Consider the following 101847-nt stretch of genomic DNA (forward strand, 5'->3'; position numbering starts at 1 on the left):
TGCGCTGCGGCGGGTGCGCGGAGGGGGCGGTCGCGCCGGTGCGTACGGGCGCCCCGGGCACCGTTCCCGCCGAGGGCCGGCCCCCGCCCCCCCCCCCCCCCCCCCCCCCCCCCCCCCCCCCCCCCCGCCCCCCCCCCCCCCCCCCCCCCCCCCCCCCCGCCCCCCCCCCGGGGGGGGGGGCCGCGGCGCGTTCTGCCCGCCTGCCCTCAGAACACCGCGCGCGCCACGGCGGCCCCGGCGAAGGAGAGCCCCACCCCGGCGGCGACGGTGAGCAGGAGGTAGCCCGCCGCCAGGCCCAGCCGGCGGGCCGAGCCGAGGTGGAGGAGTTCGTACGAGAACGTCGACCACGTCGACAGGGCCCCGCAGAAACCGGTGGCCAGCAGCAGGTTCAGCCGGGCGCCCAGATCGCCGCCGGCCGCCGCCTCCGCGACGAAGCCGAGGATCAGCGCCGCGCCCGCGTTGGCCGCGAAGGTGCCCCAGGGGAAGGCGCTGTGCAGGCGGAACTTCGCGTCCACGCCGAGCAGGTAGCGCACCGGCGCCCCCACCAGGCCACCGGCCAGTACGAGCAGCCAGTCGGTCATGACGCCTCGCCCCGCTCACCGTAGGACCGGCCGAAGGTGAAGTGCGCCGCGAACGCTCCCGCCGTCACGGCCGCCAGTGCTGCGGCCACGGTCAGCACCAGGCATCCCACCGCGTAGCCGGGCTGATGGTTCTCGAACAGTTGCCGCACGTCGTCCGTGTAGTGCGAGAACGACGTGAAGCCGCCGAGCACCCCGGTGCCGAGCAGCGGACTGATCAGTCGGGGAGCCCCGGGGAAGCGCAGCTTCAGGGTGACCATCAGGACTCCCATCAGGAAACAGCCCACCGCGTTGACCAGCAGGATCGTCCAGGGAAAGGAGAACGTCCCGGTCGGCCACAGACGCTCGGCCGCGTACCGCGCGGCGGCCCCCGCCGCACCGCCGACCGCGACGGCGGCCACGACCGGGAGCTGCGCGCCGGGGTGGTGATCCGGGTGGCTGTGGCGGTGCAACCGCATCTTCCGGGACATGCCGTGAAGGTACGGGCCGCCGGGCGACGCCGAGGGCCCGGTGCCCGGCGTGCCCCGGCGGTGCACCCGAGCGGCCTACCGGGAACGCCCCCCGCGAGAAAAGCGCGGCCTTCTGTGACTCCATGGCATATGACGGACTTCCCCGGTCGTCCGCCCTGCCCGAAGCGCACCCGCCGACGAGCCGCTGGAGCACGCCGTGTCCCTCGCCGAGCCGGATCACGTCCGGCGGCTGGAGAGCCGCCAGCCGTCCGCGTACCTGCTGGCATCCCTGCGAGGTGTCGGCCAGGTCGACTTCCAGGCGAGCCTGTTCACCGGGGCCGCGATCCTCGCGGGGCTGTGGGTGGCGGGCTGGGAGACCGGCCTCTTCGCCACGCTGGGGACGCTGATCGCCACGGCCGTCGCCTACGCGCTGGCCGTGGACCGGGGGAGCATCGCGCTCGGCATGCAGGGGTTCGCGGGCTGCCTCACCGGCATCGCCCTGGTCTCGACCCTCGGCAACCACCCGGCCACCTATGTGCTGACCGTCGTGGGCGCCGCCTTGTGCGTCGTCCTCATGGCGGCCCTGGCCACCCTCCTCGCCCCGTACCGCCTCAGCCCCATGACCGCGCCGTTCTGCCTGGTCTCCGGCGTGATGGTGGTGGGCGCCCCCTCCTTCGACCGCGTCTGGCACGGCGCCCCGGCCGCCGTCTCCAGCACGACGAGCGGGGACACCGGGATCACCTGGAACGACCTGTGGCACGCCTTCTTCAACAACGTCTCGCAGGTCTTCCTGGTCGAGAGCTGGTACGTCGGACTGATCATGCTCGCCGGGCTCGCCCTGGCCGGCCCGCGCGTCGTCCTCTGGGCCGCCGCCGGCAGCGTGACCGGGATCGTCGCCGCCTGGCTGCTCGGCGCGCCGACGGCGCTGATCGCCAACGGCATCTACGGATACAACGCGGTGCTCGTCGCCATCGGCCTCGGGGCCGTCTTCCTGGCCCCCACGGTCTGGAACGGGCTCTACACGCTGCTCGGCGCGGCGGTCAGCACGGGCCTCACCGCGACCCTGACCTCCTTCTTCAAACCGTTCGGCGGCCACACCTTCACCTGGCCGTTCATCCTCACCACCTGGACGCTGCTGGTCGCCGTGGAGCTGCTGCCGCGCCTGCGCCGCAGCGACTGACGAGGCCCCGGGCCCCCGCCCCCGTACCCCCTCCGAGGAAGGTATCCACGATGAACCTCGCCCCCCGCGAGATCGACAAACTGCTCGTCTACGTCGTTGCCGACCTGGCCCGCAAGCGCCAGGGCCGCGGCCTCAAGCTCAACTACAGCGAGTCGGTCGCGCTGATCACCGAGGCGATCCTGGAAGCGGCCCGCGACGGCAAGAGCGTCGCGGACTGCATGGAGCTGGGCCGCCATGTGGTGGGCGAGGACGACACCATGCCCGGTGTACGGGAGATGCTCGGCCTGCTCCAGGTCGAGGCGTCCTTCGTGGACGGCACCAAACTGGTCTCCTGCCACGACCCCATCGGCGGCTGACCGTGGCGGGGAACGGGGCCGTCATCGCCGTCTGCGGCCACGAAGCCGCCTACGGCCGGGCGCTGGAGGGACTGCTCGGCCCGGACGTGAGCATCGTCCCCAACGGCCGCGCGCTCTTCCGGACCGTCGCCGCGCACCTGCGCCGGGGCGAGCCCGTCGTGGTCGTCCCGATGACGCTGGGCCGCGACCCCGGACTCGTCGCGGACACCGCGCGCACCCTGCGCGCCGTCCCCGCCGGCGGGCCCGCGCCCGCGGCCGTGCTGCTCGCCGAGCCCTTCGGCACCGCCCAGCACCTCGTCGCCTGGCTGCGGGCGGCGGCCGGCCGGGCACCCGACGACGCCGCGCTCCTGGTCACCGCCCCCTGCGGCGACCCGTTCGAGGACGCCGAGCTCCACCGCGTGGCCGCCCTCGTACGCCGCTACGGGCGCCACGCCCTGGTCGAGGTCGCCTTCGAGGACGGCGACCCGGACCCGGCCGAGGGCGTCCGGCGCTGCGGGCTGCTGGGCGCGGAGCGCGTGGCGTTGCTGCCCGCGTCGTTCACGGCGGCCGGCCCGGTCGGCGCGGGGCCGGTGCCGGTGACGGACGCCGGCCCCCTCGTGCCGGCCCCCGCGCTGCGGCGGGTGCTGGACGAGCGCGTGGCCGACGCGCGCCGGCGCCTGCGCGACCACGGCGACGACGGCGTCACCGCCGGGCTCGCCGCCGCCGACCACCACGGCCACGCCCACACCCACCCGGCGGGCGAGGGCCACGGCCACGCGCACGTCCATCCCCACGAGCACGGTCCCGGGGGCGTGCACCGGCATCACCACCACCCGTCCGCCGCCGAAGCGGACCGAGGCATCAGGAGCATCGCATGACGTTCCGTCAGCAGTACTTGTACGGAGACGGCCCGATCGAACTGAACGCGGGCCGCCGCACGCTCAAGGTCACCGTGAGCAACACGGGCGACCGGGCCGTGCAGATCGGCTCGCACTACCACTTCTTCGAGGTCAACTCGGCGCTCGCCTTCGACCGCGAGGCGACCCTCGGCATGCACCTCAACATCGCCGCCGGCACCTCCGTACGGTTCGAGCCCGGCGGAACGCGCGAGGTCGAGCTCTGCGCGTACGCCGGAACCGGCCGGCTCACCGGCTTCAGCGGGCTGCTCAACGGCAGCCTCTCCTCCCACCCCGCCCGCGTCGAGGCCGTCCGCCGGGCCATCGAACGCGGCTTCCGGGGGGCCGAGACCGCCGAGCCCGCCACGGCGGACGAGTCCTCGAAGGCGAACAAGCCCGCCAAGCCCGCCAAGTCCGCCAAGGACAAGAAGAAGGGTTCGCGCTGATGCCCATCCTGCCCCGCAAGCAGTACACCGACATGTTCGGGCCGACGGTCGGTGACCGCTTCCACCTCGCCGACACCAACCTCGTCGTCGAGGTCGAGAAGGACTACAGCGAGGGTCTGTACGGCGACGAGGTCGTCTACGGAGGCGGCAAGACCATGCGCGACGGCATGGCCGCCGACCCGCAGGCCACCGCCGCCCAGGGCGCGCTCGACACCGTCATCACCAACGTGGTGGTCATCGACCCCATGGTGGGCGTCGTCAAGTGCGACATCGGCATCAAGGACGGCTTCATCGTCGGCATCGGCAAGTCCGGCAATCCGCAGACGCAGAACAACGTCGACCCGGACCTGGTCGTCGGGCCCGGCACCGAGGCCATCGCGGGTGAGCACCTGATCGCCACCGCCGGCGCCATCGACACCCATGTGCACCTCATCGCCCCGCAGCAGGCCGAACAGGCGCTGACCAACGGCATCACCACGCTCATCGGCGGCGGCACCGGCCCCACGGACGGCTCCAACGGGACGACCTGCACGCCGGGTCCCTACAACATCGGCAAGCTGCTCCAGGCGGCCGAGGCGTTCCCCGTCAACCTCGGCATCATGGCGAAGGGCAACGGCAGCCTGCCCGAGGCGCTCAACGAGCAGATCGCCGCGGGCGCCTGCGGTCTCAAGGTGCACGAGGACTGGGGCGCGACCCCGGCCGTCATCGACAACGCGCTGACCGTCGCCGACACCCACGACGTCCAGGTGTCGATCCACACCGACAGCCTCAACGAGAGCGGATTCTTCGAGGACACCCGCTCCGCCATCGACGGCCGTGCCATCCACACCTTCCACAGCGAGGGCGCGGGCGGCGGCCACGCCCCCGACATCCTGCGCGTCACCGGTGAACCGAACGTCCTGCCGTCCTCCACCAACCCGACGCTGCCGTACACCAGGAACTCGGTGGACGAACTCCTCGACATGGTCATGGTCTGCCACCACCTGAGCCGTGACATCCCCGAGGACGTGTCGTTCGCCGACAGCCGGGTGAGGGCCGAGACCATCGCCGCCGAGTCGGTGCTGCACGACCTCGGCGTGATCAGCATGTTCTCCTCGGACTCCCAGGCCATGGGCCGCATCGGCGAGTCCGTCACCCGGGCCTTCCAGACCGCGCACCACTGCAAGGACAAGCTCGGCGTCCTGGAGGGCGACTCGGAGCGCAACGACAACCAGCGGGTGCTGCGCTACCTCGCCAAGGTCACCATCAACCCCGCCATCGCCTCCGGGATCTCCGACTACGTCGGCTCGATCGAGAAGGGCAAGCTCGCCGACATCGTGCTGTGGCCCATCCACTCCTTCGCCGCCAAGCCGAAGATGATCATCAAGGGCGGCATCGTCTCCTGGGCGCAGATGGGCGACCCCAACGCCTCCCTGCCGACCCCGCAGCCGGTGACCTACCGGCCGATGTTCGGGCAGTACGGCAAGGCGCTCCCGGCCACCCACGCCACCTTCATGTCGCAGGCGGGCATCGCCGCCGGGGTGCCGGCCGAACTCGGCCTGGAACGGCAGGTCCTCCCGGTGCGCCGCACCCGCACCATCGGCAAGCACAACATGATCCGCAACGACGCCCTGCCCGACGTCCAGGTCGACCCGGAGACGTTCAAGGTCACGCTCAACGGCAAGGTCGCCACCATCGACCCGGCCGAGACGCTGCCCCTGAACCACCTCTACTTCCTGGTCTAGGCCGATGTACCGGAAGGAGGGCGACATCGCGGGCGACCCCGGCCCGGCGGGGACCTCGGCGGCCACCGGCCTCGGACCGCTGCTGGTCAGCCTCCAGCTGACCGACTCGGCGTTCCCGAGCGGCTTCTACACCCTCTCGCACAGCCTGGAGGGCTACGTCCAGGCGGGCGCCGTGGACGCCGGCAGCCTGCCGCCGCTGCTGGCGGACCTGCTGCTGCACGGAGTCGGGCCGGCCGACGCCACCGCGCTCGCCCTCGCCCACCGGGCGACCGCGGCGGGCGACCCGGACGCCGTGGTCCGGATCGACGAGCACCTGTACGCCACGAAGCTGGGCCGGGAGATGCGCCAGGCCGCCACCCGGACCGGGCGCCAGCTCCTGGACCTGGGCCACGAGGTCTTCGGCCGCCCCGAGATCGGCGACTACTACGGCCGGGTCGTGCGCCGCGAGGCCCCGGGCACCCAGGCGGTGGCCGCCGGGGTCGTCTACGCGGCGACCGGCGTCCCGGTCCGCCAGGCGGTCGCCGCCGACCTGTTCGCGTTCTGCGTCAGCTTCGCGGGTGCCGCCCTGCGGCTGAGGCTGACCGACCACCGTACGGCGCAGACCCTGCTCGCGGGCGCCGCACCCGTCATCGAGACCGCCGTCGACGCGGCACTGCGCGGTGAGCTGGACGACGTCGGCGCCACGGTCTTCGCCTCGGACGTCATGTCGGGCCGTCACGAACGCGCCGAAGCCCGGCTCTTCGCCAGCTGAACACCCACCACGACACCCCTAGGAGCACCATGGACGACAACGTACTCAGGGTCGGCATCGGCGGACCCGTCGGTTCCGGGAAGACCGCGCTCATCGAGGCGCTGGTCCCGGTCCTGATCGCGCGCGGCCACCGCCCCGCCGTCATCACCAACGACATCTACACCCAGGAGGACGCCCAGCACGTCCGCCGCACCCTGGCCGGAGTCCTCGAACCCGAGCGCGTCGTCGGCGTCGAGACGGGTGCCTGCCCGCACACCGCCGTACGCGACGACCCGACGATGAACCTCGCGGCGGGCGCCGAGATGCTGGAGCGCTTCCCGGACACCGACACCCTCCTGTACGAGTCCGGCGGCGACAACCTCACCCTGACGTTCAGCCCGGCCCTGGTGGACCTCTTCCTCTTCGTGCTCGACACCGCGGAGGGCGAGAAGATGCCCCGCAAGCGCGGCCCCGGCATCACCGACTCCGACCTGCTGGTCATCAACAAGATCGACATCGCGCGGTACGTGCGTACGGACATCGGCGTCATGGAGTCGGACGCCCACCGGGTGCGGGGCGACCGCCCCGTCGTCCTCACCGACTGCCTGACCGGCGTGGGCGTGGACGAGATCGCCGGTTACCTCGAATCACGCCGCAAGGTGCTGATCTGACATGCCGCTCGCCCCGCAACGGCCGGAGGACCGGCTCACCGAGGAGTACTACACACCCGTCCGCGTCCCCCCGGGCGTGGCGGCGCTGGCCTCCGTCCCGGACACCCTGGCGCCCGGCTCCCCGGCCAAGGTCGGCATCCTCGACCTCTCCTTCGCCGTGCGGGGCGGGCGCACCGAACTCGTCGGGCGCTACCAGAAGACCCCGCTCCAGATCATGCGCCCGCTGTGGATCGACCCCGCGCGGTCCGGCATGGCGTACGTCTACCTCATGGCGACCGGCGGCGGCATCGCCCAGGCCGACCGCTACCGGATGGACTTCCACTGCGGCCCCGACACCGAGGTCCACCTGACGACCCAGGCCGCGACCAAGATCTTCCGGATGGAACACGACTACGCGAGCCAGCGCGTCCACCTCACCGCCGAGACCGGCAGCTACGTCGAATACCTCCCCGACCCGCTCATCCCGTTCCGGGACGCCCGGTTCTACCAGCGCACCGAGGTCACCGTCGCGCCCGGCGCCACCGTTGTCGCCGGCGACACCCTCACCGCCGGCCGGCTCGCCCGGGGCGAGCGCCACGCGTACCGGATGCTCGCCACCGACCTCCGGGTGAGCAGGCCCGACGGCACCCTCCTCGCCATCGACACCCTGCGTCTGGCGCCCGGGCAGCCGGGAACCGGAGTCCTCGGGCCCGGGGTGTTCGCCGGCCGCGACCACGTCGCCTCGCTCTTCGCGGTGACCGACCGCGTTCCCGCCGCCGAGCTCGCCGACACCCTGCACGAGGCGCTGGCCGGGCTCGGCGTCCTGTACGGGGTGAGCGTGCTGCCCCGGGACTGCGGGGCGTGGGTGCGGCTGCTCGACGACAGCCCGGTCCGGGTCGCCGAGGCGCACCGGGCCGCCTGGCACGCCGCACGCCGGCTGCTCACCGGCCACCCGCCGCCCGACCTGCGCAAGCCGTAGCGATTCCCGCCCGCACACCCCTACCCGAGGTACCGCCGATGATCACCGCTCCCGCGCCCATGCCGGCCGCGTACGACTCCGGGGACACCGCCTGGCTGCTCGCCGCCACCGCCATGGTCCTGCTCATGACCCCCGGCCTCGCGTTCTTCTACGGCGGCATGGTGCGCACCCGGCACGTGCTCATGATGATCAAGATGAGCTTCGCCGCGCTGGCCTTCGGCACCCTCGTCTGGTGGGTCCTCGGGTACACCCTGGCGTTCGGGCCGGACGTCGGGGGCGCCGGGCTCATCGGGAACCTCGACCACGTGTTCATGAAGGGCATCGAGCTCAACACGCTGAGCGGGGCCATCCCCACGTACATCTACAGCACCTTCCAGATGGGCTTCGCCGTCATCACCGTCGCGCTGATCAGCGGCTCCATCGCCGACCGCGCCACGATGCGGGGCTGGCTCGTCTTCGTCGTGCTCTGGCTGCTGATCGTCTACATCCCCATCGCCCACTGGGTGTTCGACAAGGACGGCTGGATCGTGCGGCACCTCGGCGCCCTCGACTTCGCCGGCGGGCTGCCGGTGGAGCTGAACTCCGGGGTCGCCGGACTCGCCGTCGCCCTCGTGCTGCGCGCTCCCCGTGACTTCGCCCGCCGCGAGGAACGCCCCAACAACATCCCGCTCGTGGTCGTCGGCGTCGGGCTGCTGTGGTTCGGCTGGTTCGGCTTCAACTCCGGCTCCGCGCTGACCGACCAGGGCACGGCCGCGGCCGCCTTCATCAACACGCAGCTCGGCGCGGCGGGCGCCATGGTCACCTGGCCACTGGTCGAGAAGTGGCGCACGGGCCGGGTGACCACCATGGGCGTCGTCTCCTCCGCCGTCGCCGGCATGGTCGCCATCACCCCGGCCTGCGGCGAGATCAACACGCTGGGCGCGGTGATCACGGGTCTGGTGGTCGGGGCGGTGAGCGCGTACGCGATCACCCTCAAGTTCCGCTTCGGCGTGGACGACACGCTCGACGTCGTCGGGGTGCACGGGGTCGGCGGCCTCATCGGCCTGATCATGGTCGGCCTCTTCGCCACCGCCCGCGTCAGCGGCAAGGAGGGCCTGTTCTACGGTGGCGGCTGGAGCCTCCTCGGCAGACAGCTCGTCGCGATCGTGTCCGTGATCGCGTTCTCGTTCATCCTCACCTGGCTCATCGCCAAGGCGGTCGACCTGACCGTGGGCTTCCGGGCGAAGGAGGAGTACGCGAACGTGCCCGGCGAGGAGGCCGAGCGGGCGTACGACTTCCAGACCGCCGAGCGCCTGGGCGCGCTGGTCTCCGGGCGGCGGGTGGCGAGCGACGACGAACTGGTCCAGCAGATCAGCCGGCTGCTGCGCGCCCGCGAGAGCGGGAAGTAACCGCTAGGCCCTGGTCGGACGAAGGAAATCGCGTACGAAGGTGCGGTGCCACCAGCACCCGGTGGCCCGCAGCTCGCGCCAGGTCGTGAAGCGGTAGCGGAAGACCCTGGCCCGCACCTGCGCGGGCGGGGCGTCCGGGAACGGGTTGTGGCGCAGCAGCCGCAGCGTGTCCCGGTCGTTCTCCAGCAGCCGCTCCACGAACGGCCCGAACCAGGCCCGTGCGTACGCGGGGGAGAGCGCCGCGAACCACATCATCCAGTCGAGCCGCAGATGGTACGGGGCGAACTGGCGCGGCACCCGCCGCGGATCACCCGGCTTGCCCCGGAAGCCGTACTCCTTCCACACCGTGCCGGGACGCACCACCGCGTCCTCGGTGCCCTCGACCACCACCTCCAGGCGGACCCGGCTGATGCTGCCGAACGCGCCGTACGTGTTGACCAGGTGCAGCGGGTCGAAGGACCGGTTCATCACCTGGCGGCGGGAGACCAGATTGCGGGCCGGGCGGTAGCTGAGCACGAGGACCAGAGCGGTGACGGCGACGACCAGCACCGCGTACCAGACGGGCGCGCCCCGCTGGGCGGGCGGCTCGGTCACCGGCGACCAGTCGATGGCCGGCAGGGCGAGCGTGATGGTCAGCCAGTTGAGCCAGGCGAAGTTCCCCGAGAGCACCAGCCACAACTGCGTGACGACCATCAGCCCGGCCGCCGCGCCCGCCACCGGCTGCGGGGTGAACAGCAGGATTGGAACGAGCAGCTGGGTCACATGGTTGGCCGCCACCTCGACCCGGTGCACGGGGCGCGGGAGGCGGTGGAAGAACCAGCTCAGCGGACCCGGCATCGGCTGCGTCTCGTGGTGGAAGTCCAGACACGTCAGGTTCCGCCAGCAGGCGTCGCCGCGCCACTTGATGAGCCCGGCGCCGAACTCCAGCCGGAACAGCACCCACCGCAGCAGCCAGAGCACCAGCACGGGCGGAGCCGTGCCGGCGTTCCCCAGGAAGACGGCCAGGAAACCGGTCTCCAGCAGCAGCGATTCCCAGCCGAATCCGTACCAGACACCGCCCACCTGCACGATCGACAGATACAGCAGCCACGGCAGCGCCCACAACGCCATCGCGGCCCCCAACGGCACCTGGTTGTCCGCCCCGGCGATCAGCGCGAGGGAGACGGCGCACCCGGTCCAGGCGACCACGGCGAAGAAACGGTCGGAGCAGTGGAGCCGGAAGAGCCCCGGGGCGGTGCGCCAGGACGTACGCCGCAGCGCTTCGGTCGCGGGCAGCATGCCGCGCTCCCCGATCAGCGCCCGGAACTGGAGCGCCGCGGTGAGGAAGGCGGCGAGGTAGATGACGGCGAGGGCCTTCTGGAAGACCAGCCGGCCCAGCCAGTACCCGTCGGCGGTGAACCACTCCATCGCTCCCAGTATGGCCCGGCGCCCCCGGGCTCACCCGCTTCGCGCCTCGCGCCGCTCGCGCTCCTCCGCGACGATCCGGCGCAGCGTACGGCCCAGCCGGCGCGCGTACCACCGCTGGAGCGCCGGCACCAGCGGACCGCCGAGCCGCGAGTACCAGCGGGCGGGCCGGCTGAACGCCATCACCGTGAACGAGACCGTGCCGTCGTCGGCGAGTTCGGCCACGAAGCACTCCTCGCCGCGCTCGGGGTGGCCGGTCTCCGTCCCGTAGCCGAACCCGATCCGGGCGGGCCCGTACTCGGCCCAGACGACCCGGCAGGGGACGGCGAGCCGCAGGGGCCCGGCCTGCGCCACCACCCGGACGGCCGTCCCCGTGTCGGCGCGGCGGGCGGAGCTCCGCACGCGTGCCCCCGACCCGCGATGCACACGGAACTCGGTGATCGCCGCACCGGCCGCCTCGAAGTCGGCGCGTCCGCGCCCGACCGCGGTGCGGTGGTGCAGGTGGTGGTAGCCGTCGGGGAGCGGGCCGAGACGGGTGGCTCCCACTTCCGGATAGCTGAGACCGCTCACAGGGCGCTTCCTTCGTCGTGGAGGTGCGGGTGCCGCCAGGCCCGGACGACGATCGGCCCGACAAGGACCGGCATACCCCCCCCCCCGGATTGAACGTGTTCAAACCATCGGCACCGCAGACTCTACGGGGTCACTTGAACGCGTTCAAGAAGGCATCGGCGAGCGTGTCCGCGGAGGCGGTTGGCTTGCGGGGGCCGGGGAACTGCGGCAGACATGAGGGGAGCGACCGGGAGACCGGTGACCAGGCAGGAGACCCGCCCGTGCCCTCACGCATACGACTGCGCCGCACCGTGCCCGCCCTGCTCTGCGCCGGCTTCGTCCTCGTCGCGGGTTGCGCCCGGGACACCTCCGGGAGCGGCGGCCCCGCCACCGCGACGGCCGGCGCGGCGGACGTCCTCCTCCAGCCCGCGACCGACCCCGGGGCCGCCCCCTTCACCGCCTCCACCGCGAGCGGCCCCGCCCTGCCGCCGGACACCGCGCGGACCCGGGCGCCCCGCTCCCCGGCGGCACCCGGGCGGGCGCTCAGGCGCACCGGGTCGACGCCCGGCCTGTACGCCGGAACACGCGCCGTCCCCTCCTGCGACGTCGAGGCGCAGATCCGGATGCTCGCCGTGGAGGCGGCGCGGGAAGAGGCGTTCGCGCGCACCGTGTCCGTCGCCCGCGACGAACTCGACGGCTTCCTGCGCGGACTGACGCCCGTGGTGCTGCGCGCCGACACCCTGGTCACCGGGCACGGCTTCCGGGACGGCTCCGTCACCGCGTACCAGTCCGTATTGCAGGCCGGCACCGCGGTCCTGGTCGACGCACGGGGGCTGCCCCGGGTCCGCTGCGTCTGCGGCAACCCGCTGGACCCGCCGGCCGGCCCGGGCGACGCGTCGGCCGGAACGGGGAGGCGGTGGGAGGGGTTCGACCCGGCGCGGACCGTCGTGGTCGAGCCCGCCGCGCGGCCCGTGACGGAGCTGGTGATCGCCGACCTGGCGCACCACAGCTGGATCGCCCGGCCGGCCGGCGACGAGGGCACCGGCGACCGCGTTCCCGAGGAGCCGCCGCCCTACACGCCCGACACCGACATCACCGGCCCGCTCCCCGACGTACCGCCGCCCGGCACCAAGCGGCCGAAGCCCCCGACGGAGCCCACGCCGTCCCGGCCCCCGGAGGACTGCCCGACGCCCGACGTACCCGCACCGCAGACGCCCACACCGCCCGGTGAGCCGGCGGCGGCCCGCGACGTACCCGCCCGGGAGCCCGGCGAAACACGCTGCCCGACGCCCTCCGGGGAGCCCACGGACAAGCCCTCCGCGGTGCCGTCGATCCCGGACCGGCAGCCCGGGTCCGACGAGCCGCCGACGTCCATCCGGCTGCTCCGGGGGGCCGGCGACGGCCCGGCGGCGCGGTGGTGAGGGGCGCTGACGGGCTGAGAGGCTGAGCGGGCTGAGGGGTTCACTCCTCGGTGGGCAGCCAGTTGCCGTGGAGGCCCAGGGGGACGCGGACCGGGATGCGGACCCGGGCCACCGGGCCCGACGAGGGGTCCTCGGACGGGAGGACGAGCAGCCAGCTGGTCCCGTCGGTGCGGTCGGTGGCGTACGTCATCCAGTAGCCGCCGTCGCCCGGCCCGGTGCCGGGGACGGGCGCGAAGACCGGCTCGCCCACCGACAGGTCCCCGGCCCGCCACGCCACGTGCGGGCCGGCGGGGTCGTTGCCGTCGTACCAGCGCAGTGTGTCGTACTCGCCCGGCAGCAGGTCCGCGCCGCCCGAGTCCGAGGCCACGGCCAGCTGGTGGTGGCGTCTGCCGATCAGCCGGTCGTCGGTGCGGGGGAGCTCCATCCGGACGTCGTCCAGCACGGTCCGGCGCATCGTGCCCGCGACGGGATCGATGACCGCCCGCACCAGACCCGCGCGGTTGGGCCCCGCGCCCCCGGCGGGCGCACCGAGCGACAGCCGGGTCCACTGCACGTAGTCCAGCACCACGTCACCGCCACCGGGCTCGGTGTCGTACGCGTTGACCGTGTGCCACAGCCAGAAGGCGTCGTCCGACGCCCAGCGCACCGGGCCGCCGTCGCGCGGGATCAGCGCGAGGCGGGTGCCGCGGTCGGGACGCCAGTCGAGCATCGAACCGCCGTGCACGGCCGCCGCGATGTCGAAGAACACCGGTGCCAGCACGATCACCAGGAAGCGAGGGGTGATCGCCATGTCGTGGATCATCATCGGCTCGTCGACCCCGTCCACCGGGGTGGGCCCCCTGAGCACGTCGCCCAGGGGGCCGATCGCGGACCAGGTGAGGCAGGGCGGCTCCAGGCCGTAACAGAAGACCAGCATCTCGCCCGTGGCCGGGTCGGTCTTCGGGTGCGCGGTGATGCCCGCCGGCAGCGCGCCGCCGAACGTCTCCTTGCCCACGGCCGCCAGGTCGGGCGTCATCAGGAACGGGCAGTCGGACTCGGCGAGCGCCAGCAGCCGTCCCGCGTGGCGCACCACGTTGATGTCGGGCATGTCGCGGAAGGTGCCGGCCAGCTCCGGCCCGACGTCCGGTTCCCGGGGCAGGACCATCGACTCGATGCCGCCCCACAGGGCCCGCCCGGCCCGCTCCTCGGCGACCACGGCGGGTGTCCGGACGAACCGGTTGCGGTAGCGGGCCCGGCCGCCGGAGATCCACACGCCGTGCAGCATGCCGTCGCCGTCGATCGGGTAGAGGTACGAACCGATGGGCGTGAAGCGGGGGTTGGGGCCGTTGCGCAGGAACACCCCGTCCAGTTCACCGGGCAGTGTGCCCGTCACCTCGAGGTCCGCTTCGTCGACCTCTTCCGTCACTGGGGCGAAGCGTCCCGAGAGGTGGACGACCCTGCTCGGGTCGAAGGCGTGTGCGGCATGTGCGGCCATGGCGGCCTCCCTTGCCGGGGCGTGGACGCGCCCCCCGGATGCGGGCCGGGCTGACTCTTCATTCAAGCCCCGGCCCGGGACCGTCGCAACGCGGATCGTGGAGCGCGGCGGACCGTTCCCAGGACCCCCTGGAAGGCGCGGCGGACCGCGCCTTGCGGACGGGTCGCGACGGCCCCGCACACCTTCCCCCGATGGGTGTGCGGGGCCGTCCCGGTGGTGTCAGCTGCCGGCCTCGGAGGCGTCCAGCATCGCCTCGCGCTCCACGACCTTGACGCGCTCGCGGTCCTGTTCGGCCCCGAGAGCGCGCTCGTGGGCGTCGAGGCGGTACCAGCCCTCGCGGGTGGTGTAGCGGATGCCGCGCTCCTCCAGGAAGGCGGTGACGGCTTCCGGCTCGGGCCGCTCCGGGGCGGAGAGCCGGCCGGCGGCGTGGTCCTCCAGGAGGCAGGCGACCGTCTCGTTGGCGTCGCCCTTGGTGTGACCGATCAGGCCGACGGGGCCGCGCTTGATCCAGCCGGTGACGTACACCGATTCCATCGGCTCGCCGCCTTCGAGGACCCGGCCCGCGGCGTGCGGGACCGTGCCGGACGCGACGTCGAACGGCAGCTTCGGCAGCTCGCGCGAGTAGTAGCCGACCGCCCGGTAGACGCTCTGGACGTCCCAGTCGTGGAAGGTCCCGGTGCCGCGCACATTGCCGGTGCCGTCCAGCTCCGTGCGCTCGGTGCGCAGACCGGTGACCCGGCCGTCCTCGCCGAGGATCTCCACCGGGGACTCGAAGAAGTGGAGGAAGAGCTTGTGCGGCCGGTCGCCGACGTCGCGGATCGCCCAGTTCTCCAGCGTGGAGGCGACCATGTTGGCCTGCTTGTTCCCGCGCCGGGTCTCGATCGAACCCGCGTCGTAGTCGATGTCCTCGGGGTTGACGATGACCTCGATGTTGGGCGAGTGGTCCAGCTCGCGCAGCTCCATCGGGCTGAACTTCGCCTGGGCCGGGCCGCGCCGACCGAAGACGTGCACCTCCAGCGCCTTGTTCGCCTTGAGCCCGTCGTAGACGTTGGCGGGGATCTCCGTCGGCAGCAGCTCGTCGGCGGTCTTCGCGAGGATGCGGGCCACGTCGAGGGCCACGTTCCCGACGCCGAGCACGGCGACCTTCTCGGCCTCCAGCGGCCAGGTGCGCGGGACGTCCGGGTGGCCGTCGTACCAGGAGACGAAGTCGGCGGCACCGTAGGAGCCGTCCAGGTCGTGGCCCGGGATGTCGAGCGCGCGGTCCGCGTCGGCGCCGGTCGAGAAGATCACCGCGTCGTAGAACGTGCGCAGCTCGTCGAGGTCCAGGTCGTTCGGATAGTCGACGTTGCCGAACAGGCGCAGCTGCGGCTTGTCCAGCACCTGGTGCAGCGCCTGCACGATGCCCTTGATGCGCGGGTGGTCGGGCGCCACGCCGTAGCGGATCAGGCCGAAGGGGGCGGGCATCCGCTCGAAGAGGTCGATGGAGACGCCCGGGTCGGCGGCCGCGTCGGACTTGAGCAGCGCGTCCGCCGCGTAGATGCCGGCGGGACCGGCTCCGACGATGGCGACGCGGACGGGGCGTGTCATGGCGAGCTGTTCCTTCGAACGGATGAGCAGAACCGGGGCCGGTTGGTAAGGCAAGGCTTAGTCGACCCCGCCGCACACGTTAGCCCCTGCTCGGACGCGCTTTCGGGGCGGGGCGGCACTACTGGGCGGTATTCGGCCCTCCGTCCCGCGCCGGTGCGCCGGAATTCCTTGTGATCCGGCCCTCCGGCCCGCTCCGCGGGTGTGTCCTATCGCACGTTCACCAAATGGACGGTTCAGTCGAAGAATCGGACAAATGGTGGCAGAGTGACGCACATGGATGATCGGGCAGCGGGTGCCCTGTCACTCCCGGACGACTGGCCCGCCCACCCGGATCTCAGTCTCGCCCTGAACCGAATGGGCAGCTTCGACTGGGATCTCGACAGCGGCCTCATGCACTTGGACCGGCCGGCCCTCGACGTGTTCGATCTGAGGGCCGACGAATACGACAACCGGCCCCAGACCCTCGGGCTGCGTGTGCCGCCCGACGAGGGCGTCCGGCTGGACGCCGTGGTCTCGGAGACGCTGAAGAGCGGCCGAAGCACCTACGGGGCCTACTTCCGCCTCCAGTCGCGCGACGGCACCCTGCGCTGGGCGCACACCCAGGGCTTCGTGCGCCGCGACGACGGCGGCCGCCCCCGCCGGATCATCGGCATCGTCAGGGACGCCGGCCCGGAGCTCGCCGAGTCCGCCGCCCGCCGCGAGCTGGACGAGGAGCTGCGCCGCCGCACCAGCCTGGTCGACGCCACCACGGCGGCGCTGGCGCACGCCCGTACCGTCAAGGACGTCATCGAGGTCCTGAAGAACTCCGAGGGCCTGGCCCTGCTCGGCGCCACCAGCCTGGTCATGGGGCTCATCGAGGCCGGGCGCATCCACCTGGTGGCCGACGGGCCCGAGGGGTCGTTCGTGCCCGGCACCCGGTACACCCGGACGGACGAGCAGTATCCGATGAGCGAGGTCGTGCGCACCCTCGGCCCCCGCTTCATCGAGTCGGCCGAGGACTTCGCCGCCTCCTACCCCGTGCTGTGGCCGCACATCAGCCACCTCGGGATCACCTCCGCCGCCTACCTCCCGCTGATCGCCCAGGCCCGCCCCATCGGCGCGCTCGGCCTCCTCTACAGCGGCAAGGGCGGCTTCACCGCCGACGAGCGGAACCTGCTGCTGGCCCTCGGCAGCTCCATCGCCCAGAGCCTCCAGCGGGCCATGCTCTACGAACAGGAGCACGACCTCGCCGAAGGGCTCCAGCAGGCCATGCTCCCGCGCCGGATTCCCGACGTGCCGGGCGCCCGGATCGCCGTGCGCTACCGCTCGGCCCGGCTGGGCCGGGACATCGGCGGCGACTGGTACGACGTCATCCCGCTGCCCGGCGGCCGGGTCGGCGCCGTCATCGGGGACGTACAGGGCCACGACACCCACGCGGCCGCCGTGATGGGCCAGCTCCGCATCGTGCTGCGGGCGTACGCCGCCGAGGGGCACAGCCCCGCCACGGTCATGGCACGGGCCTCCGTCTTCCTGCACGAACTCGACACCGACCGCTTCGCGACCTGCACCTACGCGGAGGCGGACCTGACCACCGGCGTGGTCCAGCTGGTCCGCGCCGGACACGTCGACCCGCTCGTGCGCGACGCCGACGGCGGCTGCCGCAGGGTGCCCTCCGAGGGCGGACTGCCGCTCGGCCTCTCCGCCGAGTTCGGCCGGCTCGAATACCCGGTCGGCACGGTCGAGCTGGACCCCGGCCAGACCATGGTGCTGTTCACCGACGGCCTGGTGGAGCTCCCGGGCGCCGATCTGGACGAGGGCACCCAGCGGCTCACCGCCCTCGTCACCGACGGCCCGCAGGACCTCGACCAGCTCGCCGACCGCCTCTGCGCCTCCGTGGACGAGCGCGGCGGCGAGGACGACGTGGCCCTGCTGCTCCTGAGCCGCAAGGCCGCGCAGGCCCCGCAGCCGGGCGGCCGGCTCCAGCAGCACGTCGCCCAGAACGACCCCGAGGCACTCAGCTCCGCCCGCCACATGATCCGCGCGGCGGTCCGGGCCTGGGGCGCGGGCGACCGCGCCGACGAGGTCGAGCTGGCCGCCGACGAGCTGGTCACCAACGCCCTGATGCACACCGACGGCGGAGCCATCGTCACGATCCGGGTCCTCGCCGGTCCCGAGCGACGGCTCCGGATCGACGTCGAGGACCGGTCGAGCGCCCTGCCGCGCCGCAGGGACGCCGGTGAGGCCGGGGTCTCCGGGCGCGGTCTGCTGCTGGTCGACCAACTCGCGGACGGCTGGGGCGTCGAGTCCCGGGGCACCGGCAAGTGCGTCTGGAGCGAGTTCGTCGTTCCGCCACGCGACTGACCCGCCGCCCGCCCTTCGTCCGGACGGCCGAGAAGTGACGCGCAACGAGAGCGTAACTGAACGTAACGTGTCCGTACTTGACCGTGACGGACCGCCGGAGATTGACTGCGACCCGGTCGGTCTCCCGTCTTCGACGACATGAGGACCCGTTGGGCACTGAGCTACTGGCACCCCTCGATCTCGCCTTCTGGCACCTCGAGTCCGCTGCCCATCCCATGCACCTCGGTGCGCTCGCCGTCTTCGCGCCGCCCCCCGGCTCCGGCCCCGCCCCCGACGCGCTCCTCGGCCTCCTCGGCGCCCGTGCCGCCGCGATGCCCCGGCTGCGCATGCGGGTACGCGACGTGCTGCTCCCCGTCGGCGGCGCGGCCTGGTCCGCCGACCCGGAGTTCGACGTGCACCACCACGTCCGGCGCGTCCGGCTGCCCGCCGAGGAGACGGCACCCGGCGGCGCGGGCTTCATGACGGCCGCGACCCGGCTCGCCGGCGAGCTGATGGAGCGGCCGCTGCGCCGGGGCCTGCCGCCCTGGGAGATGTACCTCGTCGACGGACCGGACGGCGGCCCGTTCGCGGTGCTCGTCAAGCTCCACCACGCCCTCGCCGACGGGATGCGCGCGGTCGCCATCGGGGCCGGGATCTTCGACCAGATCGCCTCCGGGCCCGCCCGCCCCCTCCACCCCTCCGCCCGGCCGCGCCCGGTGCCGCCCCGGTCCTGGATGCCGGGCCCGCGCCAGGTCGCCGGGCTCGCCCTCGGCCGCATCGAGGACCTGGGCCGCGCCTTCGGGGTCGGCGCCTCCCTGGTCCGGGCCGGCCGCCTCGACCCGCGCGGGGCGCCGGTGCTCCGGGCCGGCTCCAGCGGGACCCGGCGGCTCGCCACGGCCGACCTCGACCTCGACGCCGTGCGGCGCGTCCGCCGCGTGACCGGGGGGACCGGGAACGACGTCCTGCTCGCCGTCGTGGCGGGCGCGCTGCGGCGCTGGATGCTGGAGCGCGGCGAGACCCCGCCGCGCGACGACCCGCGCGCCCTCGTCCCGGTCTCCCGGCGCCGCCCGGGCGGCGCGGCCGTGGCGACCGGCAACCGGCTCTCCGCCTATCTCCTGGACCTCCCCGTCTCGGAGCCGGACCCCCGCGAGCGGCTGCGCGCGGTGCGCGAGGCGATGGACCGCAACAAGGCGGCGGGCCCGCTGCGGGGCGCCGGGGCGGTCGCCGTGCTGGCCGATCAGCTGCCTTCGCTGGCCCACCGGTTCGGCGCCCCGCTCGCCGGGAACGCGGCCCGGATGCTCTTCGACGTGCTGGTCACCAGCGTGCCCCTGCCGCGCTCCCGGCTCTCGCTGGCCGGCTGCCCGCTGAGCGCCCTGTACCCGATGGCGCCGCTGGCCCGGGGGCAGTCGATGGCCGTCGCGCTGACGACCTACGGCTCGCGCGTGCACGTCGGAATCGTGGGCGACGGCAAGGCACTGCCCGGCCTCGACGGGCTGGCGCGGTGCGCCGACGAGGAACTGGCCGCGCTCCTCGCGGAAGTGGCCGACGGATAGATCGGACAGGTCCAGGCCTGGTCGCCGTGGCCGGTCGTCGCGTGGGTGTTGACGCACTCGAGTGATCCGATGAATATTCGCTGGTGGCAGCGATCATCGAGGAGGACGGCGACAGGATGCGGCGCAACAGGCTGGGCGGCAGCGCGGTCGGGATCACCGAACTCTCCTTCGGCGCCGCCGCCATCGGCAACCTCTTCAGCGAAGTGGAACCGGAACAGGCGGCGGCCACCGTCGACGCCGCCTGGGACGCGGGCATACGTCACTTCGACACCGCACCGCACTACGGCCTCGGCCTCTCCGAACGCCGCCTCGGGGAGGCCCTGCGCCGCCGCCCCCGTGACGCGTACACGCTCTCCACCAAGGTCGGCCGCGTCCTCGACCCGCTGCCCGCTTCGGAGACCGCCGCGTCCCAGGGGCTCTCCGAGGGCTTCGCCGTACGCGCCACGCACCGCCGCCGCTGGGACTTCAGCGCGGCCGGCGTCCGCCGCAGCATCGAGGACAGCCTCGACCGGCTCGGCCTCGACCGCGTCGACGTCGCCTACCTCCACGACCCCGACGACCACGCGGAGCCCGCCTTCCGCGAGGCGTACCCGGAACTGGAGAAGCTGCGCGCCGAAGGGGTCGTCGGGGCGATCGGCGCCGGCATGAACCAGACCGCGATGCTCACCCGCTTCGTCCGCGACACCGACGTCGACGTCGTCCTGTGCGCCGGCCGGTTCACGCTCCTCGACCAGTCGGCCCTCACCGACCTGCTGCCGGCCGCCGCCGCACGCGGCCGGAGCGTCGTCGTCGGCGGCGTCTTCAACTCCGGCCTCCTCGCCGACCCGCGCCCCGGCGCCACCTACGACTACGCCACCGCCCCCGCCGGCCTCCTGGACCGCGCCCTGCGGCTGAGGGGCGTCATCGAGGCCCACGGCGTACCGCTGCGCGCCGCCGCGCTGCGGTACCCGCTCACCCACCCGGCCGTCGCCGGGGTGCTCGTCGGCACCCGCTCCCCGGACGAGGTGCGCGACGCCGCCGTACAGCTGGACCGGGACATCCCCGACGCCCTCTGGGACGACCTGCGCGACCAGGGCCTGCTCCCCGGGATCGGACACTGACATGCGCTTCGCCCCGCACACCGGGCTCCGCGCCGGCCGCGTCACGGAGCACGAGGCCGCGCACCACGAGGTCCCGCCGGAGCCGACCCGGGCGGCCGGAGCCGGCTCCCGGACGATCCGGCGCGGCGGCACCGGCCCGGCGGGCCCGGACGGACGGCCTCCTCGCCGTGGCCCACGACCACTTCGCCGGGGGCGCCGAAGCCGGGCTGCCGGCCGTCCGGGAGCTGTGAGGTGACCGCCCGGCCCCGCGTCGTGGACGCCCACCACCATGTGTGGGACCTCGCGGTACGCGACCAGGACTGGATCACCGGCGAGGCGCTGGCCCCCCTGCGCCGCGACTTCACCCTCGCCGACCTGGAGCCCGAGGCCCGCGCGGCCGGGGTGAGCGCCACCGTGCTCGTCCAGACCGTCACCGCGGCCGGGGAGACGCCCGAGTTCCTGGCGCTCGCCGACGGCAGCGAGCTGGTCGCCGGGGTCGTCGGCTGGACCGACCTCACCGCCCCGGACATCGCCGACACCCTGGCCGCCCTGCGCGCACTCCCCGGAGGCGACCGGCTCGTCGGGCTGCGCCACCAGGTCCAGGGCGAACCGGACCCCGAGTGGCTGCTGCGGCCCGACGTGCTGCGCGGTCTGGCCGCCGTCGCGGACGCCGGGCTCGTCTACGACCTGGTGGTCCTCCCGCACCAGCTGCCCGCCGCGACCCGGGCCGCCGCCGCGCTCCCGGGCCTCGTCCTCGTACTCGACCACGCCGGGAAGCCGCCGGTCGCCACCGGGCGCACCCGGCCCTGGGCCGACGATCTGCGGGCCCTCGCCGCCCTCCCCAACACCATCTGCAAGCTCTCCGGGCTGGTCACCGAAGCGGACTGGCACGCCTGGACCCCGGACGACCTGCGCCCGTACGCGGAGACCGTCATCGACGCCTTCGGGCCCGGGCGGCTCATGTTCGGCTCCGACTGGCCGGTGTGCCGCCTGGCCGCCACGTACACCGAGGTCCTGGACACCGCCCGGGCCCTGATCCAGGACCTGAGCGACGATGAACGGGCCGCCGTCCTCGCCACCACCGCCGAACGCGTGTACGGCCTTCGGTAGGCGTCGCGGGCACGGCTGCGGCAGGCTGGGACCATGCCCGAACTGCCGGAAGTCGAAGCCCTGCGGCTCTTTCTCGACGACCACCTCGTCGGCAAGGAGATCGACCGCGTCCTACCCGTCGCCATCAGCGTCCTCAAGACGTACGACCCGCCGCTCACCGCCCTGCACGGCGCCGCGGTCACCGATGTGCGGCGGCACGGCAAGTTCCTCGACATCGGCGTCGGCCCCCTCCACCTGGTCACCCACCTCGCCCGGGCCGGCTGGCTCCGCTGGAACGACGCGTTTCCCGCCGCCCCGCCCCGCCCCGGCAAGGGGCCCCTCGCGCTGCGCACCGTCCTCACCGGCGGCGACGGCTTCGACCTGACCGAGGCCGGCACCACCAAACGCCTCGCCGTCCACCTCGTGCACGACCCGGCCGAGGTCCCCGGGGTCGCCCGCCTCGGGCCCGACCCGCTCGGCCCGGGATTCGACCGGGACGCGTTCGCCGCGCTGCTCGACGGGGAACGCCGCCAGATCAAGGGCGCCCTGCGCGACCAGTCGCTCATCGCCGGCATCGGCAACGCGTACAGCGACGAGATCCTGCACGTCGCGAAGATGTCGCCGTTCAAGCTCACCGCGAACCTCACCGACGACGAGGTCACCCGCCTCCACGAAGCCCTGCGCACCACCCTGCGGGACGCCGTCGCCCGGTCCGGCGGCGTGGAGGCGGGACGCCTCAAGGCGGAGAAGAAGAGCGCGATGCGCGTCCACGGACGCACCGGGCAGGCGTGCCCGGTCTGCGGGGACACCATCCGCGAGGTCTCCTTCAGCGACTCCTCGCTCCAGTACTGCCCGACCTGCCAGACCGGCGGCAAACCGCTCGCGGACCGCCGCCTGTCCCGGCTGCTCAAGTAGGGACACCCCTCGGGGCACGCCCTACACTCCGGCCTCATGCTCCGCGTACTCGCCGTCGACGACGAAGAACCCGCCCTGGAGGAACTGCTCTACCTCCTGCGCGCCGACCCCCGCATCCGCAGCGCCGAGGGCGCCACCGGGGCCACCGAGGCGCTGCGCCGCATCGGGAGCGCCGTCGACGCGGGCCCCGACGACCCGTCCGCCATCGACGTGGTCTTCCTGGACATCCACATGGCCGGCCTCACCGGGCTCGACGTCGCCCAGCTCCTCGCCGGCTTCGCCGCACCGCCGCTCATCGTCTTCGTCACGGCCCACGAGGGCTTCGCCGTGCACGCCTTCGACCTCAAGGCCGTCGACTACGTCCTGAAACCCGTCCGCCGCGAACGCCTCGCCGAGGCCGTGCGCCGCGTCGCCGAACAGGTCCAGGACCGGCCGGCCCCCGTCGTCCACGACACCGCCCAGGACCAGATAGCCGTCGAACTGGGCGGCGTCATCCGCTTCGTCCCGATCGACGACATCACGTACGCCGAGGCCCAGGGCGACTACGCCCGGCTGCACACCGCCACCGGCAGCCACCTCGTCCGCGTCCCCCTCACCACCCTGGAGGAGCGCTGGCGCACCCGCGGCTTCGTCCGCATCCACCGCCGCCACCTCGTGGCCCTCGGCCGGATCGACGAACTGCGCCTGGACGCCGGCAGCATGAGCGTCCGCATCGGCACCGCGGAGCTCGCCGTCAGCCGCCGGCACACCCGCGCCCTGCGCGACCTCCTGATGCGGCGGACCGGCCGCTGACCAGCGGCTACCGGCCCGCGAACCCCTTCCCAGCGGGGCCGGGTGACGCCTACACTCCGGCCCCATGTCCGCAGAGCCCACACCCCGGCGCGAAGTGGTGACGGGGGAGCCCCGGCGGGTGCGCCCGCTGCCGCGCTACCGCACCCAGTCGGAGATCGAAGAGCAGACCGCGCTCGGCGGCGCCTACGTCCGCTCGCTGATGCGCGGACAACTGCGGGCCGGACTCACCGCCTTCGCCGTCCTCGCCGCCGTCGTGGGCACCCTGCCCCTCGTCTTCGAGGCCCTGCACAGCTCCGCCGTCGTCTGGGCGGTCCTCGGCTTCGCCGCCTACCCGCCGCTCACCGTGCTCGCCTGGTGGTACGTGCGCCGCGCCGAGCGCAACGAGAGCGACTTCGCCCGGCTCGTGGAAGGCCGTTCCGCCCCGTGAGCCGCACCTACGCGGTGGCGGCCGTCGCCGCCGTCGTCCTGGCCACCGTCCTCGTCGGCGGCTTCGGACTGCGGATCTCCCGCACCACCTCCGACTTCTACGTGGCCTCGCGCACCGTCCGCCCCCGGCTCAACGCCGCCGCCATCAGCGGCGAATACCTCTCCGCCGCCTCCTTCCTCGGCATCGCGGGCCTGGTCCTCGTGCACGGGCCCGACATGCTCTGGTACCCGGTCGGCTACACCGCCGGCTATCTGGTCCTGCTGGTCTTCGTCGCCGCCCCGCTGCGCCGCTCGGGGGCGTACACCCTGCCCGACTTCGCCGAAGGACGCCTGGAATCCCGGCAGGTACGCAGACTCGTCAGCGTCCTCGTCGTCGGCGCCGGCTGGCTCTACCTGGTGCCCCAGCTCCAGGGAGCCGGACTCACCCTCAAGATCCTCACCGGAGCGCCCGGCTGGCTCGGCGACGTGCTGGTCGCCGCCGTCGTCGTCCTCGCCGTCGCGGCCGGCGGGATGCGCTCGATCACCTTCGTCCAGGTCTTCCAGTACTGGCTGAAGCTGACCGCGCTCCTCGTCCCGGCGATCTTCCTGGTGCTGGCCTGGCAGGGCGACGGGCAGCCCCGCATCGCCTTCGACGAACACCTCTCCGCGTTCCGCGCCGACCACCCGCTGTACGCGACCTACGGCCTCATCGTCGCCACCTTCCTCGGCACCATGGGCCTCCCGCACGTCGTCGTCCGCTTCTACACCAGCCCCAACGGCCGCGACGCCCGCCGCACCACCGTCGCCGTCCTCGCCCTCATCGGCGTCTTCTACCTCCTGCCGCCCGTCTACGGCGCACTCGGCCGCCTGTACGCCCCCGAGCTGATCCACGGCAAAGACGCGGACGCCGCCGTCCTCCTGCTGCCCGGCCGGGTCATCGGCGGACTCGGCGGCGACCTGCTCGGAGCGCTCGTCGCGGGCGGCGCGTTCGCCGCGTTCCTCTCCACCGCCTCCGGGCTGACCATGGCCGTCGCCGGGGTCATCACCCAGGACGTGCTGCCCTCGCGCGGGGTGCGGCACTTCCGGCTGGCCACCGTCCTCGCCATCTCCGTGCCCCTGGCCGGCTCGCTGATGGTCAGCCGGGTCCCCGTCGCCGACTCCGTGGGCATGGCCTTCGCCGTCTCCGCGTCCTCGTTCTGCCCGCTGCTCGTCCTCGGCATCTGGTGGCGCCGGCTCACCCCGCCCGGGGCGGCGGCCGGGCTCCTGCTCGGCGGCGGCTCCGCTCTGCTCTCCGTCGCCATCACGGTCAGCGGGGCGGTGCGCCCGCCCGGCTGGCCGCACGCCCTGCTCGCCTGGCCCGCCGTCTGGTCCGTGCCCGTCGGCTTCCTCGCCATGGTCCTGGTCTCGCTCGCCACGCCGGGCCGGATACCGCCCGGCACCAACGCCGCGATGACCCGCTTCCACCTGCCCGAAGCACTCATGACCGGGAGGCACCGGTGACCGGGGCCGGATACGCCGCCGTCGTCGTGCTCGCCCTCCTGCTGTTCGCCGCGGGCCTCCTGCTCGGCCGCCGCACCGCCCGGCCCCTGCGCACCAGCGACGTCGGCACGCCCGTCGAGCACGCCACCTTCGAGACCCTGCACACCGCGTCCCTGGCCGCGCCCCCGCTCCGCGCCGGGCTCACCGAGGACAGCGCCCGCCGGTCGGCGCGCCGGCTGCGCTCGCTGCTGGGCACCGACGCGCTGTGCCTCACCGACCGCGACGGGGTCCTGGTCTGGGACGGCGAGGGCGACCACCACGGCCGGGACGTCATGGAGCAGGTCGCGGGCGTCCTGGAGACGGGCCGGGACACCGCCTTCCGCAGCGGCTGCGACGACCTGGACTGCCCGCTGAAGTGGGCCGTCGCCGTGCCGCTCACCGTCGACCACCGCGTCCTCGGCACCCTCGTCGCCTACGCCCCGCGCGAATCGGCGGTCCTGGCCCGGGCCGCGGGCGAGGTCGCCCGCTGGGTCTGCGTCCAGCTGGAGCTGGCCGAGCTCGACCGCTCCCGCACCCAGCTCATCGAGGCCGAGATCAGGGCCCTGCGCGCCCAGATCTCCCCGCACTTCATCTTCAACTCACTGGCCGCGATCGCGTCCTTCGTCCGCACCGATCCGGAGAAGGCCCGCGAACTGCTCCTGGAGTTCGCGGACTTCACCCGCTACTCGTTCCGCCGCCACGGCGACTTCACCACCCTCGCGGACGAGCTGCACTCCATCGACCAGTACCTCGCCCTGGTCCGGGCCCGCTTCGGCGAACGGCTCTCCGTCACCCTCCAGGTCGCCCCCGAGGTGCTGCCCGTCGCCCTGCCCTTCCTCTGCCTCCAGCCGCTCGTCGAGAACGCCGTCAAACACGGCCTCGAAGGCGCCGTCACCTCCAGCCGCATCACCATCAGCGCCCTGGACGCCGGCTCCGAGGCCGAGGTCGTCATCGAGGACGACGGCACCGGCATGGACCCCCAGCGGCTGCGCCACATCCTGCGCGGCGAGGGCGGCGGATCGACCGGCATCGGCCTGCTCAACGTGGACGAACGGCTCCGCCAGGTGTACGGGGACGAGTACGGGCTCGTCATCGAGACGGGCATCGGGGCCGGGATGCGGATCACCGTACGGCTGCCGAAGTACCGCGCGGGCGTGCACGGCTCCTGAGCGGCGGCGCCCCTCAGTACAGGTGCACCGCGAGATGCCCCAGCGGCAGGCCCAGCTGCCAGGCCGGGGTCCACACCCGCGCCTCCTCCTCGGCGCCCCCGTCCGGCTCCCAGGGCGGCAGCTGCCCGATCGCCTCCAGATCGGCGGCCAGCAGCTCGGTCTCCTCCAGCCACCGCCAGGCCGACCGGGCCAGCGCCAGATCCGCCCCGGTGCCGCCCGCCACCGGGGCGGCCAGCCGGGTGCGCACCCAGCGGCGCCACGGGGTCCCGGACGCGGTGAGCAGCCGCAGCTCGTCCACCCGCGCGGCGGGCAGCGCCCCGGCCACCGACCCGTCCAGCAGGAAGATGGTCAGCGCCAGCGCGTCCCGCCCCGCCCGGAACTCCAGCGTCGCCGGTTCCATCAGGTCGCCGGTGCGCAGCAGTTCGTCGGCCAGGTACTCCGCGTACATCCAGGCCATCGGGACCGGCAGCTCGCCCGCACCCTGCCCCTCATGACGTTCCGGAGGCATCCCGTATCGCCCCATTCCCTCGGTCTCGGCGCCGTACGGCCGACGGGCCGCCCGGCCGCCGGTCGCCCACGCAGCATTGAACCGGGGGAGCGCGCCCCGCGTGGCCGGAAACGCCGGATCCGCCGCACCGGGTACGTCACAGGCACGAAGCGCCGACGACCGTCCGCCCTCGCGATGGACGGCGCGTGTAGCCGGGCAGGTTACGGGAAAGCACCCGCAGCGCGTAGTGCGAACGCGATTTGACGGTGCCCGCCGGTATCCCCAGCACCTCGGCCGTCTCGCCCACGCTCAGCCCCCGGAAGTAGATCTGCACCAGCACCGACCGGTGCTCCGGGCTCAGGGCGCGCACCGCCTGGCGCACGTCGAGCGCGGCGACCGCGGCCTCCGCCGTGTCGGTGCCGGCCGGAGCGCACTCCAGGCCGGCGTCGCTGACCTCGGGCGGCCGGGCCAGCCGGGAGCGCCGGGCGTCGATCGCCAGCCGGCGCGCCACCGTGAACAGCCAGGGCCGCATCGACTCGTACGGGCCGTCGAACGCCTCCGGGTGCTGCCAGGCCCGCACCAGCGTCTCCTGGAGCAGGTCCTCGGCCCGCTGCCGGTCACCGAAGGTCAGACCGAGCAGGAAGTGGAACAGGGCGGCACCGTGTTCACGCTGGAGCTCCGCGAGCGCCCGCTCATCGGTCTTCGTCGTGGTCATGGTGAACGCCCTTCCCGCCAAGGTCCCGCCTCGCTGCCGACCTGGCGTATACGAGCGCATCCAGGCCACGAGGAACAGGACAAACGCCGCCCCGTGCGACGAGCGGTCGCTCGGAGCGGCGAATGGTGCGGTGAACGGTCGGGCGGTGGCCCCGGGGCGCTACGGCACCACGGTGACCGGCCAGCGGCCCGCCTTCACCAGGCGGACGGCCACCGAACCGATGAAGCGATGACCCGCCGACTCCGAGGCACCCACCACCACGGCGTCGGCCTTGAGCTCGTCGGCGGCGGTCACCAGGCCGTTGTACGGGTCGCCCCGGAACGTGTGGAACTCCCAGCGGACGTCCCATATGTCCTTCATCCGTGCCGTCGACCGCCGGATCTCCTCCACCAGCCCCTCCGCCACCTCGGCGGTCGCGTCGCCGACCGGAGCGCCGAGCGCGGCCCCCGCCGCCAGCACCGGCTGGACGTACACCAGGGCCAGCATGGCCCGCTGGCGCCGGGCGAGCCCGGCCGCGTAGGCCGCCGCGCGCATGGACGACTCGGAACCGTCGAGGCCCGCGACGATCACCTTCGGTCCGTCTGTGCCGCGTTCGAACTGGTGGGAGTGCTGATCTGTCACGCCAGTGAGGCTATCGGCTCGCCCCGCGGCCTCCGGCCCGGCCTCCGACGAGCCGGGCCCCGCTGACCAGCGGGGCCGGGGCTTTCCCCGCCATCCGGGTGCAAAAACCCTGACCCCCGGTGTCGCTGAGGCGGGCGGTGCCGCGGGCGTGCGAGCAGTGGGGGATGAAGAGTGATCACCGGCCACCCGAGCGCCGAACGGTCCTGCGGCTGGCCGCCGGCCTCGGCGCCGCGACCGCCTTACGCCTCGTCGCCGCGGACTCCGCGCCCTCCCCGGCCCGTCCGGCGGGGCCGGTGGCGGGGGCGGCGGGAGCCCCGGCGACGGCCCCGCGCGGCCGGCCGCTCGCCTATAGGCTGCGCCCCATGACGGGACAGACGCCGCCGCGCCACCGCCCCGCGGCCCCGCCGGTCCGCACCCGGCCCTTCGAGCAGCTGACCGACATCGGGCACGCCATGGTGCTGTCCTTCGACGACGGCCCCGACCCGCTCCACACCCCGCACATCCTGGACACGCTGCGCGAGCACGACGTGCGGGCGATGTTCTTCCTCTGCGGGGAGATGGCGAACGACAACCGCGACCTCGTCCGCCGGATCTTCGACGAGGGGCACACGGTGGGCAACCACTCGTGGACGCACCCCCTGGTCACCGAGCTCACCCGGGCCGGGATCACCGACGAGCTGGGCCGTACCAGCGACGTCATCGAGGAGATCACCGGTGCGGCACCGCTCTGGTACCGGGCGCCCTACGGAGCATGGAACCGCGACTCCTTCGAGATCGGTGCCGCGCTGGGCATGGAACCGATGGCCTGGACCGTGGACACCCTCGACTGGACCGTGCCCGGCACCGCCACCATCGTCCGCCGGGTCAGGCAGGGCGCGGGCCCCGGGGCCGTGGTGCTCTCGCACGACGCCGGCGGCGACCGCTCGCAGAGTGTGGCGGCGCTGCGCCGGTATCTGCCGGCGCTGCTGGACGACGGATACCGGCTCACGGTGCCGCGGCGCCGCTGACAGAACCGTCAGCGGGTGTCCACCAGGCGGGCGAAGACCACGACGTTGCCGTCGTAGCCGTTCGCCTTGGTGTAGCCGCCGCCGCAGGTGATGACCCGCAGCTCGGGCTGCCCGGTGTCGCCGTAGACCCGGGCACCGGGGAAGTCGTTCTTGGCGAACACCTCGACGCCGTACACCTCGAAGACCGCCACCCGGTCGTCGCTGCGGTCGACCTCGACGCGGTCGCCCTTCTCGAGCGAGCCGAGCCCGTAGAAGACCGCGGGCCCCGCCTTGTTGTCGACGTGGCCGACGATGACGGAGGTGCCGGTCTGGCCGGGGGCGATGCCGTTCTGATACCAGCCGGCGAGATTGGGGTCCTCCGGCGGCGGGGTCTCGATCCAGCCGTCCGGGTCGAGATTCACATCGATGACCGGCGCGTCGACCTGGATGGAGGGGATCGCCACGCGGGCGACGGGGGCGTACGGGAGCGGCTTGACGACCGGGCCCGCCGCCGGGGCCGCGGGGGCGTTGTTCTGGTGGCCGACCGAGGCGGCGGCGACCGGCTGCGGGGGGCCGGGGGAGAGGTCGGCCCCGTTGCGCATCAGCGCCAGACCGGAGAGCATCGCCAGGGCGAGCGCGCCCCACGGCGAGTGTCGGATCCGTTCCGGTCGCCAGTTGTCCCGGCCCATGGTTCTCCCTTCGTCGCGACGAGCAGAACGCTAGGCGCGGCGCCACCGGGCGGCGATCAGAGAAGGGCGAACGGGTGGCGGGATACCACCCGGATGCTTTTCGGAGTAGCGCGCGGGCAAAACTTCTGACGGCCCGTGACCTGGGCGTCCGTCAGCTTCGGGGGTGTTCTGGCGGCGTGTCGGATCACCGGTCCGGAGCAGCGCCGAAATGCGGTCGATCAAGGTTCTGGTGAGGGTTCGTCATGGGAGGCGTTCTCGTCGATCCATCCCGGTGCACAGAGCCCCGGGGCGCTTCCCGGTGGAGGTTGGAACGATGCGTGCGACACGCGCTCTGGTGGTCGCGGCGGCCGCCGTCGCCGCACTCGGGGCCGGTGCCCCGATGGCGGCCGCCGGCGGAGACGTCGGCAACAACCAGAACAACAGCCAGAACAACAGCCAGAACAACAACCAGGACGACTGGAACGACCAGGGCGGCTGGACCAACGGCAACAACAACGGGAACGGCAACAACAACGGCGGCGGGAACGGCAACGGGAACGGCAACAACAACGGCGGCGGGAACGGCAACGGGCGGAACAACGGCCCGAACAACGTGACCGTCGACCCCGAGCGGGTGCACCAGGGCGCGGCCATGCAGGTCAGCGCCGAGGGCTGCGGCCGGGGCGGCAGCGTCTCGTCCAACGCGTTCCGCACCACCCGGCTCTCGGCCGGCCGGGTCGGCCACGCCCGGGTCCGCATCTTCAACGACGCGACGCCCGGTACGTACAACCTGACGGTCCGGTGCGACGGCACCGACCGGACGGCGGGCCACCGCTTCACCGTTCTCGACAGCCGGGGCGCCCAGGGCGGGCTCGGCGGTTCGATGGCGGCGTCCCCGGCCGAGATGGGCGTCGGCGCCGGTCTCGTCGCCTCGGCGGCCCTCGGCGGAGGCGTGTACATCATGCGCCGCCGGAGGGCGGGCCAAGCGGCGCTCTGACCGTCGGGAGGACCCCGCCGGACGATGACGAAGTCGCCCCGAGTCCTGTGCCAGGACCCGGGGCGACTCTCGTGCCCATCCGCTCGCACCGGTCAGTGCGAGCGGCTCTCCTTGCGGCGGCGTACGAAGAAGACGACGCCCGCCCCGGCGGCCACGGCGAGCGCGGTGCCCGCCACGATCTCAGCGGAGTTCACGCTGTCGATGCTGCCGCCCAGACCGCCCCGCACACCGGCCGGCGAGGCGGTGGCGGCCGTCGTGCTGGTCGAGCTGGTGGTGGGCGTGCCCGTGGCCGCGCTGACGGTGAGGTTCACCTTGGCCGTGGAGCTGGGCGAGGTGTTGCAGATGAACGTCACCTCGTAGGCGGCGCCCGGCCTGGCGTCCCAGTCGACGGTGGCCTGGGCGCTGCCGTTCACCGGGATGGTGACCGTGTCGAACACCCCCGAGGACGCCGTGGCCGTCGTCGAGCAGCCCCGGGCCGCCAGGGTGACCTTGCCCCCGGGCGCGACCACCGACGGCGTCACGGTGTATCCGTTCCCGCCGCCCGACGGACCGCCCGCGGTCGCGGCGTACGCGGTCACCGGGCCGGTCAGGGAGAGAGCGGCGGCGCCGAGCAGAGCGACGGGGGCGACACGTATTGCGCGCATGTGAATCCTCCGGGTCCCCGAGGAGCAGCTGCGGAACGGATTTCCACAAAGTGTCAGAAATGCACCTCGAATGCCGCCCACGCTAGAAGTGGTGCATTTCGCCCGCGATCGGGGTCCGGCGAATGGGGCACCGCTGTCCCCCGGGCGGCGCACCGGCCTTCGGCTAGCCGCCCGCCGCCTTCGGGAAGAGGTCGAGGAAGGGGCCGGCCGTGGCGGAGAAGCCCCGGCCGAACGGGGAGTCGAAGTCCCAGATCAGGAAGAGGAGGAAGGCGATCAGCACACTGAAGAGCCCCGCGAGCAGGAGCTCCCGGAACGTCCGCCGGATCTGCAGCGTGAAGATCAGCCCCACGGTCACCAGGGCACCGATGATCAGCCCGAACCACACCACCCCGGGCATGGTCGCGCCCGCGCTCTGCCCCCGTGAACTGCGGGCGTCGTCGGCGGCGGCCACCTGGTCGACCAGGGGCTGGTAGGCCTCGCCCTCGTGGTCCGTCTTCGGCCGGTAGTCCGTGACATCGGCGCGTACCTTGTCCAGCAGTTCGGCGCCGCGGTCGCTGAGCGTTCCGTGCTCGGTCATGGTCCGCCACTCGTCGTGCACCACATAGCTCACGTACGCGTCGACATCGGCCCGGATGCGGGTGCGCACCTCCTGCGGATAGACGGCGGAGCGTGCGCTCACCTCGTGCAGGGCCTGGGCCTCCTGGCGTACGTACTCCTGCGCGGCGCTCCGGCCCTCCCAGACTCCCGCGATGGCGAGGCCCAGCACGATCGCGTAGATCACTCCGATCATCATCGTCATGTACTCGATGACGTCGGGGGTTTCGGACGGGTCGTCGTCCTCCGGGAGTCTGCGGTTGCTGAGGATGGCGATGGTCAGGACGACGGCGGTGGCCGCCACCAGGGCGAGCGTGAGAACGAGCCATTCCGACATGGGCGTCTCCGGGATTCATCGGGAGCGTGGGCGCAGCACGGCGACCGCGAACACCGCGGGGGCCGTGATCATCAAGGTGAGAGTGACCAAGGAGGTGTGACGCTGCGGCGTCTTCCGTACCGGTCTGCGGTAGGCGGGTAGGGCGATGCGGGGGGAGGGCGAGGGCCGTACCGACGGCGAAGGGCTCGGCTTCGGCTTCGGCTCGGGTTCGGGCTCGGGGGCCGGCGGTGGGGGAGGGGGCGGTGGCGGTGGCGGCGGCGCCGGTTCGGGCTCGGGTGCCGGGGGCGGTGGAGCCGGTGGGGGTGGTGGTGCCGGCTTCGGGGGCGGCGGGGGTGGAGGGGGCGGCTCCGGCTTCGGCGTGGGGGTCGGAGTGGGCTCCGGCTCCGGTTCGACGAAGCAGCTGTCGTCGCCGCTGACCACCACCGCCGTGCCGCCGTCGCCCTCGCCGATGTACGCGTACGCGCAGCTGTCGGCGGTCGCCGGGGTGGGTGCGGTCAGCAGCCAGGTGAGCGCGAGCGCCGCGGTCAGCCGCCAGAAGAGTGATCCGTACACGACCGGGAGCATGTTCCGGGCGGTGCGGCGGCACGCCGGGCCCCCTCCGGATTCGCCTGATGGAGGGGACCTGGGGTGCGCGGGGTTTGGCGCTCGGTGAAATGGAACAGGGCGCGCGGGGGGCCGGTCTCCGGGAATGGCCGATTGTCGACCCTCTCCCCGGGAATGGCGCCAAAGGGTGTGTCACCGCTTGCGCGCATTCCCGGCCTTGGGGCGGCGGCGCGGAGGGGCGGGCCGGTCCGCGGACAGCCGGACGCCCCGGCCCCGTCCGGAGGGCTTCCGGTCCCCGAAGGCCAACGTCCGTGGGCCTCACGGGAGATGATGCCCGGCCATCACCGGCTCCGGCTTCGCTGACGTGCCAAAGTAGTCCGGGAGTGAACTATTCGATCCCTCGCGTTCGGCGAATGTGACGGGCAGCGACGAGTCGGTTGCACATGCCATGGGAGTGTGACCAATAACGGACGGCTAATTTCCGTTTCCACTCGCTCTCTTGGCGGTCGATCAGTAGCCTCTGGTCCACACTGACCATGAACATGGCCGGATCGCCGTGGCGACTTGTTGGAGACATCGATGGAGCGTCCCGCCTGGGCACCGCAAGGCATTGACATTTCGGTGCCGAGCGTGTCCCGAATGTATGACTTCTATCTGGGCGGCTCGCACAATTTCGAGGTGGACCGGGAAGCGGCCCGGAAGGCCATGGAGTTCATGCCGGGACTTCCCAAGGCGATGCAGGCGAACCGGGCCTTTATGCGGCGGGCCGTGCGCCACGCGCTGAGCGAGGGCGTCACCCAGTTCCTCGACATCGGTTCCGGCATACCCACCTTCGGCAATGTGCACGAGGTCGCCCAGGCCATCGACCCCGGGGCCAAGGTCGCCTACGTCGACCACGACCCGGTCGCCGTCGCGCACAGCCAGGCCGTTCTCGAAGGCAACGACGGCGCCACGATCGCGGCGGCCGACCTGCGCCGCCCCGAGGAGATCCGGGACAGCCCGGAGGTGAGCAAACTCCTCGACTTCGACCGCCCGGTGGCGCTCCTGCTCGTGGCCGTCCTCCACTTCATCGAGGACTCCGACGATCCGGGGACCGCCGTCGCCGCACTCCGCGACATGCTGGCGCCCGGCAGCCTCCTGGTCGTCACCCACGCCGCGTACGAGGGCATCCCGGTGCCCCGCGAGGAGGCCGGCGGCGCGGTCGGCGTCTACCGGGACATCCGCAGCCCGCTGATCATGCGCACCCGCGAGGAGGTCGCCCGCTTCTTCGACGGCTTCGAGCTCGTCGAGCCGGGCCTCGTCGCACTGCCGGAATGGCGCCCCGAGAACGCCGCGGCCCCCGAGAACGAGGACCCGTACGCCTTCTCGGGCATCGCGGGAGTGGGACGCAAGGCGTGAGCATTCCCGCCCAGGCGTCAGGGGCCCCGGAGTCGGCGCCCGACGGCCCCGAGGACCGGCTCCGGAGGTTCGCCACCATCTGGAGCCGGGCCATCTTCCCGTCGACGGCCACCTCCCTGACCCGGCCCGAGTTCGAGCAGCACCTGCTGCCGCTGGCCCGTACGCTCAGCGAGACGCTGCACGCCCGCCCGTTCGACGCGGCCCCGGCGACCGGGGTGGGCGGCGCGCTCGTCGCCGCCCACTGCACCGACCCGGACGCGCTCAGCGCCACGCTCGGCGTCGTCGACTCCTACCTGGTGCTGTACTGCGGCAGCAACGGGCCGGTGGCCCTCACCACCGAGGACAGCCGGTCCCGCTGCGCCCGCATCCAGCACGCGGTGGCCGCCGGCTTCACGCAGGCCCTGCGCGAGCGGACGCTGGCCGAGCAGGAGGCCATCGCCCGCTCGGCGCTCGCCGCCCGCTCCCACGCCGAACAGGCCCTGCACGCCACCGAGGCACGCTTCCGCGCCGTCTTCAAGGACGCGGCCATCGGCATCGGCATCGCCGACCTCGACGGCAATGTGCTGGAGGTCAACGACACCCTCACCCGGATGTTCGGCGGCCTGGAGAACCACGTCCTGAGCCACCGCGTCAACGAGTGGGTCCACCCCGAGGACTCCCCGCAGGTCTGGAAGTACTACAACGAGCTGGTACGCGGCGAACGCGAGCACTACCGGGTCGAGAAGCCGTACTACCGCAACGACGGCACCGTGCTGTGGACCAACCTGACCGTGTCGCTGCTGCGCGACCCCGAGGGACGGCCCGAATACCAGCTGGCGCTGCTCGAGGACACCACCGAACGCCGCCTGCTCAACCTCCGCCTGCGCTACGAGGCCACCCACGACGCGCTCACCGGGCTGCCCAACCGGACACTCTTCTTCGAGCGCCTGGAGAAAGCGCTCTCAGCCGGCGACGGCAGCCGCTTCGGCCTCTGCTACCTGGACCTGGACGGGTTCAAGGCGATCAACGACAGCCTCGGCCACGCCGCGGGCGACCGGCTGCTCGTGGAGGTCGCGGACCGCCTCCAGAGCTGCGCGACCGCCTCCGGCGAGATGGTCGCCAGGCTCGGCGGCGACGAGTTCGTGGCGCTCACGACGAGCTTCGACAGCCCCGCCGAGGTGGACGAACTCGCCTGCCGCATCCTCGGAGCCCTGAGCACGCCCATCCGGCTGGACGGGCGCGAGCTGACGGTGCGCGGCTCGATCGGGGTCGTGGAGGGCCCGGCCGGGGAGCGCAGCGCCGCCGAGGTGCTGCGCAGCGCCGACATCACCATGTACCGGGCCAAGTCCGCGGGCGGCAACCGGTTCGAGCTGGCCGACGCGGAGGCCGACGCCCGCGCCATCACCCGGCACGGGCTGACCACGGCGCTGCCGGCCGCCCTGGAACGCGGCGAGTTCTTCATCGAGTACCAGCCGCTGGTGCACCTCGGCGACGGCTCGGTGCACGGGGCGGAGGCCCTGGTGCGCTGGTGCCACCCGCAGCACGGGGTGCTGGGCCCCGACCGGTTCATCACGCTGGCCGAACACACCGGGCTCATCGTGCCGCTCGGCCGCTGGGTCCTGGAGGAATCGGTCCGGCAGGCCAACTTCTGGCAGGAACGGCACACCGACGGCGGGCCGCTGCGGATCAACGTCAACCTCTCACCGGCCCAGCTGCACCACCCGCAGCTGGTCGCGGAGACCGTCGAGGTCCTGGAGCGCTCCGGACTCGAACCGGGCGCGCTCTGCCTGGAGGTCACCGAGTCGGCGCTCATCGGCGCCGACGAGGACGTGCTGAAGCCGCTGCGCCAGCTCGCCGAGATGGGCGTCGACATCGCGCTGGACGACTTCGGCACCGGCTACTCGAACCTCGCGAACCTGCGCAGGCTGCCGGTGAGCGTGCTGAAGCTGGACCGGTCCTTCACCCAGGGCATGCAGCACCACCCGGCGGACCCGGTCGACCTGAAGATCGTGGAGGGGATCGTGTCGCTCGCCCACAGCCTCGACCTCGCGGTCACCGTGGAGGGCGTGGAGACGGGTGCCCAGGCCGAGCAGCTGCGGCAGCTGGGCTGCGACACGGCCCAGGGCTGGTACTACGCCCGCCCCGGCGCCCCGGACCGCATCCACTCGCTGCTGCTGGCCGACGCGGTGTGAGCCGGGCGGACACGGCGGCATCCCTCACCGGGGCGCCGTGTCCGCCCGTCCGGTCAGCAGGACCCGCTGGAGCTCGCGGGCCGCGCGCGGCGGGGCCACGTCGCTGCGATGCGCCAGCGCGATGGTGCGGCGCAGCCCGGGCCGGGCCAGCGGGGTCGCGCGCAGGTCGGCCCCGGACCGGGCCGCGACCATGGCCGGAACCACCGCGATGCCCAGGCCCGCGCGTACGAAGCCGAGCACCGCGTCCATCTCGCCGCCCTCCACCGTGAACGACGGCTCGAAGCCCTCCGCCCGGCAGGCGGCCACCGTCAGCTCCCGCAGGTCGTAGCCGTGCCGGAACATCACCAGCGGCTCGCCCGCCAGATCCGCGATCCGGACCCGCCCGCCCCGGCCCGGCCGGGGGCGCTGTGCCGACGAGACGACGACCAGGTCCTCCTGGAGCAGCTCGACCGTGGTCAGCGCCGGTGAGGCGGCCGGCAACGGCAGGACCACCAGAGCCAGATCGAGCGCCCCGCGCGCCAGCTCCCGTACGAGGTCGTGCGAGCCGCCCTCCTCCAGCAGCAGCTGGATGCCCGGGTGCAGGTCGTGGAAGGCGCGCAGCACCTCCGGCAGCAGGCCCGTGCACACGCTGGGCGTCGCCCCCAGCCTCACCCGGCCCCGGCGCAGCTGGGCGAGCTCCTGCACCTCGTGGCGTGCCGTGTCGGCGTCGGCCAGGATGCGCCGGGCCAGCGGGAGCAGCGCCTCGCCCGCGTCCGTCAGGGTGATGTTGCCGCGTGCCCGGCTGAACAGCTCGGCGCCCAGCTCGTTCTCCAGGGCCCGGATCTGCTGGGAGAGCGAGGGCTGCGAGACGTGCACCGCCTCGGCGGCACGGGTGAAGTGCCGGGCCTCGGCGACGGCCACGAAATAGGTGAGCTGCTGGAACTGCATTCACCCCACGCTACCCCGCTTCATAGGCCGGGGCTATGGAGATCAGCCGTTCCATGACTTGGACTGATCGGGTCGTCCGGCCCTAGCGTCGTGTCCATGGCATTGGCAACCCGGACGGACCGACGGCCGTCCACGACGCGTACGCTCTGGGGCTCGACCGTCGGCAAGAAGGCGATCATGGCCGTCAGCGGCCTGGTCATGCTCCTCTACCTGGTCGTCCACATGATCGGAAACCTGAAGATCTTCTTCGGGGCCGGCGAGTTCAACGGCTACGCGCACTGGCTGCGCGTGATGGGCGAGCCGTTCCTGCACCACGAGTGGGCGCTGTGGATCGTGCGCGTGGTGCTCGTCGCCGCCGTGGTGCTGCACGCGGTCTCCGCGTACCAGCTCAGCAGGCGCGACCTGCGGGCGAGGCCCGTCGCGTACGCGCACAAGCGGACGCGCGCGAGCTACGCCACCCGCACCATGCGCTACGGCGGGGTCATCCTCGGGCTGTTCGTCGTCTGGCACATCCTGGACCTGACTACCGGCACCGTGCACTCCGGCGGCTTCCAGTCCGGCCACCCGTACCAGAACGTCATCGACACCTTCTCCACCTGGTACGGCAATGTCATCTACATCGTCGCGATGCTCGCCCTGGGACTCCACGTCCAGCACGGGTTCTGGAGCGCCGCGCAGACCCTCGGCGCCGGCCGCGCGAGCCGCGACCGCGCCCTGAAGACCCTCGCCAACGTACTCGCGCTGGTGCTGACGGTGGGCTTCATCTCCGTACCCGTCGCCGTCATGACCGGAGTCGTGAGCTGACATGAACGACTACACGCACTACACGACCGGCGCGCCCGTCGCCGACACCAAGGCCCCCGCCGGCCCCGTCGCGGAGCGCTGGGACACCCGCCGCTTCGAGGCCAAGCTGGTCAACCCCGCCAACCGTCGCAAGCACACCGTCATCGTCGTCGGGACCGGCCTGGCCGGCGGCTCGGCCGGCGCGACCCTGGCCGAACAGGGCTACCACGTCGTCCAGTTCTGCTTCCAGGACTCGCCCCGCCGGGCCCACTCCGTCGCCGCGCAGGGCGGCATCAACGCGGCCAAGAACTACCGCAACGACGGCGACTCGGTACACCGCCTCTTCTACGACACCGTCAAGGGCGGCGACTTCCGCGCCCGCGAGTCCAACGTGCACCGGCTCGCCCAGATCTCGGTCGAGATCATCGACCAGTGCGTCGCTCAGGGCGTCCCCTTCGCCCGGGAGTACGGCGGCCTCCTCGACAACCGCTCCTTCGGCGGCGTCCAGGTCTCCCGCACCTTCTACGCCCGCGGCCAGACCGGACAGCAACTGCTCCTCGGCGCCTACCAGGCGCTGTCCCGGCAGATCGCCGCGGGCAACGTCGAGCTGCACCCCCGTACCGAGATGCTCGACCTGATCGTCGTGGACGGCCGGGCACGCGGCATCGTCGCCCGCGACCTGGTCACCGGGAGGATCGACACCCACTTCGCCGACGCGGTGGTCCTCGCCAGCGGCGGGTACGGGAACGTCTTCTACCTGTCGACCAACGCGATGAACTCCAACGCCACCGCCATCTGGCGGGCCCACCGGCGCGGCGCCTACTTCGCGAACCCCTGCTTCACCCAGATCCACCCCACCTGCATCCCGCGCACCGGCGACCACCAGTCCAAGCTGACGCTGATGAGCGAGTCGCTGCGCAACGACGGCCGCATCTGGGTCCCGAAGGCCAAGGGCGACACCCGCCCCGCCAACGAGATCCCGGAGGACGAGCGCGACTACTACCTGGAGCGCCAGTACCCCTCCTTCGGCAATCTGGTGCCCCGCGACATCGCCTCGCGCGCCGCGAAGAACGTCTGCGACGAGGGGCGCGGCGTCGGACCCGGCGGGCAGGGCGTCTACCTGGACTTCGCCGAGGCCATCGGCCGGATGGGCCGGGCCAAGGTCGAGGAGAAGTACGGCAACCTCTTCGACATGTACGCCCGGATCACCGCCGAGGACCCGTACGAGACGCCGATGCGGATCTACCCGGCCGTGCACTACACGATGGGCGGGCTCTGGGTCGACTACGACCTCCAGACCACGATCCCGGGTCTCTTCGCGATCGGCGAGGCCAACTTCTCCGACCACGGCGCCAACCGCCTCGGCGCGTCCGCGCTGATGCAGGGACTCGCCGACGGCTACTTCGTCCTGCCGTCCACCATCAACGACTACCTCGCCCGCAACCCGCACCGCGACGACGTCGACGCCTCGCACCCCGCCGTCGAGGAGGCAGTCGCCGAGACCGAGGACCGGCTCAATCTGCTGCTGGCCGTCGACGGCGACCGCACCCCCGACTCCTTCCACCGCGAGATCGGCGAACTCATGTGGGAGTACTGCGGGATGGCCCGCAACGAGGAGGGTCTGCGGACCGCGCTCGCCCGGATTCCGCTGATCCGCGAGGAGTTCTGGCGCCGCGTCAAGGTGCCCGGCACCGGTGACGAGCTCAACCAGTCGCTGGAGAAGGCCAATCGCATCGTGGACTACCTGGAGCTCGCCGAGCTCATGTGTCTCGACGCCCTGCACCGCGCCGAGTCCTGCGGCGGCCACTTCCGCGAGGAGTCCCAGACCCCGGACGGCGAGGCCGCCCGGCGCGACGAGGAGTTCTCCTACGGCGCCGCCTGGGAGTTCACCGACACCGGCCAGGCCCCCGTGCTGCACAAGGAAGACCTCGTCTTCGAGTACGTCCACCCCACCCAGCGGAGCTACGCATGAAGCTCACCCTGCGCGTCTGGCGCCAGAAGAACGCCGACGCCCCCGGCGCCATGTCCACGTACGAGGTGGACGGCATCTCGCGGGACATGTCGTTCCTGGAGATGCTCGACACCCTCAACGAGGAACTGATCCTCGCCGGCGACGACCCGGTCGCCTTCGACCACGACTGCCGCGAGGGCATCTGCGGCGCGTGCAGCCTCGTCATCAACGGCGACGCGCACGGCCCGGAGAGGACCACCACCTGCCAGCTCCACATGCGCGCCTTCGACGACGGCGACACCATCGACATCGAACCCTGGCGGGCCTCGGCCTTCCCGGTCGTCAAGGACCTGGTCGTGGACCGCTCGGCCTTCGACCGGATCATCCAGGCCGGCGGCTACATCTCCGCCCCGACCGGTACGGCCCCGGACGCGCATGCCACCCCGGTACCGAAGCCCGACGCCGACTTCGCCTTCGAGCACGCCGAGTGCATCGGCTGCGGCGCCTGTGTCGCGGCCTGCCCCAACGGTTCGGCGATGCTCTTCACCTCGGCGAAGGTCAACCACCTGAACGTGCTCCCGCAGGGCGCTCCCGAGCGGGAGACCCGGGTGCTCGACATGGTGGAGCAGATGGACAGCGAGGGCTTCGGCGGCTGCACCCTCACCGGTGAGTGCGCGACCGCGTGCCCCAAGGGCATCCCGCTGCCGTCGATCTCGGCCATGAACAAGGAGTGGCTGAGGGCGACCCGCAAGGCCCGCCGCTGAGCCGGCGCACGGCCGGGGCCCCGGAGGCCGCCCGCCTCCGGGGCCCCTGCGGTCAGGACTTGGTCACGGAGAGGTCGTCCCCGTACACCGTGCCCTGGCCGTACCAGCCGTGCAGATAGACCGTGACCGCACCGCTGGAGCCGGTGGTGAAGGTCACCGACTGCTTGGTGTAGCCGCTCGACGAGCCCCAGGTGCTCGCCGTCGCACCGCCCCGGACGCCCAGGTAGGCGTAGTTCCCCTGGACGTAACCCTGCAGGGTGTACGTGGTGCCGGGGGCGAGGGTGAGCGTCTGCGCGCACTCGCCGGTCTGCGACGAGGTGGCCGCGACGGACAGCGCGTGCGTACCGCCGTGCACCGGCGAGGAGACGACCGCGCCACCGGACTGGCAGGTCCAGGGGCCCAGCGCGCCGGTCTCGAAGTCACCGTTGACCAGGGCCCCCGTGCCGCCGCCGGCACCGGCCACCGTCAGGGTGAACGAGGCCGCGTGGCTGAGGGTGCCGGAGGTGCCGGTGACGGTGACGGTGTACGTGCCGGGGGCCGCCGACGCCGAGGCGCTGAGCGTCAGCGCGGCGGAGCCGCCCGCCGTCACCGAGGCCGGGCTGAGCGTGGCGGTCACCCCGGCCGGGGCGCCGCCGGCGGTCAGCGCGACCGTCTGGGCGGCGCCCGAGGTCACCGCGGTCTTCACGGTGGCCGTCGTCGACCTGCCCGGCTCGACCGTGGCCGAGGAGGGGGTCACGGCCACCGAGTAGTCGTCGGTCACCGGGCCGCTTCCGCCGCCGGTGAACGGGGCGAAGGTGTGCGTGAAGTACCAGGTGTCCTGCGCGATGCCGGAGCAGGTGTCGCTCCCGCCGGTGCCGGGGCAGCCGCCGTTGTCGCGCTGGAGCGCCCAGAACGACAGGGTGCCGACGCCCTTGGAGACGGCCCAGTCGTACACCACGGGCGCGTTGGCCGTGGTGAAGGTCTCGGCGGGCCCGTAGTCGTCGATGCCGGGCATCTCGATGATGCCGGTCATGCCCCACAGCTGGGCGTCGGTCTTCGCCGGGTAGAGCTTCGCCAGCTGGCCCTTCAGACCGGTGATCGCCGTCTGGGTGTCCTTGGCCATGTCGTGCGCGGCGCCGTCGTAGTAGTCGAACGTCATGAGATTGACGACGTCGACCCGGGTGCCGTTGGACACCGCGTTCTTGAGGACCGCGAGACCGCTGCTCGCCAGACCGCTGGTCGTGGTGGGCAGGGTGTACGAGATCTGCAGCGGGCGCCCACTGGCGGCGGCCCAGTCCTGGACCTTCTTGAGCGCCTTGTTGCGGCGGTCGATGCCGGCGCTGTTCGTCAGCGAGTTGTCCTCGATGTCCATGTCGAGGCGGGACACGTCGTAGGTCGTGATGACCTTCTCGTACGCGGCGGCGATCGAGTCGACGTCCGTGCAGCTGTCGGCGATCTCGGTGCCGGTGTTGTCCGCGGTGTATCCGCCGAACGACGGGATCACGTCGCCGCCGCGCGAGCGCATCGTGGCGAAGTCGGCGCCGAACTCGGACTGGGCGATCGGCATGCTCGAATCGCCGTTCCAGTACGGGGTGCACGAGCCGCGGGCCTCCGTCTGGATGAAGGCCATGGTCAGGTACTTGGCACCGGACGCCTGGGCGAGCGCGGCCGGACTGTCGCCGTTCCACGCCTCGAAGTACGGGGCGAAGACATGGGCGGGCACGGGGGTGGCGGCCGTGGTGGCGGCCTGCGCTCCGGCGCCTGATCCGAGGACCAGACCTGCGGACGCGACGGCGGTGGCCAAGGCGCTCAGGACGGCGCCGAGTGTTCTTGGACGTCTCATGGGGCAGCTCCCAGCGGGGTGGGACAACGGGCGGACGCACGGCTCGGCCGCGCCCGGGGAGGGGCGCGGCCCGTTCCTGTGATTCCCGGCCGGGGGTCACATGCCGCACGGCGACGTACGACCGTGTGGCATGCCCATGATTGGTATGGACCAGATAACTGTCAACGTTCTTTACTGTTTCATTCCCCTTCCCCGTGCCGCTCCCCAACCCGCGCGGAACGACCGGGAGTTGAGCCGGACCGGCCGCTCAGGCGCGTCCCAGAGCCGCCCGCAGATACCCCGCCGTGCGGCTCTCCGGCGCCCGCGCCACCTGTACCGGGGGCCCCTCGGCGACGATCCGCCCGCCCAGGTCACCGCCGCCCGGACCGAGGTCGATCACCCAGTCCGCGCCCGCGACCACGGCCATGTCGTGCTCCACGACCACCACCGTGGCACCCGCCTCCACCAGACCGTGCAACTGGCGCATCAGCACCTCGACATCGGCCGGATGCAGCCCCGTCGTCGGCTCGTCCAGCAGGTACAGCGTGTGGCCCCGGCGCGCCCGCTGGAGCTCCGCCGCCAGCTTGATCCGCTGGGCCTCGCCGCCGGACAGCTCCGTCGCGGGCTGCCCGAGACGCAGATAGCCGAGCCCCACGTCCAGCAGAGTCCCCAGGCTGCGCGCGGCGGCCGGCGTCCCGGCGAAGAACCCGGCCGCCGACTCCACGGTCAGGTCCAGCACCTGGGCGATGTTCAGCCCGCGCAGCGTGACCTCCAGCGTCGGCGGGTTGTACCGCGCGCCGTGGCAGTCCGGGCAGGGCGCGTACGTGCTCGGCAGGAACAGCAGCTCCACCGAGACGAACCCCTCGCCCTGACACGTCTCGCACCGCCCGCCGGTCACGTTGAACGAGAACCGGCCCGCCCGGTACCCCCGCTCCCGGGCCAGGGGCGTGGCCGCGAAGAGCTTGCGCACCACGTCGAACAGCCCGGTGTACGTCGCCAGGTTGGAGCGGGGCGTACGCCCGATGGGCCGCTGGTCCACCTGGACGAGGCGGTCCACCGCGTCCAGCCCCTCGGCGCGCGCGTATCCGGCCGCCACCTGCTCCCGCTCGCCGGAGTCCGGGCCGGCGCCGCTGTCCGCGAGCGCACCCGCCAGCACCTGCCCCACCAGCGTCGACTTGCCGGAGCCGGAGACCCCGGTCACCGCCGTGAACACGCCCAGCGGGAACGACGCGTCCACCCCGCGCACGTTGTGCCGCTCCACCCCGCGCAGCCGCAGCCACCCCGAGGGTGCGCGGACCTCGCGCGGCTCGGGCGGCGCGTCCGGGAACAGGAAGCGCCTGGTGGCCGACTCCGCGACCCCGGCGAGCCCGGCGGGCGGCCCGCTGTGCAGCACCCGGCCGCCGTGCTCACCGGCCAGCGGCCCCACATCCACGAGCCAGTCCGCCCGCCGCACCACGTCCATCTGGTGCTCCACCACGAAGACGGTGTTCCCGGACTCCTTCAGCCGCCCCAGCACCGCGAGCAGCGCCTCGGTGTCCGCCGGATGCAGACCGGCGGACGGCTCGTCCAGGACGTACACCACACCGAAGAGCCCCGCGCGCAGCTGGGTCGCCAGCCGCAGCCGCTGGAGCTCGCCGGAGGAGAGCGTGGGCGCCGTGCGGTCCAGGCTCAGATAGCCCAGGCCCAGTTCGGTGACCGTCCCGATGCGGGCGAGCAGGTCCGCCGTCAGCACCCGGGCCGTCCCGTCGCCACCCGCCGCCGCGAGCACGTCGGCGAGTTCGGTCAGCGCCAGGCCCGCGAGCTCCGCGATGGTGCGCCCCGCGAACGTGACGGCCATGGCCTCCGGCCGCAGCCGGGTGCCCCCGCACACCGGGCAGGGCTCGCTGCTCAGGAAGCGCTCGGCCTTCGCCCGCAGCGTGGCGCTCTTCGAGTCGGCGAACGTGTGCATCACATAGCGCCGTGCGCTCATGTACGTGCCCTGGTAAGGCCGTTGGATGCGCCCCGCCTCGCGCACCGGATGGACGGTCACCACCGGCTGCTCGTCGGTGAACAGAATCCACTCCCGGTCGGCCGGGGCCAGCTCCCGCCACGGCCGGTCCACGTCGTAGCCGAGGGCGTCCAGCACATCGCGCAGGTTCTTGCCCTGCCAGGCCCCCGGCCAGGCGGCGATCGCGCCCTCCCGCACCGACAGGCCGGGGTCCGGCACCAGCAGTTCCTCGCTGGTGCGGTGGACCCGGCCGAGCCCGTGGCAGCCGGGACACGCCCCGGCGGCGGTGTTCGGCGAGAACGCGTCGGAGTCCAGCCGCTCGGCCCCCGCCGGATAGTCCCCGGCCCGTGAGAACAGCATCCGCAGCGAGTTGGACAGCGTGGTCACCGTGCCCACGGACGAGCGGGCGCCCGGCGCGGATCTGCGCTGCTCCAGCGAGACGGCCGGCGGCAGCCCGGTCACCTCGCCGACGGCGGGCGCGCCGACCTGGTGGATCAGCCGCCGGGCGTAGGGGGCCACGGACTCGAAGTAGCGGCGCTGCGCTTCCGCGTAGATCGTGCCGAAGGCCAGCGAGGACTTGCCCGAGCCGGACACGCCGGTGAAGACGGTGAGGGTGTCGCGGGGGATGTCGACGTCGGCGTTCCGCAGATTGTGCTCGCGGGCGCCTCGGACCCGGACGTACGGATCGTGGGGCGAGGTCATGGGGGAGGTGGTCTCCGTACTCGGTGCGGGTCTGTCCTGCGGCCGGTGGCCGTGCCGGTTCGCCGGACGGTGCCGCCGCTTGGTTTGCTGGGCACATGGGAAACGACGTCCGGCCGGTGGCCGTGTTCGATCTCGACGGTACGCTCGCCGACACCACGCACCGGCAGCACCATCTGGAGGGCCGCCGGAACTGGGCCGCCTTCTTCGCCGCCGCCGTGGACGACCCGCCGCTGGAGGAGGGCGTGCGGCTGGCGCTGAGCAGTGCCGAGGAGTGCGAGACCGTCTACCTCACGGGGCGCCCGGAGCGGTGCCGCGAGGACACCGTGGCCTGGCTCGCCCGACAGGGGCTGCCCGAGGGGACCCTGCACATGCGGCGCGACGGCGACCGCCGGCCGGCGCGCCGGACCAAGCTGGAGATCCTGGAGCGGCTCGGCCGCGACCGTACGGTGCGCATGCTCGTGGACGACGACGAGCTGGTCTGCGACGCCGCCGAACTGGCCGGGTTCACCGTGGTGCGCGCCCGCTGGACCCCGGCCTCGCCCGCTCTGAAGGACGCGCAGGAGCGCGAGGGGCGCACCTGAACCGGACGCGCCCGGGCGGGGTGACGGGCCTGCGCGTCACTTCGGGTCGTCGAGCCGGAAGCCCACTTTCAGGCCGACCTGGTAGTGCGCGATCCGGCCGTCCTCGATCTGCCCGCGCACCTGGGTGATCTCGAACCAGTCGAGATTGTGCAACGTTTCCGAGGCTCTTGCGACACCGTTGCGAATCGCCTCATCCACGCCCTCCTGGGAGGTTCCTACGATTTCGGTGACGCGATACGTGTGATTTGACACGGTTTGTCTCCTCTCGTCCCTACCAAGGTGCCCTACCTCGGCCCGGTTCGCGAGAGGTCGCGGACGCCACGGGTGTCCGGACCGGCGCTTGACCAACGTATTGGTCCATACCAAAATCCAGCCACGCCCGTGCGAGCGCAGTTCGCAGTCCCCCACACCGGGTCCGCAAATGTCGTCCTGCCGTTCCGCAGAAGGTGAACCGTGAAAAACCGCATGCTCGTCGGAGCTGTCGCCCTTATTTCCACTGCTGCGCTGGGTGGCTGCGGTGTGCTCCCCGGAACCGGCGGCTCCGGGGATCAGAAGGTGACGATCTGGCTGATGAAGAACAGCGTCACCTCCGACTTCCTGGACCGCTTCAAGAAGTCGTACGAGGAAGAGCACTCCTCGGTCGAACTGGAGTTCAAGATCCAGGAATGGGGCGGCATCGGCCCCAAGGTCCTGGAGGCGCTCGCCGGCAAGGACACCCCCGACGTCATCGAGGTCGGCAACACCCAGGTGGCCCAGTACGCCGAGAGCGGCAACCTGCGCGACCTCACCCTGGAATCCATGCGTGACCTGGGCAGAGAGGACTGGCTGCCCGGTCTCGCCGAGCCGGGAAGCATCGGCGGCGTCCAGTACGGCATCCCGTGGTACGCGGCCAACCGCGTGGTGATCTACAACAAGGACATCTTCGAGGACGCGGGAATCAAGAACCCGCCGAAGACGCGCGCGCAGTGGATCGCCGACACCCAGAAACTGAACCGCGACGGAATCCAGGGCATGTATCTGCCGGGGCAGAACTGGTACGTCCTCGCCGGGTTCATCTGGGACGAGGGCGGGCAACTCGCCAGCGACGACGAAGGCGACTGGGAGGGCACTCTCGACACGTCGGCCGCGCTCAAGGGCATGCAGTTCTATTCCGAGCTCCAGGCGCTGGGCGACGGCCCCAAGGACGCCGACGAGGAAAAGCCCCCGCAGGCCAATGTGTTCGCCGAGGGGAATGTCGCCCAGATCATCTCCACCCCCAGTACGGCGACCCTGATCGAGAAGAAGAACCCCGAACTCAAGGGCAGGCTCGGCTACTTCCCGATTCCCGGCAAGACCGCCAAGGCGCCCGGCTCGGTGTTCACCGGCGGCTCCGACCTGATCGTCCCGCAGAAGTCCGACCAGCGCTCCGCCGCCTACGAGGTCATCAAGGCGCTCGCCGGGGCCGAGTGGCAGGAGGAGCTGGCCAGGACGATGAGCTACGTGCCCAACAAGCCCTCCCTCGCCCATGTCATCGAGGGCGAGGAGAGCACCGCCGCCATGGCCGAGGGCGCCGCCCAGGGCCACGCCACGCCCAACTCCCCGCAGTGGGCCGCGGTCGAGGCCGACAACCCGATCAAGGCGTACATGACGGCCGTCCTCCAGGGCGGTGACCCGGCGACCGAGGCGAAGGCCGCCTCCGAGAAGATCACCTCGGTGCTCGCCGGCAGCTGACCCCCGGTACGGGTACGGGACCGGACACCGCCGGCCCCGTACCCGTGCCGTCCCGGTCAGTCCACCGTGGACAGGGACAGCGCGAACCGGTCCCCGGAGTCCGTCCACCAGTGGGCCAGGCGGAGCCCCGCCCCGGCCAGCTCGCCGCGCACCCCGTCCTCGCGGAACTTCGCGGACACCTCGGTGCGCAGCTCCTCACCCGCCTCGAACGGCACCACGAGATCCAGCTCCGGGATCTTCACCGTCAGCGACCGGCGGGCCCGCAGCCGCATCTCGATCCACTCCTCCCGGGGATTCCACCGCGCCACGTGCGCGAAGTCGTCCGGTACGAAGTCCGCGCCCAGCTCCCGGTCCACCACCGACAGCACGTTGCGGTTGAACGCCGCCGTCACCCCCGCCGCGTCGTCGTACGCCGCGACGAGAACCTCCTCGTCCTTCACGAGATCCGTGCCCAGCAGCAGCGTGTCCCCGGGCGCCAGCAGAGCGCGTACCGACTTCAGGAACACCGACCGCTCACCCGGCAGGAGATTGCCGAGGGTGCCGCCCAGAAACGCCACCAGCCGGGGCCCGGGCGTCGTGGGCAGCGAGAGACCGGCCGTGAAGTCGGCGATCAGCGCGTGCACGGACAGCCCCGGCCGCTCCGCCAGCAGGGCCTCTGCCGCCCCGCGCAGCGCGCTCTCGCTGACGTCCACCGGCACGTAACTGTGCAGGTCCGGCAACGCGTCCAGCAGGTGGCGGGTCTTCTCCGAGGAGCCGGAGCCCAGCTCGACCAGCGTGCGGGCGCCGGACGCGGCGGCGATCTCGGCCGCCCGGTCGATCAGGATCTCCCGTTCGGCGCGCGTCGGGTAGTACTCGGGGAGCCGGGTGATCTCCTCGAACAGCTCGCTTCCCCGGGCGTCGTAGAACCACTTGGGCGGCAGCGTCTTCGGGCGCCGGGACAGCCCGTGCAGCACATCGGCGCGCAGCGCCGCGTCCGTCGCGTCCTCGGGCAGGGTGCGGGTCAGCAGGAAGGGACTCACGTGCGGGGCTCCTTCAGCGGGGTCAGCAGGACATCGCCGGCGGTCGCGGTCAGCAGGGTGCGGTCGGCCACCTCGTACCAGCGGGGATCGTCGTCGTACGGCTCCGAGGCGACGACCGTGTGCCGGCCGGGCTCGGTGAGATGCCACAGGGTGTCGCCCCACGCGGTCGCCACGATCGCGCGGCCGTCGGTGAGCAGCAGATTGAGCCGGGACGCGGGGGAGGCCTCGGCGACCTCCAGCACGGTGTCCGCCACGGCCTGCGCGAGCGCGTCGCCCGCCGCGAGCCGGTGCCGGACCAGGGCCCACACGAGGGCGGAGTCGCTGCGGGCGGTCAGCCGCAGCAGCTCGGCCGGGGGCAGGGTGGCCGCCACGGACGCCATCGAACCGGGCCAGTCCCGCACCGCGCCGTTGTGGCTGAACAGCACCCGGTCCGCGGCGAACGGCGCCGCGGCCGCCTCGCCGTCCGGATCGGCGCCGGTCGCGTCCCGGACCGCGGCCAGCAGGGCGTGGCTGCGGACCACCCGGACCAGGTCGGCGAAGGTCTGGTCGCCCCAGACGGGGCCCTGGCGCCGATAGCGTCCCGGGACCGGGTCGCCCTCCGCGTACCAGCCGACCCCGAAGCCGTCCGCGTTGACCGTGCCGTGGCGCTGGCGCCGGGGCGCCCAGGACTGCCGCACCAGGGAGTGCGCCGGGCGCGACAGCACCTCGCCCAGGGCGACCGGCGGCCCCAGGTAGGCGATGTGCCGGCACATCAGAGGTCCCTCGCGGTGCGGAACCCGGCGAAGATCTGCCGCCGGACCGGCAGGTCCCAGTTGCGGAACGTGCCCCGGCAGGCCACCGCGTCCACCGCGAACGAGCCGCCCCGCAGCACCTTGTGCTCCGGACCGAAGAAGACCTCCGAGTACTCGCGGTACGGGAACGGGGTGAATCCCGGATACGGCAGGAAGTCGCTCGCCGTCCACTCCCACACGTCACCGATCAGCTGACCCGCCCCGCACGGCGCCCGCCCGGCCGGGTACGCCCCGGCGGGCGCGGGCCGCAGATGGCGCTGCCCCAGATTGGCCCGGTCCGGCGTCGGGTCCTCGTCGCCCCACGGATAGCGGCGCGAGCGCCCGGAGACGGGATCGTGGCGCGCCGCCTTCTCCCACTCCGCCTCGGTCGGCAGCCTGCGGCCCGCCCAGCGCGCGTACGCGTCGGCCTCGTACCAGCTGACGTGCACCACCGGCTCGTCGTCCGGCACCGGCTCGGTCACCCCAAAGCGGCGCCGCAGCCACTGCCCGGCCTCCCGGTGCCAGAACAGCGGGGCGGCGAGGTCGTGCTCCCGGACCATCGCCCATCCCGCGGGCGCCCACCAGCGCCGCTCGCGGTAACCGCCGTCCTCGATGAACGCCCGGTACGCACCGCACGTCACCGGGGCCGTGTCGAGGACGAACCCGGGCACGTCCCGCCGGTGCGCGGGCCGTTCGTTGTCCAGCGCCCACGGCTCGGCCGACGTGCCCATGGTGAACGGGCCGCCGGGCACCAGGACCTCCGTGGGCAGCGCCGGGGCGTCGTCCGCCGGGCGCGGCGGCTCCGGGGCCGTCAGGGCGGCCGGACCGGAGCGCAGCTGATGCGTGATCAGCATCGTCTCGTCGTGCTGCTGTTCGTGCTGAGCGATCATCCCGAAGGCGAAGCCGGACCTGACCAGCGCGGGCCCGTCGCCGAGCGGGGCGGATTCCAGCACGTCCAGCGCCCTGCCGCGCACCTCGGAGGCGTACGAGCGGGCCTCGTCGGGCGCCAGCAGCGGCAGGGAGGGCCGGGTGGCGCGCGGATGCTCGAAGGCGTCGTACAGTCCGTCGATCTCCGGGCGCATCGCCTCCCGGCCCGCCACACCGCGCAGCAGCCACAGCTCCTCCTGGTTGCCGATGTGCGCCAGGTCCCAGACCAGCGGCGACATCAGCGGCGAGTGCTGGGCGGTCAGCTCGTGGTCGTCCACGCAGCCCGTGAGCAGCGCGGTGCGCCTGCGGGCGGTGAGCAGCGCGGCGAGCGCGCGCTCGCGCAGCGCCTCGGCGTCCCCGGCGTGCGGGGGCGCGGGGGATTCGGTCATGACAGGGTCCCCTTCGGAAGGGCCGGGCGGCGCGCCCCGCCCGTGGTGAGCAGGTCCCGCAGGTCGTCGGCCGGGCATCTGCCCCGGGCGACGAAGCGGTCGTGGAAGCCGGCGACCGCGTCCCGCACCGCGGCGCTCGCGCCCAGCCGGGGCAGCGCCTCCAGGACGAGCCGGAAGCAGACGTCCGCCGCCTGGCGCAGCTCCGGATCGGCCAGGCCGTCGCGGGCGGCCGCGGTCCACAGCGGATTGCGCGGAGCGGCACCCGCACCGGCCGTCTCGGCGAGCGGTTTCACGGTCCGGTAGGCCGTCTCCGCGGCCTCCGGGTCGTCGAACAGGGCGGTCGTGACGGCGAGGGGCACGATCCAGCCGTCGTCACCCGGTTGCGCGTCGATCATGCGCAGCTCCAGGTGCCCGCGCGGCCGGGCCGGCGGGAACAGCGTGGTGACGTGGTAGTCGAGGTCGCTCCGGTCCGGGCGTCCGGGCGCCCCGGACCGGATCCAGTCGCGGAAGGTGAGCCCGTCCGGCACCTGCCAGGGCCCGTCGCCCCGTACGCACAGCACGGGCGTGTCCAGGACGTGCGCGGCCCAGGCGTCCCGGGGCGGCAGCAGCCCGTCCGGGGCGAGGGTCCGCTTCGGGTCGAGGGTGGCCCACAACGCCTGGCGGGTGGAGCGCCAGGGCGTCGGCCCGCCCCCCTGGAACGGCGAGTTGGCGAAGGCCGCCACGAGGACGGCGCCCAGCAGATGGGCGAGCCGCCAGCGCCGCGCGTACCCGAGCGGGCCGGGCTCCTCCTGCCCGGCGTCCAGGCAGACCTGGACCGACGCGGTGGTGCACATCATGGCGCGGCCTGCCGGGCCCCACCGGTCGAAGGCCTTCTCCATGGCCTCGTACCGGGGCGCGCGCAGGAGCCGGCGCGGTGTCTGCCAGGGATCGACGCCCACGCCCGCCGTGACCAGGCCCAGTGAGCCGAGGGCGGCGCGAACGGCGGCGAGATCGGCGGCGGTGTCCTCGACACACGCCATCAGGGAAGCGGCGGGGCGCGAGCTGAGTTCCAGCTGGCCGCCGGGTTCGAAGGTGAGCGCCGCGCTCAGGGGCAGCGCCCGGACGGCCGTTGCGGCCGCCTCCAGCAGGTGGGGCGGGACGGTGCGGTGCGGGTGGTCACGGTCCTGCAGCAGCCATTCCAGCTCGACGCCCACCGTGCGCGGCGGTCCCGTCTTGAAACAGATGCCGCGCAGTAAATCCTCCGCCTCGCCCTCACCGAGGGGCGGGGCCTGACCGGGGGGCGGACCGTGGCCGCCGGGTGTCTCGGATGACATGCCGGGCCTCCTTGTTCCGGTGCGTCCGTCCTACCCAAACCGCTGCTGAGGCATCGCACAAGAGCGCCTTCTTCGCCGGATATTCGCTTGCGTGTCCGAGAGAAGAACGCCGATCATGCCCCGTATGCACCATAAGGGGGAGGGCCCGTGAGCGCCCGGCTGCGCGGCATCGCGCGCGAGACGGAGGCCATCGTCCGGGCGGGTTCGTACCGCTTGGGAAACGGCCGTGAGATCAGCATCGAGAAGGACGTGGCGGCGGCCCTCGCGGGTACGCGGCTGTACGGCCCCGAGCCGGTGCCGGCGGCCCCCGGCCGGGACCGGACCCCGGCCATCGAGGTCACCGGCGAGAGCAGCCTCCAGGCAGCCGCCCGGATGACCCGCGAAGGGCCCGGCGAGGTCGCCGTGCTCAACTACGCCTCCGCCCGCAACCCCGGCGGCGGCTACCTCAACGGAGCCCAGGCCCAGGAGGAGGCCCTGTGCCGGGGCTCCGCGCTGTACGCCACGCTGCTGCGGGTGCCCGGTTTCTACGCCCACCACCGCGCCGAACGCGACGCGTTCTACACCGACCGGGTCATCCACTCACCCGGCGTGCCGGTCTTCCGCGACGACCGCGGACGCCTGCTCGACGCCCCGTACCGGGCCGGATTCCTCACCTCGCCGGCCCCCAACGCCGGGGTCATCCGCGCCCGCACCCCGCAGGAGGCCCACGGCATCCCGGCCGCGCTCGCCGCCCGGGCCGAACGGGTGCTGGAGGTCGCGGCGGTGTGCGGCTACCGCCGGCTGGTCCTGGGCGCGTGGGGCTGCGGCGTCTTCCGCAACGACCCGGCGGAGGTGGCGGGCGCCTTCCGCGCGCTGCTCACCGGAGAGGGCCGGTTCGCGGGCCACTTCGAGCAGGTCGTCTTCGGCATCCTGGGCCGCGACGACACGCCCGTCCGAGTGGCGTTCGACCGGGTGTTCGCCGACCGGGGGCGACCCTCACCCTGAGGTCGAGGGTGAGGGCCGGGCCCGTCGGTCACGGGTGAGGACCGCCCGCCCAACGCCCTCACGCCCAGCCGTAACGCTCCCTCAGCCGCCCGACGACCAGGTCGAACCTGGCCCGGTCCAGGGCGCACGCCTCGCGCCGCATCCCGTCCTCGTGCACCCGCAGGACCCGGTCCAGATCCACCCAGGACTGACGCCCCGAGCTGTCCCAGGGGCCCGCGCCCAGCGCCACCCACTCCCGGTCCATGTCGTGCTGCTTGCTGGACAGCTGCACGGCCAGCAGCGTGCCCGCCGCCTCCCGCGCCACGACCAGGACCGGCCGGTCCTTGCCGCGCCCGTCGTTCTCCTCGAACGGCACCCAGGTCCAGACGATCTCCCCGGGGTCGGGTGCGCCGTCCCGGTCGGGGGCGTACGAGGTGCGGACCGGGCCCACGTCCCGGGGGTCGGCCTCGGAAGTGGCTGCGGAACCGGCCCGGCCGGGGAAGGCGGCCGGTTCGTCGTACCTGTCGTTGCGGTGCTGGATCGTCATCGCAACACCCTAGGCGGTCCGCCCGCGCAGCCTGCGCGCCGGTGTGCCGCGAGGGTCTGGAAGACTGCCCGGAGCCATGAGTCAGTTACCCGATCAGCCCGCCGAAGGCCCCGTGCCGACCAGCGCCGACGTGGCGCGGCTCGCCGGCGTCTCCCGGGCCACCGTGTCCTACGTCCTCAACAACAACGCACAGGTGCGGATCAGCGACCAGACCCGCCGCCGGGTACGGGAAGCCGCCGACGAACTCGGCTACGTGCCCCACGCCGCCGCCCGCACCCTGCGCGCCGGCCACTCGCGCATGGTGCTGCTGCCCACCGGCAACCTGCCGACCGGGCCGCTGCACCTGCGCTTCCTGCGCGATCTGGAGGCGGGGCTCCGGCGCCTCGACTACACGGTCGTCCAGTACGGCTCGCTCGGTCTCGACGCCGACGCCGCCGCCCGCGCCTGGGCGGAACTGCGCCCCGCCGCCGTCATCGTGCCCGGCTCCGTCCCCCTCGCCCCGCGCGGCACGGCCGTGCTCCGGCGCTCCGGGGCCAAGGCGGTCATCACCCTGGGCCCCCATCCGGTGGAGGGGGCCCACGCCCTGATCATGGATCAGCGGGAGGTCGGCGGCAGCGCCGTGCGCCACCTGCTGGAACGCGGCAGGCGCCGCATCGGCGTGGTGATGCCCGAGGACCCGGCCACCGCGCTCTTCGCCGCCCCGCGGCTGGCCGGCGCCCGGGAGGCCGCGCTGAACGGCGGCGGCCACGTCGAGGTGCTGCCGCTGCGCTACGAGGAGGAGTCGGCCGCGTCCCTGGCCGCCCGCTGGCCCGCGCTCGGCCTGGACGCCGTCTTCGCGTACGACGACACCTACGCGATGCTCCTGATGCGGGCGTTCCAGGACGCCGGGATCGGCATACCCACCGAGGCCGCCGTGGTCGGCGCGGACGACTCCATGCTGGGGCGGCTGCTGCGGCCGAGGCTCAGCAGCGTACGGATGGAGCTGGCGACCGCCCAGCCGCTGGCCGACCTGGTGGACCGGCTCGTCCGCCACCCCAGGACCCCGCCCGAGCGCCACGACCTGCTGCGCGCCCGCACCGTACGACGGGAGTCCAGCTGAGCGGCCGACGACGTGCGCCACGCCCCGCCCGTGCCTAGCGTCATGACCATGAGCCATCCGCAGAGCTACGAAATCCTCATCGTCCCCGAGTTCACCGACGACAAGGCCCCCGCGACCGGAGAAGGCGCGACGGGGGCCAGCGTCAGGGGCGCGGCGGCCGAGGGGTCCGACGGCGGAGGACCGGGTGCCGCCATCCGGTCGGCCGTGGTCACCGCCACGGGTGAGACGGGCGAGACCGGCTACCCCCGGTACGCGGGCGACGGCATGGTGGCGGACATCGACCCCAGGACCAAGGCCGTCGAGGGTCTGCTCGTCGACGGCTCGGAACTCGCGTACGGGCTCTCGGCCCGGGTCGCGGAGCGCGGCACGGACAGCTGAGGCCGCCCGCCGGCGAGGGCGGCGCTACTGCTGCCCCTCCGCCTTGGCCTTCTGCTCGGCCTCGACGGCCTTGCGCACCTCGTCCATGTCCAGATTCCTGGCCTGGCCGATGACGTCCTCCAGGGCCGCCTCCGGCAGCGCGCCGGGCTGCGCGAAGACCGCCACGTTGTCCCGGACGATCATCAGCGTGGGGATCGACCGGATGTCGAAGGCCGCCGCCAGCTCCTGCTGCGCCTCCGTGTCGACCTTCGCGAAGACCAGGTCCGTGTGGCGCTCGGACGCCGCGTCGTACACCGGGGCGAACTGCCGGCACGGGCCGCACCAGGAAGCCCAGAAGTCGATCAGAACGAACTCGTTGTCGCTGACGACCTGGTCGAAGTTCTCCTTGGTGAGCTCTACGGTGCTCATGCGTTGCTCCCTCTTTCTGCCCGTATGAGACGTGTCCGGGTCAACGGTGCCCGTTCTCGTGCTATTCCGTGCCTGCCCATGTGGCCGACGTCCACACCCCCCGCCAGAATGGGCCGCATGACACATGGAGCGGAGCCTGTCGCGTACGACGTGGTGGTCATCGGAGCGGGTCCGGTGGGTGAGAACGTGGCGGACCGGGCCCGGGCCGCCGGGCTGACCACCGCGGTGGTCGAGTCCGAACTGATCGGCGGTGAGTGTTCCTACTGGGCGTGCATGCCGAGCAAGGCGCTCCTGCGCCCCGTCGTCGCCCGCGCCGACGCCCGCCGCGTCCCCGGCCTGAGCGGAGCCGTCCAGGGACCGCTGGACGCCGCTGCCGTCCTCGCGCACCGAGACGAGTACGCCTCGCACTGGAAGGACGACGGGCAGGTCGCCTGGCTCGACGGCATCGGCGCCGACATCTTCCGCGGCCACGGCCGGCTGACCGGCCCCAAGCAGGTCGCCGTCACCGCGCCCGACGGCACGGAGCACCGGCTCACCGCCCGGCACGCCGTCGCCGTCTGCACGGGCAGCAAGGCCGTGGTCCCCGGCCTGCCCGGCATCGAGGACGCCCGCCCCTGGACCAGCCGCGAGGCGACCAGCGCCAAGGAGGTCCCCGGCAGGCTCGTCGTGGTCGGCGGCGGAGTCGTCGGCGTCGAGATGGCCACCGTGTGGAACGCGCTCGGCGCGAAGGTCACCATGCTGGTACGCGGAGAGGGGCTGCTGCCCCGGATGGAGCCGTTCGCCGGTGAGCTGGTCGCCGAGGCGCTGACCGAGGCCGGAGCGGAGATCCGTACCGGCGTCTCGGCCACCGCCGTACGCCGCGCGGACGGCGACGGCCCGGTCACCGTGGAACTCAACAACGGCGAGAGCGTGGAGGCCGACGAGGTCCTCTTCGCCACCGGCCGCGCCCCGCGCACCGACGACCTGGGCCTGGAGACGGTCGGCCTGGAACCCGGCTCCTGGCTCACCGTCGACGACACCTGCCGGGTCGAGGGCACCGACTGGCTCTACGCGGCCGGCGACGTCAACCACCGCGCGCTCCTGACCCACCAGGGCAAGTACCAGGCACGCATCACGGGCGACGCGATCGGGGCCCGCGCGCAGGGCAAGCCGCTGGACACCGCCCGCTGGGGCGCCCACGCGGCGACCGCCGACCACGCGGCCGTCCCCCAGGTCGTCTTCACCGACCCGGAGGCCGCTTCGGTGGGCCTCTCCCTGGCCGAGGCCGAACAGGCCGGCCACCGCGTCCGCGCCGTCGACTACGACCTCGCCTCCGTGGCCGGTTCGGGGCTCTACGCGGACGGCTACCGGGGCCGCGCCCGCATGGTCGTCGACCTCGACCGCGACGTCCTGCTGGGCGTCACGTTCGTCGGCCCCGGCATCGGCGAACTGCTCCACTCGGCGACGATGGCGGTCGCGGGGGAGATCCCCGTGGACCGCTTGTGGCACGCGGTCCCGTCGTACCCGACGATCAGCGAGGTGTGGCTGAGGCTGCTGGAGACGTACCGCGGGTAGCCGCCGCCCGACGGGACGAGCGGCCGTCCGACGCGCTGGAACCCGCGCGTCGGACGGCCGCTCAGCTCTGTCAGGGCGAACGGAACGCCTGCGCCGCCGGAACGCCTGCGGCGCCCGAACGCCTGCGGCGCCGGCGTGAGGGCGCGGACCCACGGCCGCGCGGTCCGTGGACGGCTCGGCCGCAGCCGGCACCCGGCCGGCGCCGGTCAGCGGGCCGAGCCGGGCCCCGCCCGCGCGCACAGGCCGGGCGACGCGCGCCGGATCGCGCGCACTCACCCCGTCCAGCCCGCACCCCACCAGCGCCCCGACCCCGGTCCCGCAAGGCGGGCACGGGCCGACGGCCCCGGTAGGCGCAGCGATGGGCGGGAGCCCGCCAAGCGGTCACCGGCGGGCTCCCGCCCGGGCTACGAGGCCCACTCGACCTGGTAGTACTTCAGCGAGGCGTCCTCACCCACGAGGCTCATCCCGGCCGCCGCCATGACGCGTTGCGAGGCACTGTTGCCGATGTCGGCGTCCCCGCGCACCCGCGCGACGCCCTGCTCCCGGGCGAACCGGAGCAGCGCCCGAAGCGCCTCGGAGGCGTAACCATGTCCGCGCGCCGATTCCACGATCCCGTATCCGATCGTGACGCCGCCCCGCTGGTCCGGCGCGCCGTGGAAGCCGATACCGCCGATGACCGTGCCGTCGGCGCGGAGCCGTATCTCGTACGAGCCGAAGGGGCTGGGATCGCCGCTCTCCGCACATGCGGCCAGGAAGCGGGCGGCGGCCCCCTGCTCGCCGGGGGAGGGGTGGCCGGGAGCCCAGCGCGCACCGGCCGGCGGTGAACCCGCGGCGACGTGCTCGGCGTCGGCGGGGGTCATCGGATGCAGCAACAGGCGCGGCGTCTCGAGATCGGTCATGGCCTGTGGACTATCACGCGACCGCCGGGTCCGGCACCCGGAATACGCCGGGTGCCGGGACGCGCTCACGCCGGACCGAGGTCACCGCTGAGCGCGGCGGCCAGCCGCAGCTGTGTGTCCGCCTCGGCCTGCCGCCCCTGGCGCTCCAGGGTCCGGCCGAGCATCAGGCGGGCGTAGTGCTCCACCGGGTCGCGCTCCAGAACCGCGCGAAGCTCCGTCTCGGCCCGCCCGAGGCTCGCCGAGTGGTAGTAGGCGCGGGCCAGCAGCAGCCGGGGCGCGACCTGCTCCGGGACCTCCTCGACGAGTCCGCGCAGGATGCGGGCCGCGGTCCCGTACTCCTTCGCGTCGAAGAAGAACCCCGCGCGCTCCCAGCGCTCGGCGGCGGTGCCGAACTCGTAGTAGCCGTCGCTCATGTCGTCTCCTCGGTCGGGCGGATGTCCGGTCCGCACAACACCGACGAGTGGTTTAATATTCCACTAATCATTCGGCGTGGGTGCCGCCCGCCCCCGCCCGCAGCGGAATAGGTTGAGCGCCATGAGCAATCTCGATCGCCAGGCCGTCCCCACCGTCTGCGGGGGCCGGGGCTTCGTCGTCGCGGAGCCCGTACGTGAACTGCTCGCCCCGCGCAAGGTGCGGCTTGGAGAGTCCACCGAGGTCCGCCGGCTGCTGCCCAACCTGGGCCGCCGGATGGTCGGCGCCTGGGCCTTCGTGGACCACTACGGCCCCGACGACATCGCCGACGAACCCGGGATGCAGGTGCCGCCGCACCCCCACATGGGCCTTCAGACCGTCAGCTGGCTGCACGAGGGCGAGGTCCTGCACCGCGACAGCCTCGGCAGCCTCCAGACGATCCGCCCGCGCGAACTGGGCCTCATGACGTCCGGCCGCGCGATCAGCCACTCCGAGGAGAGCCCCGAGCGGCACGCCGCCCTGCTCCACGGCGCCCAGCTCTGGGTGGCCCTCCCGGACGCGCACCGCTTCACCGAACCCCACTTCCAGCACCACAGCGACCTCCCCGAGGTCACCGCGCCCGGCCTCACGGCCACGGTGATCCTGGGCGACCTCGACGGTGCCACCTCGCCCGGCACCGCGTACACCCCCATCGTGGGCGCCGACCTCTCGCTGACCCGGGGCGCGCGGGCCCGCCTCCCCCTGGACCCCGACTTCGAGTACGCCGTGCTCTCGATGTCCGGCGAGGCCGAGGTCGACGGCGTCCCGGTCCTCCCCGGCTCCATGCTCTACCTCGGCTGCGGCCGCACCGAGCTCCCGCTCCGCGCGGAGTCCGACGCGGGCCTGATGCTCCTGGGCGGCGAGCCGTTCGAGGAGGAGCTGATCATGTGGTGGAACTTCGTGGGCAGGACCCAGGACGAGATCGCCCGGGCCCGCGAGGACTGGATGGGCGGCGACCGGTTCGGCACCGTACACGGCTACGACGGCCCGCCGATCCCCGCGCCGGCGTTGCCGGACGTGGCGCTGAAACCGCGGGGGCGGGTGCGCTGAGCCGCGGCACGCTCGCGGCCGGGCGGGGTCGTCTCGTCCGCGCCGGCGGGTGTCCGTGCGTGCCCGGACGGGAGCTGACTTGCTGGCGACTTTCCTGATGGGGCGTCAGGTGCGTTCGGCTGCCACCGGCAGTCCTGCCGCCCAGCCGCGCCCGCCGGCTGTCCGGCGGGCGCTGGGATCAGGGGCGCGCGGCGCCGGCGGCGGGTTCCGCCGGGCTGACGCGGGCGGGCGGAACGGGTGACGGCGCTCCCTTCCCGGCGGGGTCGCCGGTGCGCAGGCCGAAGGCGGTGAGTGCCGCGGCGACGGCGGCTGCCGCGGCACACACCAGGAACGCGGTGCTGAAGCCGCTGCCCAGGGCGTCCAGGGCCAGGCCGTGGGCCGCGGAACCCGGAGCGCCCGGGGGCAGGCTGTTCACGGCGATGGGGCCGCCCGCCGCGGCGACCTCCCGCGCCGCGGCGGTCTCCGCGGCGGGCAGGGCGGCGCCGGAGAGCTTCGTCGCGAACGCCGACCCCGCATTGCTGAGGGCGACCGCGCCGACGACGACGGGGCCGAGGGCGAACCCGAGGTCGCGCAGCATGTTGGTGGTGGCGCTGGCCATGCCCGCCAGGTGCGGGGGCACGCTGTTCAGCGCCACGGCCGTGACCGAGCTGACGGTCAGGGCGAAGCCGATGCCGATCAGCAGGGCGGGCGCGACGAACGCGCCGAGTCCCGGGTCGGTGACGTCCAGCCGGGCGCACAGCAGGCAGCCCACCGTCATCAGGGCGAACCCGCAGGTCAGCAGCCAGGACGCGGCGACCCGGTGCAAAAGCCGCGAGACGACGGGGATGAGCAGGAAGGCGGGGCCCTGGAGGAGCAGGAAGGGGACCGCGACGCGGATCGGATCCTGGTGCTGCACCGGCCCCAGCCACATGCTCGTCGCGAAGCAGGCACCGAGGAAGGCGAGCATGCCGATGACCGCGGCGATGGACGACACGGTGAAGGCCCGGTTGCGGAACAGCTTCAGGTCGAAGATCGGGGAGTCGGCGCCCAGTTCGACCAGTACGAACCCGGCCAGGAAGCACGCGCCGAGGGCCAGGGAGAGCATGACGGGCAGGGTGGTCCAGCCGGACTCGGGCCCCTCGACGGCGCCGTACAGCACCAGGATGAGACCGACGGCGAAGGTGATCTGGCCGGGCATGTCCAGCCTGCGGCCCTCGGGCGCTTTCGACTCCGCGGTCAGCGCCAGGGTGAGCACCATGCTGACCAGGGCGAGACCGACGAGCACCCAGAAGGAGCCGCGCCAGGACCCGATCTTGGCGAACATGCCGCCGAGCAGGGGGGACACGGCGGCGCCGGCGGACAGGAAGCCGCTCCAGACGGCGACGGCGTGCGCCCGGTGCCGCACGTCGCGGGTCACCGCGGTGAGCGCGGTGAGCGAACCGGGGAACATGGCGCCGGCGCCCAGTCCGTTGAGGGCGGCGCCGGCCCACAGCACCTGGATGGTGGGCGCGAGCGCCGCCACGGTGCTGCCCGTGGCGACCAGGGCCGTGCCGGCCGCGACGAGCCTGCGCCGGCCGAACAGGTCGCCGAGGACGCCGAAGGTGAACTCGAAGCAGACCACGGCGATCATGAACGCGGCGGTGATCCAGGTGAGCTGCGATCCATGGGTGTTCAGGTCCTGCTGGAAGAGCCCGTTGAGCGAGGCCGGCAGCGCGTTCGCGACCTGGGCCACGAAGACCGCGCCGCAGGCCGCAGCCAGTGTTCCCGCGTAGCCCGGTGTCCGGGCGGCCCCCGCGGTTGGGCCCTGGGACATGGCTGTCCCGTTGTTGAGCGTCATTGCTGTTCTCCCTGGCTGGGAAAGTGGGCGTCCCGGAAGCGGGAACCCCGAAGAGCGTGGAAGGGCTCGGCTCCGCGTGCGGTGGGGGAGAGGACGCGACGAGAGCCGGCGCGATGCCGTGGAGAATGACACTTCGCTTTACTGCGCGTCAATGAAATGAGCGCGAAATAATCATTCTGTTCGTAGCGTATGGCTGTGCGCCGGGGCCTACGGCTGGTCGGCCAAGTCCCTCTCGAGCGAGTGCGCGGCGGCCTCCAGCGTGGCCACCAGGGAGCGCAGGCGCTGCGGGTCGTAGCGCACGCTGGGCATCGAGACGGAGAGACCGGACAGCGCGCTGCCGTCCCCGTCGCGCACCGGGACGCCGATGGCGACGAGACCGCGTTCGGACCGCTCCCGGTTCACGGCGAAACCGCTGCGGCGCACGCGCCTGAGCTCCGTGCGCAGCCGCGCCAGGTCGGGGCGGTCGGCCGGGTCGTCGCGGTGGCGCTCGGGGGCGTACACCTCCTCCAGCTCCTCGTCGGCCAGGTCGGCGAGCAGGAGGAGCCCCGCGGTGGTGCGGTGGGCGGGGAAGACCATCCCCTCCCGGGACCCGACCCGAAGGGCCTGCCGGCATTCCACGCTCGCGATGAACCGCACCGTCCCTCCGGTACGCACGATCAGGTTCGTGGTCTCGTCGAGGAGCGCGACCACCCGGTGCAGGTGGGGGAGGGCGGCGGTGCGCAGCCGTGACACGAGTGACTGGGAGTGGGCGGCCAGCTCCAGCACCGGGCCGGCGCGGTAGACGCGGTCCTCGCCCCGCACCGCGAAGTCCCGGTAGACGAGCATCGCCAGGATGCGGTGGGCCGTCGACCGGGCGACACCGAGGCGCTCCGCGAGCTGCGCCACGGTCGCGCCGCCCTCCATCTGCAGGATGGTCGCCGCTCGCAGCGCGTGGTCCACGCTCGCGATGGGGTAGGGCGGCGGCGTCTTCAGCGGTTTGTCCATCGGTGACCCTCACATTCTGCTGTGCAGAATACACATGTTCTGTCAGCAGACGCCGTGCACGCTGACTGCGTGACTGAGTCCTCCCTCACCCAAGACAACGCAACGGGCACCCCGGTGCGGCTCCAGGCCGTCACCGCCGAGGGGCAGCCCGAGGTCACCCCGGCGCTCGAGGAGCTGTACCGGGGCTTCGAGCGGGAACTGCTCGTCCCGCTGTGGACCGAGATCGGCGACCTGATGCCGGCCCACCCGCGCTCGCGCGCCGCGGCCCACCTGTGGCGCTGGGAGCGGCTGCGCGAGCTCGCCGCGCAGGCCGGCGCCATCGTGCCGGTCGGGCGGGGCGGGGAGCGCCGTGCGATCGCGCTGGCCAACCCGTCCCTCGGCGGCAGGCCCTTCGCCACGCCGACCCTGTGGGCGGCCATCCAGTACCTCATGCCCGGCGAGGACGCCCCCGAGCACCGCCACACCCAGCACGCCTTCCGCTTCGTCGTCGAGGGCTCGGGCGTATGGACCGTCGTCGGCGGCGACCCCGTGCCGATGAACCGCGGTGACTTCCTGCCGCAGGCGGGCTGGAACTGGCACGCCCACCACAACGCCACCGCCGAGCCGATGGCCTGGATCGACGGGCTGGACATCCCGTTCCAGTACGTCACCGAGGCGCAGTTCTTCGAGTTCGGCCGCGACGGGATCAGCGACGCCGAGCGGATCACCCCCGACAGGTCCCGTTCCGAGCGGCTGTGGGGCCACCCCGGCCTGCGCCCCCTGTCGGCCACGCCCGCCACGCCCGGCAGCCCCCTGCTGTCGTACAAGTGGGAGTACACGGACGCCGCCCTGCGTGACCAGTTGCTGCTGGAGAAGGAGGGCTTCGGCGGTACCGTCGAGCCCGGCCACGCCGCGGTGCGGTACTCCAACCCGCACGACGGCAGCGACGTCCTGCCGACGATCCGCGCCGAGTTCCACCGCGTCGCCCGCGGCGCCGAGACAGCGCCGCTGCGCGAGACCGGCTCCTCCGTCTACCAGGTCTTCGACGGATCCGGCGTGGTCACCGTCGGCGACACGTCCTGGACGGTCACCCGCGGTGACCTGTTCGTCGTCCCGTCCTGGGAGCCGTTCTCCGCGAGGTCCGAGGCCGGCGCGACCGACTCCGACTCCCGCTCCCTCGATCTGTTCCGCTTCTCCGACGCGCCCGTCTTTGAAGCGCTGAAGCTCGACCGCACCCAGAAGGACGCCTGACCATGAAGCTCGCCACCCTCCGCACCGCCGACGGGACCCGGGCGGTCCGCGTCGACGGCGACACGCTCGTCGACCTCGGGTACGCCGACCTGGGCGCACTGTTCGCCGAGGACGACTGGCAGGGCAGGGCCGCCGCCGCGTCCGGCACGGCCTACCCGGTCGACGGCGCCGACTTCGCGCCGGTCGTCCCCAATCCCTCCAAGATCGTCTGTGTCGGCCACAACTACACCAACCACATCAAGGAGATGGGACGGGAGCTGCCCAGCCACCCGACCCTGTTCCCGAAGTTCGCCGACACCCTGATCGGCGCGAACGACGACATCGCCAAGCCGGCCGAGACCGACGCCCTCGACTGGGAGGTCGAACTGGCCGTCGTCATCGGCAAGCAGGTCCGGCGCGCCGACGAGCAGCAGGCCGCCGACGCCATCGCCGGCTTCACCGTCATGAACGACATCTCACTGCGCGACTGGCAGTTCCGCACCATCGAGTGGACCCAGGGCAAGATCTGGGAGGCCACCACCCCGGTCGGACCGTACGTCGTCACCCCCGACGAGGTCGGCGGCGTACGCCCCGCGCTCGAGGTGAAGACGGTCGTCGACGGCGAGGCCGTGCAGGGGGACGACACCGGCACGCTGTTGTTCGACCCGGTCTTCCTGGTGCGGTACATCTCCACCGTCATCACCCTGCGCCCGGGCGACATCATCGCCACCGGCACCCCCGCCGGCGTCGGCAACGCCCGCGACCCGAAGGTGTTCCTGCTGCCCGGTCAGACCGTGGTCACCGAGATCGCCGGCCTGGGCGCCTGCTCCAACAAGGTGGTCGAGGGATGACCGGCGTTCCGCGCACCCTCGCCGACGCGCGCGCCTGGGCCGGTACCGGCACCGAGCTGCTGCTCGACGCCGTCGCGGGACTGGACGAGGACGCCTTCTCGGAGGCCGGCCTGCTGCCGGACTGGACGCGCAAACACCTGGTGGCGCACGTCGCGGCCAACGCCGACGCGCTCGGCAACCTGGTGCACTGGGCGGCCACCGGCGAGGAGAAACCCATGTACGCCTCCGCCGAGGAGCGCGCCGCCGGCATCGCCAAGGGCTCCGCTCTCCGCGCCGACGAGCTCCGCTCCTGGCTGGCGGCCTCCGCGCACGAGCTGGCGGCGGGACTGGACGGGCTCACCGACGAGCAGTGGGAACGCCAGGTCGTCACCGCCCAGGGCCGCACCGTCCCCGCCACCGAACTGCCGTGGATGCGGGCCCGCGAGGTCTGCGTCCACGCCGTCGACCTCGGCACCGGCGTCGTCACCTTCGCCGACCTGCCGAAGGGCTTCCTGACCGCGCTCGTCGCCGAGATCGCGGCGAAGCGCGGACTGACCGAGCTGCCCGACGGACCGCTGCCGGAGGTCGCCGCCTGGCTGGCGGGCCGGCCCCACACGCTCGCCGGCGCCCCCGCGCTCGGCGCCTGGCTGTAAAGGAGTGCACCCCGTGTCCCACCCAGATGTGATCGTCGTCGGCGGCGGCATCGGCGGCCTCGGTGCCGCCTTCTCGCTCACCCGCCAGGGCCTGGGCGTCCGCCTGCTGGAGAGCGCCCCCGCCTTCGGCGAGGTCGGCGCCGGCATACAGCTCGCCCCCAACTGCACCCGCATCCTCGACGACTACGGCCTCCTGGAAGAAGCCAAGAGCCTGGGCGTCGTCCCCGACGCCATGGTCATGCGCGACGCCGTCGACGGCGACGAGCTGACCCGGCTCGACCTGCGCCACCTGGAGCGGCGCTACGGCTACCCGTACCTGGTCATCCACCGCAGCGACCTGCACGGCCTGCTGCTGCGCGCGTGCGAACGCGCCGGTGTCGAGCTGATCAACGACGCGCGGGTGACCTCGTACGAGAACACCGCGGCCGGTGCCCGGGTGAGCCTCGCCTCCGGCGAGACCCACGAGGCCGGCGTCGTCATCGCGGCGGACGGCCTGCACTCGGTCGCCCGCGGGCTGCTCGTCGACGACGAGCCCGTCTCCTCGGCGTACGTCGCCTACCGCGGTACCGTCCCCGCCGAGCAGCCGCGCGTGCGGGACGTCGACCTCAGCGAGGTCGTGGTGTACGTCGGCCCCCGATGCCACTTCGTCCACTACGGCCTGCGCGGCGGCGAGATGCTCAACCAGGTCGCCGTCTTCGAGTCGCCCAAGGCGCTCGCCGGCCGGGACGACTGGGGCACGCCCGACGAGCTCGACGCCGCCTTCGCCGACACCTGCGACTTCGTCCGCGACGGTCTCCCCTTCATGTGGCGGGACAAGTGGTGGCGGATGTTCGACCGCGACCCGGTCATGCGGTGGGTGCACGGCCGGATCGCCCTCCTCGGCGACTCCGCCCACCCCCCGCTCCAGTACATCGCCCAGGGCGCCATCATGGCGATCGAGGACGGCTGGGTGCTGGGCGAACAGGCCGCCCGCCACCGCGCCGCGGACGGCGCGGTCGACTGGACCACCGCGCTCGCCGCCTACGAGGCCGTCCGCCCGGAGCACTGCCGGCGCGTGCTGACCACGTCCCGCGCGTGGGGCGAGCTGTGGCACCTCGACGGTGTGGCGCGCGAGCGGCGCAACGCCCTGTTGCGCGCCCGCGACACCTACGACTACTCCTTCACGGACTGGCTCTACGGGCCGACCGCCCTGACGCCGGACCAGGAGCCGGAGATGTTCACGCCCATCCCGCTCTCCTCGGCGCCGGCCGGCGAGGCGGCCCTGGCCGGGGGCGCGTCATGAGCGACGCCTACCTCTACGCGGCGGCGCGCACCCCCTTCGGACGGTTCGGCGGCGCGCTCGCCGGGGTGCGCCCGGACGACCTCGCCGCGACCGCGCTGACCGGCCTGCTCGACAAGACCCCGGACCTGGACCCGGCCGCCGTCGGCGACGTGGTGTGGGGCAACGCCAACGGCGCCGGCGAGGACAACCGCAACGTCGGCCGGATGGCGGCGCTGCTGGCCGGACTGCCGGTGAGCGTGCCCGCCACCACCGTCAACCGGCTGTGCGGCTCCGGCCTCGACGCGGCGATCATCGCCTCCCGCACCCTGGAGTCGGGTGACGCCGACGTCGTCGTCGCGGGCGGCGTGGAATCCATGACCCGCGCCCCCTGGGTGCTGCCCAAGCCCGACCGGGCCTTCCCCGCCCGCGACGTCACGGCCGTCTCCACCACCCTCGGCTGGCGGCTGGTCAACCCCGCGATGCCGAAGGAGTGGACGGTCTCGCTGGGCGAGTGCAACGAGCTGCTCCAGGAGAGATTCGGCATCTCCCGGGAACGCCAGGACGCGTTCGCGGCCCGCTCGCACCGCCTCGCGGCCACCGCCTGGGACGAGGGCTTCTACGACGGCCTGGTCGTGCCGGTGGACGGACTCGCCCGCGACGAGGGCATCCGCCCGGACACCTCCCCGGAGAAACTGGCGGCCCTGAAGCCGTCGTTCCGCCCGGACGGCACGATCACCGCGGGCAACGCCTCCCCGCTGAGCGACGGCGCCTCGGCCCTCCTGCTCGGCACCTCCGCCGCGGCCGGCCGGATCGGCCGGGACCCCGTGGCCCGGATCGCCGGGCGCGGTGTGCACGCGGTCGAGCCGCGGATGTTCGGTTACGCCCCCGTAACGGCCACCGAGAAGGCGCTGCGCCGGGCCGGCATCGGCTGGGGCGACGTGGGGGCCGTCGAGCTGAACGAGGCGTTCGCAGTGCAGTCGCTGGCCTGCGTGGACGCCTGGGACGTGGACCCGGAGATCGTCAACACCCGTGGTGGGGCCATCGCCCTCGGGCACCCCCTGGGCGCCTCCGGCGGCCGGGTCCTCGGCACCCTCGCCGAGGTGCTGCGGGAGCGGCGCGAGCGCTGGGGCGTCGCGGCCGTCTGCATCGGCGTGGGCCAGGCCCTCGCCGTCGTCCTGGAGAACGTGACGGGTGAGGTGAGCCAGGGATGACCACGACCATCGCCGCCACCACCGACGAGGCCGTCGCCGGCATCGAGGACGGCTCCACCGTGCTGGTCGGCGGATTCGGCCTGGCCGGGATGCCGTTCGACCTGATCGACGCCCTCATCCGGCAGGGAGCCGGGGACCTGACGATCGTCTCCAACAACGCCGGCAACGGCGACGTGGGCCTCGCCGCGCTGCTCAAGGCCGGCCGGGTGCGCAAGGTGATCTGCTCCTTCCCCCGGCAGAGCGACTCCTATGTCTTCGACGCCCTGTACCGGGCCGGCCGGGTCGAGCTGGAGGTCGTGCCGCAGGGCACACTCGCCGAGCGGATGCGGGCCGCCGGAGCCGGCATCGGCGCCTTCTACAGCCCCGTCGGCGCCGGCACGCCGCTGGCCGAGGGCAAGGAGACCCGGGAGATCGACGGACGCGTGCACGTCCTGGAGTTCCCCGTCAAGGGCGACGTGGCGCTGATCTCCGCCCACCGCGCGGACACCATGGGGAACCTGGTCTACCGCAAGACCGCCCGGAACTTCGGACCGGTGATGGCCACGGCCGCCACCACGGTGATCGCCCAGGTCACCGACATCGTGCCGGCCGGCGGAATCGACCCGGAGGCCGTGGTGACGCCCGGCATCTTCGTCGACCGGCTCGTACGGGCCGAGGCCCGCCGGCTCACCGTGGAAGGGGCCCGCTGATGACCTCCCCCGTACTGGAGCGGGCCGACCGCGCGCCGCTCACCACCGATGAACTCGCCGCGCGCATCGCCCGCGACATCCCGGCCGGCTCCTACGTCAACCTCGGCATCGGGCAGCCGACCCGGATCGCCGAGCACCTGCCGCCCGACGCCGGGGTCGTGCTGCACACCGAGAACGGCATGCTCGGCATGGGCCCGGCCGCGACCGGCGACGAGATCGACCTCGACCTCACCAACGCGGGCAAGGTGCCCGTCACCGAGCTGCCCGGGGCGGCCTACTTCCACCACGCCGACTCCTTCGCGATGATGCGCGGCGGGCACCTGGACGTGTGCGTCCTCGGCGCCTTCCAGGTCTCCCGGCACGGCGACCTGGCCAACTGGCACACCGGCGAACCCGACGCGATCCCCGCCGTCGGCGGCGCCATGGACCTCGCCGTGGGGGCCCGGCAGGTGCTCGTCATGATGAAGCTGTTCACCCGCGACGGCGCGCCCAAGCTGGTGCCCGCGTGCACGTACCCGCTCACCGGGCCCCGCTGCGTCCACCGCGTCTACACCGACCACGGCGTCTTCGCCGTCGGCCCGGACGGTGTGCGGGTGCTGGAGACGTACGGAATCTCAGTGGCCGCACTGCGCGAACGTCTGGACGTCGAGCTGACCGGCTGACAGACGCGGGGCTTCACACGACGTCGTCGTCGCGGACTGTGTGTAAGCCGGGCGTTCGCCGTGCCGGGGCGGGGATAGGATCTCCGGCATGGCGAACCTTCGTGAGGCGCAGAAGCAGATGACCCGCCGTCTGCTGCTGGAGTCGGGACTGCGGCTCTTCAAGGCGAAGGGGTACGCGGCCACCACGGTGGACGACATCGCCACCGCCGCGGGCACCACACGCGTCACGTTCTACGCGTACTTCCCCTCCCGCAGCGAGTTGATGCGGGCGCTCATCGACGAGCAGCTCAACGAGGCGCTCCAGCGCGTCCGCTCGCCCGAGCACGGCTCCACCGCGCAGGACCTGGTGACCACCGTCGCCGACGGGTCGGCGGAGGCGATCATGGCGTGGCTGCGCCGGACCGCCGAGAGGTGGCCGGTGATCCGGCCCATCATCCGCATCGGCCGCGACGCCGCGGTGATCGACCCGGACCTGCCCGACCTGGTGGAGCGCTGGCTGGAGGAGGCCATCAGCGACATCGAGGACGGCCTCACCGCGGCCGGCCGCCTCGCACCCGGCCAGCGGCACTTCCGGGGCGTGCTCGCCATGTCCCAGCTCGACTACGTGGCCCAGCACTGGGACCGCTCCGACTGGAAGCTGACCCGCGACCAGATGCTGGAGGAACTCACCGGCAGCTGGGTGCGCCTGCTGAACTGAGGCGGTGCTCAGAGCCCCGCCGCGACCTCCTGGAGCAGCCCCCGCAGCCACGCCGTGAAGTGCTGGTCGGTCAGCCTCGGGTTCCACACCATGTCGATGCCGAGCCCGGGCAGCGGGAACGGGAACTCCTCGATCCGCAGATCGGACAGCCGCCGCATGGCGACGGCGACCTGGTGCCGCAGCAGCGCCACCCCGCCGGCGCGAGCCACCAGGAAGGGAACCAGCAGGAAGTCGGAGCTCAGCTGCCCGACCCGGTAGGGGATGCCCTGGTCCTCCAGCACCGAGTACGGGAAGACCCGCCGGTCGGTGTCGACCACGACGTGCGGCTGGGTTGTCAGCAGCTCCAGGGCGTCGGCCTGGGCGGGCGTGTCCGGCGCGGCCACCACCACGACCCGGTCGTCGTACAGCCGCTCGCGCGGATACCGCGAGAAGTGCCCCTCGGAAATCAGCACCACGTCGACGCCCTGGTCGGTGAAGGTCGCCTCGTTCGGCACCGTGATCGTGCGCAGCCGCAGCGTGGCGTGCGGGGCGCGCTCCCGGACGAGCCGGGTCAGCCGGGGGCCGACGACGAACGCCGTGCTCGTCGTCATGGCGACGGTGATGGTCCGGCTGTCCGCCGCCGGGTCGAAGACCGGGAAGTTCACGATGCGCGCCGTCTGCCGCAGGGCGCTGCGCAGCGGCCCCACCAGTTCCAGCGCGTGCGGAGTCAGCGTGACCCCGCTGCCCTGCCGGACGACCAGGTCGTCCCCGAGGAGGCGCCGCATCCGGGTCAGGGCGTGGCTCATCGCGGGCTGGGAGAGGCCGACGCGCTCCGCGGCCTTCGTCACCGACCGCTCCTCCAGGAGCGCGAGAAGGGGCACCAGGAGATTCAGGTTGACCGACGCCAGCCGGTCCAGGCCCGAATTCGCGGTGCCCCGTTCCTCTGCGCTCATGGCGCGCAGCCTACGCCGCCGCCCGGGTCATCCGGCGCAGCCGGGGGATCGGTACGCGGTAGTTCAGGGCGACGACGTCGGCGGTGCCGTCGGCGTGCGGCCAGCGCATCAGAGCGGGCCCGCCGCCGGGCCGCCCGTCGATGTACTCCGGCTCGCCGTCCACGGGCAGGTTACCGATCGCCTTCAGGCTCAGCCCGAACTGTTCGGTCCAGAAATAGGGCTGGAACCGCAGCGGTGGTGCGGCGTCCCCGTGTACGAGGGCCCGCGCCGCGACCTTCGCCTGCTCGATCGCGCTGCTCCACAGGGGCACGCGGCGCCGCCCCCGGGGGGTGGGGAAGGCCGCGAGATCCCCGACGGCCGCCACGTCGGGCCGCACCAGTCCGCGCGCGTCGACTTCGATGGCGCCCCGCGAGGTGAGCCCGGAGCCGGCCAGCCACTCCGTGTTGGGGACGTCGCCCACGGCGGTGAGGACCACGTCCGCCTCCAGGACTCCGCCCTCGGCGAGCACGACCCTCGTCGCCCCGCCGTCGGCCGCCGGCCGTGCCCCGGCGCTCTCCACGACCGTGAGCCCCTGATCGCGCGCGGCCCGCGCGAAGACGCCGGCCAGGTACGGGCCGAGCTGCTGCCGCAGGGGCGTGCCCTGCGAGACGAGGGTGACCTCGCAGCCGGAGGCCAGACAGCCGGAGGCGATCTCCATACCGAGCGGGCCACCGCCCACCACGACGACCGACGGCCCGGCCGCCACCCGCCGGCGCACGGCCAGTGCGTCGTCCAGCCCGCGCAGCGTGAGCTCGCCGGGCAGGGCGGACAGCCGCCGGGCCCGGGAGCCGGTGGCCAGCACCAGCCGGTCGTACGGGAGGACAGCGCCGCCGTCGAGGGAGACGAGCCGGCGGTCCGGATCGAGGCCGGTCGCCCGCACGCCGAGCAGTTCGGTGGCCCCGTGGCCGGCCGGCGGAAGCTCGTGCGAGGTCAGGTCGTCGCCCTTGAGCAGCAGCGACTTGGACAGGGCGGGGCGGCTGTACGCGGGATACGGTTCGTCGCCGACGATGGTCAGCTCGCCGTCGAAGCCGGCCTCGCGCAGCGTGTCGGCCGCCGTGAGCCCGGCGATGCCGTTGCCCACCACGACCACGCGCCCGAGGGGTGCGGTGCTCATGCGATCCTCAGGGCCGCGACGGGACACACCCGCACGGCGGCGTGGGCGAGTGGCGCCTCGGCGGCGGTGAACTCCTCGCGGTCCAGGACGAGTTCGCCTTCGTCGTCGAGGTGCATCAGCTGCGGGGCCGCCTCCTCGCACAGGCCGTGGCCCTCACAGCGGGGGCGGTCGATGACGATCTTCATGCGGGGATCACCTCCAGGACGGGGAGCTTCTCGATGCTCCGGGTGGTGTTGCCGGGGACGCGTACCTCGGGCCCGGCGACGAGGCGGCCGACCCGGCGGGACAGCGCCTCGATCACGGCGTGGGCCTCCAGCCGGGCGAGCCCCTGGCCCGCACAGCCGTGCGGGCCGTAGCCGAACGACAGATGGTCGACGGGGTTGCGCTCGACGAGGAACGCGTCCGGGTTCTCGTAGTGGCGCGGGTCGCGGTTGCCGGCGCCGAACAGGATCGCGACCTGCGCGCCCGCCGGGATGCCGGTTCCGTCGATCGTGACGTCCCGGGTGACGCGGCGGCCCCAGGCGTGGACGGGCGCCCAGAAGCGCAGCACCTCGTTGAAGGCCGCGGGCACCAGCGAGGGGTCCTCGCGGACGAGGGCGAGCTGGTCGGGGTGGCGGGCGAAGAGGGCGACGAGGTTGCCGATGGCGGCGATGGTCGTGTCGACGCCGGCGCCGAGGTACTGGTGGATGATGTGGCCGGCCGTGTCCGGCGGAATGGCGCCGCGGGCCTCGGCGTCGAAGATGCCGCGTCCCACGGAGCCCTCGGCGAGGTCGTCGGCGGTGACCCGGGAGCACCAGGCGTACAGTTCGCCGGCGACGGGGAAGCTCTCACCGGTGCGCTGGTTCATGGGGCCGAGGACCTGCATCGCGGCCTGCCCCCATCGCAGCATGTTGGCGCGCACCTCGCCGGTGAAGCCGATGAGGTCGGCGACGACCTCCAGCGGGAAGGCCCGAGCCAGGGCGTCGATGGCTTCAAAGGACCCCCTCTCCACCAGTTCGGCGACCAAGGCGTCGGCCTTCGCCGTGATGGAGCCCTTCAGGCCGCGCAGCGCGCGTGGGGAGAGGTTTTCGGTGAGCGTGGCGCGCAGCCGGGTGTGCACGGGCGGGTCGGACGCCAGCGAGGTGCCGGTCAGGGCCTCGTTGGCCATCGGATTGAAGGCGATCGATGCCGAGGAGAACGACTCCCAGTCGGCCAGTGCGCCGCGGATGACGACATACCGCGTCAGCGCGTAGACGTCGTTGCGCGGGAGGTGCACGACCGGGCCGCGTTCCCGCAACTCGGCGTAGAGGGGGTACGGGTCGAGGACGACTTCGTCGGCGAAGAGGTCCACGTCAAAGGTGGGCAGGGTGCTCATGCCCACAGTGAAATGTCCGGCCTCACATCGAACAAATGAATGCTTGGCATGCGGCGGCATGCACGGTGTGCATGAGCTCGGCCCCTCAACCGGCGCAAGGGGTTCCGTGACGCTCGCGCAACCCCTGATGCATTGTTTTTTCGTGGTGTTCGTTTCATTGACGGCATGTAAAGCGAATGGATACCGTGACGACAGCCACAGGATGCGTGGGCACCCCACGCCGGAGATGTGAGGCATGCGTATGAGCGTCCAGAGCAACACCGTCAACACCGTCCTGGGCCCTGTGCCGGCCGCGGAACTGGGCGTCGTCTCGGTCCATGAGGCGCTGCTGTCGGTGGTGCCGGGCGCCGAATGCGCCTACGACATCACCCTCGACCGCGCCGAGATCTTCGAGACCCTCGCCGCCGAGCTGAACGGCTTCAAGGCGCACGGCGGCGGCACGATCGTGGACAGCACCGGCATGTTCCACGGCCGGGACGTCCGGCTGTACGAGGCCCTCTCCCGCACCACCGGCGTGCACATCGTCGCCTCGACGGGCCAGGGCCCGGAGGAGCTGCTCGGCGGCTACTTCCTCACCCCCCAGACCAACCCGCCGACGCCCTGGCCGGCCGAGAAGTTCGCCGACCTCTTCACCAAGGAGGTCACCGAGGGCATGGTCGTCCCGCGCTTCGAGCGGCGCGGCGCCGCCGGCCTGGTCGCCACCGCCGCCACCCGCACCGGCATGACCGCGACCGACGAGAGCCTCTTCCGGGGCGCGGCCCGGACCGCCCTCGCCACCGGCGTCCCCGTCTCCATCCGCTACGGCAAGGACGCCCCGCAGGACCTCGACGTGGTTCTGGACGAGAAGCTGCCCGCCGACCGCGTCGTCGTCGGTGGACTGGACCGCAAGGACGCCGTCGCCGCCGGGGCATGCCTCGAGGCCGCCCGCCGCGGTGCGTACGTCGTGCTCGACCACGTCGGCACGCAGGACGAGGACCATGTGACGGACGCCGAACGCGTCGCCCTCGTCCTGGAGTTGGCCGAAGCCGGCCTGGCCGGCCGGGTCCTGCTGTCGGCCGGCGCCACCGGCGTCGCCAAGGGCCACCCGGGCAACGACCTGCCGTACAGCCACGTCCTGACCGACTTCGTCCCGCTCCTGAAGGACCAGGGCCTCGGCGAGGACGACGTACGGCGGATTCTCGTCGACAACCCGCGGGACCTGCTGTCGGTGCGCTGAGCACCCCGGCGGATACGGCCATCAAGTCTCTTTCTCAAAGGTGAGTGTTGTGTCGAAGGTGAACACGGTCCTGGGACCCGTCCCGGCCGAGGAGTTGGGCATCGTCGCGGTCCACGAGCACATCGGGTACGGCATGCCCGGCTCCGAACTGGACACCAAGTGGTGGAAGACGCCCGAGCAGCGGTACGAGGAGACCGTTCCCAAACTGCGCCGCTTCCACGAGCTGGGCGGTGGCACGTTCGTCGACGCCACCGGCATCTGCAACGGCCGTGACGTCGACTACTACAAGTCCCTGTCCGCGAAGACCGGCGTGCACATCGTCGCCTGCACCGGCTTCGTCGGCGGCGACACCGCCCTGCCGCACTTCGCGAACGCCGGCGTCGACTACCTGATGCGGCAGTTCGTCCACGAGATCACCGCCGGCATCGGCGACACCGGCAGCCGCGCCGGCGTCATCAAGGTCGGCGTGAGCCGGGGCGGCCGGATGACCGACCTGGACAAGCGGATCTACCGGGCCGCCGCCCGCGCCGCCCTCGCCACGGGCGCCCCCATCCTCACCCACCTCGCGATCGACGCCGAGAACGCCATCGCGATCTTCCACGAAGAGGGACTGCCCCTGCACCGCGTCCTGTTCGGGCACGTCGACGACGGCGTCAACGCCGACAAGACCCGCGATGTGTGGATCGCGGAGCAGGGCGGCCGCATCGGCTTCGACACCTTCGGCTACGAGACCGAGCTGCCCGACCCGCCGTTCTGGGCCCGCCCCCGCAAGGAGCGCCTCGATCACTTCCTGCGCTTCATCGACGGCGGCCGCCGGATCAACCAGGTCCTCGCCTCCGCCGACGCCAACTGCTCCCCGCTGGGCTGGCCCGGCGTCAAGGGGCACACCGTCAACTACATCTTCGAGGACCTCATCCCGGACCTCCGCTCCGCCGGCCTCGACGACACGGCGATCAAGACGATCTTCGTCGACAACCCCGCCGCCTTCCTGACCCTCCAGAAGTAGAGAGAACCAACGATGCAGCTCTCGGACCTCAAGAACCTCAAGATCGCCGTCGTCGGCGCGGGATACGGCGGCGCGGCCGCCGCCAAGGCGCTCAGCCTCCTGGGGGCCCGCGTGGACGTCTACGAGCAGGCCGGCCGGGTCCGCGAGGTCGGCGCCGGCATCGGCCTGCGCCCCTCCACCATGAACCGCTTCCGCGAGTGGGGGATCTTCGACGCGATCGCCGACGTCACCTCGCCGAGCGACTACTTCGAGATCCTCACCGACACCGGTGAGCCGATCATGAAGGAGGCCTGGCCCGCCGACGGCGAGCAGGTCCACACCCACCTCATCCACCGCGGCGACTTCATCGACGCCCTCATGGGCGCCCTCCCCGACGGCATGGTGCACCTCGGCCACAAGCTGGAGAGCGTCGAGGACAAGGGGGAGGGCGCCGTCCTCACCTTCGCGGGCGGCGCCACCGCGGAGGCCGACCTGGTCGTCGGCGCCGACGGCATCAAGTCGGTCGTCCGCCACCAGCTGTTCAGCCGGAAGCCCCCGGTGTTCTCCGGCGAACACGCCTACCGCACCGTGATCTCCACCGACGCCGCCCACGGCATGGTCGTCGACGACAACCTGCGCATGTACATCGGCCGCGGCACCAAGGTCTACCTCCTGCCGCTGCGCCACCGCGGCCAGGTCTCCTTCGACATCACCGCCCTCAACACAGACGGCACCTGGGCACCGCAGGTCACCAAGGAGGACCTGCTCAAGACGGTCGAGGGCTTCGACGAGCGCCTGGTGGCCATCACCCGCGACCTCGACATGGACACCGTGAACATCCGCGCGGTGTACGACATCGACCCCGTCGACACCTGGCACACGGACCGCGTCGTCCTCGTCGGCGACGCCGCCCACTCGATGCTCCACCACCAGGGCCAGGGCGCCAACTCGGCCATCGAGGACGGCGGCGCGCTCGCCGACGCCCTGAAGCGGGCCGGCTCCCTGAAGGAGGCGCTCGCCCTCTACCAGGCCACCCGCAAGCCGGTGACCGACGAGTTGCAGCGCATCTCGCGCCAGGGCTGGACCGAGGAGGAGATCAACGACGTCTTCCCCGGCCAGAAGCCCGCCGCCGCAGGACAGGAGTGACCCCGTGACACTGCACCCCGAGATCGCCGAGTTCCTCGCCACCCTCCCGGCTCCGCCCGAGGGCCCGCTCGACCCGGTCGCGATGCGCGCCGCCGACGAGGCGCACGTGGCACCGCCCGAGGAGCGCCTGCCGCTGCACGCCGTCGAGGACCTGACGGCGACGACGCCCGCCGGCGACATACCGGTCCGCGCGTACACCCCCGTCGAGGCCGAACGCCACGGCGTCCTCGTGTACTTCCACGGCGGCGCCTTCTTCCTCGGCAGCCTGGACACCCACGACCACGTCGCCCGCTCGCTGGCGAAGGAGACCGGCCTCAAGGTGGTCTCCGTCGGCTACCGCCTGGCCCCCGAGGCGGCCTTCCCGGCCGGCCTCGACGACTGCTACGCGGTCGTGCGCTGGATCGCGCAGGACGGCAACGGCCTGGACTGGGACGGCACGACTCTGGCCGTCGCCGGCGACAGCTCCGGCGGCACCTTCGCCGCGGCCGTCGCCGCCCGCGCCCATGACGACGGCTTCGACCGGATCACCCACCAGGTCCTCTACTACCCCTCGCTCGACCTGGAGTTCGACGTCGACCGCTACCCGTCGCTGCGGGAGAACGCCGTCGGCTACGGCCTGGAGACCGCCGGGCTGAAGCCGTTCAACGCCTTCTACCTCGACAGCGGCGCCGACCCCGCCGACCCGCTCGTGTCGCCCGTCAGGCGGGCCGACCTCACCGGCCTGCCACCGGCCCTGGTCGTCACCGCCGAACACGACCCGATGCGCGACGAGGGCGAGCTGTACGGCGCCCGGCTGCGCGACGCCGGCGTCCCGGCGACGGTCAGCCGCTACGAGGGTGCGAACCACGGCTTCGTCCAGCACTTCTCGTGGATCCCGGAGTACCACCGGGTGTTCGAGGAGACCGCCGCCTTCCTCGGCCGGCGCTGAACCCGCAGGGAGAGAACACCATGACGCACGATGCGGTCGCCATCCACCCCCTCGTCTCGCCCTGGGGCCGGTTCGGGCTGTACAGCTTCTTCATCGACGCACCCGAACCGGCGATCGTCGACACCGGGATCGCCTCCTCGCCCGCCGAGGGCATGGCCCCGGCGCTCGAGGCGATCGGACGCCGTATCGAGGACGTGCGGTGGATCCTGCTGACGCACGGCCACATCGACCACGTCGGCGGCGCGCACGCCCTGTGGGAGCTCACCGGACGCCGCGCCCGGGTCGTGATCCACGAGGCCGACGCACCGATGCTCCGCTCGCGCCGGGCGCACGTCGGGGAGTACCTCGCCGGACGGGGCCGGTACCTGGCCGACCCCGACGGCGAGGCCAAGGTGACGGCCGCCGCGAACGCCGTGATCTCCGGCGAGATGGAGCCCTCCCTGCTGGTGAAGGGCGGCGAGACGCTGTCCCTCGGCGGTGGCGTCACCGTGTCGGTGCACGCGATCCCCGGACACACCCCGGGCTCCGTCGCATACGTCGTCGACGGGCAGCGCTCCGTCTTCACCGGCGACGCCGTCCAGGTGCACGGCGCCGCCAACGGCTTCCCCGGCTACACGGACCCCGCGGCCTACCGCGCGAGCCTGGAGTACCTGCGCGACGAGGTCCGCCCGCGCCACCTCTACCTGGGGCACCCCTACCGCCGCGCCGACGGCACCCCGTACGGCGTCGAACTCGACGAGACGCAGGCCCGGGAGGCCGTCACCCAGAGCCTCGACATCGAGGAACGGGTCGCCACGGCCGCCTGCGCATGCCTGGCCGCGGGCCTGCGGCCGACCGACTCCCCGTACTCGCCGTTCGTCCCCGCCGCCGAAGAACTCGGCTACCGCGGCGACCCCACGCTGGAGCCGTCGCCGTTCTTCACCTCGATGCACGGCTACCGCCTGCGCAACCCGAATTCGTGACTCAGGAGCACCCCCTCATGACCGACTCCCGGACGATCCGCGCCGGCGCACAGAGCATCACCGTCCGCAAGGACCTCCGCGTCCCGATGCGCGACGGCGTGACCCTCGCGGCCGACACCTACAGCGGCGGGGACGACACCCCACGGCCCGCGCTCGTGGCCCTGAGCCCGTACGGCAAGGAGCTCCAGGCCCTCGCGCTGACCACCCCGCCGCAGCGCCGGCCCAGCCCCATGTGGGACGGCTGCATCGAGGCCGGCGACATCGCGCGCGTCGTCGGGGAGGGCTACGTCCACGTCATCGGCGACCTGCGGGGCTCCGGCGCCTCCGAGGGCGAGCACATCGGCAACTACAACGCCGGCGGCGTCCCGCTGGGCCAGGACGCCTACGACTTCATCGAGTGGGTCGCGGCCCAGCCCTGGTGCGACGGCAACGTCGGCATGATCGGCATCTCCTACTTCGGCTCGATGCAGGTACTGGCCGCCGCCGAGCGCCCGCCGTCCCTGAAGGCGATCTTCGTCAGCGGCGGCCACTACGACTTCTACGAGACCACGTACCACGGCGGCGTCATGTGGTTCATGCCCCGCGCCGCCCGCGAGGGCCGCGGCGGCGACTCCGGCTGGGCCTTCACCGACGGGGTCAAGTCCCGCATGCTGGAGACGTATTCGCCCGAGGAGATCAAGAAGCGCGTCGCCGAGCGCCTGAAGGACCCGGACGTGGCCGCCTGGCCCAACCTGGTCCACGTCCTCAACTACCCCAAGAACCACGAGGCGTGGTTCGACATCGTGATGAACGACCTCGACGGCGAGTGGTACGAGGAACGCAACCCGATCACCCTCGCGCCGGACATCGACATCCCGGTCTGGCTCCAGATCGACCAGGGCCGAGGCTGGACGATGGACGGCACCATCGAGCTCTTCCACGCGCTCCGGGGCCCCAAGAAGCTCGACATCGGCCCCTACCCGCCCATGCAGTCGCGGCCCTTCATCGAAGAGCACGACAAGATGTTCCGCTGGTACGAGTACTGGCTCAAGGGCGTCGACAACGGGATCATGGACGAGCCGGCGGTGACCGTCCACGTCGAGGGATCACGGCAGTACGTCACCGGCGCCCAGTGGCCGCCGAAGGACGTCGAGCACCGCCCGCTCTACCTGCGCCCCCGGCACAAGCTGTCCTTCGAGCCCGAGGCGATGGGCGCCGAGCACGCCGTGCCCGACGGTTTCTACCAGGCGCCGCTGACCGTCACCGACAAGGTGGAGATCCTCAGCTGGTCCACCGAACCGTTCACCGAGCCCACCGAGATGATCGGCCAGGGCGCGGCACACCTGTTCGCTGAGATCGACCAGCCCGACACCAACTTCATCCTGCGCATGTGGGACGAGGCACCCGGCGGCAAGCGGCAGCTCATCACGACCGCCTACCTCAAGGCGTCGCACCGCGAGCTGGACGAGGAACGCACCACCGAGGGCGACCCGCACCACCCGCACACCCGGGCGGTGCCGGTCGATCCCGGGAAGATCGAGGAGTACGTGCTGCGGGTCTACCCGTTCGCGGCCACCTTCCTGCCGGGACACCGGCTGGTCGTGGAGCTGTCCAACGACGAGCCGCTGGCCGACGAGCACAACGCGCTGCTCCCGCCGGACGCCTTCCACCTGCCGGTGGGCCGGCCCGTCACCCACAAGATCTACCGGGACGCCGCACACCCCTCCCGGCTGGTGCTGCCGTTCACGACCACGGCTCGGCAGTGAGCCCCGTTTTGCCCCTGCGGCGCCCCGGAGCGGTTCCGGGGCGCCACCGGAAGGGTCAGACGCCGAACGCGGCGGGGTACCGGATGGTGCCCGTCGGGGCCGGGCGGGCGTCGTCCAGGAGCATGGCCATCATGGCCTCGTCCGGGACGTCGAAGGGGGCCCGGATGCCGAAGCCGGAGGCCGGGGTGAAGCCGAACCGGGGGTAATAGGCGGCGTGCCCCAGCACCAGGACGAGGTTTTCTCCCCTGGCCCGGGCGGCGGCCAGTACGGCGCGGATGGCCGCCGAGCCGGCACCGGTGCGCTGGTGCGAGGGCAGGACCGCGCACGGAGCCAGGGCGAGGGCGGGTTCGCCGTCGACGTGGCAGCGGGTCAGCAGCGCGTACGCCACAGGGACGTTGCCGGCATCCGTCGCGATCATGGAGAGGCCGTCGATCCACGCCTTCGGGTCGGCGCGCAGGGCCTCGACGATGCCGGCCTCATGGGGCGTCGGGAAGGCCGCCAGGTTGATGCCGCGGATGGCGGTGATGTCGTCGGGGGTCTCGGGGCGGGTGGTCCACGTGGTCATGGTCGTTCCGTTCTCAGGGTCGAGTGGGGCGGTGCCGGCGGAGCTGTGGTCGTCGCTCACCGCTGACGGTCCCGGAAGCGGTAGGTCGCGCGCAGGTGCTGCGTGATGTCCTTCTTGGCGGCCTCGCGGCCGGCCCGCAGGCGGGCGTCGGTGCGCGAGGCCGCGTAGGCGTTCTCCCTCAGCAACCGGTGGTAGCTCTCCAGCCGGCGCTGCGGGATGTCCCCGGCCGCGACAGCGGCCAGTACCGCGCAACCGGGCTCGCTGCCATGCGCGCAGTCGGCGAACCGGCATTCCCGCGCGAGGAGTTCGATCTCCGCGAAGGTCTGCTCCAGCCCCGTCCGGGCATCGTGCAGACCGATCGCCCGCAGGCCGGGGGTGTCCAGCAGGACCCCACCGCCCGGCAGCGGGGCCAGCTCGCGCCACGCGGTGGTGTGCCGGCCCTTCCCGTCCGCGTCGCGTACCGCGCCGGTCGCCAGCCGCTCCTCGCCCAGCAGGTGGTTCCCGAGAGTGGACTTGCCCGCCCCGGAAGGGCCGAGCAGCACGACGGTGCCGTTCAGGACGGCCGTCAGGGTGTCCAGGCCCTCCCCGGTCACGGCGCTGGTGACGAGCACATCCGTACCGGGTGCCACCTCGGCCACCTCGGCCGCCGCCTGCTGCGGGTCGGCGCACCGGTCGGCCTGGGTGAGCACGACGACCGGCTGGGCGCCGCTCTCCCAGGCCAGGGCGAGCATGCGTTCCGTCCTGCCGTGCTTCTGCGGGACGGCCAGCGACACCGCCACGACGACGGTGTCGACGTTCGCGGCCAGGACCTGCGCCTGGGAGGTACGCGAAGCGGTGGACCGCACGAGCGAGGTGCGCCGCTCCAGGATCGTATGGAGGACCGGTCCGCGACTCGTGGTGGCGGGAGACAGGACGGCCCAGTCGCCCGTCGTGGGCGGCACGTGCTCGGCGCCGCCGGGGACCGCGGCACGGAGGATTCCGGCGGCGGTGGCCGCTTCGCACGAGCCGCGTTCGGCGCGCACGATGCGGGCCGGGAGCAGTCCGGCCGTGCGGTAGGGGGAGAAGGCGTGATCCCACGCCTCGTCCCAGCCGTAGTCCTCGAGGGAGTGCGGCTGGGCATGGTGGTGGTGCGAGAGTTGAGACAACGTAAAGACCCTTGAACGAGGGCCCCGTGGGGGAGCGCGAAGCTCCGGTCAGACCGGGGCCCGGGACGTGAGGATGGTCCGGAGGGCGCTGCGCACGGCAGCGGTCTCTACGGCAGTCATCAATCTCACCTCCCACTTCGTCCGGCGCCGACCCAGTTGTCTACGCTCCCGCAACGGTAACACGGGCCGGATTGCACACGCCCCGATCCAGCGGGAACGGCCAAGATCGTCAAGGCCGGGGAGGCGCGCACGGGTGCCGTTCGGGTGGTTCTCCCCTCGGGCAGCAGCGCGGCGGTCTCGCACGGGGCGGTCGCCACCCCGAGCCCGACGGGTGCGACCCCATACCTCCACGGAGTGGGGGAGGGGGGGACAGAGGGCGGATGCCCCTGCCGGTCCACGCGCCCCCTCCTCCCTCTCATGGCCGCCAGAGGGCGCGCCGAACTGCCCGACGCACACGTGCGGTTCGCGATGAAGGCGTGCCCGGTGGACGAAGTGCTCGGCCATCTCGCCCGGCTCGGGTCCGGCTTCGACGCGGCCGGTCCACAGGAGATCGCGCAGGCGCTGCGTACCGGAGCGGAGCCCGGGCTGATCCACTACGGCAAGCAACACCGTCAAGTCCGAACGCAACATCGCCGAGGCGTACCGGCTGGGCGTTCCCGGAGCCGCCCGGGCCGCCGGCCTCGTGCCGTCCGGGCTGTCGGTGCACGTCGGCTCCCAGCAGGTGACGGCGGAGGCGTGGGACGAAGCGATCGGGACGCTGGCCGCCCCCCTCGGCGCGCTCGACCGGAGGGGGATCGTGCCGGACCGGATCAACCTCGGCGGGGGGCTGCCGGCGCTCGGCGTGCTCGACCGGTACGGACGGCCGCTGAAACCGCCGACGCACAGGATCTTCCAGGTGATCCGCGCCGGCATGGAACGGCTGAGCACCGTCAACGCGGGGCCCCTGCGCTTCCTGCTGGAACCCGGCCGGCACCTGGTCGCGTGATGATCATGCGTCCATGCCGGCGTCCGCGGCGCGGGGTGCGCCACGGTACGGCGGTGGGTTCACTCGTCCGTGAGCGCCCCGCCCGGCAGGCTGACTCAGGCGTGACGCAGGCAGAGGCTCCCCCACTGGAAGCCCGCGCCGATGCCGGAGAGCATGTAGACGTCCCCCGGGAGCAGGGCCCCCTCGGCCACCGTGGTGTGCAGCGCGGTGAACACCCCCGCCGACCCGGTGTTGCCCAGCCGGTCGATGGTGACGGCGGCGCGCTCACGAGGCACGTCGAGGGCGCTCAAGGTCTCGTTGAGGATGTTCAGGTTGGCCTGGTGCAGGAAGAAGTGCCGCACCCGGTCGAGGGGCACACCGGCCCGGTCCGCGGCGCTGCGGATGCTCTCGGGCAGCCGTGTCGTCGCGGTGTTCCACACGGCACGCCCGTCCATGCGCAGGTAGTGCTCCTTGGCGGTGACGGTGGCGCTGCTCGCGGGCCGCCGGGAGCCCCCGGCGGGGATCTGGACGTCGTACGAGAGCTGGGAGCCCAGATCGTAGGAGAGCAGACCGGCTCCGGGCGTCCGGCTGCGGGTGAGGACGACGGCCGCCGCGGCGTCCCCGAAGAAGACGCGCGTGGTGCGGTCGGCGGGGTCGGTGATCCTGGACGCGCAGTCGGCCGCGAGGACCAGGATGGTGCCGATGGAGGGATTCTGAAGGAGGTGGGCGGCGATCAGCACGGCCTGGATGCCAGAGGCGCAGGCGGCCTGGGTGACGTCCAGCGACAGGGCCCGGTGGGCGCCGAGGGCGTCCTTGACGATCAGCGCGGTCGAGAGGAGCGGCTGGTCGCCCGTGTAGCTGGCCACGACGACCGCGTCCAGCCCGGCCGGTTCGACCCCGGCCGCCTCCAACGCCGGACGCGCGGCGGCGACACACATGTCGGAGGTCGCCAAGTCCGGGTCCAGGCAGCGGCGTTCACGGATGCCGGTCCGGCTCGTGATCCACGCGTCGCTCGTGTCCAGGGTGCGTGTCAGCTCCTGGTTGGTGACGACCGTCGGCGGCAGATGCAGCCCGGTCCCGGCGACGGCGAACGGCACGGACAGGCCGGCACCCGTCTGGTGCGACCGGCTCTGGCGGGGCAGGGGCTGGTGGGGAAGGGCCTGGCCGGGCGCGAGAACTCCCATATTCCGTACCTTTCGAAAGCGATTCGAGAAAATAGAGGCCCCGTCGCATTCCGAAGCCGCCGCATCGTCTCACGGAGAACCCGTGGGAAAGACGCGGGGTAATCCGTGAGCGTGAGGAATTACGGGCCGGCTTGACAGCGGAATGGCGGAAATGCATTCCCGGTGGTCACGACGCCGTTTCCCCGGGCAGCGGGCCGCGCAGGGACGGTACGGAGCCGAGCAGCGTCCGGGTGTACGCGTGGGCCGGTGACCGCAAGAGCGTGGCGGTGGGGGCGGTCTCCACGATCCGGCCGTGCCGCATGACCGCCACCTCGTCGGACACATGGCAGACCGCCGGCAGATTGTGGCCGATGAACAGCATGGACAGACCGAGCTCCCGCTGAAGCCGGCGGACCGTGTTCAGGACGGACGCCTGCACCGAGACGTCCAGCGCCGAGGTGATCTCGTCGGCGATCAGCAGCCCCGGCTCGACGGCCAGCGCACGGGCCAGGGCGACCCGCTGACGCTGCCCCCCGGACAGCTGCCGGGGCAGGCGGTCGGCGAGCCGGGCGTCCAGACCGACCAGCTCCATCAGTTCGGCGACGCGCTCAGCGCGCCCCGCCCGGTCGAGCCGGCGGAACACCGTGGCTGCCTCGGCCAGCGTCTGACGGGCGGTCATCCGCGGATCGAGCGCGGTGTCCGGGTCCTGGAGGACCACCTGCACCCGGCGGGCCAGTCGGCGCCGGTCCCGGACGGTACGGGTGCGGACCTCCTCCCCGCCGACCAGAATCCGGCCGGCCCGCACCGGTACCAGCCCGACGATCGCGCCCGCCAGCGTGGACTTCCCGGAGCCCGACTCCCCGACGAGACCCAGCGTCGTACCCGGCGCGATCTCCAGCGAAACGCCGTCCACCGCGGCGAAGGGGCCACGGGGGCCGGTGCGCCGGACGGTGAGGCCGTCCACCCGGAGCGCCGTCATGACGCGGTCACCGACTCCGGCGCGGCCGGCACCGGCAGCGGGTACCAGCAGGCCACCCGGTGACCGGAGCCCAGGTCGTCCAGCGGCGGGGCCTGCTCGGCGCACCGGTCCCGGCGGCGCGGGCAGCGGGCCTCGAACGCGCAGCCGGGGGAGGGCGCGAGCGGGTCGGGCGGGGTGCCCTCGACCGTCGGCAGCGGACGGCCCCGGTCGGCGGTCAGGTCCGGGACCGACGCGACGAGCGCCCGGGTGTAGGGGTGCCGGGCGTGGGCGGCGAGCCGGCCGACGGGCAGGGACTCGACGACGGTGCCCGCGTACATGACCAGCACCCGTTCGCAGAACTCGGCGACCAGCGCGACGTCGTGGCTGATGAACAGGATCGCGGCGGAGGTGTCCCGCCGGATGTCCACGAGCAGCCGGGTGATCTGCCGCTGCACGGTCACATCGAGCGCGGTCGTCGGCTCGTCCGCGATGATCAGCCCCGGCCGCACCATCAGCCCGGCGGCGATCATCACCCGCTGCCGCTGGCCGCCGGAGAGCTCGTACGGGCGCGAGCGCAGCAGTGCCGGGGGGAGGCCGACGCGACGCAGCGCCTCGGCGGCCTGCGCGTCGGCCTCGGCGCGGCTCGCCCCGCGGTGGGTCCGCACCGCCTCGGTGAGCTGGGTGCCGATCCGCAGGGCCGGATTGAGCGCCGACGCCGGGTTCTGGAAGATCACCGACAGGCCCGTCGCGAGATGCCGGTCCCGCTGCTTGCGGGTCAGCGCGCCGAGATCGGTCCCGAGCAGGCGCAGCGTGCGCCGCGAGACCCGGGCTCCGTACGGGAGCAGGTCGGCGACGGCGAGCGCGGTCAGCGACTTGCCCGACCCCGATTCACCGACCAGCCCGACGATCTCGCCCCGCCCCAGCGACAGGCTCACCCCGCGCACCGGGCGGACCGGTCCCTCGGGGGTCGGGAGTTCGACGGTGAGGCCGTCCACCTGGAGGACCTGACCGTCCTCGGCGGGGCCGCCCGGGGCGGAGCGCTGCGCCGGGACGCGCGCCACCGGGCCGCGCCGGGCGGCGCCCCGGGCCAGGACCTCGCCCAGCAGCTGGAACGTCAGCGCCGCGTACACGAGCGCCAGGCCCGGGGCGAGCGCGGGCAGCGGCTCGGCGTAGATCCGGTCGAGCCCCTGGCTCAGCAACTGCCCCCAGTCGTAACCCGGAGGCTGGACGCCCAGACCGAGGAAGCTGAGTCCGGAGAGCGCGACCAGGGCGGTGCCCGCCGCCGTGGTGACGCTCAGGAGCAGCGGCTCGGCGATGTACGGCAGGACATGGCGGCACAGCAGCCGGAGCCGGCCCAGGCCGAGGACCCGGGCGGCGGCCAGGTGGTCGGTGCCCGCCACGCCCGCCGCGAGGGTCTGGGCCAGCCGCGCGAACCCGGGCACCCCCGCGGCGGCGAGAGCCAGCACCGCCCCGCCCGTACCCGCGCCGAACACCACCGCGAGGAACATCGCGACCAGCAGCGCCGGGAACGCGAGCAGGAGGTTGATCAGCCCGGCGGCCAGCCGGCCGGCGCGCCGGCCGACCACTGCGGTGCAGGCCCCCAGGAGCACACCCGCGGCCGCACCCAGCAGCACCGAAGCCAGCGCGAGCAGCAGCGAGGGCCGGGCCGCCGCCAGAATCCGGGCCAGCAGGTCCCGGCCGAGGCCGTCCGTGCCGACCGGGTGCGCCGCCGAAGGCCCCTGGAGCACGGCCGAGGGGTCCGGTCGGTCGGCCGCCGCCCCCCAGAACAGCGGGCCGGCCACGGCGAGCACGACGAGGGACGCCAGCATGAACCCGGTGACCCAGGCCATGGGGGAGCGCCGGAGACCGGCGGGAAGGCTCATGATCACATCTCCCGGATCGCCGAGCGGGGGTCGAGCAGGGCGAGCAGCACATCGACCAGGAGACCGGCGAGCAGCACGGTGGTGCCGAGCACCAGCACCATGGCCTGGACCACCGGATAGTCCTGCGCGACCACGGACTGGGCCATCGCGGACCCGATGCCGGGCCAGGCGAACACCTTCTCGACCAGGACCGTGCCCGCGATCAGTGCGGGCAGCAGGCTCCCGGCGACGGTGAGCGCCGCGGACGCCATGTTCGGTGCGGTGTGCCGCAGATGGCGGCGTGCGGCGGACAGCCGTTTGCTCCGGGCGGTCCGCAGATAGTCCTCGTTCAGCACCTTCAGCGCCTCCACCCTGACGATGCGCAGGAGTACGGCGGTGGGGGTGAGGGACAGCGCGAGGACGGGGAGCACCAGGGAGGCCGCGCCCGCCGCGCCGGCCACCGGGAACAGCTGGAGCCCGACGGCGAGCAGGGCGGTGAGCCCGGCGGCCAGCACGAAGTCGGGCACTCCGGTCAGGCCCGCGGTGACCGTGGTGAACGCCAGCTCGGTGCGCGGCCGGCGGCCGTCGCGGGTCCGGACGGCGGCGAGCAGTCCGCCCGGCAGGGCGACGGCGAGCGTGAGCAGGAAGGCGAGCCCGGCGATCTCCAGGGTGGCCGGCAGCCGGGTGCGGACCAGCTCCGCGACCGGCGCCCCGGTGACCAGCGAGGTCCCGAGGTCGCCGTGCAGCAGGCCGCCGAGGTACTGCCGGAACTGGGCCGGGAACGGCATGTCGAGCCCGAGTGCGTGCCGCCGGGCGGCGACCAGGTCGGGGGCGGCGTCCACACCGAGCGCGGCCCGCACCGGGTCGCCCGGGATGAGGCGGATCATCGCGAAGGACGCGGTGACGACGAGGCCGAGTGAGACGAGGAGCCGGAGGCCGCGGCGGCCCAGGAACACCGTCCAGGGGTGCCGCAGCAGTGGGGGAACGGTCATGGTGGGCCCTGGATCACTGGTGGAGGCGGATGCTGGTGGGGACGAGCCGGCCGCCGAACGTGGTGGTGAACGTGGTGCGGTGGCCGTAGACGCCGCTGCGGCCCTCGGCGATCGGCAGCGCGTCGGCCGAGCGGAAGAGTGCGGCGGCGGCCCTGTTCCACGTGGCGCACCCCGTGGTGTCCGGCTCCCGGAGCGCCCGGGCGACCAGGGCGTCGTACTCCGGATTGGCCACCCCGGCGAAGTTCAGGCCCCCGGCGGTGACGGGGCCCGAGAAGAAGGGGATGAAGCCCGCGGGCAGCGCGAAGCCCGGGGTGCTGCCGATCACCACGTCGAAGTCGGCCGTCGTGTACATCGCGTTCACCAGGGCCGGCAGGCTCTCCGTGACCAGCTCGACCTTCGCGCCGAGCGCCGTCCACCGCCGCGCCATGAGCTCGGCGACCGATGCCAGGGTCGGGCCGAGATCGGGGCTGGTGATCAGGCGGAGCCGGAGCACCCGGCCGTCTTTGGCCAGCCGGCCGCCGGCCGAGCGGGTCCAGCCGGCGTCCCGCAGGGCCTCGACGGCGTCCCGCTCGGGCAGGTTGGCGTCGGCGAGGTCGGCATGGCAGACGGCCCCCTCGGCGCCGAAGTCCGAGGCGGGGCTGCCGGTGCCGCCCACGGCGACGTTGGCGAGCCCCCGGCGGTCGAGTGCGGAGACCAGGGCCCGGCGCAGGGCCCGGTCGGCGAGGACCCGGCCGGGGCGCTGGTTGAAGAAGGTCAGCCCGATGACGGTCGCGACCTCGGAGACGGCCAGGCCGTGGCCGCCGAGCCGGGCGCGGTCGGGCCCGCTCACCCGCGCGATGTCCACGCCCCCGGTCAGCAGGAGGTTCGCCGCCGTGGACGTCTGGGGCACCACCGAGAGCTCGATGCGTGCGGGGAGCCCGCGCGCGGCGGTCGTCGCACCGGCGGGCCCCCAGGTGTAGCCGTCGCGGACGGTGAACTCGTACGGACCGCCGGGGGAGTAGCGGGTCAGCACGTAGGGGCCGGTGCCCTGAGTGGCGCGGGCGAGCGAGCCGGGCCGGTCCAGGCCGGCCGGGCAGACGATCGGCAGCAGGCCGATGGTGCGGATCAGGAAGGGGAACGGGGCGCCGGCGGACACCGACACCGTGCGCGAACGGTCGTCGGCGCGCACCGTGAACGGGACGTTCGGCAGGACCGTACGGGCTCCGGCGAGCTGGTGGCGCGGGTCGGCCGCGTAGGTCAGCGACCGGGCCACCGCGGAGGCGGTGAGGGCGGTGCCGTCGGAGCAGGTGACGCCCGCGCGGAGGGTGAACACGGCGCGGGTGGCCGTCGCCCGCCAGGAGGAGGCCAGGCCGGTGACCAGGCCGCCGTCGGGGGCGGGGTTCACCAGGGAGTCGTACGCGTAATGGGCCTGGGAGGCGCCGAAGGTGGAGTACGGGTTGAAGCTCGGCGTCTCGCTGGCCTCGGCGATCCGGACGGTGCCGCGGTCCACCAGGGGGGTGGTCGTCGAGGAGCGGGCGACGCCGGCGCAGCCGCTCAGCGCGAGGGCCGAGGCGGTGAGCGCGGCCGTCAGGACGGCCGGCGGAGTGCGTCGGGGCATGGCGCCATGGTGCCACCGGGGAGCGGTCGTGATGATGCAACTGCCTTGCGTTGAAAGCCTGTTCGAGTGTCGTGATCGCGCCACCACCGGGCCGGGGCGCGGTCGGAACCGACCGGGGCGGCCGAACCTGATTCACCCGTACGAGTGGGGGCAGGGGTGCCGGGGCATGTGCCAGGCGGCACGTTTCGAAACGATAATCAGATAATCGCTCCTGAGGGGTATCGGGGCGCATCTATTTCCGGACACGAGAAATGGCCACAGACACTCACACGAGTGAACCCCGGGCAATCCATTTGGCCCAAGCGGGTGTCGTTCGACTACCGTGATCAAGGGATCGGGCGGCGTGTTCCGGTCGTCCGGGAATTCGACTTCCGTTGCCGTGCCGGATTTTCGGGTCCGTACCGGAATTCGAAACGGATTTTCCTGTTTTCGCCCGGCGGTGCGCCGCTCCTATTTCTCGTCGTGCCCGGGTTCCCTGTCATACGTATGCGTGGAGAGGTTGGAGCGTCATGCCGCCTGTAGTACCGCCGTTTCTCGTCGGGCTCATCGTCGCGCCGCTGGCCAAGCGTCTGCTGAGGCCACTGGTGGGTGGAGTCGTCAAAGCGTCCGTCGGCATCGCGATGGAGGTGAAGAAGGCCGCCCACGAGGCCGGGGAGAACATCCACGACCTCGCGGCCGAGGTCGCCGCCGACGTGGTGGCCGCCCAGATCGCCGCCGGCGACACCGAGGGCCACTCCGTGCCCGGTCAGCACTCGACCGGCGCCGGCGCCAAGGGGGACCGGAGGGCTCCCAAGATCCGCGCGACCGCCGAGAGCGCCGCCGCCAAGACGCACTGACGGCCTGTGCCACCCGCGGCCGCCACCGGGCGCCCCCGCCGACCGATCGCGGCGGAACGTGCCAGGGTGGCGGCCGTTCTCGGGCCGGCCCCTCCCGTGCCACCGACGGCCCGCCCCGTATCTCCTTTCCCGCTCTGTCGCCCTGATCCGTCGACTCCGCGACGGCCCCGCGCGACCTCCGCAAACAGGTGAACGTACACATGCCATCGCTACTGGGAGCCGCACCCGGATTCCGCTCCGTGGAACCCGTCGCGAGCCCTCGCTCGGTCACACCGGGCCGCCAGCGCTGGGACGTCGGGCTCGTCGTCGGACGCCCCCGGACGGCCGAGATCCTCGCCGCCGCGCTGCGCCACATCCCCGGGATCACCGAGGCCCAGGCCAGCCCGGTCACCGGCGGGGTGCTCGTCCGGCACGACGCACGGCTGCGCGCCGCGGACGTCGGCCGGATCATCGGCCGCACCGTCGCCCGGCTCGCCCGGGACGCGGCCGGCACGGGGCGGGCGCCGGCGGACGGGTCCGCACCGGCCGCGCCCCGGGCGGACCGGGGCCTCGTCGTACGGCCGGTGCTCGCCGTCGGCGGCGGGGCCGCTGCCGGCGCCGCCCTGGTCAAGGGGTCGGCCCTGACCAGGCAGCTCGTGGCCGTCGGCGGAGTGGCGGCGGCGACCGCGGTCGTCCTGCGGAAGGCGTGGCGCGGAACGGCCGAGGCGGCCGGCCCCGACGCCGAAGGGCATCCCCTGCTGGAGATCGTCGGCCCGCATCGTCCCCGCCTCTACCGGGCCGCCGCCCTGTCCGTCGCCTGCCAGGCCGCGGAGATGGCACTCGGCACCTTCCTCGGATGGACCGGCCTGGTCCTCATCAAGGGCGAGGCGGCACCGCTGGCCGGCCTCGGCCTGACCACGGCGTCCGCCCAGCTCTGGGGCTTGGCGGGGCTGGTCGCCGCCGCCTGCGCCGCCGTCGCCGGACTCTCCTACGCCTCGAACCTCCAGTGGCGCCGCCTCGGCCAGGACATCGAGCACGACTGGCGGGGCCGCACCTACCGACACGTCCAGCACCTCGAACTGGCCCATCTGGAGGGCGAGCGGACCAGCAGAGTGGCCGGCACCCTCACCAACGACGTCGGCCAGCTCGGCGCCTTCTTCGCGGGACCGGCCAACGACGTGCTGCAACTCGGCACCAGCCTGGCCCTCCTCGTGCCCGCGTTCCTCCTGCTGGCCCCCCAGATCGCCTGGATCGCCTTCCTCCCGATCCCGGTCATCGCCTGGCTGTCGCTGCGCCACCAGGAGAGGGCCGCGGCGGACTACGCCACCACCGGCGAACACCGCGCCAGGCTCGGCAGCCAGGTGATCAACTCCCTCGAAGCCGGCGCCACCGTCAAGAGCTTCTGCACCGAGGCGTACGAGGCCGAGCGCGTCGACCAGTTGAGCGACGCGGTCCAGGAGAGCAGCCACCGCACCGACCGCGGCACCCTCCGCCACGGCGAGACCGTCCGGGCCTGCACCACCGCTTCCATGGCCGGCACCCTGCTCATCGGCGGCCGGGCGGTCCTCGACGGCACCCTCCGCTTCGAGGTGTTCAGCCCCCTGATCGGGCTCCCCCAGATGCTGCTCATGCGGATGAGCCGGCTCGGCGGCATCGCCGACCAGTACCAGCGCACCCTCGCGTCCTACGAGCGGGTCCAGCGCCTGCGCGAGCTCCCCGTCGAGGCCGACACCGGCGAAGAACCGATTCAACTCCCCTCCGTACAAGGCGAGATCGTCCTGGACCAGGTCACCTTCGCCTACCCCGGCCGCCCGGCGACCCTGGACAACCTCTCACTGACCATCCCGGCCGGCCGGGTCACCGCCCTGGTCGGCGCCACCGGCTCCGGCAAGACGACCATCGCCAAACTGCTCATGCGCTTCCAGGACGCCGAGTCCGGCCGGGTCCTCCTCGACGGCCGGGACGTCCAGGACCTGCGGCGGCACGACCTGCGCCACGCCATCGGCTTCGTCGCCCAGGACCCGTTCCTCTTCGACGGCAGCATCGCCGACAACATCCGCTACGGCAGCTTCGACGCCTCCGACGAGGCCGTCGTCCGCGCCACGGCCATGGCCGAGGCGCACACCTTCGTCACGACCCTGCCGAACGGCTACGACACCCTCATCGGCGAACGCGGCGCCGCGCTCTCCGGCGGCCAGCGGCAGCGGATCGCCCTGGCCCGGGCCATCCTCAAGGACTCGCCCGTCGTCATCCTGGACGAGGCGACCTCCGCCGTGGACAACGAGACGGAGGCCGCCATCCAGCGCACGCTGCACAGCTTCGCGGCGGACCGGACCATGATCGTCATCGCCCACCGCCTCTCCACCGTCCGCCACGCCGACCGCATCTACGTCCTGGACAAGGGCGGCATCGTCGCCGAGCAGGGCACCCACGACGAACTCCTCGCCCAGCACGGGCTCTACGCATCCCTCTGGCAGCTCCAGGCCGGCGAACTCGCCGCCTGACCGCAGGAAACGCCCCAACGCCCGGCCGCGTGACACCACCGCGGCCGGTGCGCCCTGCGCGCGCATGCCCTCTCATACCTCTGGAGGTACCCCATGTCCCGTCGCGACGGCGACGTCCTTCCCCTGACCGCGGCCCAACGGGAGATCTGGCTCGCCGAGCAGAGCTCGCCGACGCCGATCCCGGGCTACCGCGTCGGTGAGTGCCTGGAGATCCACGGGCCGGTCGACCCGGAGCTGTTCGAAGCCGCGCTGCGCCGGGTGGTGGACGAGGTCGACGCTCTGCACGTGACCTTCACCGACGACGGGGACGGCCCGCACCAGATCCTCCGCGAGACCTGGGACTGGGCCCCGGTCCACCTCGACCTCGCGGCGGAACCGGACCCCCGGGCGGCGGCCAGGGAATGGATGGAACGCGACCTCGCCCGCCCGCTCGACCTGTCCCGCGACCCGCTGTTCGGCCACGCGCTGATCCGGCTGTCGCCGACGGAGTACTGCTGGTACCTGAACTACCACCACGTGGTTCTGGACGCGATCAGCAGTTCGATGGTCCGCGGGCGGGTCGGCGAGGTGTACTCGGCACTCGCGGAGGGCGACGCCGTCCCGCCGTCCCCCTTCGGCACGCTGCGGGAGCTGGTCGACGCCGACGCCGACTATCGCGCGTCCGACGCCTTCACGGCCGACCGCGCCTACTGGAACGAACGTTTCACCGACCTGCCCGCCCCGACCCGGCTCACCGGCACCTCCGCGACCGACCCGCACCGCGTCCTGCGCGTGGCCGGCGAGCGGGAGCTGCGGGACCCGGAGGCACTGCGGGCGGCGGCCGCCCGGGCCGGCGTCCGGTGGTCCCGGGTGGTGATCGCGGCGACCGCGCTCTACGCCCACCGGCTGAGCGGCGCCCGGGACGTGGTCCTCGCCCTGCCCGTCACCGCCCGCCGCGGCCCCGGCCGTGACCTGATGTCCGTGCCCGGCACGATGTCCAACGTGGTGCCGCTCCGGCTGAGCGTGCGGCCGGACATGCCGTGGGGAGAGCTCGTGGCCCAAGTGGCACGCGAGGTCGAGGCGGCCGTCGCGCACGAGCGGTACCGCGGCGAGGACCTGCTCCGCGACCTCGGTGCGCCCGGCGGCATCGGCACGGCCTTCCCGCTGATCGTCAACATCATGGCCTTCCACGCCAGGCCCGGCTTCGCCGGACACCCCGCGTCCGTGCACCACTTCGTCTCCGGCTCGACCACCGACCTCGCCGTCTGGCTGTTCGACTACCGGGACGGCCAGGCCCCGTTGCTCAGGCTGCACGGCGCGCCGGACGCCTATGGCGACGACGATCTCGCGGCGCACCAGGGACGGCTGCTCGCCCTGCTCGACGCCGTGGCGGACCTCGATCCCGACGAGACGGTGGGCCGGGTCGACCTGCTCACGGCCGAGGAGCAACGCGAGGTGGCGGTGCTGGGCACCGGGCCCACGGCGACGCCCACGGCCGCGAGCCTGCCCGAGCTGTTCCGGGAGCACCTGCGGACGGCACCGGACCAGGTGGCCCTCGTCTGCGGCGACGTGTCGCTGACCTATGCGCAGCTGGACGCCCAGGCGAACCGTTTGGCCCACGCGTTGATGGCCCGCGGCGCCGGCCCGGAGCGGCTGGTCGCGGTGGCGCTGCCGAGGTCCGCCGACCTGGTCGTTTCGATCCTGGCGGTGCTGAAGGCGGGCGCCGCCTATGTGCCGGTGGACCCGGATTACCCGGCCGCCCGGATCGCGTATCTCCTGGACGACGCCCGTCCGGTCCTGACCCTGACCGACGCCCGCACCCTCGGCCGGCTGCCGCAGGGGCCGGGTGACCGGCTGGTGCTCGACGACGCGGAGACGGTGGCGGAGCTCGCGAGCCGCCCCGCCACCGACCCGATGGTCGCGGTCGACCCGCACCACCCCGCCTACGTCATCCACACCTCGGGTTCCACAGGCCGGCCCAAGGGCGTCGTCGCCACCCACGGAGGCCTCGCCGACCTGCTCACCGACCACCGGCAGAGGCTCTTCGCACCGTTGTCGGAGGACCGGCGGCGGCTGCGCGTGGCGCTCACCACCTCGGTCTCCTTCGACGCCTCCTGGAACCAGCTGATGGCCCCCTTCGCGGGCCACGAGCTGCACGTCATGGACCACGCGACGTGGACGGACCCGGAGGCGTTCGTCGCGTACGTGGCAGACCACGCGCTGGACTACGTCGAGGCCACCCCCTCGTACCTCCAGGACCTCGTCGAGCACGGCCTGTTGGGCGGCCCGCGACGCGGCCCCTCGCTGCTCGCGGCCGGTGGCGAGGCCGTCCCGCGCCCACTGTGGGAGCGGTTGCGGGCGGCCGACGGCACGTACTGCCTGAACCTGTACGGACCCTCCGAGTGCACGGTCAACTCGGTGACCGCGGCGGTGGCGACGAGCCCGCGGCCGGTCATCGGCAGACCCGTCACCAACGCCCGGCTGTATGTGCTGGACGGCGCGCTGCGGCGGGTGCCGGCCGGTGTGGCGGGTGAGCTGTACATCGCGGGTACGGGTCTGGCGCGGGGCTACCTCGACCGGCCGGGCCTCACGGCCGGGCGGTTCGTGGCCGACCCGTTCGCTGCGGCCGGGTCCAGGATGTACCGCACGGGCGACCTGGTGCGCTGGAACGCGGACGGCGACCTGGAGTTCCTGGGGCGCACGGACGACCAGGTGAAGGTGCGCGGCTTCCGCGTCGAGCTCGGCGAGATCGAGGCCGTCCTCGCCGAGCACCCCGGCCTCGCCCGTGCCGTCGTGACCCTGCGCACCGAAGGGGGCCCCCGCCTCGTCGCCCACGTCGTGCCCGCCGCCGGACACGACATCCAGCCGGACACCCTGCGGGCCTGGGTCCGCGACCGGCTGCCCGCGTCCATGGTGCCGTCGGCGATCGTGGTGCTGGACGCCCTGCCGCTGACCCCCAACGGCAAGCTGGACCGGCGCGCCCTCCCCGCCCCCGAGCACCGTCCCACCGCGCCGGGCCGTGCTCCGCGCAGCGCGGTCGAGCACCAGCTCGCCGGGCTGTTCGCCGAGGTGCTGGGCGTCCCCGAAGCCGGGCTGGACGACGACTTCTTCGACCTCGGCGGACACTCCCTGCTCGGCACCCGGCTCATCGCCCGGGCCCGGTCCGTGCTGGGCGTGGAGCTGCGGCTCAGCGACCTGTTCGACGCGCCGACGGTGGCCCGGCTGGCGGCCAGGGTGGACGCGGCCGGTCGGGCGCGCCCCGCGCTGGGCCGGCGCGAGCGGCCCGAGACCGTGCCGCTGTCCTTCGCCCAGCGCCGGCTGTGGTTCCTGCACCGGATGGAGGGCCCGAGCGCCACGTACAACATCCCCCTCGCCCTGCGGCTGACCGGGAGCCTGGACGAACGCGCACTCGAAGCCGCCCTGGCGGACGTGGTCGAACGCCACGAGACCCTGCGCACCGTCTTCCCCTCGGTCGCCGGTGTGCCGTGCCAGCGGGTACTGGACACCGGCACGGCCCGGCCCCGGCTGCGGGTGACCGTGACCGGCGAGCGCGAGCTGCCCGGCCGGCTGGCCGAAGCGGCGCGGCAGGGCTTCGAGCTCTCCGCCGAACCGCCGCTGCGGGCCGAGCTGTTCCGGCTCGGCGACGAGGAGCACGTACTCCTGCTCGTCGTCCACCACATCGCCGGTGACGGCTGGTCGACGGGCCCGCTCTCGCAGGACCTGACGACCGCCTACGCGGCCCGGAGCGAGGGCGCGAAGCCGCGGTGGTCGCCGCTGCCGGTCCAGTACGCCGACTACACCCTGTGGCAGCGGGAACTGCTCGGCGACGAAGACGACCCGGGCAGCGTGCTCGGCGGCCAGCTCGCCCACTGGCGCGAACGGCTGGCGGGCCTGCCCGACCAGGTCGAGCTGCCCTTCGACCGGCCCAGGCCCGAGGCCATGTCCTACCGGGGCGCCCAGCTGCCCGTGCGCGTCGACACGGAGCTGTACGAGGACCTGCGCGCCCTCGCCCGCGACGGCGGGGCCAGCCTCTTCATGGTGCTCCAGGCCGCTCTGGCCGCGCTGCTCGGCAAGCTGGGCGCGGGCGAGGACATCCCGATCGGCACACCCGTCGCGGGGCGCACCGACGAGGCCCTGGACGACCTGGTGGGCTTCTTCGTCAACACCCTCGTGCTCCGCACCGACCTGTCCGGCGACCCGACGTTCACCGAACTCCTCGGCCGGGTGCGCTCCGAGGCACTGGCCGCCTACGCGCACCAGGACGTGCCGTTCGAGCAGCTGGTCGAAGCGCTGAACCCGGCGCGGACCCTGGCGCACCACCCCCTGTTCCAGACGATGCTCACCCTCCAGAACGCGCCGTCCGGCACCTTCGACCTGCCCGGGCTCCGGGTGGCCCGCGACCTGGTCCCCACCGGGACGGCCAAGTGCGACCTGACCTTCGTCCTCTCCGAACAGCCGGACGGTGAAGGCCTGTCGGGCGTCGTTGAATACAGCACGGACCTGTTCGACGCGGCCACCGTCACCGGCATCGTCGAGCGCTGGCTGCGTCTGCTGCGCGCCGTCGTCGCCGACCCCGGACGGCGCATCGGCCAGGTGGACGTGGTGTCCGCCGACGAATTCCGGGCCCTGCTGCCGGCCCGCGAGGAGCCGGAACCGCCGCGGCACAGCCTGCCCGCGCTGTTCGAGCGGCAGGTGCGGGCCGACCCGGACGCCATCGCCCTCACGGACGGCGCGACCACCCTCACGTACGCCGGTCTGAACGCCCGCGCCAACAGGCTCGCGCACGCCCTGATCGAACGGGGCGTCGGTCCTGAGCAACTGGTCGCGCTGAAGCTCCCGCGCTCGGCGGACCTGGTCGTGGCGGTGCTCGCGGTGCTGAAGGCGGGTGCGGCCTATGTGCCGGTGGACCCGGAGTACCCGGCCGCCCGGATCGCCTACCTGCTCCAGGACACGACGCCCGCCCTGCTGCTGACGACCAGCCAGGCGGACCCCGCGGGCGCGGACCGGCTGCTGCTGGACACCCTCGACCTGGACGGGCTGCCGGACACGGACCCGGGGGTCGCCGTCGACCCGTCCCACGCCGCCTACGTCATCCACACCTCGGGCTCCACCGGAAACCCCAAGGGCGTCGTGATCCCGCACCGCAACGTGGTGCGCCTCTTCGACACCACCCGCGAGCAGTTCGGTTTCGGCTCCGGCGACGTGTGGACGCTCTTCCACTCCTACGCCTTCGACTTCTCGGTCTGGGAGCTGTGGGGACCCCTGCTGCACGGCGGCCGTCTCGTGGTCGTGGACCACGAGACCAGCCGTTCGCCCGGCCGCTTCCTGGACCTGCTCGCCCGCGAGGGGGTGACGGTGCTCAACCAGACGCCGTCCGCCTTCTACCAGCTCATGCAGGCCGACGCCGAGAACCCCGCGACGAGCCGCCGGCTCGCCCTGCGCACGGTGGTCTTCGGCGGCGAGGCGCTGGAGCACGCCCGGCTGACCAGCTGGTACGAGCGCCACCCGGAGGACGCGCCGCGCCTGGTCAACATGTACGGCATCACCGAGACCACGGTGCACGTCACGTACACGGAACTCGGCCGGACCGCCACCGTTCCCGGCGGCATCGGCACCGCCCTCCCCGACCTTCGGGCCTACGTCCTCGACGCCGGCCTGCGCCCGGTCGCCCCCGGCGTCCCCGGCGAGCTGTACGTCGCGGGGGCCGGCCTGGCACGCGGCTACCTGAACCGGCCCGGGCTGACCGCCGGGCGCTTCGTGGCCGACCCGTACGGACCCGCGGGCTCGCGCATGTACCGCAGCGGCGACGTGGTGCGCCGCGCCGCGGACGGCACCCTGAGCTACGTCGGCCGGGCCGACCAGCAGGTGAAGGTGCGCGGCTTCCGCATCGAGCTCGGCGAGATCGAAGCGGTCCTGGCCGCACACCGGGACATCGCGCAGGCCGCCGTCCTCGCCCGCCGGGACCGGGCCGACGACACCCGGCTCGCCGCCTACCTCGTACCGGCCGCCGGCGCCGACCCGCACCCCGCCGAGCTGCGCGCGTACCTCCGTGAGCGGCTGCCGGAGCACATGGTGCCCGCCGCGTTCGTCACGCTGGACGCCCTGCCGCTGACCGTCAACGGCAAGCTGGACCACCGCGCCCTGCCCGCCCCCGGCCCCACCCCGGCGACCGCGTCCCGCGCCCCGCGCACCGCGCAGGAACAGATCCTGTGCGAGCTGTTCGCCGAGGTGCTGGGCGCGCCGTCGGCCGGCGTGGACGACGGCTTCTTCGACCTCGGCGGCCACTCCCTGCTCGCCACCCGCCTGGCCGCCCGGATCCGCGCGACGCTCGGCGTGGAGATGCCGCTGCGCACCCTGTTCGAGGCGCCGACCCCGGCGGCCCTGGCCGCCGCCCTGCGCGCCGCAGGACCGGCGCAGACCGCCCTGGCGCGCCGCGAGCGCCCCGAGCTGGTCCCGCTGTCGTTCGCGCAGCGCCGGCTGTGGTTCCTGCACCAGCTGGAGGCCGCGGGCGCGAACTACCACATCTCCCTCGCCTGGCGGCTCACCGGCGACCTGGACCGGGGTGCCCTGGAGGCCGCCGTCGCGGACGTCGTCGCCCGGCACGAGAGCCTGCGCACCGTGTTCCCCGCGGTGGACGGCGTCCCGCACCAGCGGGTGCTGGACGTGGACGACGCCCGCCCGCGCCTGCGCGTGCGCCGGGCCACCGAGGCCGGCCTGCCGGGCCTGATGGCGGCGGCGCGGGACCGGCGGTTCGACCTGGCGGCCGACACACCGCTGCGCGCCGAGCTGTTCGCCCTCGCTCCGGACGACCACGTCCTGCACCTGGTGCTCCACCACATCGCGGGTGACGGCTGGTCGCTGAGCCCGCTCGCGCGGGGCCTGGCCGACGCCTACGCGGCACGCCTCGGCGGCGAGGCCCCGCAGTGGGCGCCGCTTCCCGTGCAGTACGCCGACTACACCCTCTGGCAGCACGAACTGCTCGGCGACTCCGCCGACCGGGGCAGCCTGCTCGCCGGACAGGCCGACTACTGGACCCGGCAGCTCGCCGGGCTCCCCGAGCTCATCGAGCTGCCCGCCGACCGGCCCCGCCCGCCGGTCGCCTCGCACCGGGGCGGCTCCGTGCGCGCCGGCCTGGACGCCGAGCTGCACCGGGCGCTCCGCGAACTCGCCCGCGCCCACGGGACGAGCCTGTTCATGGTGCTCCAGGCCGGACTGGCCGCGCTGCTGAGCAAACTCGGCGCCGGTGACGACATCCCGGTCGGCAGCCCGGTCGCCGGCCGGACCGACCAGGCGCAGGACGAGCTGATCGGCTACTTCGTCAACACCCTGGTCTTCCGCACCGACACCTCGGGCGACCCCACGTTCGCGGAGCTCCTGGACCGGGTCCGGGACACCGCGCTCGCCGGGTACGCCCACCAGGACGTGCCGTTCGAGTACCTGGTCGAGGTGCTGAACCCGTCCCGGTCGCTGGCGCACCACCCGCTGTTCCAGGTCATGCTGGTGCTCCAGAACACACCCCGGGCCGACTTCGCACCGCCCGGGCTGCGCGCCGAGGACGTGCCGGCCGCGTCGGCCACGGCCAAGCTGGACCTCATCTTCACGATGGCCGAGCGGCATGCCGAGGACGGCTCACCGGACGGGCTCGACGGGTCCGTCGAGTACGCCACCGACCTCTACGACCCGGCCACCGTCGAGACGATGCTCGCCCGGTGGGAGCGGCTGCTGCGCATCGTGGTCGCCGACCCCCGCCGGCGCCTCAGCCGGCTCGACCTGCTCACCGCCGGCGAGCACGAGGCGCTCGCGGCACTGGGCACGGGACCGGCGGCCCCGGCCCGCGGTGAGACGCTGCCGGAGCTGTTCCGGGCGCAGGTGCGGACGGCTCCGGACGCGACGGCGCTCGTGGGCGGCGAGGTGTCGTTGACGTACGCGGAGCTGGACGCTCGGGCGAACCGGCTGGCGCACGCGTTGATGGCACGGGGGGTGGGCCCCGAGCGGCTGGTCGCGGTGGCGCTGCCCAGGTCGGCGGACCTGGTGGTGGCGATCCTCGCGGTGTTGAAGTCGGGCGCGGCCTATGTGCCGGTGGACCCGGAGTACCCGGCCGCCCGGATCGCGTACCTCCTGGACGACGCCCGGCCGGTCCTGACACTGACCGACAGCCGTGTCCGGGAACGGCTTCCGCGGGAGACGGGCGACCGGCTGGTGCTCGACGACCCGGAGACCTCCGCACTGGTCGACCGCTGCCCGGCCACCGACCCGATGGTGCCGGCCGCTCCGGACCAGCCGGTCTACGTCATCTACACCTCCGGGTCCACCGGCCGCCCCAAGGGCGTCGTCGTGACCCACACCGCCCTGGTCAACCACTACGCCAACCAGGCCCCGCTGATCGCGCCGGAGGGAGAGCGGCTGCGCGTCGGGCTGACCACGTCCGTGTCGTTCGACGCCTCCTGCGACCAGCTGTTCGCCGTGTTCGCCGGGCATGAGCTGCACGTCCTGGACGAGGCGACCTGGACCGACCCGGCGGCCTACCTCGCCTACGCCGCGCGGGCCGGGCTCGACACCATCGGCGGCACCCCGTCCTACCTCCACGTCCTGGTCGACCACGGCCTTCTCGACCACCCCAGGTGGCGCCCCGGGCTGGTCGCGCTGGGCGGTGAAGCCGTGCCCGAGCAGCTGTGGGACCGCTTGAGGGCCGCCGAGGGGGTCCGCGCCCTCAACTACTACGGACCTTCCGAGTGCACGGTCGACTCGGTCGTCGCGCCGATGACGTCGAGCCCGCGCCCGGTGATCGGCCGGCCGATGGGCGGTGCCCGGCTGTATGTGCTGGACGGCGCGCTGCGGCGGGTGCCGGCCGGTGTGGCGGGTGAGCTGTACATCGCGGGTACGGGTCTGGCGCGGGGCTACCTCGACCGGCCGGGCCTCACGGCCGGGCGGTTCGTGGCCGACCCGTTCGCTGCGGCCGGGTCCAGGATGTACCGCACGGGCGACCTGGTGCGCTGGAACGCGGACGGCGACCTGGAGTTCCTGGGGCGCACGGACGACCAGGTGAAGGTGCGCGGCTTCCGCGTCGAGCTCGGCGAGATCGAGGCCGTCCTCGCCGAGCACCCCGGC

88 protein-coding genes and 1 pseudogene are annotated in these 101847 nt (G+C 73.1%); 51 read left to right on the forward strand and 38 right to left on the reverse strand.

All coding sequences use genetic code 11. The annotated features are described in order from the left end of the window. Positions 1 to 206: 206 nt before the first annotated feature. Both FKN01_RS20440 and FKN01_RS20445 read right to left on the reverse strand, forming a co-directional pair. Positions 207 to 581 carry a CrcB family protein gene (locus tag FKN01_RS20440; protein ID WP_143622679.1) on the reverse strand — a complete coding sequence of 125 codons (375 nt, stop codon included), beginning with the start codon at positions 579 to 581 and terminating at the stop codon, positions 207 to 209. Next, on the reverse strand, positions 578 to 1048 hold the full coding sequence (locus FKN01_RS20445) for a CrcB family protein (RefSeq protein WP_143622681.1): 471 nt from the start codon (positions 1046 to 1048) through the stop codon (positions 578 to 580). The genes FKN01_RS20440 and FKN01_RS20445 overlap by 4 nt, the downstream gene beginning before the upstream one ends. Before the next feature lie 196 nt (positions 1049 to 1244). Here FKN01_RS20445 and FKN01_RS20450 point away from each other — a divergent pair, with 196 nt between their 5' ends. The 9 genes from FKN01_RS20450 to FKN01_RS20490 are packed head-to-tail and all read left to right on the forward strand — an operon-like array spanning position 1245 to position 9355. After that, on the forward strand, positions 1245 to 2207 hold the full coding sequence (locus FKN01_RS20450; protein WP_143622683.1) for an urea transporter: 963 nt from the start codon (positions 1245 to 1247) through the stop codon (positions 2205 to 2207). A 50-nt stretch (positions 2208 to 2257) separates the two neighbouring features. Continuing rightward, positions 2258 to 2563, forward strand: a complete 306-nt coding sequence (locus FKN01_RS20455; RefSeq protein WP_143622685.1) for an urease subunit gamma — start codon at positions 2258 to 2260, stop codon at positions 2561 to 2563. Between the two features lie 2 nt (positions 2564 to 2565). Continuing rightward, a complete protein-coding gene (locus FKN01_RS20460; protein WP_143622687.1) occupies positions 2566 to 3420 on the forward strand; it encodes a sirohydrochlorin chelatase in 855 nt (284 codons plus the stop codon). Further along, positions 3417 to 3884, forward strand: coding sequence for an urease subunit beta (locus FKN01_RS20465; protein WP_143622689.1), 468 nt, complete (start codon positions 3417 to 3419; stop codon positions 3882 to 3884). Before FKN01_RS20460 ends, FKN01_RS20465 begins: the two co-directional genes overlap by 4 nt. Beyond that, the gene (gene ureC, locus FKN01_RS20470; RefSeq protein ID WP_143622691.1) at positions 3884 to 5608 is read left to right on the forward strand and encodes an urease subunit alpha; all 1725 of its coding nucleotides are present in this window, start codon (positions 3884 to 3886) and stop codon (positions 5606 to 5608) included. The genes FKN01_RS20465 and ureC overlap by 1 nt, the downstream gene beginning before the upstream one ends. A 4-nt stretch (positions 5609 to 5612) precedes the next feature. Continuing rightward, the gene (locus FKN01_RS20475; protein WP_143622693.1) at positions 5613 to 6359 is read left to right on the forward strand and encodes an urease accessory protein UreF; all 747 of its coding nucleotides are present in this window, start codon (positions 5613 to 5615) and stop codon (positions 6357 to 6359) included. A 29-nt stretch (positions 6360 to 6388) separates the two neighbouring features. Then, positions 6389 to 7009, forward strand: coding sequence for an urease accessory protein UreG (ureG, locus tag FKN01_RS20480; protein ID WP_143622695.1), 621 nt, complete (start codon positions 6389 to 6391; stop codon positions 7007 to 7009). A gap of 1 nt (position 7010) precedes the next feature. Then, a complete protein-coding gene (locus tag FKN01_RS20485) occupies positions 7011 to 7967 on the forward strand; it encodes an urease accessory protein UreD (protein WP_143622697.1) in 957 nt (318 codons plus the stop codon). A 38-nt stretch (positions 7968 to 8005) separates the two neighbouring features. Then, positions 8006 to 9355, forward strand: coding sequence for an ammonium transporter (locus FKN01_RS20490; protein WP_143622699.1), 1350 nt, complete (start codon positions 8006 to 8008; stop codon positions 9353 to 9355). Positions 9356 to 9358: 3 nt separating this feature from the next. Here FKN01_RS20490 and FKN01_RS20495 read toward each other — a convergent pair whose 3' ends face one another. Together FKN01_RS20495 and FKN01_RS20500 are read right to left on the reverse strand one after the other, a co-directional pair. Then, a complete protein-coding gene (locus FKN01_RS20495) occupies positions 9359 to 10762 on the reverse strand; it encodes a lipase maturation factor family protein (RefSeq protein WP_143622701.1) in 1404 nt (467 codons plus the stop codon). A 30-nt stretch (positions 10763 to 10792) separates the two neighbouring features. After that, a complete protein-coding gene (locus tag FKN01_RS20500) occupies positions 10793 to 11329 on the reverse strand; it encodes a DUF1990 family protein (RefSeq protein ID WP_143622703.1) in 537 nt (178 codons plus the stop codon). Between the two features lie 260 nt (positions 11330 to 11589). Here FKN01_RS20500 and FKN01_RS20505 point away from each other — a divergent pair, with 260 nt between their 5' ends. After that, positions 11590 to 12729 carry a DUF6777 domain-containing protein gene (locus FKN01_RS20505; protein WP_260696956.1) on the forward strand — a complete coding sequence of 380 codons (1140 nt, stop codon included), beginning with the start codon at positions 11590 to 11592 and terminating at the stop codon, positions 12727 to 12729. Between the two features lie 40 nt (positions 12730 to 12769). Here FKN01_RS20505 and FKN01_RS20510 read toward each other — a convergent pair whose 3' ends face one another. Next, the gene (locus FKN01_RS20510; protein ID WP_143622705.1) at positions 12770 to 14203 is read right to left on the reverse strand and encodes a carotenoid oxygenase family protein; all 1434 of its coding nucleotides are present in this window, start codon (positions 14201 to 14203) and stop codon (positions 12770 to 12772) included. 219 nt (positions 14204 to 14422) lie between these two features. After that, positions 14423 to 15790 carry an FAD-dependent oxidoreductase gene (locus FKN01_RS20515; RefSeq protein ID WP_143622707.1) on the reverse strand — a complete coding sequence of 456 codons (1368 nt, stop codon included), beginning with the start codon at positions 15788 to 15790 and terminating at the stop codon, positions 14423 to 14425. Between the two features lie 273 nt (positions 15791 to 16063). Here FKN01_RS20515 and FKN01_RS20520 point away from each other — a divergent pair, with 273 nt between their 5' ends. The 9 genes from FKN01_RS20520 to FKN01_RS20565 all read left to right on the forward strand — a co-directional run bounded on the left by FKN01_RS20520 (position 16064) and on the right by FKN01_RS20565 (position 26629). Further along, positions 16064 to 18130, forward strand: coding sequence for a SpoIIE family protein phosphatase (locus FKN01_RS20520; protein ID WP_185992921.1), 2067 nt, complete (start codon positions 16064 to 16066; stop codon positions 18128 to 18130). A 149-nt stretch (positions 18131 to 18279) separates the two neighbouring features. Further along, a complete protein-coding gene (locus tag FKN01_RS20525) occupies positions 18280 to 19662 on the forward strand; it encodes a wax ester/triacylglycerol synthase family O-acyltransferase (protein WP_143622709.1) in 1383 nt (460 codons plus the stop codon). A 116-nt stretch (positions 19663 to 19778) separates the two neighbouring features. Then, positions 19779 to 20762 (forward strand): aldo/keto reductase, encoded by a 984-nt coding sequence (locus FKN01_RS20530; RefSeq protein WP_143622835.1) that lies wholly within the window; start codon positions 19779 to 19781, stop codon positions 20760 to 20762. Positions 20763 to 20993: 231 nt separating this feature from the next. Beyond that, the gene (locus FKN01_RS20540) at positions 20994 to 21851 is read left to right on the forward strand and encodes an amidohydrolase (protein WP_143622711.1); all 858 of its coding nucleotides are present in this window, start codon (positions 20994 to 20996) and stop codon (positions 21849 to 21851) included. Between the two features lie 33 nt (positions 21852 to 21884). After that, on the forward strand, positions 21885 to 22745 hold the full coding sequence (locus FKN01_RS20545) for an Fpg/Nei family DNA glycosylase (RefSeq protein WP_143622713.1): 861 nt from the start codon (positions 21885 to 21887) through the stop codon (positions 22743 to 22745). A gap of 36 nt (positions 22746 to 22781) precedes the next feature. Beyond that, complete coding sequence (locus FKN01_RS20550; protein ID WP_143622715.1) at positions 22782 to 23537, forward strand: LytTR family DNA-binding domain-containing protein; 756 nt, start codon at positions 22782 to 22784, stop codon at positions 23535 to 23537. A 64-nt stretch (positions 23538 to 23601) separates the two neighbouring features. Continuing rightward, positions 23602 to 23964 (forward strand): hypothetical protein, encoded by a 363-nt coding sequence (locus FKN01_RS20555; protein ID WP_143622716.1) that lies wholly within the window; start codon positions 23602 to 23604, stop codon positions 23962 to 23964. Next, positions 23961 to 25442 carry a cation acetate symporter gene (locus FKN01_RS20560; RefSeq protein WP_143622718.1) on the forward strand — a complete coding sequence of 494 codons (1482 nt, stop codon included), beginning with the start codon at positions 23961 to 23963 and terminating at the stop codon, positions 25440 to 25442. The genes FKN01_RS20555 and FKN01_RS20560 overlap by 4 nt, the downstream gene beginning before the upstream one ends. Further along, positions 25439 to 26629, forward strand: a complete 1191-nt coding sequence (locus FKN01_RS20565) for a sensor histidine kinase (RefSeq protein WP_143622720.1) — start codon at positions 25439 to 25441, stop codon at positions 26627 to 26629. Before FKN01_RS20560 ends, FKN01_RS20565 begins: the two co-directional genes overlap by 4 nt. A gap of 13 nt (positions 26630 to 26642) precedes the next feature. Here the strand turns inward: FKN01_RS20565 and FKN01_RS20570 are convergent, their stop codons facing one another. The 3 genes from FKN01_RS20570 to FKN01_RS20580 form a co-directional block, all read right to left on the reverse strand. Beyond that, positions 26643 to 27137, reverse strand: coding sequence for a hypothetical protein (locus FKN01_RS20570; protein WP_143622721.1), 495 nt, complete (start codon positions 27135 to 27137; stop codon positions 26643 to 26645). Between the two features lie 136 nt (positions 27138 to 27273). Beyond that, positions 27274 to 27831: a sigma-70 family RNA polymerase sigma factor gene (locus tag FKN01_RS20575; protein WP_143622723.1), complete on the reverse strand. Its 558-nt coding sequence runs from the start codon at positions 27829 to 27831 to the stop codon at positions 27274 to 27276. A gap of 159 nt (positions 27832 to 27990) precedes the next feature. Beyond that, complete coding sequence (locus FKN01_RS20580) at positions 27991 to 28452, reverse strand: universal stress protein (protein ID WP_143622725.1); 462 nt, start codon at positions 28450 to 28452, stop codon at positions 27991 to 27993. Positions 28453 to 28616: 164 nt separating this feature from the next. On the opposite strand from FKN01_RS20580, the gene FKN01_RS20585 reads away from it, so the two are divergent. After that, positions 28617 to 29459, forward strand: a complete 843-nt coding sequence (locus tag FKN01_RS20585) for a polysaccharide deacetylase family protein (protein ID WP_143622727.1) — start codon at positions 28617 to 28619, stop codon at positions 29457 to 29459. 8 nt (positions 29460 to 29467) lie between these two features. Here the strand turns inward: FKN01_RS20585 and FKN01_RS20590 are convergent, their stop codons facing one another. Further along, the gene (locus tag FKN01_RS20590) at positions 29468 to 30127 is read right to left on the reverse strand and encodes a class F sortase (RefSeq protein ID WP_143622729.1); all 660 of its coding nucleotides are present in this window, start codon (positions 30125 to 30127) and stop codon (positions 29468 to 29470) included. 313 nt (positions 30128 to 30440) lie between these two features. On the opposite strand from FKN01_RS20590, the gene FKN01_RS20595 reads away from it, so the two are divergent. Further along, positions 30441 to 31103, forward strand: a complete 663-nt coding sequence (locus tag FKN01_RS20595) for a hypothetical protein (RefSeq protein WP_143622731.1) — start codon at positions 30441 to 30443, stop codon at positions 31101 to 31103. Positions 31104 to 31195: 92 nt separating this feature from the next. On the opposite strand, the gene FKN01_RS20600 is transcribed toward FKN01_RS20595, so the two are convergent. The 3 genes from FKN01_RS20600 to FKN01_RS32595 form a co-directional block, all read right to left on the reverse strand. Continuing rightward, positions 31196 to 31747, reverse strand: a complete 552-nt coding sequence (locus FKN01_RS20600; protein WP_143622732.1) for a hypothetical protein — start codon at positions 31745 to 31747, stop codon at positions 31196 to 31198. Positions 31748 to 31910: 163 nt separating this feature from the next. Further along, positions 31911 to 32678, reverse strand: a complete 768-nt coding sequence (locus FKN01_RS20605; RefSeq protein WP_143622734.1) for a DUF4239 domain-containing protein — start codon at positions 32676 to 32678, stop codon at positions 31911 to 31913. A 15-nt stretch (positions 32679 to 32693) separates the two neighbouring features. Then, positions 32694 to 33230, reverse strand: a complete 537-nt coding sequence (locus tag FKN01_RS32595) for a hypothetical protein (protein WP_185992922.1) — start codon at positions 33228 to 33230, stop codon at positions 32694 to 32696. Positions 33231 to 33800: 570 nt separating this feature from the next. Between FKN01_RS32595 and FKN01_RS20615 the strand changes: the two genes are divergently transcribed. Both FKN01_RS20615 and FKN01_RS20620 read left to right on the forward strand, forming a co-directional pair. Beyond that, complete coding sequence (locus FKN01_RS20615; RefSeq protein ID WP_143622736.1) at positions 33801 to 34619, forward strand: SAM-dependent methyltransferase; 819 nt, start codon at positions 33801 to 33803, stop codon at positions 34617 to 34619. After that, on the forward strand, positions 34616 to 36790 hold the full coding sequence (locus FKN01_RS20620; RefSeq protein WP_143622738.1) for a bifunctional diguanylate cyclase/phosphodiesterase: 2175 nt from the start codon (positions 34616 to 34618) through the stop codon (positions 36788 to 36790). The genes FKN01_RS20615 and FKN01_RS20620 overlap by 4 nt, the downstream gene beginning before the upstream one ends. A 24-nt stretch (positions 36791 to 36814) precedes the next feature. Here the strand turns inward: FKN01_RS20620 and FKN01_RS20625 are convergent, their stop codons facing one another. Next, on the reverse strand, positions 36815 to 37717 hold the full coding sequence (locus FKN01_RS20625; RefSeq protein WP_143622740.1) for a LysR family transcriptional regulator: 903 nt from the start codon (positions 37715 to 37717) through the stop codon (positions 36815 to 36817). 96 nt (positions 37718 to 37813) lie between these two features. Here FKN01_RS20625 and FKN01_RS20630 point away from each other — a divergent pair, with 96 nt between their 5' ends. The 3 genes from FKN01_RS20630 to FKN01_RS20640 are packed head-to-tail and all read left to right on the forward strand — an operon-like array spanning position 37814 to position 41215. Then, complete coding sequence (locus FKN01_RS20630) at positions 37814 to 38521, forward strand: succinate dehydrogenase (RefSeq protein WP_143622742.1); 708 nt, start codon at positions 37814 to 37816, stop codon at positions 38519 to 38521. Between the two features lies 1 nt (position 38522). After that, positions 38523 to 40472, forward strand: a complete 1950-nt coding sequence (locus FKN01_RS20635) for a fumarate reductase/succinate dehydrogenase flavoprotein subunit (protein WP_143622744.1) — start codon at positions 38523 to 38525, stop codon at positions 40470 to 40472. Further along, positions 40469 to 41215 carry a succinate dehydrogenase/fumarate reductase iron-sulfur subunit gene (locus tag FKN01_RS20640; protein WP_143622746.1) on the forward strand — a complete coding sequence of 249 codons (747 nt, stop codon included), beginning with the start codon at positions 40469 to 40471 and terminating at the stop codon, positions 41213 to 41215. Before FKN01_RS20635 ends, FKN01_RS20640 begins: the two co-directional genes overlap by 4 nt. 52 nt (positions 41216 to 41267) lie before the next feature. Here FKN01_RS20640 and FKN01_RS20645 read toward each other — a convergent pair whose 3' ends face one another. Further along, positions 41268 to 43037, reverse strand: a complete 1770-nt coding sequence (locus FKN01_RS20645) for a glycosyl hydrolase family 18 protein (protein ID WP_260696957.1) — start codon at positions 43035 to 43037, stop codon at positions 41268 to 41270. Positions 43038 to 43284: 247 nt separating this feature from the next. After that, positions 43285 to 45705, reverse strand: coding sequence for an excinuclease ABC subunit UvrA (locus tag FKN01_RS20650; RefSeq protein WP_143622748.1), 2421 nt, complete (start codon positions 45703 to 45705; stop codon positions 43285 to 43287). A gap of 95 nt (positions 45706 to 45800) precedes the next feature. On the opposite strand from FKN01_RS20650, the gene FKN01_RS20655 reads away from it, so the two are divergent. Further along, a complete protein-coding gene (locus FKN01_RS20655) occupies positions 45801 to 46286 on the forward strand; it encodes a hypothetical protein (RefSeq protein ID WP_143622750.1) in 486 nt (161 codons plus the stop codon). A gap of 36 nt (positions 46287 to 46322) precedes the next feature. On the opposite strand, the gene FKN01_RS20660 is transcribed toward FKN01_RS20655, so the two are convergent. Beyond that, a complete protein-coding gene (locus FKN01_RS20660) occupies positions 46323 to 46538 on the reverse strand; it encodes a dodecin (protein ID WP_143622752.1) in 216 nt (71 codons plus the stop codon). 201 nt (positions 46539 to 46739) lie between these two features. Here FKN01_RS20660 and FKN01_RS20665 point away from each other — a divergent pair, with 201 nt between their 5' ends. Beyond that, on the forward strand, positions 46740 to 47996 hold the full coding sequence (locus tag FKN01_RS20665; protein WP_143622754.1) for an extracellular solute-binding protein: 1257 nt from the start codon (positions 46740 to 46742) through the stop codon (positions 47994 to 47996). A gap of 56 nt (positions 47997 to 48052) precedes the next feature. On the opposite strand, the gene egtD is transcribed toward FKN01_RS20665, so the two are convergent. The 4 genes from egtD to egtA are packed head-to-tail and all read right to left on the reverse strand — an operon-like array spanning position 48053 to position 52414. Further along, entirely contained in the window at positions 48053 to 49015 is a 963-nt protein-coding gene (gene egtD, locus FKN01_RS20670; protein WP_143622756.1) for an L-histidine N(alpha)-methyltransferase, read from the reverse strand. Beyond that, positions 49012 to 49767, reverse strand: a complete 756-nt coding sequence (gene egtC, locus FKN01_RS20675) for an ergothioneine biosynthesis protein EgtC (protein ID WP_143622758.1) — start codon at positions 49765 to 49767, stop codon at positions 49012 to 49014. Before egtC ends, egtD begins: the two co-directional genes overlap by 4 nt. Then, a complete protein-coding gene (egtB, locus tag FKN01_RS20680) occupies positions 49767 to 51101 on the reverse strand; it encodes an ergothioneine biosynthesis protein EgtB (protein WP_143622760.1) in 1335 nt (444 codons plus the stop codon). Before egtB ends, egtC begins: the two co-directional genes overlap by 1 nt. Next, positions 51098 to 52414 (reverse strand): ergothioneine biosynthesis glutamate--cysteine ligase EgtA, encoded by a 1317-nt coding sequence (gene egtA, locus FKN01_RS20685; protein WP_143622761.1) that lies wholly within the window; start codon positions 52412 to 52414, stop codon positions 51098 to 51100. Before egtA ends, egtB begins: the two co-directional genes overlap by 4 nt. A gap of 147 nt (positions 52415 to 52561) precedes the next feature. Between egtA and FKN01_RS20690 the strand changes: the two genes are divergently transcribed. Continuing rightward, positions 52562 to 53398, forward strand: coding sequence for a TIGR02452 family protein (locus FKN01_RS20690; RefSeq protein ID WP_143622764.1), 837 nt, complete (start codon positions 52562 to 52564; stop codon positions 53396 to 53398). 58 nt (positions 53399 to 53456) lie between these two features. Here the strand turns inward: FKN01_RS20690 and FKN01_RS20695 are convergent, their stop codons facing one another. Continuing rightward, on the reverse strand, positions 53457 to 53924 hold the full coding sequence (locus FKN01_RS20695) for a type II toxin-antitoxin system PemK/MazF family toxin (RefSeq protein WP_143622766.1): 468 nt from the start codon (positions 53922 to 53924) through the stop codon (positions 53457 to 53459). Between the two features lie 76 nt (positions 53925 to 54000). Here FKN01_RS20695 and FKN01_RS20700 point away from each other — a divergent pair, with 76 nt between their 5' ends. Both FKN01_RS20700 and FKN01_RS20705 read left to right on the forward strand, forming a co-directional pair. Continuing rightward, entirely contained in the window at positions 54001 to 55023 is a 1023-nt protein-coding gene (locus FKN01_RS20700; RefSeq protein ID WP_143622768.1) for a LacI family DNA-binding transcriptional regulator, read from the forward strand. A gap of 42 nt (positions 55024 to 55065) precedes the next feature. Continuing rightward, entirely contained in the window at positions 55066 to 55401 is a 336-nt protein-coding gene (locus tag FKN01_RS20705; RefSeq protein ID WP_143622770.1) for a hypothetical protein, read from the forward strand. 24 nt (positions 55402 to 55425) lie between these two features. Here the strand turns inward: FKN01_RS20705 and trxA are convergent, their stop codons facing one another. Next, a complete protein-coding gene (gene trxA, locus FKN01_RS20710) occupies positions 55426 to 55809 on the reverse strand; it encodes a thioredoxin (protein ID WP_143622772.1) in 384 nt (127 codons plus the stop codon). Positions 55810 to 55926: 117 nt separating this feature from the next. On the opposite strand from trxA, the gene FKN01_RS20715 reads away from it, so the two are divergent. Further along, positions 55927 to 57363 carry an NAD(P)/FAD-dependent oxidoreductase gene (locus FKN01_RS20715; RefSeq protein ID WP_260696958.1) on the forward strand — a complete coding sequence of 479 codons (1437 nt, stop codon included), beginning with the start codon at positions 55927 to 55929 and terminating at the stop codon, positions 57361 to 57363. Positions 57364 to 57767: 404 nt separating this feature from the next. Here the strand turns inward: FKN01_RS20715 and FKN01_RS20720 are convergent, their stop codons facing one another. Both FKN01_RS20720 and FKN01_RS20725 read right to left on the reverse strand, forming a co-directional pair. Continuing rightward, positions 57768 to 58262, reverse strand: a complete 495-nt coding sequence (locus FKN01_RS20720) for a GNAT family N-acetyltransferase (protein WP_143622774.1) — start codon at positions 58260 to 58262, stop codon at positions 57768 to 57770. Positions 58263 to 58327: 65 nt separating this feature from the next. After that, on the reverse strand, positions 58328 to 58675 hold the full coding sequence (locus tag FKN01_RS20725) for a tetratricopeptide repeat protein (protein ID WP_143622776.1): 348 nt from the start codon (positions 58673 to 58675) through the stop codon (positions 58328 to 58330). Positions 58676 to 58796: 121 nt separating this feature from the next. Between FKN01_RS20725 and FKN01_RS20730 the strand changes: the two genes are divergently transcribed. After that, positions 58797 to 59762: a pirin family protein gene (locus FKN01_RS20730; protein WP_143622778.1), complete on the forward strand. Its 966-nt coding sequence runs from the start codon at positions 58797 to 58799 to the stop codon at positions 59760 to 59762. Between the two features lie 178 nt (positions 59763 to 59940). On the opposite strand, the gene FKN01_RS20735 is transcribed toward FKN01_RS20730, so the two are convergent. Together FKN01_RS20735 and FKN01_RS33595 are read right to left on the reverse strand one after the other, a co-directional pair. Then, positions 59941 to 61578, reverse strand: coding sequence for an MFS transporter (locus FKN01_RS20735; protein ID WP_143622779.1), 1638 nt, complete (start codon positions 61576 to 61578; stop codon positions 59941 to 59943). 207 nt (positions 61579 to 61785) lie between these two features. Further along, positions 61786 to 62562: an IclR family transcriptional regulator gene (locus FKN01_RS33595; protein ID WP_143622781.1), complete on the reverse strand. Its 777-nt coding sequence runs from the start codon at positions 62560 to 62562 to the stop codon at positions 61786 to 61788. Positions 62563 to 62631: 69 nt separating this feature from the next. On the opposite strand from FKN01_RS33595, the gene FKN01_RS20745 reads away from it, so the two are divergent. The 8 genes from FKN01_RS20745 to FKN01_RS20780 all read left to right on the forward strand — a co-directional run bounded on the left by FKN01_RS20745 (position 62632) and on the right by FKN01_RS20780 (position 69774). After that, positions 62632 to 63792 carry a cupin domain-containing protein gene (locus FKN01_RS20745; RefSeq protein WP_143622783.1) on the forward strand — a complete coding sequence of 387 codons (1161 nt, stop codon included), beginning with the start codon at positions 62632 to 62634 and terminating at the stop codon, positions 63790 to 63792. A 2-nt stretch (positions 63793 to 63794) separates the two neighbouring features. After that, positions 63795 to 64622 carry a fumarylacetoacetate hydrolase family protein gene (locus FKN01_RS20750; protein WP_143622784.1) on the forward strand — a complete coding sequence of 276 codons (828 nt, stop codon included), beginning with the start codon at positions 63795 to 63797 and terminating at the stop codon, positions 64620 to 64622. Beyond that, positions 64619 to 65254, forward strand: a complete 636-nt coding sequence (locus FKN01_RS20755) for a maleylpyruvate isomerase N-terminal domain-containing protein (protein ID WP_143622786.1) — start codon at positions 64619 to 64621, stop codon at positions 65252 to 65254. Before FKN01_RS20750 ends, FKN01_RS20755 begins: the two co-directional genes overlap by 4 nt. A 28-nt stretch (positions 65255 to 65282) precedes the next feature. After that, positions 65283 to 66536 (forward strand): FAD-dependent oxidoreductase, encoded by a 1254-nt coding sequence (locus FKN01_RS20760; protein WP_143622841.1) that lies wholly within the window; start codon positions 65283 to 65285, stop codon positions 66534 to 66536. Beyond that, complete coding sequence (locus tag FKN01_RS20765) at positions 66533 to 67726, forward strand: thiolase family protein (protein WP_143622788.1); 1194 nt, start codon at positions 66533 to 66535, stop codon at positions 67724 to 67726. The genes FKN01_RS20760 and FKN01_RS20765 overlap by 4 nt, the downstream gene beginning before the upstream one ends. Further along, positions 67723 to 68415, forward strand: a complete 693-nt coding sequence (locus FKN01_RS20770) for a 3-oxoacid CoA-transferase subunit A (RefSeq protein WP_143622790.1) — start codon at positions 67723 to 67725, stop codon at positions 68413 to 68415. The genes FKN01_RS20765 and FKN01_RS20770 overlap by 4 nt, the downstream gene beginning before the upstream one ends. Next, positions 68415 to 69077, forward strand: a complete 663-nt coding sequence (locus FKN01_RS20775) for a 3-oxoacid CoA-transferase subunit B (RefSeq protein WP_143622792.1) — start codon at positions 68415 to 68417, stop codon at positions 69075 to 69077. The genes FKN01_RS20770 and FKN01_RS20775 overlap by 1 nt, the downstream gene beginning before the upstream one ends. Before the next feature lie 88 nt (positions 69078 to 69165). Further along, a complete protein-coding gene (locus FKN01_RS20780; RefSeq protein WP_143622794.1) occupies positions 69166 to 69774 on the forward strand; it encodes a TetR/AcrR family transcriptional regulator in 609 nt (202 codons plus the stop codon). Positions 69775 to 69782: 8 nt separating this feature from the next. Here FKN01_RS20780 and FKN01_RS20785 read toward each other — a convergent pair whose 3' ends face one another. The 4 genes from FKN01_RS20785 to FKN01_RS20800 are packed head-to-tail and all read right to left on the reverse strand — an operon-like array spanning position 69783 to position 73213. After that, positions 69783 to 70706, reverse strand: coding sequence for a LysR family transcriptional regulator (locus tag FKN01_RS20785; RefSeq protein WP_143622796.1), 924 nt, complete (start codon positions 70704 to 70706; stop codon positions 69783 to 69785). A gap of 10 nt (positions 70707 to 70716) precedes the next feature. Beyond that, positions 70717 to 71859, reverse strand: a complete 1143-nt coding sequence (locus FKN01_RS20790) for an NAD(P)/FAD-dependent oxidoreductase (protein WP_143622798.1) — start codon at positions 71857 to 71859, stop codon at positions 70717 to 70719. Continuing rightward, positions 71856 to 72044 carry a ferredoxin gene (locus FKN01_RS20795; protein WP_143622800.1) on the reverse strand — a complete coding sequence of 63 codons (189 nt, stop codon included), beginning with the start codon at positions 72042 to 72044 and terminating at the stop codon, positions 71856 to 71858. Before FKN01_RS20795 ends, FKN01_RS20790 begins: the two co-directional genes overlap by 4 nt. Continuing rightward, the gene (locus tag FKN01_RS20800; protein ID WP_143622802.1) at positions 72041 to 73213 is read right to left on the reverse strand and encodes a cytochrome P450; all 1173 of its coding nucleotides are present in this window, start codon (positions 73211 to 73213) and stop codon (positions 72041 to 72043) included. Before FKN01_RS20800 ends, FKN01_RS20795 begins: the two co-directional genes overlap by 4 nt. Positions 73214 to 73454: 241 nt before the next feature. On the opposite strand from FKN01_RS20800, the gene FKN01_RS20805 reads away from it, so the two are divergent. Genes FKN01_RS20805 through FKN01_RS20830 form a run of 6 tightly spaced genes read left to right on the forward strand, consistent with a single transcriptional unit; the run spans position 73455 to position 80195 of the window. After that, on the forward strand, positions 73455 to 74429 hold the full coding sequence (locus FKN01_RS20805; RefSeq protein ID WP_143622804.1) for a phosphotriesterase: 975 nt from the start codon (positions 73455 to 73457) through the stop codon (positions 74427 to 74429). A gap of 49 nt (positions 74430 to 74478) precedes the next feature. Further along, the gene (locus FKN01_RS20810) at positions 74479 to 75435 is read left to right on the forward strand and encodes a phosphotriesterase (protein ID WP_143622806.1); all 957 of its coding nucleotides are present in this window, start codon (positions 74479 to 74481) and stop codon (positions 75433 to 75435) included. A gap of 12 nt (positions 75436 to 75447) precedes the next feature. Further along, a complete protein-coding gene (locus FKN01_RS20815; RefSeq protein WP_143622808.1) occupies positions 75448 to 76560 on the forward strand; it encodes an NAD(P)/FAD-dependent oxidoreductase in 1113 nt (370 codons plus the stop codon). A gap of 4 nt (positions 76561 to 76564) precedes the next feature. Then, entirely contained in the window at positions 76565 to 77488 is a 924-nt protein-coding gene (locus FKN01_RS20820) for an alpha/beta hydrolase (protein WP_143622810.1), read from the forward strand. A gap of 20 nt (positions 77489 to 77508) precedes the next feature. Continuing rightward, positions 77509 to 78450, forward strand: a complete 942-nt coding sequence (locus tag FKN01_RS20825) for an MBL fold metallo-hydrolase (RefSeq protein WP_143622812.1) — start codon at positions 77509 to 77511, stop codon at positions 78448 to 78450. 17 nt (positions 78451 to 78467) lie between these two features. Then, entirely contained in the window at positions 78468 to 80195 is a 1728-nt protein-coding gene (locus FKN01_RS20830) for a CocE/NonD family hydrolase (RefSeq protein ID WP_143622814.1), read from the forward strand. Between the two features lie 55 nt (positions 80196 to 80250). On the opposite strand, the gene FKN01_RS20835 is transcribed toward FKN01_RS20830, so the two are convergent. Both FKN01_RS20835 and rsgA read right to left on the reverse strand, forming a co-directional pair. Beyond that, on the reverse strand, positions 80251 to 80760 hold the full coding sequence (locus FKN01_RS20835; RefSeq protein WP_143622816.1) for a GNAT family N-acetyltransferase: 510 nt from the start codon (positions 80758 to 80760) through the stop codon (positions 80251 to 80253). A 56-nt stretch (positions 80761 to 80816) separates the two neighbouring features. Next, a complete protein-coding gene (gene rsgA, locus FKN01_RS20840) occupies positions 80817 to 81905 on the reverse strand; it encodes a ribosome small subunit-dependent GTPase A (protein WP_143622818.1) in 1089 nt (362 codons plus the stop codon). Positions 81906 to 82259: 354 nt separating this feature from the next. Here rsgA and FKN01_RS20845 point away from each other — a divergent pair. Next, positions 82260 to 82887 (forward strand): annotated as a pseudogene (locus tag FKN01_RS20845) (type III PLP-dependent enzyme); the annotation flags it as partial. 98 nt (positions 82888 to 82985) lie between these two features. On the opposite strand, the gene FKN01_RS20850 reads toward FKN01_RS20845, so the two are convergent. The 5 genes from FKN01_RS20850 to FKN01_RS20870 form a co-directional block, all read right to left on the reverse strand. After that, on the reverse strand, positions 82986 to 84053 hold the full coding sequence (locus FKN01_RS20850) for a 3-oxoacyl-ACP synthase III family protein (RefSeq protein ID WP_143622820.1): 1068 nt from the start codon (positions 84051 to 84053) through the stop codon (positions 82986 to 82988). A 166-nt stretch (positions 84054 to 84219) separates the two neighbouring features. Further along, complete coding sequence (locus tag FKN01_RS20855) at positions 84220 to 85011, reverse strand: ABC transporter ATP-binding protein (protein WP_143622822.1); 792 nt, start codon at positions 85009 to 85011, stop codon at positions 84220 to 84222. Further along, on the reverse strand, positions 85008 to 86873 hold the full coding sequence (locus FKN01_RS20860) for a dipeptide/oligopeptide/nickel ABC transporter permease/ATP-binding protein (protein WP_260696959.1): 1866 nt from the start codon (positions 86871 to 86873) through the stop codon (positions 85008 to 85010). Before FKN01_RS20860 ends, FKN01_RS20855 begins: the two co-directional genes overlap by 4 nt. 2 nt (positions 86874 to 86875) lie before the next feature. Continuing rightward, on the reverse strand, positions 86876 to 87844 hold the full coding sequence (locus FKN01_RS20865) for an ABC transporter permease (protein WP_143622823.1): 969 nt from the start codon (positions 87842 to 87844) through the stop codon (positions 86876 to 86878). Positions 87845 to 87857: 13 nt separating this feature from the next. Then, positions 87858 to 89441 carry an ABC transporter substrate-binding protein gene (locus FKN01_RS20870; protein ID WP_143622825.1) on the reverse strand — a complete coding sequence of 528 codons (1584 nt, stop codon included), beginning with the start codon at positions 89439 to 89441 and terminating at the stop codon, positions 87858 to 87860. Between the two features lie 509 nt (positions 89442 to 89950). Here FKN01_RS20870 and FKN01_RS20875 point away from each other — a divergent pair. The 3 genes from FKN01_RS20875 to FKN01_RS20885 all read left to right on the forward strand — a co-directional run. Further along, the gene (locus FKN01_RS20875) at positions 89951 to 90277 is read left to right on the forward strand and encodes a DUF5132 domain-containing protein (protein WP_143622827.1); all 327 of its coding nucleotides are present in this window, start codon (positions 89951 to 89953) and stop codon (positions 90275 to 90277) included. A gap of 200 nt (positions 90278 to 90477) precedes the next feature. Then, positions 90478 to 92760 carry an ABC transporter ATP-binding protein/permease gene (locus FKN01_RS20880; RefSeq protein ID WP_260696960.1) on the forward strand — a complete coding sequence of 761 codons (2283 nt, stop codon included), beginning with the start codon at positions 90478 to 90480 and terminating at the stop codon, positions 92758 to 92760. A 93-nt stretch (positions 92761 to 92853) separates the two neighbouring features. Beyond that, positions 92854 to 101847 (forward strand): non-ribosomal peptide synthetase (locus FKN01_RS20885; protein ID WP_143622829.1); only part of this gene is annotated, 8994 nt, incomplete at its 3' end.

It is taken from the genome of Streptomyces sp. 130, from assembly GCF_007096885.1.
GTDB lineage: Bacteria > Actinomycetota > Actinomycetes > Streptomycetales > Streptomycetaceae > Streptomyces.

Bases quoted from the DNA above. Each gene is read 5' to 3' on its own strand.
- FKN01_RS20440 (WP_143622679.1), bottom strand. From the start codon at position 581: ATGACCGACTGGCTGCTCGTACTGGCCGGTGGCCTGGTGGGGGCGCCG.
- FKN01_RS20445 (WP_143622681.1), bottom strand. From the start codon at position 1,048: ATGTCCCGGAAGATGCGGTTGCACCGCCACAGCCACCCGGATCACCAC.
- FKN01_RS20455 (WP_143622685.1), top strand. From the start codon at position 2,258: ATGAACCTCGCCCCCCGCGAGATCGACAAACTGCTCGTCTACGTCGTT.
- FKN01_RS20465 (WP_143622689.1), top strand. From the start codon at position 3,417: ATGACGTTCCGTCAGCAGTACTTGTACGGAGACGGCCCGATCGAACTG.
- ureC (WP_143622691.1), top strand. From the start codon at position 3,884: ATGCCCATCCTGCCCCGCAAGCAGTACACCGACATGTTCGGGCCGACG.
- FKN01_RS20475 (WP_143622693.1), top strand. From the start codon at position 5,613: ATGTACCGGAAGGAGGGCGACATCGCGGGCGACCCCGGCCCGGCGGGG.
- ureG (WP_143622695.1), top strand. From the start codon at position 6,389: ATGGACGACAACGTACTCAGGGTCGGCATCGGCGGACCCGTCGGTTCC.
- FKN01_RS20485 (WP_143622697.1), top strand. From the start codon at position 7,011: ATGCCGCTCGCCCCGCAACGGCCGGAGGACCGGCTCACCGAGGAGTAC.
- FKN01_RS20490 (WP_143622699.1), top strand. From the start codon at position 8,006: ATGATCACCGCTCCCGCGCCCATGCCGGCCGCGTACGACTCCGGGGAC.
- FKN01_RS20495 (WP_143622701.1), bottom strand. From the start codon at position 10,762: ATGGAGTGGTTCACCGCCGACGGGTACTGGCTGGGCCGGCTGGTCTTC.
- FKN01_RS20510 (WP_143622705.1), bottom strand. From the start codon at position 14,203: ATGGCCGCACATGCCGCACACGCCTTCGACCCGAGCAGGGTCGTCCAC.
- FKN01_RS20515 (WP_143622707.1), bottom strand. From the start codon at position 15,790: ATGACACGCCCCGTCCGCGTCGCCATCGTCGGAGCCGGTCCCGCCGGC.
- FKN01_RS20520 (WP_185992921.1), top strand. From the start codon at position 16,064: ATGGATGATCGGGCAGCGGGTGCCCTGTCACTCCCGGACGACTGGCCC.
- FKN01_RS20530 (WP_143622835.1), top strand. From the start codon at position 19,779: ATGCGGCGCAACAGGCTGGGCGGCAGCGCGGTCGGGATCACCGAACTC.
- FKN01_RS20545 (WP_143622713.1), top strand. From the start codon at position 21,885: ATGCCCGAACTGCCGGAAGTCGAAGCCCTGCGGCTCTTTCTCGACGAC.
- FKN01_RS20550 (WP_143622715.1), top strand. From the start codon at position 22,782: ATGCTCCGCGTACTCGCCGTCGACGACGAAGAACCCGCCCTGGAGGAA.
- FKN01_RS20555 (WP_143622716.1), top strand. From the start codon at position 23,602: ATGTCCGCAGAGCCCACACCCCGGCGCGAAGTGGTGACGGGGGAGCCC.
- FKN01_RS20570 (WP_143622721.1), bottom strand. From the start codon at position 27,137: ATGCCTCCGGAACGTCATGAGGGGCAGGGTGCGGGCGAGCTGCCGGTC.
- FKN01_RS20575 (WP_143622723.1), bottom strand. From the start codon at position 27,831: ATGACCACGACGAAGACCGATGAGCGGGCGCTCGCGGAGCTCCAGCGT.
- FKN01_RS20585 (WP_143622727.1), top strand. From the start codon at position 28,617: ATGAAGAGTGATCACCGGCCACCCGAGCGCCGAACGGTCCTGCGGCTG.
- FKN01_RS20590 (WP_143622729.1), bottom strand. From the start codon at position 30,127: ATGGGCCGGGACAACTGGCGACCGGAACGGATCCGACACTCGCCGTGG.
- FKN01_RS20595 (WP_143622731.1), top strand. From the start codon at position 30,441: ATGCGTGCGACACGCGCTCTGGTGGTCGCGGCGGCCGCCGTCGCCGCA.
- FKN01_RS20600 (WP_143622732.1), bottom strand. From the start codon at position 31,747: ATGCGCGCAATACGTGTCGCCCCCGTCGCTCTGCTCGGCGCCGCCGCT.
- FKN01_RS20605 (WP_143622734.1), bottom strand. From the start codon at position 32,678: ATGTCGGAATGGCTCGTTCTCACGCTCGCCCTGGTGGCGGCCACCGCC.
- FKN01_RS20615 (WP_143622736.1), top strand. From the start codon at position 33,801: ATGGAGCGTCCCGCCTGGGCACCGCAAGGCATTGACATTTCGGTGCCG.
- FKN01_RS20625 (WP_143622740.1), bottom strand. From the start codon at position 37,717: ATGCAGTTCCAGCAGCTCACCTATTTCGTGGCCGTCGCCGAGGCCCGG.
- FKN01_RS20630 (WP_143622742.1), top strand. From the start codon at position 37,814: ATGGCATTGGCAACCCGGACGGACCGACGGCCGTCCACGACGCGTACG.
- FKN01_RS20635 (WP_143622744.1), top strand. From the start codon at position 38,523: ATGAACGACTACACGCACTACACGACCGGCGCGCCCGTCGCCGACACC.
- FKN01_RS20640 (WP_143622746.1), top strand. From the start codon at position 40,469: ATGAAGCTCACCCTGCGCGTCTGGCGCCAGAAGAACGCCGACGCCCCC.
- FKN01_RS20645 (WP_260696957.1), bottom strand. From the start codon at position 43,037: ATGAGACGTCCAAGAACACTCGGCGCCGTCCTGAGCGCCTTGGCCACC.
- FKN01_RS20650 (WP_143622748.1), bottom strand. From the start codon at position 45,705: ATGACCTCGCCCCACGATCCGTACGTCCGGGTCCGAGGCGCCCGCGAG.
- FKN01_RS20655 (WP_143622750.1), top strand. From the start codon at position 45,801: ATGGGAAACGACGTCCGGCCGGTGGCCGTGTTCGATCTCGACGGTACG.
- egtC (WP_143622758.1), bottom strand. From the start codon at position 49,767: ATGTGCCGGCACATCGCCTACCTGGGGCCGCCGGTCGCCCTGGGCGAG.
- egtB (WP_143622760.1), bottom strand. From the start codon at position 51,101: ATGACCGAATCCCCCGCGCCCCCGCACGCCGGGGACGCCGAGGCGCTG.
- egtA (WP_143622761.1), bottom strand. From the start codon at position 52,414: ATGTCATCCGAGACACCCGGCGGCCACGGTCCGCCCCCCGGTCAGGCC.
- FKN01_RS20695 (WP_143622766.1), bottom strand. From the start codon at position 53,924: ATGACGATCCAGCACCGCAACGACAGGTACGACGAACCGGCCGCCTTC.
- FKN01_RS20700 (WP_143622768.1), top strand. From the start codon at position 54,001: ATGAGTCAGTTACCCGATCAGCCCGCCGAAGGCCCCGTGCCGACCAGC.
- FKN01_RS20705 (WP_143622770.1), top strand. From the start codon at position 55,066: ATGACCATGAGCCATCCGCAGAGCTACGAAATCCTCATCGTCCCCGAG.
- trxA (WP_143622772.1), bottom strand. From the start codon at position 55,809: ATGAGCACCGTAGAGCTCACCAAGGAGAACTTCGACCAGGTCGTCAGC.
- FKN01_RS20715 (WP_260696958.1), top strand. From the start codon at position 55,927: ATGACACATGGAGCGGAGCCTGTCGCGTACGACGTGGTGGTCATCGGA.
- FKN01_RS20720 (WP_143622774.1), bottom strand. From the start codon at position 58,262: ATGACCGATCTCGAGACGCCGCGCCTGTTGCTGCATCCGATGACCCCC.
- FKN01_RS20725 (WP_143622776.1), bottom strand. From the start codon at position 58,675: ATGAGCGACGGCTACTACGAGTTCGGCACCGCCGCCGAGCGCTGGGAG.
- FKN01_RS20730 (WP_143622778.1), top strand. From the start codon at position 58,797: ATGAGCAATCTCGATCGCCAGGCCGTCCCCACCGTCTGCGGGGGCCGG.
- FKN01_RS20735 (WP_143622779.1), bottom strand. From the start codon at position 61,578: ATGACGCTCAACAACGGGACAGCCATGTCCCAGGGCCCAACCGCGGGG.
- FKN01_RS33595 (WP_143622781.1), bottom strand. From the start codon at position 62,562: ATGGACAAACCGCTGAAGACGCCGCCGCCCTACCCCATCGCGAGCGTG.
- FKN01_RS20750 (WP_143622784.1), top strand. From the start codon at position 63,795: ATGAAGCTCGCCACCCTCCGCACCGCCGACGGGACCCGGGCGGTCCGC.
- FKN01_RS20755 (WP_143622786.1), top strand. From the start codon at position 64,619: ATGACCGGCGTTCCGCGCACCCTCGCCGACGCGCGCGCCTGGGCCGGT.
- FKN01_RS20765 (WP_143622788.1), top strand. From the start codon at position 66,533: ATGAGCGACGCCTACCTCTACGCGGCGGCGCGCACCCCCTTCGGACGG.
- FKN01_RS20770 (WP_143622790.1), top strand. From the start codon at position 67,723: ATGACCACGACCATCGCCGCCACCACCGACGAGGCCGTCGCCGGCATC.
- FKN01_RS20775 (WP_143622792.1), top strand. From the start codon at position 68,415: ATGACCTCCCCCGTACTGGAGCGGGCCGACCGCGCGCCGCTCACCACC.
- FKN01_RS20780 (WP_143622794.1), top strand. From the start codon at position 69,166: ATGGCGAACCTTCGTGAGGCGCAGAAGCAGATGACCCGCCGTCTGCTG.
- FKN01_RS20785 (WP_143622796.1), bottom strand. From the start codon at position 70,706: ATGAGCGCAGAGGAACGGGGCACCGCGAATTCGGGCCTGGACCGGCTG.
- FKN01_RS20790 (WP_143622798.1), bottom strand. From the start codon at position 71,859: ATGAGCACCGCACCCCTCGGGCGCGTGGTCGTGGTGGGCAACGGCATC.
- FKN01_RS20795 (WP_143622800.1), bottom strand. From the start codon at position 72,044: ATGAAGATCGTCATCGACCGCCCCCGCTGTGAGGGCCACGGCCTGTGC.
- FKN01_RS20800 (WP_143622802.1), bottom strand. From the start codon at position 73,213: ATGAGCACCCTGCCCACCTTTGACGTGGACCTCTTCGCCGACGAAGTC.
- FKN01_RS20805 (WP_143622804.1), top strand. From the start codon at position 73,455: ATGAGCGTCCAGAGCAACACCGTCAACACCGTCCTGGGCCCTGTGCCG.
- FKN01_RS20815 (WP_143622808.1), top strand. From the start codon at position 75,448: ATGCAGCTCTCGGACCTCAAGAACCTCAAGATCGCCGTCGTCGGCGCG.
- FKN01_RS20825 (WP_143622812.1), top strand. From the start codon at position 77,509: ATGACGCACGATGCGGTCGCCATCCACCCCCTCGTCTCGCCCTGGGGC.
- FKN01_RS20830 (WP_143622814.1), top strand. From the start codon at position 78,468: ATGACCGACTCCCGGACGATCCGCGCCGGCGCACAGAGCATCACCGTC.
- FKN01_RS20835 (WP_143622816.1), bottom strand. From the start codon at position 80,760: ATGACCACGTGGACCACCCGCCCCGAGACCCCCGACGACATCACCGCC.
- FKN01_RS20850 (WP_143622820.1), bottom strand. From the start codon at position 84,053: ATGGGAGTTCTCGCGCCCGGCCAGGCCCTTCCCCACCAGCCCCTGCCC.
- FKN01_RS20855 (WP_143622822.1), bottom strand. From the start codon at position 85,011: ATGACGGCGCTCCGGGTGGACGGCCTCACCGTCCGGCGCACCGGCCCC.
- FKN01_RS20860 (WP_260696959.1), bottom strand. From the start codon at position 86,873: ATGAGCCTTCCCGCCGGTCTCCGGCGCTCCCCCATGGCCTGGGTCACC.
- FKN01_RS20865 (WP_143622823.1), bottom strand. From the start codon at position 87,844: ATGACCGTTCCCCCACTGCTGCGGCACCCCTGGACGGTGTTCCTGGGC.
- FKN01_RS20870 (WP_143622825.1), bottom strand. From the start codon at position 89,441: ATGCCCCGACGCACTCCGCCGGCCGTCCTGACGGCCGCGCTCACCGCC.
- FKN01_RS20875 (WP_143622827.1), top strand. From the start codon at position 89,951: ATGCCGCCTGTAGTACCGCCGTTTCTCGTCGGGCTCATCGTCGCGCCG.
- FKN01_RS20880 (WP_260696960.1), top strand. From the start codon at position 90,478: ATGCCATCGCTACTGGGAGCCGCACCCGGATTCCGCTCCGTGGAACCC.